This is a genomic window from Arcicella rosea (assembly GCF_014204325.1).
Taxonomy (GTDB): Bacteria; Bacteroidota; Bacteroidia; order Cytophagales; family Spirosomataceae; genus Arcicella; species Arcicella rosea_A.
In genome coordinates, this window is record NZ_JACHKT010000007.1 from 57,672 (window position 1) to 173,014 (window position 115,343).

81 protein-coding genes and 1 pseudogene (1 of these 82 only partly in view) are annotated in these 115,343 nt (G+C 35.3%); 37 read left to right on the plus strand and 45 right to left on the minus strand.

What is annotated here, in order from left to right:
• The first annotated feature begins 451 nt into the window (after nt 1-451).
• Nucleotides 452-3,157: an alpha-L-rhamnosidase gene (locus HNP25_RS06585; protein ID WP_229202807.1), complete on the plus strand. Its 2,706-nt coding sequence runs from the start codon at nt 452-454 to the stop codon at nt 3,155-3,157.
• A 12-nt stretch (nt 3,158-3,169) separates the two neighbouring features.
• Nucleotides 3,170-4,123, plus strand: a complete 954-nt coding sequence (locus tag HNP25_RS06590; protein WP_184132204.1) for an SGNH/GDSL hydrolase family protein — start codon at nt 3,170-3,172, stop codon at nt 4,121-4,123.
• Between the two features lie 156 nt (nt 4,124-4,279).
• Here the strand turns inward: HNP25_RS06590 and HNP25_RS06595 are convergent, their stop codons facing one another.
• The 3 genes from HNP25_RS06595 to HNP25_RS06605 form a co-directional block, all read right to left on the minus strand.
• A complete protein-coding gene (locus HNP25_RS06595) occupies nt 4,280-4,750 on the minus strand; it encodes a hypothetical protein (RefSeq protein WP_184132207.1) in 471 nt (156 codons plus the stop codon).
• Nucleotides 4,751-4,959: 209 nt separating this feature from the next.
• Nucleotides 4,960-5,994, minus strand: coding sequence for a cytochrome d ubiquinol oxidase subunit II (gene cydB / locus HNP25_RS06600; RefSeq protein WP_184132210.1), 1,035 nt, complete (start codon nt 5,992-5,994; stop codon nt 4,960-4,962).
• Nucleotides 5,995-6,032: 38 nt separating this feature from the next.
• Nucleotides 6,033-7,412 (minus strand): cytochrome ubiquinol oxidase subunit I, encoded by a 1,380-nt coding sequence (locus tag HNP25_RS06605; protein ID WP_184132213.1) that lies wholly within the window; start codon nt 7,410-7,412, stop codon nt 6,033-6,035.
• Between the two features lie 381 nt (nt 7,413-7,793).
• Here HNP25_RS06605 and HNP25_RS06610 point away from each other — a divergent pair, with 381 nt between their 5' ends.
• Both HNP25_RS06610 and HNP25_RS06615 read left to right on the plus strand, forming a co-directional pair.
• Nucleotides 7,794-8,423: a 3-keto-disaccharide hydrolase gene (locus HNP25_RS06610; protein WP_184132216.1), complete on the plus strand. Its 630-nt coding sequence runs from the start codon at nt 7,794-7,796 to the stop codon at nt 8,421-8,423.
• A gap of 133 nt (nt 8,424-8,556) precedes the next feature.
• Nucleotides 8,557-8,790: a hypothetical protein gene (locus HNP25_RS06615; protein ID WP_184132219.1), complete on the plus strand. Its 234-nt coding sequence runs from the start codon at nt 8,557-8,559 to the stop codon at nt 8,788-8,790.
• Nucleotides 8,791-8,836: 46 nt separating this feature from the next.
• On the opposite strand, the gene HNP25_RS06620 is transcribed toward HNP25_RS06615, so the two are convergent.
• On the minus strand, nt 8,837-10,357 hold the full coding sequence (locus tag HNP25_RS06620) for a gluconokinase (protein WP_184132221.1): 1,521 nt from the start codon (nt 10,355-10,357) through the stop codon (nt 8,837-8,839).
• Nucleotides 10,358-10,508: 151 nt separating this feature from the next.
• Nucleotides 10,509-11,390: a helix-turn-helix domain-containing protein gene (locus tag HNP25_RS06625; RefSeq protein WP_184132224.1), complete on the minus strand. Its 882-nt coding sequence runs from the start codon at nt 11,388-11,390 to the stop codon at nt 10,509-10,511.
• A gap of 685 nt (nt 11,391-12,075) precedes the next feature.
• Between HNP25_RS06625 and gnd the strand changes: the two genes are divergently transcribed.
• Entirely contained in the window at nt 12,076-12,972 is an 897-nt protein-coding gene (gene gnd / locus HNP25_RS06630; protein WP_184132226.1) for a phosphogluconate dehydrogenase (NAD(+)-dependent, decarboxylating), read from the plus strand.
• A 41-nt stretch (nt 12,973-13,013) separates the two neighbouring features.
• Nucleotides 13,014-14,432 carry a gluconokinase gene (locus tag HNP25_RS06635; RefSeq protein ID WP_184132229.1) on the plus strand — a complete coding sequence of 473 codons (1,419 nt, stop codon included), beginning with the start codon at nt 13,014-13,016 and terminating at the stop codon, nt 14,430-14,432.
• Between the two features lie 98 nt (nt 14,433-14,530).
• Here the strand turns inward: HNP25_RS06635 and HNP25_RS06640 are convergent, their stop codons facing one another.
• Nucleotides 14,531-16,192: an alpha-L-fucosidase gene (locus HNP25_RS06640; RefSeq protein ID WP_184132231.1), complete on the minus strand. Its 1,662-nt coding sequence runs from the start codon at nt 16,190-16,192 to the stop codon at nt 14,531-14,533.
• 310 nt (nt 16,193-16,502) lie between these two features.
• Between HNP25_RS06640 and HNP25_RS06645 the strand changes: the two genes are divergently transcribed.
• The 6 genes from HNP25_RS06645 to HNP25_RS06670 all read left to right on the plus strand — a co-directional run bounded on the left by HNP25_RS06645 (nt 16,503) and on the right by HNP25_RS06670 (nt 21,633).
• Entirely contained in the window at nt 16,503-17,048 is a 546-nt protein-coding gene (locus tag HNP25_RS06645; protein WP_184132234.1) for an RBBP9/YdeN family alpha/beta hydrolase, read from the plus strand.
• 18 nt (nt 17,049-17,066) lie between these two features.
• Nucleotides 17,067-17,630 carry a redoxin domain-containing protein gene (locus tag HNP25_RS06650; RefSeq protein ID WP_184132237.1) on the plus strand — a complete coding sequence of 188 codons (564 nt, stop codon included), beginning with the start codon at nt 17,067-17,069 and terminating at the stop codon, nt 17,628-17,630.
• 127 nt (nt 17,631-17,757) lie between these two features.
• On the plus strand, nt 17,758-18,405 hold the full coding sequence (locus tag HNP25_RS06655; RefSeq protein ID WP_184132240.1) for a redoxin domain-containing protein: 648 nt from the start codon (nt 17,758-17,760) through the stop codon (nt 18,403-18,405).
• Between the two features lie 15 nt (nt 18,406-18,420).
• Nucleotides 18,421-19,638: a sterol desaturase family protein gene (locus tag HNP25_RS06660; RefSeq protein WP_184132243.1), complete on the plus strand. Its 1,218-nt coding sequence runs from the start codon at nt 18,421-18,423 to the stop codon at nt 19,636-19,638.
• Between the two features lie 35 nt (nt 19,639-19,673).
• Nucleotides 19,674-20,312, plus strand: coding sequence for a sulfite exporter TauE/SafE family protein (locus HNP25_RS06665; RefSeq protein WP_184132246.1), 639 nt, complete (start codon nt 19,674-19,676; stop codon nt 20,310-20,312).
• Nucleotides 20,313-20,442: 130 nt separating this feature from the next.
• A complete protein-coding gene (locus HNP25_RS06670) occupies nt 20,443-21,633 on the plus strand; it encodes a cysteine desulfurase family protein (protein ID WP_184132249.1) in 1,191 nt (396 codons plus the stop codon).
• 703 nt (nt 21,634-22,336) lie between these two features.
• On the opposite strand, the gene HNP25_RS06675 is transcribed toward HNP25_RS06670, so the two are convergent.
• From HNP25_RS06675 to HNP25_RS06750, 16 genes and pseudogenes are all read right to left on the minus strand, one after another.
• Nucleotides 22,337-22,741, minus strand: a complete 405-nt coding sequence (locus HNP25_RS06675) for a group III truncated hemoglobin (RefSeq protein WP_184132252.1) — start codon at nt 22,739-22,741, stop codon at nt 22,337-22,339.
• 11 nt (nt 22,742-22,752) lie between these two features.
• A complete protein-coding gene (locus HNP25_RS06680) occupies nt 22,753-23,085 on the minus strand; it encodes a cupin domain-containing protein (protein WP_184132255.1) in 333 nt (110 codons plus the stop codon).
• A gap of 23 nt (nt 23,086-23,108) precedes the next feature.
• Nucleotides 23,109-23,312: pseudogene (locus HNP25_RS06685) on the minus strand (hexameric tyrosine-coordinated heme protein).
• 72 nt (nt 23,313-23,384) lie between these two features.
• Complete coding sequence (locus HNP25_RS06690; protein ID WP_184132258.1) at nt 23,385-24,032, minus strand: NAD(P)-dependent oxidoreductase; 648 nt, start codon at nt 24,030-24,032, stop codon at nt 23,385-23,387.
• Nucleotides 24,033-24,214: 182 nt separating this feature from the next.
• Nucleotides 24,215-24,376, minus strand: a complete 162-nt coding sequence (locus HNP25_RS06695) for a winged helix-turn-helix transcriptional regulator (RefSeq protein ID WP_184132261.1) — start codon at nt 24,374-24,376, stop codon at nt 24,215-24,217.
• Between the two features lie 197 nt (nt 24,377-24,573).
• Nucleotides 24,574-24,798: a DUF2798 domain-containing protein gene (locus tag HNP25_RS22050; protein WP_184132264.1), complete on the minus strand. Its 225-nt coding sequence runs from the start codon at nt 24,796-24,798 to the stop codon at nt 24,574-24,576.
• A gap of 226 nt (nt 24,799-25,024) precedes the next feature.
• Complete coding sequence (locus tag HNP25_RS06705; RefSeq protein ID WP_184132267.1) at nt 25,025-25,264, minus strand: hexameric tyrosine-coordinated heme protein; 240 nt, start codon at nt 25,262-25,264, stop codon at nt 25,025-25,027.
• Nucleotides 25,265-25,305: 41 nt separating this feature from the next.
• Nucleotides 25,306-25,842, minus strand: a complete 537-nt coding sequence (locus HNP25_RS06710; RefSeq protein WP_184132270.1) for a flavodoxin — start codon at nt 25,840-25,842, stop codon at nt 25,306-25,308.
• 33 nt (nt 25,843-25,875) lie between these two features.
• Nucleotides 25,876-26,136: a hypothetical protein gene (locus HNP25_RS06715; RefSeq protein ID WP_184132274.1), complete on the minus strand. Its 261-nt coding sequence runs from the start codon at nt 26,134-26,136 to the stop codon at nt 25,876-25,878.
• Between the two features lie 98 nt (nt 26,137-26,234).
• Nucleotides 26,235-26,633, minus strand: a complete 399-nt coding sequence (locus HNP25_RS06720) for a cytochrome C (RefSeq protein ID WP_184132276.1) — start codon at nt 26,631-26,633, stop codon at nt 26,235-26,237.
• Nucleotides 26,634-26,645: 12 nt separating this feature from the next.
• A complete protein-coding gene (locus HNP25_RS06725; protein WP_184132279.1) occupies nt 26,646-26,903 on the minus strand; it encodes a hypothetical protein in 258 nt (85 codons plus the stop codon).
• Nucleotides 26,900-27,895, minus strand: a complete 996-nt coding sequence (locus HNP25_RS06730) for a cbb3-type cytochrome c oxidase subunit II (protein WP_184132282.1) — start codon at nt 27,893-27,895, stop codon at nt 26,900-26,902. Before HNP25_RS06730 ends, HNP25_RS06725 begins: the two co-directional genes overlap by 4 nt.
• A gap of 11 nt (nt 27,896-27,906) precedes the next feature.
• Complete coding sequence (locus HNP25_RS06735) at nt 27,907-29,655, minus strand: cbb3-type cytochrome c oxidase subunit I (RefSeq protein ID WP_184132286.1); 1,749 nt, start codon at nt 29,653-29,655, stop codon at nt 27,907-27,909.
• 52 nt (nt 29,656-29,707) lie between these two features.
• Entirely contained in the window at nt 29,708-30,142 is a 435-nt protein-coding gene (locus HNP25_RS06740) for an RrF2 family transcriptional regulator (protein WP_184132290.1), read from the minus strand.
• Nucleotides 30,143-30,653: 511 nt separating this feature from the next.
• The gene (locus HNP25_RS06745; protein ID WP_184132293.1) at nt 30,654-31,391 is read right to left on the minus strand and encodes a WGR domain-containing protein; all 738 of its coding nucleotides are present in this window, start codon (nt 31,389-31,391) and stop codon (nt 30,654-30,656) included.
• A gap of 447 nt (nt 31,392-31,838) precedes the next feature.
• Entirely contained in the window at nt 31,839-34,403 is a 2,565-nt protein-coding gene (locus HNP25_RS06750; protein ID WP_184132296.1) for a TonB-dependent receptor, read from the minus strand.
• A 582-nt stretch (nt 34,404-34,985) separates the two neighbouring features.
• Here HNP25_RS06750 and HNP25_RS06755 point away from each other — a divergent pair.
• The 10 genes from HNP25_RS06755 to HNP25_RS06800 all read left to right on the plus strand — a co-directional run bounded on the left by HNP25_RS06755 (nt 34,986) and on the right by HNP25_RS06800 (nt 49,248).
• Nucleotides 34,986-36,629, plus strand: a complete 1,644-nt coding sequence (locus HNP25_RS06755; RefSeq protein WP_184132300.1) for a TldD/PmbA family protein — start codon at nt 34,986-34,988, stop codon at nt 36,627-36,629.
• Between the two features lie 111 nt (nt 36,630-36,740).
• Entirely contained in the window at nt 36,741-38,060 is a 1,320-nt protein-coding gene (locus tag HNP25_RS06760; RefSeq protein WP_184132303.1) for a TldD/PmbA family protein, read from the plus strand.
• Nucleotides 38,061-38,315: 255 nt separating this feature from the next.
• Nucleotides 38,316-39,956, plus strand: coding sequence for a TldD/PmbA family protein (locus tag HNP25_RS06765; RefSeq protein ID WP_184132307.1), 1,641 nt, complete (start codon nt 38,316-38,318; stop codon nt 39,954-39,956).
• Nucleotides 39,957-40,077: 121 nt separating this feature from the next.
• Nucleotides 40,078-41,415 carry a TldD/PmbA family protein gene (locus tag HNP25_RS06770; protein ID WP_184132309.1) on the plus strand — a complete coding sequence of 446 codons (1,338 nt, stop codon included), beginning with the start codon at nt 40,078-40,080 and terminating at the stop codon, nt 41,413-41,415.
• Nucleotides 41,416-41,550: 135 nt separating this feature from the next.
• The gene (locus HNP25_RS06775; protein ID WP_184132312.1) at nt 41,551-42,165 is read left to right on the plus strand and encodes a DUF4159 domain-containing protein; all 615 of its coding nucleotides are present in this window, start codon (nt 41,551-41,553) and stop codon (nt 42,163-42,165) included.
• Nucleotides 42,166-42,168: 3 nt separating this feature from the next.
• On the plus strand, nt 42,169-43,152 hold the full coding sequence (locus HNP25_RS06780; protein ID WP_184132314.1) for an AAA family ATPase: 984 nt from the start codon (nt 42,169-42,171) through the stop codon (nt 43,150-43,152).
• Between the two features lie 2 nt (nt 43,153-43,154).
• A complete protein-coding gene (locus tag HNP25_RS06785; RefSeq protein ID WP_184132317.1) occupies nt 43,155-44,021 on the plus strand; it encodes a DUF58 domain-containing protein in 867 nt (288 codons plus the stop codon).
• A gap of 111 nt (nt 44,022-44,132) precedes the next feature.
• Nucleotides 44,133-45,329: a BatA domain-containing protein gene (locus HNP25_RS06790; RefSeq protein WP_184132320.1), complete on the plus strand. Its 1,197-nt coding sequence runs from the start codon at nt 44,133-44,135 to the stop codon at nt 45,327-45,329.
• Entirely contained in the window at nt 45,326-47,545 is a 2,220-nt protein-coding gene (locus tag HNP25_RS06795) for a DUF4175 family protein (RefSeq protein ID WP_184132323.1), read from the plus strand. The genes HNP25_RS06790 and HNP25_RS06795 overlap by 4 nt, the downstream gene beginning before the upstream one ends.
• 56 nt (nt 47,546-47,601) lie before the next feature.
• The gene (locus tag HNP25_RS06800) at nt 47,602-49,248 is read left to right on the plus strand and encodes a hypothetical protein (RefSeq protein WP_184132326.1); all 1,647 of its coding nucleotides are present in this window, start codon (nt 47,602-47,604) and stop codon (nt 49,246-49,248) included.
• A gap of 17 nt (nt 49,249-49,265) precedes the next feature.
• On the opposite strand, the gene HNP25_RS06805 is transcribed toward HNP25_RS06800, so the two are convergent.
• Complete coding sequence (locus HNP25_RS06805) at nt 49,266-51,203, minus strand: heavy metal translocating P-type ATPase (protein ID WP_184132328.1); 1,938 nt, start codon at nt 51,201-51,203, stop codon at nt 49,266-49,268.
• Between the two features lie 175 nt (nt 51,204-51,378).
• Between HNP25_RS06805 and HNP25_RS06810 the strand changes: the two genes are divergently transcribed.
• Nucleotides 51,379-52,131 (plus strand): PepSY domain-containing protein, encoded by a 753-nt coding sequence (locus HNP25_RS06810; protein WP_184132331.1) that lies wholly within the window; start codon nt 51,379-51,381, stop codon nt 52,129-52,131.
• A 199-nt stretch (nt 52,132-52,330) separates the two neighbouring features.
• On the opposite strand, the gene HNP25_RS06815 is transcribed toward HNP25_RS06810, so the two are convergent.
• The 8 genes from HNP25_RS06815 to HNP25_RS06850 form a co-directional block, all read right to left on the minus strand.
• Nucleotides 52,331-54,226: a pectinesterase family protein gene (locus HNP25_RS06815; protein ID WP_184132334.1), complete on the minus strand. Its 1,896-nt coding sequence runs from the start codon at nt 54,224-54,226 to the stop codon at nt 52,331-52,333.
• A gap of 172 nt (nt 54,227-54,398) precedes the next feature.
• On the minus strand, nt 54,399-55,532 hold the full coding sequence (locus HNP25_RS06820; RefSeq protein WP_184132337.1) for an acyltransferase family protein: 1,134 nt from the start codon (nt 55,530-55,532) through the stop codon (nt 54,399-54,401).
• A gap of 205 nt (nt 55,533-55,737) precedes the next feature.
• Nucleotides 55,738-57,936, minus strand: coding sequence for an alpha-N-acetylglucosaminidase (locus HNP25_RS06825; protein ID WP_184132339.1), 2,199 nt, complete (start codon nt 57,934-57,936; stop codon nt 55,738-55,740).
• Nucleotides 57,937-58,123: 187 nt separating this feature from the next.
• Nucleotides 58,124-59,899: a RagB/SusD family nutrient uptake outer membrane protein gene (locus HNP25_RS06830; RefSeq protein ID WP_184132342.1), complete on the minus strand. Its 1,776-nt coding sequence runs from the start codon at nt 59,897-59,899 to the stop codon at nt 58,124-58,126.
• 258 nt (nt 59,900-60,157) lie between these two features.
• Nucleotides 60,158-60,370: a heavy-metal-associated domain-containing protein gene (locus HNP25_RS06835; protein ID WP_184132345.1), complete on the minus strand. Its 213-nt coding sequence runs from the start codon at nt 60,368-60,370 to the stop codon at nt 60,158-60,160.
• Between the two features lie 65 nt (nt 60,371-60,435).
• On the minus strand, nt 60,436-62,676 hold the full coding sequence (locus HNP25_RS06840) for a heavy metal translocating P-type ATPase (RefSeq protein ID WP_184132348.1): 2,241 nt from the start codon (nt 62,674-62,676) through the stop codon (nt 60,436-60,438).
• A gap of 137 nt (nt 62,677-62,813) precedes the next feature.
• A complete protein-coding gene (locus HNP25_RS06845) occupies nt 62,814-64,931 on the minus strand; it encodes a M48 family metallopeptidase (RefSeq protein ID WP_184132351.1) in 2,118 nt (705 codons plus the stop codon).
• 23 nt (nt 64,932-64,954) lie between these two features.
• On the minus strand, nt 64,955-65,458 hold the full coding sequence (locus HNP25_RS06850) for a heme-binding domain-containing protein (protein WP_184132354.1): 504 nt from the start codon (nt 65,456-65,458) through the stop codon (nt 64,955-64,957).
• 182 nt (nt 65,459-65,640) lie between these two features.
• On the opposite strand from HNP25_RS06850, the gene HNP25_RS06855 reads away from it, so the two are divergent.
• Nucleotides 65,641-66,465, plus strand: coding sequence for an SGNH/GDSL hydrolase family protein (locus HNP25_RS06855; protein WP_184132357.1), 825 nt, complete (start codon nt 65,641-65,643; stop codon nt 66,463-66,465).
• 187 nt (nt 66,466-66,652) lie between these two features.
• Here HNP25_RS06855 and galA read toward each other — a convergent pair whose 3' ends face one another.
• The 5 genes from galA to HNP25_RS06880 form a co-directional block, all read right to left on the minus strand.
• Nucleotides 66,653-70,063: a beta-galactosidase GalA gene (galA, locus tag HNP25_RS06860; protein WP_184132360.1), complete on the minus strand. Its 3,411-nt coding sequence runs from the start codon at nt 70,061-70,063 to the stop codon at nt 66,653-66,655.
• Nucleotides 70,064-70,193: 130 nt separating this feature from the next.
• Nucleotides 70,194-71,234 carry a glycoside hydrolase family 53 protein gene (locus HNP25_RS06865; protein ID WP_184132364.1) on the minus strand — a complete coding sequence of 347 codons (1,041 nt, stop codon included), beginning with the start codon at nt 71,232-71,234 and terminating at the stop codon, nt 70,194-70,196.
• A 2-nt stretch (nt 71,235-71,236) separates the two neighbouring features.
• On the minus strand, nt 71,237-72,292 hold the full coding sequence (locus HNP25_RS06870; RefSeq protein ID WP_184132367.1) for a SusE domain-containing protein: 1,056 nt from the start codon (nt 72,290-72,292) through the stop codon (nt 71,237-71,239).
• A 188-nt stretch (nt 72,293-72,480) separates the two neighbouring features.
• Nucleotides 72,481-74,088, minus strand: coding sequence for a RagB/SusD family nutrient uptake outer membrane protein (locus tag HNP25_RS06875; RefSeq protein WP_184132370.1), 1,608 nt, complete (start codon nt 74,086-74,088; stop codon nt 72,481-72,483).
• A gap of 19 nt (nt 74,089-74,107) precedes the next feature.
• Nucleotides 74,108-77,095, minus strand: coding sequence for a SusC/RagA family TonB-linked outer membrane protein (locus HNP25_RS06880; RefSeq protein ID WP_184132373.1), 2,988 nt, complete (start codon nt 77,093-77,095; stop codon nt 74,108-74,110).
• Between the two features lie 285 nt (nt 77,096-77,380).
• Between HNP25_RS06880 and HNP25_RS06885 the strand changes: the two genes are divergently transcribed.
• The gene (locus HNP25_RS06885; RefSeq protein ID WP_184132376.1) at nt 77,381-81,532 is read left to right on the plus strand and encodes a hybrid sensor histidine kinase/response regulator transcription factor; all 4,152 of its coding nucleotides are present in this window, start codon (nt 77,381-77,383) and stop codon (nt 81,530-81,532) included.
• Nucleotides 81,533-81,601: 69 nt separating this feature from the next.
• On the opposite strand, the gene HNP25_RS06890 is transcribed toward HNP25_RS06885, so the two are convergent.
• From HNP25_RS06890 to HNP25_RS06905, 4 genes are all read right to left on the minus strand, one after another.
• Nucleotides 81,602-81,808: a helix-turn-helix transcriptional regulator gene (locus HNP25_RS06890; RefSeq protein WP_184132379.1), complete on the minus strand. Its 207-nt coding sequence runs from the start codon at nt 81,806-81,808 to the stop codon at nt 81,602-81,604.
• Between the two features lie 68 nt (nt 81,809-81,876).
• A complete protein-coding gene (locus HNP25_RS06895) occupies nt 81,877-83,649 on the minus strand; it encodes a hypothetical protein (RefSeq protein WP_184132383.1) in 1,773 nt (590 codons plus the stop codon).
• A 167-nt stretch (nt 83,650-83,816) separates the two neighbouring features.
• A complete protein-coding gene (locus HNP25_RS06900) occupies nt 83,817-88,172 on the minus strand; it encodes a T9SS type A sorting domain-containing protein (protein WP_184132385.1) in 4,356 nt (1,451 codons plus the stop codon).
• Between the two features lie 90 nt (nt 88,173-88,262).
• On the minus strand, nt 88,263-92,576 hold the full coding sequence (locus tag HNP25_RS06905) for a T9SS type A sorting domain-containing protein (RefSeq protein WP_184132388.1): 4,314 nt from the start codon (nt 92,574-92,576) through the stop codon (nt 88,263-88,265).
• A gap of 239 nt (nt 92,577-92,815) precedes the next feature.
• Here HNP25_RS06905 and HNP25_RS06910 point away from each other — a divergent pair, with 239 nt between their 5' ends.
• A complete protein-coding gene (locus HNP25_RS06910; RefSeq protein ID WP_184132391.1) occupies nt 92,816-94,327 on the plus strand; it encodes an esterase/lipase family protein in 1,512 nt (503 codons plus the stop codon).
• 45 nt (nt 94,328-94,372) lie between these two features.
• Here the strand turns inward: HNP25_RS06910 and HNP25_RS06915 are convergent, their stop codons facing one another.
• The gene (locus HNP25_RS06915; RefSeq protein ID WP_184132394.1) at nt 94,373-98,521 is read right to left on the minus strand and encodes a hybrid sensor histidine kinase/response regulator; all 4,149 of its coding nucleotides are present in this window, start codon (nt 98,519-98,521) and stop codon (nt 94,373-94,375) included.
• A gap of 432 nt (nt 98,522-98,953) precedes the next feature.
• Here HNP25_RS06915 and HNP25_RS06920 point away from each other — a divergent pair, with 432 nt between their 5' ends.
• The 6 genes from HNP25_RS06920 to HNP25_RS06945 all read left to right on the plus strand — a co-directional run bounded on the left by HNP25_RS06920 (nt 98,954) and on the right by HNP25_RS06945 (nt 108,205).
• Nucleotides 98,954-101,323 (plus strand): glycoside hydrolase family 127 protein, encoded by a 2,370-nt coding sequence (locus tag HNP25_RS06920; protein ID WP_184132397.1) that lies wholly within the window; start codon nt 98,954-98,956, stop codon nt 101,321-101,323.
• 159 nt (nt 101,324-101,482) lie between these two features.
• On the plus strand, nt 101,483-101,998 hold the full coding sequence (locus HNP25_RS06925; protein WP_184132400.1) for a DUF6141 family protein: 516 nt from the start codon (nt 101,483-101,485) through the stop codon (nt 101,996-101,998).
• A 169-nt stretch (nt 101,999-102,167) separates the two neighbouring features.
• Nucleotides 102,168-103,085, plus strand: coding sequence for a dihydrodipicolinate synthase family protein (locus tag HNP25_RS06930; protein WP_310587161.1), 918 nt, complete (start codon nt 102,168-102,170; stop codon nt 103,083-103,085).
• Nucleotides 103,086-103,294: 209 nt separating this feature from the next.
• Nucleotides 103,295-104,296: a 4-hydroxyproline epimerase gene (locus HNP25_RS06935; protein ID WP_184132406.1), complete on the plus strand. Its 1,002-nt coding sequence runs from the start codon at nt 103,295-103,297 to the stop codon at nt 104,294-104,296.
• A gap of 30 nt (nt 104,297-104,326) precedes the next feature.
• Nucleotides 104,327-105,760 carry an APC family permease gene (locus HNP25_RS06940; protein ID WP_229202808.1) on the plus strand — a complete coding sequence of 478 codons (1,434 nt, stop codon included), beginning with the start codon at nt 104,327-104,329 and terminating at the stop codon, nt 105,758-105,760.
• 33 nt (nt 105,761-105,793) lie between these two features.
• The gene (locus tag HNP25_RS06945) at nt 105,794-108,205 is read left to right on the plus strand and encodes a glycoside hydrolase family 127 protein (RefSeq protein WP_184132410.1); all 2,412 of its coding nucleotides are present in this window, start codon (nt 105,794-105,796) and stop codon (nt 108,203-108,205) included.
• Between the two features lies 1 nt (nt 108,206).
• Here the strand turns inward: HNP25_RS06945 and HNP25_RS06950 are convergent, their stop codons facing one another.
• Nucleotides 108,207-108,344: a hypothetical protein gene (locus HNP25_RS06950; protein ID WP_184132413.1), complete on the minus strand. Its 138-nt coding sequence runs from the start codon at nt 108,342-108,344 to the stop codon at nt 108,207-108,209.
• Between the two features lie 179 nt (nt 108,345-108,523).
• On the opposite strand from HNP25_RS06950, the gene HNP25_RS06955 reads away from it, so the two are divergent.
• From HNP25_RS06955 to HNP25_RS06965, 3 genes are read left to right on the plus strand one after another with little or no spacing between them, the layout of a single operon-like run.
• Nucleotides 108,524-109,462 carry a ring-cleaving dioxygenase gene (locus HNP25_RS06955; RefSeq protein ID WP_184132416.1) on the plus strand — a complete coding sequence of 313 codons (939 nt, stop codon included), beginning with the start codon at nt 108,524-108,526 and terminating at the stop codon, nt 109,460-109,462.
• 13 nt (nt 109,463-109,475) lie between these two features.
• On the plus strand, nt 109,476-110,102 hold the full coding sequence (locus HNP25_RS06960) for an alpha/beta hydrolase (RefSeq protein WP_184132419.1): 627 nt from the start codon (nt 109,476-109,478) through the stop codon (nt 110,100-110,102).
• Nucleotides 110,103-110,139: 37 nt separating this feature from the next.
• On the plus strand, nt 110,140-110,670 hold the full coding sequence (locus HNP25_RS06965; protein ID WP_184132422.1) for a YceI family protein: 531 nt from the start codon (nt 110,140-110,142) through the stop codon (nt 110,668-110,670).
• A 30-nt stretch (nt 110,671-110,700) separates the two neighbouring features.
• On the opposite strand, the gene HNP25_RS06970 is transcribed toward HNP25_RS06965, so the two are convergent.
• From HNP25_RS06970 to HNP25_RS06980, 3 genes are read right to left on the minus strand one after another with little or no spacing between them, the layout of a single operon-like run.
• Nucleotides 110,701-111,846 carry a glycerate kinase gene (locus HNP25_RS06970; RefSeq protein ID WP_184132424.1) on the minus strand — a complete coding sequence of 382 codons (1,146 nt, stop codon included), beginning with the start codon at nt 111,844-111,846 and terminating at the stop codon, nt 110,701-110,703.
• Nucleotides 111,843-112,802: a D-2-hydroxyacid dehydrogenase gene (locus HNP25_RS06975; protein ID WP_184132427.1), complete on the minus strand. Its 960-nt coding sequence runs from the start codon at nt 112,800-112,802 to the stop codon at nt 111,843-111,845. The genes HNP25_RS06970 and HNP25_RS06975 overlap by 4 nt, the downstream gene beginning before the upstream one ends.
• A 43-nt stretch (nt 112,803-112,845) precedes the next feature.
• Nucleotides 112,846-113,826, minus strand: a complete 981-nt coding sequence (locus HNP25_RS06980) for a lipid A deacylase LpxR family protein (protein ID WP_184132430.1) — start codon at nt 113,824-113,826, stop codon at nt 112,846-112,848.
• Nucleotides 113,827-114,345: 519 nt separating this feature from the next.
• On the opposite strand from HNP25_RS06980, the gene HNP25_RS06985 reads away from it, so the two are divergent.
• The gene (locus tag HNP25_RS06985) at nt 114,346-114,780 is read left to right on the plus strand and encodes a hypothetical protein (RefSeq protein WP_184132432.1); all 435 of its coding nucleotides are present in this window, start codon (nt 114,346-114,348) and stop codon (nt 114,778-114,780) included.
• Nucleotides 114,781-115,002: 222 nt separating this feature from the next.
• Nucleotides 115,003-115,343, plus strand: the 5' portion of a protein-coding gene (locus tag HNP25_RS06990) for a recombinase family protein (protein ID WP_184132433.1). The gene runs 229 nt beyond the window's last position; the window shows 341 of its 570 coding nt (coding positions 1-341); it begins with the start codon at nt 115,003-115,005; its stop codon lies off the right edge, out of view.

Consider the following 115,343-nt stretch of genomic DNA (forward strand, 5'->3'; position numbering starts at 1 on the left):
CATCGAGTGATGATTCCTTCCTGCAAGTTGTAGGAGCAAAACATCGAATGATAATTCCTTCCTGCAAGTTGCAGGAGCAAAACATCGAGTGATAATTCCTTCCTGCAAGTTGCAGGAGCAAAACATCGAGTGATGATTCCTTCCTGCAAGTTGCAGGAGCAAAACATTGGGTGATGATTCCTTCCTGCAAGTTGTAGGAGCAAAACATCGGGTGATGATTCCTTCCTGCAAGTTGCAGGAGCAAAACATCGAATGATAATTCCTTCCTGCAAGTTGCAGGAGCAAAACATCGAATGATAATTCCTTCCTGCAAATTGCAGGAGCAAAACATCGAATGATAATTCCTTCCTGCAAGTTGCAGGAAGAAATTTAACCCACAAAAGAGAATAGCTTCTAATATTTTCCGCCGTAATTTCCCTGCTCATTTATTTAGATTTAATCATCAACTGCCATGAACCTTCCATTTTCCTTAATGCGTCTTTGTATTTTATCTGCTTTTGTATTACTTGGTCAAGGTATTTTGGGCAATACGCCTTGCAAGGTTGGGGCTTTGAAATGTGAGTATTTGGTCAATCCTTTGGGAATTGATGCACCTTCGCCACGCTTTACTTGGCAGTTGGCGGATGCTCGACAAGGGGCAAAACAAAAGGCGTATCAGATTTTAGTCAGTACCGATTCCTTGGCTTTGAGCAAAGGAGTAGCGAATGAATGGAATACGGGTCAAAAAAATACAGCCCAAACCTTAGTGAGCTATCAAGGCAAGGCTTTACAGGCTTTTACTAAATACTTTTGGCGTGTAAAGATTTGGGATAAAGATGGACAAACGACAACTTCTGACATTGCTACTTTTGAAACGGGCATGATGAACATGAGCAATTGGCAAGGTGCTTGGATTAGCGATTCGAGGGAGGTAAATACCAAGCCTGCTCCTTATTTTAGAAAGAGTTTTCAGAGCAACAAGAAAATCGTTTCGGCACGTGCTTATATTGCCGTGGCTGGTTTGTATGAATTGTATATCAATGGTGAAAAAATCAGTAGTCACCGCCTCGACCCGATGTACACTCGTTTTGATAGACGTACTTTGTATGTGACGCACGATGTGACGAAGCAATTGCAAAAAGGCAAAAATGCCATTGGCGTACTCTTGGGCAATGGTTGGTACAATCATCAATCGACAGCCGTTTGGTATTTTCATGAAGCCCCTTGGCGTGGTCGTCCCACTTTTTGCATGGATATTCGGGTAAAATATGCCGATGGAACAAGTGAAGTAATTGCCACCGGCAAGGATTGGAAAACGGCTTTGAGTCCGATTATTTTCAACAGTATTTATACCGCAGAACATTACGATGCCCGACTGGAGCAAGCTGATTGGAACAAAGCTAATTTTGATGATAAGCAATGGAAAGAAGTAATTTTCAGAACTGCCCCTTCTAATAATATCGTCGCTCAGGCTTTGCATCCGATTAGAAATGTAGAAGAAATTCCGAGTAAAAGTTTGAATAAAATCAACGATACGACTTTTGTTTTTGACTTGGGCAGAAACATTTCGGGCGTAAGTAAAATTAAAGTTTCGGGCAAAGCAGGAACGATTTTACGTTTGAAACATTCAGAAAGATTATACCCGAACGGAAGAGCGGATTTGTCGAATATTGATGTACATTATCGCCCGACGGATGATAAAGACCCTTTCCAAACGGACATCATTATACTTTCGGGAAAAGGCGAAGAAAGTTTTATGCCACATTTCAATTATAAGGGTTTTCAATATGTAGAAGTGACGAGTTCGCAGCCGATTCAATTGACGAAAGAAAGTCTTTCGGGCTATTTTATACACAGCGATGTGCCTGTGGTTGGAAATGTGGCTACTTCAAATCCGACGATTAATAAAATTTGGGCGGCTACGAATGTTTCTTACTTGTCGAATCTATTTGGTTATCCGACCGATTGTCCGCAAAGGGAGAAAAACGGTTGGACGGGCGATGCTCATATCGCCAGCGAAACGGGTTTATACAATTTTGACGGCATTACGATTTACGAAAAATGGCTCGCCGACCACCGTGACGAACAACAAGCCAATGGCGTTTTGCCTTCTATTATTCCTACCGATGGTTGGGGTTATGAATGGGGAAATGGCCCAGACTGGACAAGTACCATCGCCATTATTCCTTGGAATATCTATTTGTTTTATGGCGATACCAAGATTTTGGCAGACAATTACGAAAACCTCAAACGCTATGTCAATCATATTGAATCCATTAGTCCAAACGGATTAACGACTTGGGGCTTGGGCGATTGGGTGCCTGTCAAATCAAAATCACCTGTTGAATTAACTTCTTCGGCTTACTATTTTGTAGATGCCAGCATCTTGGCAAAAACCGCCAAATTATTTGGTAAAACCGCCGATTATGAAAAGTATTCAGCTTTGGCAGAAAAGATAAAAACAGCTTTCAACAACAAGTACCTCAACAAAACAACAGGCATTTACGGAAGTGGCTTCCAGACAGAACTAAGCGTTCCGCTGTATTGGGGATTAGTACCAGAAGAATTAAAAGCCAAAGTAGCCGAAAATTTAGCCAAGCGAGTAGAAGCCGACAACAATCATTTAGATGTAGGTTTATTGGGTACAAAAGCCATTTTGAATGCTTTAAGTGAAAATGGTTATGCCGATGTAGCGTATAAAATCGCTTCGCAAGAAACCTTTCCTTCTTGGGGCTGGTGGATTGCCAACGGTGCAACTTCACTCTTTGAAAACTGGCCGATTGATGCCCAAAGTGATATTTCAATGAATCATATCATGTTTGGTGAAATTGGAGCTTGGTTGTACAAAGGTATCGGGGGAATCAAACCTGATGCTTCGCAGGCAGGTTTTAAAAATATCATTTTAGAACCTAATTTTGTAGAAAATTTAAACGCTTTTGAAGCTTCGCATGATAGTCCACAAGGTAAAATTATTTCTTCATGGGAAAGGGTAGGAGAGAAGATTGTCTATACAATCACCATTCCTGCCAATGCAACGGCTACGGTTTTGCTAAATGTAAAAACTAATCAGCATATTCAAAAGCAGTATTCGGTAGCAGAAAAAAGTATTTCCATTACGCATAAGCAATTAAAAATTAACCCATTATCAGCAGGAACTTACCAGTTCGAGATTCAGTAAATTAACCAAAACATGAAAAAAAGTATTCTTTCTCTATTCCTTATTTTTGTAGCATCAATTGCTTTTGCACAAGTAGCACCACAGCCATTGTTTAAACCAGAAGTTAAAAAAGTATTGTTTCTGGGCAATAGCATTACTTATGCAGGCAATTATGTCAATGACATTGAGGCTTATTGTATCGCACATTTTCCCAATCAAAAGATTGAATTTATCAATGTTGGTTTGCCCAGTGAAACCGTTTCGGGACTGTCGGAAGAGGGTCATGCCGACGGAAGATTTCCCCGACCAGATTTACACGAACGCCTGTCAAGAGTATTAGCAAAAACAAAACCTGATTTAGTTTTTGCCTCTTACGGCATGAACGACGGCATTTATTTACCTTTAGATTTAGTCCGTTTTCAGAAATTTAAAGATGGCATTCAATGGTTGCACGACAAAGTAGTGGCTTCTGGAGCAAAAATTATCCACCTTACGCCACCCATTTATGATGAAGTAAAAGGCAAGAAAATTGGCTATTCCGATGTCTTAGATGTGTATTCAAATTGGTTGATAGAACAAGCCAAAAAAGAAAAATGGGAAGTAATAGATGTGCATTATCCGATGCAAAGAGTATTGGAAGCACACCGCAGATTAGACCAAAAATTGGGATTTGAAACCTCTTTTGCTTTAGCAAATGATGGCGTTCATCCAGCCGAAGCAGGGCATTGGATTATGGCAAAAAGCATTTTGATGCACTTAGGAGCAAAAGAAATCATCAAAGCAGGAACGATTCAAGCAACACTCAGCAATATTGAAAATCCCAATGCTTTTATGAAATTGATTACTGAAAGACAAAATATTTTAAAAGACGCTTGGCTAACGAATATCGGACATTCACGTCCAGAAATGAATAAAGGTTTGCCTTTGGAAGAAGCACAAAGCAAAGCAGCAGAATTGGAAGTACAAATTAGGGAAATGCTGAAGTGAGAGAAGTTTGGAGTTTTGAATGCGGAGTGAGGAGTTGTCCTCGTCTAAAATATCGTGTAGCGGCAACCCTTGTGGTTGCCGTTTTCCTTATACCTTGTCTTCTCCAATAAAATTGAAATTAGCTTGATAACTTTAAACTACTTATCTACATTTTAATTATGGTATGGTTTCTAAGCCTGAAAACTTAAAAACCCCATTCTCCTTTATAAAGTAAATACCAAGTTGTGCTCCTTCATGTCCAAGAGCATATTCATTGGCTTTCCATGTTGTTAAAAAAGCAATTACGTCAGCACGCCTACTATTTTGTTTATAGAGTATTATTTCTTTAGACTTTGAAGCTCTTTTCCAACTTTCGGAGTTCTTGATAGCTTTTAGATGTTTATTGAAAAAATCATTTCTCTTTAGGTCATAAATCCCAAGTTTTGAGTTTTTGGAATCTTCGCATATAATGCAATAGATTACTTTTGTGGATATTTTTTGGAATTCTACAAAGTCAGGATTTTTAAAGTTTTTAAAAACATTGTTTAATGCTTTCATTATCAAAAGACTATCTTTCTTACTAATGGACTGTCCATTACAAATAGTAACCCCAAATAGTAAAATTAAAGCAGGCAAAAATCTTTTCATATTATGAGTGTATTTATTGACAATATCAAAAATGACATTTTAATCATAGAAGTATTCGTAAATGGATAATCAAACCTAAAATTTTATTTCAAATTTCGTAGTATTTCATTACTCATGACATGATTTATCGAATTATTTTGACTATAAACAATCTATTTCATGCCATGAGTGAGAGTACACTCAATCACTAATTCACAACTCACTAAATCCTAATAAGAACTCTCATCCAATTTTACTTTCCCTTTAAATGTCCAGAATACAAAGAAAGTATAAGTGGCTACTATCGGTACGCCAATTGCGGCGAAGAGTAAAATAATTGACAACGATTTTTCAGAAGAAGCTCCATTATAAATGGTAATTGAGTAAGCAGGATTGATGGTTGAATGGATGATTTTTGGAAATAAGTTCATCGCTACCGTCACCAAAAGGGATGCCATCGTAAAAGCAGACGACATAAAAGCCAACATATATTTGCCTTTTTCTAATAATATTCTGGTGTTAATGATAATCAAAACCGTAATCAAAGGCACAGCAAAAAGAGTAGGATGGGCTTTGAATGTAGCTGACATATTAGGAAAATAAACCAATGTTACCATCGTTTGTAAAATATAACAAACCACAAAAAAGCGACTGGTATCACTTACCATAATTGATAATTTGGTATAAAGTCTTTTTTCGGTTTTCATTACTAAATATATTGAACCGTGCATCGTACATGAAGCCAAAGTCGTTAAACCCGTCAGCAAGGCGTAGGGATTCAATAATTGTACAAAATCACCTTGATATTCAAAATTCTCATCAATCGGAATGCCTTGAATAAGGTTTCCTAATACAACGCCCAATAGAAATGCAATCATCATGCTTGAAATCGAATAAACAATATCCCATAGTTGTCGCCACCAAAGCATGGTTTCTTTACTTCTGAATTCTATGGCAATGGCACGTAAAATCAATACCATCAAAAACAACATAAAGGGAATATAAAAAGCAGATAATAACGTGGCATATACTTCTGGAAAACCTGCAAATAACGCTCCGCCACCAATTACCAACCATACTTCGTTGCCATCCCAAACAGGGCCAATGGCGTTAAGGGCTATTCTTCTGCTTTCTTCTTTTTTGAAAAGTAAATGAATCGCTCCTGCTCCTAAATCAAAACCATCTAAAATGGCATAACCTGTAAAAACCGCTCCGATAACGGCAAACCACCATGTGGGCAAATCTATTCCTAAAAAAGTAGCCATAAGCTTCTGAGTTTATGAGTTTAAGGTTTAAGAGAGGTTTAGTCTAAAATTGGATTATTCCGTTTGGACGAATCTATAATTTCATCTTTTTCATGATGATCGCTTGGGCCGTGTTTTATCTTTTTGTTGAGTAAGTAAATAAACAAAATGAAGAGTAACACATAAATAACCGTAAACATGATGAGTGAAAACCAAACTTGATTTGCCTTTACAGATTTAGAAAGTGCATCTGAAGTTCTCAGTAAGCCATAAACTACCCACGGCTGTCGTCCGACTTCGGCAGAGTACCAGCCTAATTGATTCGCCAATTGCGGTAACAAAACCGAAGATGAGAAAATTCTAAACAGCCATTTTTGATTGAACAAAGTACCTTTATACCATAAAAAAGAAGCCAATAAAGTAAGTCCAATTAACGCCATCCCGATTGCCACCATTAAATGATAAGTCTGAAAAACAAAATTTACGGCTGTTGGTCGGTCTTTTTTTGGGAAGGCCCTGAGTCCTTTTACAGGAGTAGTAAAATCTTGGTGAAGTAAAAAAGTTAAGCCTTTCGGAATTTTCAGCCCTGTTACTTCTTCTTTTTTAGTATCAACAAAACCCAATAAATACATATCTGCCACGGCTGAACTATCATAATGTCCTTCAAAAGCCGCTAATTTGGCTGGTTGATTTTTGGCTACGCCATCGGCTGAATGATGACCAGTGAATAATTGTGCTAATGCTGAAATTGTTGCTACCGTCAAAGCGATTTTAAAAGCTTTGCGAGAAAGTGCTACATGACGTTCTTTGTACAAATAATAAGCATGAACGCTCAGCACCAAAAACGAACCTGCCAAAAATGAACCAATCCAAACGTGTGATAATCTATCAACAGAAGATGGATTGAAAACCATTGCCCAGAAATCTGTAATTTCAGCCCTTGCTTTTAAACCTTCGCCAACGATGTGATAACCCGCTGGCGTTTGTTGCCAAGAGTTAGCGACGACAATCCAAACAGCTGAAAACATTGAACCCAAAGTAACCATGATGGTGGCAAAAAAGTGTACTCTTGGGCTTACTCTATTCCAACCGAAAATTAAAATTCCTAAAAAGCCAGATTCTAAAGCGAAAGCAAAAATACCTTCTGCGGCTAAAGCCGAACCAAAAATGTCACCTACATAACGAGAGTAAGAAGCCCAGTTGGTACCAAATTCAAATTCCATTACGATACCAGTGGCGACACCAATACCAAAAATCAAGGCAAAAATCTTAATCCAAAAACGGGTTAATTGTTCATAAACTTTGTCGCCTGTTTTTAAATAAAGACCTTCCATACAGACCATCACTAAGGCAAGACCAATACTTAATGGCGGATAGATATAATGAAAAGCAATGGTAAAAGCGAACTGAATCCGAGAGAGTATTTCTACATTATCCATGAGCTGAGGGTATAAGATTATTCCTCAAATGTAAGCTACGGAGCGTCATTTCTACCTTAAAATACCTAAAAAATTAAGTATTTTTTTGCCTTATTTCTGCAAGATTTTATCATCAACTAGGTAAGTTTAACAGACTCAAGAAAATATATAATTATTAGTACTTATTGGGTGATTTACCCCGTGTTCTGTGGCACAGGCAATTGTGTTCTGTGTGCCACAGAACACGGAGTGGGGTGATTTATTCTTCTATGTCCAACAAGAAAAAATTACCCTATAAATACTCACCCGTTCATTTTAAACATTTATAGCCAAAATGTATTCGTACTTTAGCGATTCAATAAAACAATTCATTCCTGCCGAAGGAAACCAAATAATATAAACATGAAAAAAATATCATTATTGCTGTTATTGTTCATATCAATTCAAACTGCTTTTTCACAGAAAAAAGAAAAAGGTTGGGTTTCACTTTTTGATGGAAAATCATTTGCTGGCTGGAAAGTAAATGAGGAAAACCCAAGTACATTTTCTATCGAAGATGGAACGATAAAAGTAGCGGGCGAACGCACTCATTTATTTTATGAAGGAACTGTTGGGAAACACGACTTTAAGAATTTTGAATTGAAATTAAAGGCAAAAACTTTACCCGGCTCAAATTCAGGTATTTTTATTCATACCGCTTATCAAGCTTCTGGCTGGCCCCAAAAAGGTTATGAAGTACAAGTAAACCAAACGCATAGCGACTGGCGTAAAACTGGGAGTTTGTATGGCGTCAACGATGTGAAAGAAAATCTGGCGAAAGACAACGAATGGTACGAGTATCATATCATTGTGAAAGACAAAAGAATCATCATCAAAATAAACGATAAAGTAGCGGTTGATTATACCGAACCAGATACTCTTCCTGCCGACCGTGGTTTGAAAAAACTAAGCTCAGGCACAATTGCATTGCAAGGACATGACCCTAAAAGTGTCGCTTATTTTAAGGATATTACAATTAAGATTTTGGAGTAAGCAGTAATTGGTACTTCATTATTTTTCAAAAAAGGTGTAAGGTAGAAATATCTTACACCTTTTTTGGCTTTGAAACTTGCCTTTAGAGTCTTAAGTTTGTCGTACAGTTTCTAAAACATAATTAAAATTAACTATGATGAAGTATTTAACACAAAGCGGAGAAGTGCTTGAAGGAGAAACTTTTCCAGATATTATTGTTGCTTTTCGTAATGGATTGCAATTTCCAGCTAATCAAACAACTTTAGAATTTATGGTGAGTTTCGCTAATAGACATCTAAAATCAAGTGGCTCAAAAATTAGCACGCTTTCTTACGGGGCTTTTTTAGCAGATTTAGTTTCTAATAAGTACTTGACGAAGGCTGAATAAAATTTAAGTGCTCGTTCTAACCATTGTTGAAACGAGCACTTTGTCATTAAATACCTTGCTGTAATGCTACAATCTGTTCAAATTCATCTTTTAGTTTGTGGCTTAATCTTTCAAAAATCTCAAAGTACTTCATATAAATTTCGTGATTTTTAGGATTGGGTTGATAAGTCTCCACAGATTTTACGGTAGAAGCCGCCGCTTCCAAATTACTATAAACGCCTAATTGAGTAAGTCCCAATAAAGCTGTTCCTAAAGCTACGCTATCATGATGGTCGTTGACGTGAATGGTTTTTCCATACATATCAGTCAAAATTTGTGTCCACAAAGGCAAAGACGCATAAGCTCCGTTGATATAAATGCTATCGAAATTTCTATGTGTTTCAAGGATTTTTCCGATACTGTACATTTCAAAAAGAATTCCTTCAAGGGTAGCACGCACAAAATGTTTCCGTTCATGGCTGATGTTTAAGCCAAAGTACATTCCACGGGCGTTTGCATTCCAAAGTGGAGCTCTTTCGCCAAGCAAATAAGGTAAAAATAATAAACCTTCAGCCCCAGCTTTTACTTGAGCCGCTTCTTTGAATAAATCATTAACGACATCTTCAAAATCTAAATCTTCTGAAAAATCACCGAATTGGCGTGCAAACCATTCAAAAACTACTCCGCCATTATTGGTTGGTCCACCCGAAACATAATAGCCTTCTGCTAAGAGGTAATTAAAAAAGCGATTCTTTTTATCTTTCAATACTTCTTTTCCAGCCACACGCACAGCACCACTTGAGCCAATGGTAATGGTGGCCTTTCCAGAACCTACAATTCCAGCACCTAAAGTTGCCAAACAACCATCACTTGCACCGATAATTAAAGTGGTTTTGGCGGGCAAACCTAAAGTAAAACAATACTCTTTTTTCAAGAATAAATTGGTATTGAAAACCGAAAGTGGTTCTGAAAGTCGGTCGGCAGTAATGCCTGCAAAATCTAAAGAATCTTGATTCCACTTGAGTTGATGAATATCAAAAAGCCCCGTCGATGAAGCAATGCTATGATCTACAACGTATTCGCCAGTGAGTTGCTTGATGACGTATTCTTTCAGCGAAATAAATTTATATGTTTGTGCAAAACGTACTTGGTCATGGTTTTTCAGCCAAGTTATTTTTACAATCGGTGACATCGGATGTATTGGCGTTCCTGTTGTATTGAAAATATTTTCGCCTTTAGGATGTTTTTTTAAGGCTTCTGCTTCTTTTATGCCACGATTATCTGCCCAAATAATAGCATTTCCAAGTGGAGTTCCCATTTTATCAACCGCCAAAACACTGTGCATCGACGAGCTAAAACAGATTGCCGTTACTTTATATTTTTTAGGATGAATGTACTCATTCAATAAATTTTTTAGAATATAAAGCGTAGTGATAAAAATCTGTTCAGGGTCTTGTTCGCTATAGTCTGGCTGTGGATGAAAGGTTGGGTAAGAACCTTTTTTCCAGCTAAGCATTCGCCCATTCATATCAAAAGCATGAATTTTAACAGCAGAAGTATTGATGTCGATGGTAATGATGCAATCCATAGTTATTGTTTAAGCCATGAGCCGTGAGCTATTAGCTTTGAGCTTTTTTAAGTTTATAAAATTGGTTTCAGCTATCAGCCTTGAGCAATGAGCTTTGAGCTTTATGTCTGCAATAAAAAGAAGCTCAAGGCTGATAGCTCATAGCTGACAGCTAATCTGTATTCTTTCTAAACTCCCGAGGCGTGTAGCCTGTTAGTTTTTTGAAGGTTGATGAAAAATGCTGAGAGGAATAAAACCCTGTTTCCAAAGCAATATCCGTCAAACTTAAATCTTTTCTACTTAATAATTTAATGGCTTCTGAAATCCTAATATTGATAAGATAATTTAAAGGTGAAAAGCCCGAAACTGCTTTTACTTTTTCACTAAAAGCAGTTGTTCCCAAACCTACTAAACCAGCCATTTCTTCAACCGACCAAGGATATGATAAATTTTCACGAAGAGTTTGCTCCAATTTCAAAAATGTTTGTGGGAAATCTCGCCTGAGGTTATCCTGTTTACTCAAATGGCGTACCGCTGTAATCAATAATTCATCAATTAAATGGTTTACACGAGTTCTGTAGCCCAATTCTTTAGCGAATAATTCTACTTCAATATTTTGAAAAATCTGTTGGCAAGCTTTTAAACGAGTAAGAACAGGTTTTTTATTCAACGAAAGTATTTTACCGATTACTCTTTGGTCAGTTTCAGATATACTACTCCATTCACCCAAAACCAATTCTCCATTGGCTTCAAAGTGAAGGGGTTTTATGGTAATCCACATCAACGCTCCGATGTCGTAAGCACCTTTACTACTCCCGATTGTCTGCCATGAACAAGTAAGCGAAACATCGTTTGGATAAAGTAAAAAAGGTTGGCCATCAATATTCCAATCAAATTTCCCATCTACAATTAAGCAAATTTTGATGCCTTCACTTGCTTTTATTTCGTGGGAATTAAGCTGAATATTCTGGATTTTATAATTGGCAAACTCAATAATGTACGGGAAATATGATAATTCCTTCGCCTTTCCTTGGTACAGAATAAATTGACTCATCAGGTTTATGGAATAATGAATAGCATTATGCACTAGATTTTTTGTAAAAGTAGGTCAATTATTTATTACAATATTACAAAAATCACCGCTGTAAAAAAATGAAAGTTTTTCTTGAAATAACTATGCAAATTTGTGTCATCTAATACAGAATACAATCAAAAACACAACTATATTATACTTAAACTCTTATCCCCAAATTATTTAACTATGAAATAACTTAGATTAATCTGTTTAACCGATTCCCAAAGTATTAAAGTCAGAAGCATTTTGTATTTGGCTTTGATACTTTGCTCATTTACCTCAAGTGCTCAGGATTTGGAAGTTAAAAATAGTTACCAACCCAAGTAATCGTGTTGGCGAATGGGAACAAGTAAAATTCGTATTCGTGGATAATCGTCTTTCAACGGACAAAACAATTCCTAATTCGCAACTGGGGGTATTTGGCGTTTTGGTGAAAAATTTTAGCCTGACATAAAAAATATTTTGTTTGATGGCATTGAAGTATTATACGTTATAAACTTACTGATTATTGTATTTCCAAGACTCCATGTTTTGCATGGAGTCTTTATTTTATCTTTGAAATATTCAGGAGAAAATAGGGCGTGAAATCATCTTAATTTTTCTATTTTAGCTTTTTTAAATACCATTTTAATAATATTTATCCAACACAGTAAATTTTAACATTATGCAAATCGGAATTATAGGCTTAGGCAAAATGGGTTTTAACCTTGCACTTAACTTACAAAGAAATGGCTATGAAGTAATTGCCAATGATGTCAATGCTGAATTCGTTCAAAAAATTACCGAAGAAGGAATTGAACCAGCTAATTCTATTGAGGAATTAACCCAAAAATTAACAGGAAGAAAAGTAATTTGGTTGATGGTTCCAGCGGGTGAAATTGTTGACCAAGTAATAGAACAACTCTTACCTTTCTTGAATTCTGCTGACATTGTTATCGACGGTGGAAATTCAAATTTCAAAGCATCAAAAAAACGCTATGCTTATCTAAAAGGTAAAGGGATAGATTTCTTAGATTGTGGTACTTCTGGTGGTACTTCTGGTGCTTTAAATGGTGCTTGTACAATGATTGGCGGGGAAGATGAAGTATTTGCTTATGTAGAAAAAGTATTCAAAGATATTTCGGTAGAAAATGGATATTTACACACTGGTGCGGCTGGAAGTGGACATTTTACGAAAATGGTTCATAACGGAATTGAATACGGAATGATGCAAGCCATCGCCGAAGGCTTTGAAGTATTTGAACATTCTGAATTTGATATTGATTTTCATAAAACTGCAAAAATGCTTAATCATGGCTCAGTTGTAAGAGGCTGGTTGATGGAATTGACGCAAAATGCTTTCTCTAAAGACCCTAAATTAGACGCTATCAAAGGCATTATGCACTCTTCTGGTGAAGGAAAATGGACTCTGGAAACGGCTTTAGATTTAGGAGTACCTACTCCAGTAATTGCCCTCTCAGTAATGATGCGTTATCGTTCGCAAATGGAAGATACTTTTTCTGGAAAAGTAGTGGCTGCTCTTAGAAATGAGTTCGGTGGACACGCTGTAGAGAAGAAATAATTTTCATCCTTTTGCTTTGATAATTCACCGATTAAACATCCATGAACCATTTTTATATAGGAATTGATATTGGAACAACTGCAACCAAAGCAATTGTTTTTACAAACGAAGGAAAAATGATACAACAGTATTCTAAAGAATATGAAATGTATCATCCCGAACCTGATTGGAGTATCCAGAAACCTGCTGAAATTTTGGAGGCTGTTCTAATGTGTATTGAAAAAATTACGGAAAATACGAGTCCATTTTTTATCAGTTTTAGTTCAGCCATGCAAAGCCTTATTGCAGTTGATGAGCAGGGAAATCCACTTACAGAACTTATTCTCTGGGCAGATAATCGTGCAAGTGCAGAAGCAACTAAACTAAAAGAAAGTAGCACAGGCAAACAGTTTTATCAAAAAACAGGCATCCCGATTCATACTTTTTGTCCGATGACCAAAATACTTTGGTTGCGTGAAAATCAACCTGATGTTTTTGTAAAAACTTATAAATTCATCAGTATCAAAGAATATATTTGGCATCATTTAACGGGCGAGTATGTAGTGGATTCTTCAATGGCTTCGGGTACGGGTTTGATGGATATTGAAACGCTTACTTGGAACAATGATATTTTAGCACATTTGGGGATTGACGAAAGTAAGCTTTCCGAAATTGTAAGTCCAAAACATCAAGCTAAAACAATGGAAGGAAATCATACTTTAGTAATTGGTGGTGGCGATGGTGCTTTAGCAAATTTGGGAACAGGGGCAATGCAAAAAGGCAGAATGTCTTTAACCATTGGCACAAGTGGTGCCGTAAGATTACCGATTGACAAGCCATTTATTGATGATAAAATGCGGACGCAATGTTATCATCTAATTGATAATCAGTATTTAGTGCTTGGTGCAGTGAATAATGGTGCAGTGATTCTGCAATGGTTGAAAGAAGCCATTTTAGAGACAGAAGAATCTTTTGAATCTTTATTTGAACAAGCTGGAAGTATAGAGTCGGGTTCAAATGGTTTAATTTTTGTACCTTATTTATTAGGCGAAAGAGCACCCATTTGGGATGCTTCTGCACAAGGAACTTTATTGGGCATTACGATTAATCATACAAAAGCACATTTTATTCGAGCTACGCTTGAAGGCATTTTGTTTGGCTTATTAAGTATTACAGAAATCCTTTTTCCAGATAAAAGCCAAAGAAAGGAAATTACAATTATGGCAAGTGGGGGTTTTGCAAAAAGTGATGTTTGGTTGCAAATTGCGGCAGATATTTTTCAGATGAAAGTCGTCGTGGCTCAAACCATCGAAGGCTCATGTTGGGGAGCAGTAATGATTGGTTTGGAAGCTTTTGGTATCAATACGAATTGTCGTGATATTGAAGAAAAGATTTTTATGCCAAATCCTAAACATGAATTGGTGTATCAAGAAAACTATCGCAAATTTTCAAAAGTTTATGAAGCATTGAAAGATTTGTAAATGAATTTGATAAAGACAGGATAATTTGCACAGAAATTGTGCAAAAATTCGGATAATTTGCATAAATTTCGTGCAAATTATCCGAATGTATGTTTTGTCTAAGCAGGCAAAACTTTCAAAGCAAAAGCAAATTCTGCTTTAGTACTTTCTGGTAAATCAACCAATAAACCTTCTGAAGTTCTGGTAAAATTCAGCGAATTTCCTTTTCCTACTAAAATTACTTTCGCTATTTCTTTCGGGTAAAGAGCATTACCAGCCGATAAACTTTTAATCAGTAATTTATTTTCTGTTGGCTTTCCCAACGGAATGGCATAAAGTACATCTCCTTTGGTGGTGAAACGAATATCATTTACTGTAAAAGGTAAGCCTTTTCCTTCATTAAATCCTTGAGCCGAAAGTGGAGCGGCTTTTTCCATTGCGGGACCCTCGCCAAATACTTTCCAAGGTCTTGTCGCAAAAATGCATTCACTGTTAATTGCCATCCAGTCTGCAATGCCTTCTACCACTTTTTGTTCTTCCGAATCAATAGAACCATCACCTCTGAGTGGTACACTCAGCATCAAATTACCGTTTTTACTCACTACATCAATTAGCGTATGAACAACTGTTTTAGCTGATTTATAACGTTTTTGTTCGTAGATGCGACGGTCGTAATGCCAACTACCAATACAAGTATCAGTTTGCCAAGGAAGTGGTTCTATATTGTTACTTTGCCCTCTTTCAATATCCCAAACCATCGTTTTTCGTTGCTCTTCATCTAAGATTTTTCCATTGATGACGGCTTCCAATTTTCCATGTTTCTTAATACTTCTATTATAATAATGTGCGGCAAAACGCAAACCTACATTACTTGCAGGCCATAAAGGCAAAGCAGTATCATCGAAATAAACCAAATCGGGGTCGTATTTATTCACTAAATCGACGGTGCGGTTGTAGAAAGTATTGCAGTATTTTTCACTTGGTGGCGTAACGCCATTTCCCCAATTCCATTGTTTGTGAATTCCATTGATGTTTTCACTTCCTTCACTCAAAGCATGATTTTGGGCATATAAATCTTGCGGGTCATAGCCTTCCCAGAATGTTCCTTTACCATCTTTTTTAGTTATTTTCCCATCGTAAGGAATTCCTGCCAAAGCACCAGTTTTATCTGAATGTTGACTTCCCTCTAACCAAGACCAAGCATGAGCCGCATGAACGCTAACCCCAAAACGTAGTCCTTGTTTTTTGGTGGCTTTAGCCCAAGCACCAATTAAATCTTTTTTAGGCCCAAGATTTACTGAATTCCAAGGCTGATATTTACTATCATAATTATCAAAATTATCGTGATGATTCGCCAAAGCCATGAAGTACTTTGCACCAGCACGTTTGTACAATGCTAACAATTGATCAGGATTGAATTTATCAGCTTTCCATTCGTTAATGACGTCTTTAAAACCAAATTTTGAGGGATGTCCGTACTTTTCTACATGAAATTTATAGGTTCTACTTCCTTCAAAATACATTTCTCTGGCATACCAGTCACCAAATTCAGGTTGACATTGTGGTCCCCAGTGTGCCCAAATGCCAAATTTGGCATCTCTAAACCAATCAGGCGTTTGAAATTGTTTCAAAGACTCCCAATCGGGATTGAAAGGACCCTTCGCCATTGGTTCAAGTCCGTCACTCGCTAAACCATTAAAATTATTTTGTGCAATTGCTTGAGTAAGATGCAAGGCAGGAACAGTTGCCAGCATTGTTTTGATTAAATCTCTTCTTTTCATAAAATAAATTTTGAGGGTTTTTATAAATTATCCAAAATTGAATTGTGTAAGTAAAACACGATTTTCATATTTTATACTCTTTTACTTGTTGGAAAAAGAACAAATACTCCTTTAAAATTCACAAAAAGTATTAACGATAGCACTGTTTTCATGTTTGTTTAGTAGGCTCAAGAATTGTTTTTGGGATAAATTCTAAAATAATATTTGCAAATACAAGCTGTATTAATAATCTTTGTCTATCGGTTATGTAGTTTATTTATTTAATCTCAGATTCTTTTTGACGTATATTTATTAGCGTTTTTTATACATTATGATAACATATTTTTTAACAGTACCGGGTTTGGGAAGTTCAGGTTCCAACCATTGGCAAACAATTTGGGAAGAAGAGCATCCTGAAATATTCAGTAGAGTAGAACAAGAAGATTGGGATGTACCTGTAGCTGAAAAATGGGTTGAAACATTGAATGAATCAATAAAAAAACTAAACTCGCCAACATTATTAATTGCTCATAGTTTGGGCTGTTTAACAGTAGTACATTGGGCACAAAAATATACTTCTTCAAACATAGCGGGGATTTTATTAGTAGCACCAGCCGATGCGGAACGAGAATCTTTTCCAAAAGAAATTTCAGGTTTTTCGCCCATTCCAACACAAAGACTTCCTTTTGAGAGTGTAATAGTTGCTAGTACAAACGATGAATACGCTACCATAGAAAGAGCGAAAGAATGGGCTGAAAAGTGGGGAAGTCAATTTGTAAATATTGGTGCTTTAGGACATATTAATGCTAATTCAAATATTGCCGATTGGAAAGTGGGTAAAGGAATTATCAATTCAATCTTTAGTACTTCATTATAAATTTATATATTCATCAACATGCAAAATAGTATAGAAAGCAAACGTCCGAAGGCACTTCAGGCAAGCAACCTTGCACCCAATTTCAGTCTTTTAAAGGAAAATGGGCGTTGGACTACCCTTCCCAAAAATATCAATCATCAGGCTAATTTTACGCTAAGTGAAATGATGCTTTTTCGTCCTTTGGTATTAAGTTTTTACTCACCTGCTTGGAATGATTATGGAGAAATACATCTTGAATTACTTCAAAAAGCACATAAGCGGCTCAAGAATATTGGTGCTGAAATTTTAGTATTGACTGATGTTTTTACGGATGATTTAGACACACTGATAGACAAGTATAAACTCTCGTTTAATATTTGTCATGATCAAAACAATAAAATTGCAGAGCAATTAGGAGTATTTTCTAAGGATTATCCTATTTGGAAACGAATCACAGGGATTTCAAAAGAAGTACCGCTACCAGCAACGTTTATTATCGTCGGGAATTTATTGACTATCTACAGTTTTGTCGATGAAGATTTTGAAAGTATTTTCTCTATAAAAGAGATGGAAGCTTTTATCAAGTTGTATCGAAATAAATAGTTTTTTAGAAGCTAGAAAATATTTTGTCAAATAATCTACTAAGTCTATAGGATATAAAATATTTTATTGTAATTTTGTTCCATCAATTTAAAGCAAGGCACATTTATCAGTAAAAAAAGAAGTAACCATGCAAACAAACGGTCAATTAAACGCAATTATCTGGGATACTACATTTCCTATCAATATATTCAAAGGCAACACTGCTAAATTATCTCCATTAAAAATAGGTTCACGTTTACCATCTTTGTCTATTCCAACGGTAAATGGGGTTTGGCAAAATCTTTCTGAACAAGCCAATACTCAGAGACTAAGTTTTCAGCAAATTCAGCAAAATAAACCTTTGACAGTAAGTTTTTTATCTGGCGGATGGAATGAATATGGCTTGAAACACCTCAATACTTTGAAGGAATCTTATCAAGAAATTTTGGCATTGGGTGGTGATTTGTTAGTTGTTGTTCAGGCATCATTAGAAGAGACCAAAGAGCTAGTAACTTATTTCAATGTTCCATTTAATGTAGTGACCGACCCGAATAATCAAATTGCAAAACAATTTGGTGTTTATTCCCAAGAATATGCCGTTTGGGATAGAATCGCTGGGATTTCAGAAGACGTTCCTGTGCCTGCTACTTATGTAATTAGTCAGCAAGGAAGAATTGTATATGATGCCATTGATGAAAATTTTAGCAAGCCTTTTTCTCCTTCTGAAATGTTAGGAGCTGTATTTAGTGCAGTACACAACATTCCATATACTATTAAATATCGTGCAGCGGCATAACAAAACAAAAAAACAATGAATTTCAATTATCTAGCTTTCGCAGTTCCTTTCTTCTTGTTTTTGATTGGCTTGGAATTCTGGGTATCCAAAAAGAAAGGTAAACATTTTTATAATTTTAATGATACGATTTCTAACATGAGTGTTGGTATTGCTGAAAGACTTTTAGATGGACTTACACTCGGACTTTTTTATTTTGTTTACGATTATTTATACAGACATTTTGCACTTTTTCATATTCAGCCAAGTGTACTTTCTTGGATTGGATTGTTGTTAATTACAGATTTTCTTTGGTATTGGTATCACCGTTTAGGGCATGAAGTAAACTTACTTTGGAGTGTTCACGTAGTGCATCACCAAAGCGAAGAATTTAATTTTACTGTTTCGGCTCGTATTACTTTATTTCAGGCTGTAGCTCGTACTTTTTTCTGGTCTTTATTACCAATTGTGGGTTTTTCGGCAGAGTTGATTACTACCATATTACTTGTTCATGGTTTGTATCCATTTTTCATTCATACTCGTACAGTTGGTAAATTAGGTATTCTGGAATATATTTTGGTAACGCCTTCGCATCACAGAGTGCATCATGCCAACAACGAACAGTATTTAGATAAGAATTATAGCGATGTTTTTATTATTTGGGATAAACTCTTTGGCACTTTTGCAGAAGAAATTGAAGAACCAACTTACGGTTTAACCAAGCCATTGAACAGTAATAGTTTCTTATGGCAACATTTTCATTTTATGCTAGAAATGGGCTATGCTTTTAAATATGCTGAAGGTTGGAGAGAGAAACTAAAAATGATTTTTGGTAAACCTGAACTCATCAATCCTACTTACAGAAGAGTATTAGAACAAAAATTTGTGATTCATAAAACGGATAAAATACACAGTACACGTTTTAGAAATTATGTGGTTTTACAAATGGCATTGATATTAATCACATTGTTTGCTTTTTTACTCCTTGAAGGACAGTTAGATTTAGCCACACAAATAACCACAACTTTTATCATATTAATTACGCTTGTGAATTGTGGTGCTATTTTAGAACAACGTCGCTGGATTTTTTACCTTGAATATATTCGATGTTTTCTGATTTTATGGATTAGCTATATCTACTTTGAAAATACCATAAACCCTTACATATTAAGTAGTATCATTTTATTTGTCACACTGTATTTCAAAACATTAAATCGAGAGTATTTACGATTAATTTATGGGTTGAATAATAATTAAAGCAGCGATTTTACTTTATTTTTAATTACATCAAAATGGAAAACAATCAGTTCTTAAATAAGATATATGTTCGTTTGAAACTCAATAATCAGTTTGAACAAGTGTTAATGTGGTTCATTGGTATCGCTATTTATTTAATTGCCTTTAGCATTTTTATTGGTAAAGCACCTTTGCTGGATGCTGTTTATCAAACCAAAATATGGTTGGGCGAAGATTTTTTCCTTTACGTTGGTGTAGGTTTACTTGCTCAATTGGTTGACGGATCTTTAGGAATGGCTTACGGTATCACTTCTACTTCTTTTTTATTAGGAATCGGAGTACCGCCTGCACTAAGTAGTACAAGTGTACACGTGTCTGAAATGTTTACAACAGGAGCATCAGCTATTTCGCATTATCAGTTTAAAAATATTAACAAAAAACTATTCAGCGCTTTGCTTTGGGGTGCAGAAAATGGTTCTTTTGAATACGATGGTAAAATTACGCCCGTATCGCCCTTAAAAAAGCTTGATAAAAATTGGGGATTTGAAGTTACCTATTTTAAAGACAAAGCAGAATTTAGAACGAAAGTAAGAATTGTAGAACATGCTTTAGATATTTTCGGAGGAATTAAAGGACAACTTTGCAATGACAAAAAAGGTATTTGCATTCCATTTGAGCAGAAATTTCAATTTTAAATACTTAGTAAACAACCCTGAACTTAACAACATTACTTACATTTCATCAATAAATAATTACAGTGAAAATAGCCTTGAAAGCCTATTTACTTGAAAATTAATCAAACAACAATCTAAAAAATTAAACACCATGGAAATTTATTGTGATAACGCTGCCACAACTTCATTAGATTTAGAAGTATTGGATACGATGATTCCGTATTTAGCTAATCACTATGGAAATCCTTCTTCCAGTCATGGAATAGGGAGGAAAGCCAGAGAAGCAGTAGAAGAGTCCCGTCTGAAGATTGCTAGTCTTTTGAATGTTTCTGAGAATGATATTTTCTTTACTTCTGGTGCTACTGAAGCAAACAATCTGGCACTTTCTGGTGCAATTAAAACCTATGATATTAAAAATGTCATAACCAGTAAATTAGAACACAAAGCCGTATTACAAACACTTGGGCAGTATAGTCAGCAGAATGATTTAGAATCGGATTTTGTAAAACTTGATAGCAAAGGAAATATTGATTTCGAGCAATTAGAGTGGTTATTGAAAAATAATCAGCAGACTTTAGTGAGTTTGATGCACGGGAATAATGAAATTGGAAACTTAACAGACATCAAAAAAGTAGGTGAAATATGTAAGAAATACGACGCAATTTTTCACAGTGATACTACTCAAACCATCGGAAAATATCGATTTGATGTTAAAAAACTTTATATAGATTATATTGTTGGCTCTTCGCACAAATTTCATGGACCCAAAGGTGTTGGTTTCATTTATATCAATAAATATCGAAAAATTCAACCTCATATTTTTGGTGGTGCTCAAGAGAGAGGAACAAGAGGTGGAACAGAAAATGTAGCAGGCATCGTTGGCATGGCGAAAGCCTTAGAAATTGCTTACAGGAACTTGGAAGAATACCAGAATTATGTAGCTTTTTTGAAATCAAAGATGATTATGGCCTTACAAGATTTGTTTGGAGATGAGATTACATTCAATGGTGAAAGTGATTCTATTGGTAATAGCTTACCGAATATTTTAAACGTTGCTTTCCCGAATTTAAAGAAGGGTGGAGTCTTGGTAAATCGTTTAGATGCACTTGGTATTGCAGTTTCTGGAGGAAGTGCTTGTTCTAATTTAACTAATAATGGTTCACATGTTTTAAAAACTTTAAACCGTAATCTTGATAAAGACAGTGTGCGTTTTTCATTTTGTAAATATAATACTCCTGCTGAAATAGACTTGATTATCAAAGCTATTGTGGATATTTATGATCAAGATATTTTTGTTAGGAAGTTGAATCAGAAGAAATTATCAGCATTAATTTATGCTTAATTTTTATTGAAGAGTATGTTTTTTTGGAGAAAAATAGTATCTTTGTCTATCGATTATATAGAATATATTATTAAAATTTAAGCGACAGCTTTGTCAAAGCTTTTGGAAAGTCGGTGGTTGGCTCTCTTTGGTTTTGACGGGCTGTCGCTTAAACTTTTTAAGAATATACTTTTGGGGGTTTATAACCGAAATAAAGTAGATTCAAATTCATAAGGCTTTCTAATTTCTTTACTTTCACTATATTTTTATGAATCAGTTCATTGATATTTTCTCCAAATGGATAAATCTCCAAAATGACCTGCCGCAAAATTTTGCCAGCCAATACCAACATTCCACGATTCCCTAAAGTATCATAATGCCAAGCTTTAAGATAAAACCCAACAAAGACGAAAATTAAATACTCCGTAGGAGTAAAATATCGGTAGTAAAATTTGCTTAAAATACACGTAGTTCCGTAGGAACTACGTTTGGGAAATGGGTCTTATGTTTTTCTACCGATATATTGTTCTTATCGGGACTTTGATTTCGGGATAGAAATATTCATTTACAAGATAGGAGTGATACACTCTTTTATATTTTAGGTCGTAGGAACGCTTCGCTTAATTAGTGACTAGAATGAGTGACTTACAGGGTGGCGAAGGTGGGCATTAGTAGTACAAACCCTAAATTTACCACAAATGCCCCAATTTTGTTGCCAAGCCTTTTAGCTTTCAGTTTTATTTTTTGGTCGCCCGTTCCAAATGGCTACATATTGTCCTGTGGACATTTTTCTGGCGGCATTTTTGGCTTTTTCGGCAATTTCACCTTCATATTGTTCGTCTATGGTTTCAAACCAAAGGTGCAACCATTGCCCAAAATGAATTTGTTCTATACCGTAATCCAAATTTTTATCTACATTGATGTGTTTTTGGGTAGGATTACCTTTAAATTTGGCTATTCCAAACAAATTTGTTTCCCAAAAATCGGCTAATTTTATAAGATGTTCTGCCCACTTTTCTTCCGAAATATGCCCGTTAAAAATAGGACCTAATAAGGCATCTTTTCTAATTTTTGAATAAAAAGCATTGACCAAAATAGTAATATCGTTTCTATCCTTAATTGTTTCCATTCGATTTTTTTTTAGTTTATTACGTCATTTAGGCGTTCTACTTTGTCGTGTTTGGATAAAGAAAGGCGAACTATTGAATTTTCGTTTGCCGTTAAATCGTGCGGAATATTGCCTTCTAAAGCAATAATATTGCCTTTTTTCATCGAAAAAATTTTCCCTTCTACGCCCAATTCTATGCTTCCGTCAAGTAGATGTATCAAAATTGGGAAAGGCGTTTTGTGCTCTTTCATATTTTGCCCTCTCATCAAGGCAATGCGTATTTCTTTTGAAAAAGAAGTTTCAACAATAACTTTTGTTTTTACTTTATTTTCATCAAATTCTATATTTTCATTAAATGATCCCATTTTTGTATAATTTTAAATTATTTCTAATAATTATTTGCGGCTGCAATGGGGGCAAATTCAGTAGCAACAGTTTGCCCTATTGCGATAAGTAATTCTACATCTTCTGCATAAACGGAACGCATTTTTTCTCTCATTTCGTCAGCATCGGGTTATGTGATTTTAATGATAAGGCGAGCCATTGTTACGGCTAATTGACGACCTTCTTCTGGGGTTATGGTAAGCAACAAATTGTTAGGTATTAATTGAATTTGTTGCTTACTATAATTTCTTTGTTTTATAGATTATTTTTTTTATTTGAATTAATAAGCTGCTGTAAATCTTGTTTTGTGGTGTTTGGGATTTTCAATTTCATCGGCAATTACAACCGCCAAATCTTCTACCGACAGAATACTTCTGTTGTTAGCATCAAAAACAGGGTTGTCTTTTCCTACACGATATTTTCCCGTTCTTCCAGTAGTAATGCCTTGGTGCATTTCTAAAGCAGGGCTAAAAAACGCCCAATCTAAATCGGTTTCTTCTTTTAAAAAATTGAGATAATCTCGTGCTGCTGATGCACCATTATAAAATTCTTTTGGAAAATCAGGAGTATCTACTGCCTGAATATTATCTGCAATAAACAAACTTCCTGCACCGCCAATAACAATGTAGCGTTTTACGCCTGCAAGTTTTACGGCTTCTTGTATTGCTTTTGAACCTGCAAGAAAATCATTGTAAAGGTTTGGATTTCCCCAACCTGCATTGAAGGCACTCACAACGGTTTCGTTTCCTTTTAAAATTTCAGAAAGTTCGTTTACATTCAATACATTAGCCATAACATTTGTCAAGTTTGGCTCGTTTTCGCTTGCTTTATTTCTTGCAATTGCTGTAATGCTGTGATTTCGGTTTACCAATTCATTTGTAATGCTTTTTCCAACAAAACCTGTTGAACCAATAATTGCTATTTTCATTTTGTTTGATGTTAAATTATCCATATTACTTTGCTTTAATTCTTAATTATTTGTCAAGATTAAAACCTCAAATTTTAAAAAACAGTGCCAAAAGTTACCAATTATAAAATAATGATGGTGCTGTTTTCTTGTTTGCTTTTTTTCATCAATCTGGGAATTACTTCACGAGTTGTACCCAAATCTTAGGCTATTATTCTGTGCGAAATGCTAATTTGATTGGTTTTTAAAAGTTGACTTTTTACATTATATAATCTTGGCGGAATTTCGGAAAAAATGGTTTGTTCAATAATGCCATCGGTTTCCAATTCTCGTAGCTGATTGGTAAGTGTTTGCTTGGAGTGCATCAAAAAGTATGGGGCAAATAATTTTTGAGGTATTCAACCCAAGAACTAATGAGGTTCAATTAGTAATCTTAAAATGATTCTCCTAAAATATAAATGTACTTGCCACACGCTTTTTGATGCACTCCCCTCTGAAGCCCTAAAACGAAAAAGCAGGTGAAAATCTGTTCTTCCAAATATCTTCATGGTTTGAATTTTAGCTACGACGGATGCTTAGTTATTTGGCGTTGCTTTCTTTTTTTCTTGTTTTTTAGGGCAAGTTTTGGCAATAAAAATAAGTTCATAAAAAGTGAAATACTTGCCGCAATAAGCCAGGAACGTAACCAAACATTTAAAGCAAAGTTGCTTAACCCTATATTGATGCCTGTCAAAGTAAAGGTAATGACGCAGGTAACCAATAAATTTTGACCTATTTTTTTAACCATTAGCTTATAATTTCTTTCCAATTATCAACAAACAAATCTTTGAGCGTATATTCATTTAAAGAATCAATAAAAACCGAATAGGCTTTATTTCATTTTTTTTCAATTTACATTGATAGACCATCACAAGAAACCAACGAAGCCGACCGCTCAAGTTAAGTTCAACATCACCTACAATAACATGGCTTTCGTTGTGGATGAAAGCTACGTTATTGTAGGCAGGCTTCTTTTACTTCCAATAGTTGTTTGCCGCAGCAATAGTTGCAAATTCTGTTGCTACAGTTTGCCCTATTGCAATGAGAAAACCTGCATCTTCGGCATATTTAGGACGCAGTTTTTCTCTTATTTCAGCATCAGGTTGTGTAACTTTGATTATAAGTCTTGCTAATTTTACTGCTAATTGGCGACCTTCTTCTGGTGTTGCTGTTATCAAAGAATTGTTTGGTATTAATGAAATTTGGTCTGACATAAAATTTATTTTTAAAATTTGATATTCAAATAAAAGATTTCTCAAAGTAAGGCTTGAGCTTGAAGCTCTGAACTAATTTGTTTCGTCCATCCAATTACTCTTACTTCGGTTTGTTCAGCTTGATTAGATTCATCCAATCCTAAACCCATAAAGTAACCGTCGCCATTATCTGCTAAAGAAAAATCATGATAATACCCTTCTGTTGGCCATTTTCCAATGAGATTGGCATGATTGGAAACTACCACACCTGCGAGTTGCCCCATGCCATCTAAAAACGTTCTATTAAAGCACTCTTGGTCTCCTACCCCAAATAACGCAATGGTTTTCCCTTTAAAATCAATTCTCGAAAAATCATCGAAAAAATCTGCCCAATGAACGGCTAAGTATCCTTTTCGCCAAGTAGGAGTTCCTAATATGAAAAAATCATATTCAGCAAAGTGAGCAATCGAAATATCTCTTGCTGAAAATACATCTACTTGATAATCTGTCATATTATCTTTTATCAAATAGGCAATTCTTTCGGTATTACCAGTTTCAGAATCGTAAATCAGAGCGATTCTATTGGAATTATTTCTCATATCATACACCTTTTAATTGATAGAAAGTTTTGTTCATACCTCCCAAAACGGATCTTCATATTCAATAAATGGTTGATTTCTAAAGTTCGATTCAATCTGTTCGATTTGTTTCTGGCCTATTACTTCTTGAATCAAATTGAAGACAACCCGTTCTTCAAACCGAATATGATTTTCCATTTGTTGGACGATAGATAGTAAAATCAGAGAATCTTTTTGTTCGTTTTCCAATAAGCTTTTATCACCTTCAGCAATAATATCTGTTTTGTGGAGAGCATTCATTCGAGAAACGTTCATAAACTTATTGCCACTATATTAACGTTTTGGAAATAATACCTCCAAACAGATTAAAAATCTCCCCATCCGCCAATGGGGAGTGGTTGGAAAGGGCTAATTCAGATTGAAAAATTAGTAATCATGTAGAACGCCGCCCAACCAAAGAAACTAATCAGCAAAACCCAAACCCAAATGGGAATACTCCGAGGGGTTTCGCTTCCTTCGATGATAAACTCTTTCTGATTTCCTTTATCGTAAGCATTTATCATAATAGGAACGACACCATCAAGTACTTCATGTTCTTCGATGCCTTCCGTAATAATCTCTGGACCATTTCTTACCCGAAAAGGTATTTTTTTTATACCTTCTCTACCAGTAGGAGATTTACTAACGATAGTGAGTATATGTTCGCCATCAGTTAGTTTTTTAGTGTTTAACTCAAACTGTACTGGCGTTTGAAGAACAGCTATCGGTTGTGGCTCTTCGTCTATAAAAATCGAAACATTGCTATTGCTCATAGTCTGAATAAATTATTCTAAAAACAAATTTTTGATAGGCATACTTTCTACTGATTCAGGTTTCAGAAGATATTTTACCGAATAAATCAACGTGAATAAAGTAATTAAAGCGATTGAGCTTACGATAATCCAATCCCAATTGCTTTCTGGCCCAGCACCGTGAGTGATGCCACGTAAAAATTTTGGTTGTCGGCTTTCACAAACTGGACAAGCCAATAAGGATGGATAAGCGAACAAGTTAAAAATGATGAATAAAAGTGCCTTTTTCATTGTTTTGTTGTTTGAATTAAATCCATAATTTTCCGAATTTCTTCTTTGCTAACCTTCTTGGCACTATTTCCCCAACTGCTCCGTTCATGATTAATTAAAGCCGTTACCTCTTCGGCTGAAAGCTTATTATTTGAACCAACGGCAGGCATCACAGCAAACTCAGCTCTTGCGTCATAACCTTTCATAATGATATTTACGTAGAGTTCAAGATCGTCTCCTAGTACAATTGGGCTTCCTTTCAAAGCTGGAAATGCTCCCTTCAAACCTTCGCCATTCGCTTGGTGACAACTCTGACAGTTTGCAACGTATATCTGCTGACCATCAGGTAAACTACTTTCGGCAGTATTTTCACTTTTTTGTTTTCGTTCATACAAAAATTTCATCGGCATACTTCCGTCTGGTAGTTCCGCTTGTTTCAAGCTTTGCAGATAGGCCACTAATTGCAAGGCTTCTTTTTTAGCCACGATTTTCTGAGTTGAATTTCTATATTTATCAGGAACGTTGATTTCAATATCTCCTGCTGATAAAGTACTTTTCTCCTCAAAAAGCCACGGATAAGCTGGCATTATGGACTGTTCAACGACTGCTCTTGGTTGGAAGAGATGTAACAAATTCCATTCTAGACTGGGTTGTCTATTACCAACATCGGTCAGGTCTGGGCCTGTTCTTTCTGTTCCCATCAGCGTAGCCGTATTCCTCCATACATCTACTCGTTTATTGAGGGCATAATCCGCAGCAGTACTTGGTCTTTTCCCCCAAACTTTATCCATTTCTACATTTCTAACTTGCTGAGTGTGACACGCTACACATCCATTAGCGATAAATAATTTCTTACCTTCCATCTCATCAAGGCTAAGGCTGGTCATGGTAGGCAACGGAGCATTGTTTTCTTGATTATTCAATGCTGGTAAAATAGCAACCACAAAAGTCAAGCATAAAAACAGACTTAACGCCGCTACAAAGAGTTTTATGTGATTATTGAAAAAGTCCATTTATCTAATTTTTAATGAATTGCTTCGGTTTGATTTTCGTTGAATACTTTCAGGATTTCTACCGGATTAGTTGGCGTTTCAAATTGAATCTCCGTTTTTGCCATTCGATAAACATTATAGGCAAAAAGAAGATGGGAAATCCACATTAACGAACCACCAATGGCACGCCATATCCAATACGGAGCCATAAAGGCGACTCCTTCAATAAATGGCTTCGACTCCATCCACATTAAGCCTTTGAGCGTTGAACCAAGCATTAAAGGAAATGTGTAAAATAGTAACCCTAGAAATGCTAACCAAAAATGAGCTCCTACAATAGACTGCGGTGGTTCGTTACCAGTCAGTCTCGGCAAAATGGTATAAATAAATGCCCATAGCATAAACGTTATGATACCATACATGGTTAAGTGCGAATGTGCCACCGTAAAATCAGTAAAATGCCAAAGTAAATTTGTGTATCTAAATGCCTCAGCTGTACCTTGCAACGAACCTGTGAAATAGAAAATAATACCTATTAAGTAAAATGGAAGTGTGTAACTATGGGTTAATTTTTTCCAAGAGCCTTTGAAGGTTAGTAAAAAATTAGTTGTTCCAGATACTACAGGAATCACCATTCCGACGCTACCTACAATAGCTACTGTTTGCAACCACCAAGGAATTGAACTGAATATAAAGTGGTGTGTGCCAATGAGCGTATAAAATAAAATCTGACTCCAAAAAGCTAAAATGCCTAAACTGTATGAATAAATGGGTTTATTGAGTTGTTGGGGAAGAAAATAATACATCAATCCCAAATTGAAAAGCATAAACCACATCCCCACCCCTTGGTGCATATAATAACCCTGAATGATAGTTTCGCCAAGTCCATTTTGCCAATTCGGAATATAAGCCACAACAGTAATCACCAATAGAAACATCATGGCTGAAATAATATACCAGTTTGAAACATAAATTTCATGCGTTTTTCGGTTGGCAACGGTACGATAAAAATTATACAATGACAAGATGATACCCGTTCCAAAAATAACCATCACAGGCCAAATATATTCTCGATATTCGCCACCACTATTATTGATTCCTGCCATTAGTAAAATACTTCCCAACACAATTGCTCCATTCACCAATAACAGCGTTGCATAGCCAAGCCGCAAGCTATTTATCTGATTATTACTTACTTTGGGTACTACATAATAAGCTAACCCCAACATTGCTAATGAACACCAACCCCAAAAAACAGCATTGGTATGTACTGGACGGAGTCTTCCAAAGCTCAACCAGCTAATATGGTCAATATCAGGTGCGGTAAATTTAATTCCTAAATATTCACCAACGCTTGTTCCAAACACCAACCAAAACGTAGCCGTACTGATATACCAAATGATTAATTTTACGGTTTCTGGGTTATACTCATGTGGTGCTTGACTCTTTTTCTTAATATCTAAAAAACGAATAACGCTATTCTGATTTACATTATCTACGATTCCTTTTTGATCACGGGCTTCTCGACTACTACCCAATTCATCATCTGAAAGTTCAAAGGACAGTTCTTGAACTCTATGCTCTAAGGCTTTTACTTCTTCAGCATTCATCATTTTTATTTTATCACTGAATCTTTTCTTTTCATAGTTGAAATAAAGTTTTTTTAGCATCAGTTTAGCCCGATTGATGAAGATAAAACAAGCCACAATGATGGGTATCAGTAATAACACTAAGGTTATTATAATGCCCGATTGACTAAATAATTCTTTGGTATTTTCCATTGTTTTGTATTTAAGATAAAAGGATATTTATATCTTTATTTAATATAAAAAATTATCGTTTCAGAAATGCTAACCCAGATTTTAAGCCGATTGCTAAATCAACTATCAAAGTGGTTTCGAGCATATTTCTTAAATCATCTCTAATTTGTTTAAACTGATGGTGAACAGGGCAAGGAGCGTTTTCATTGCAACAGTCCAAACCCAAACCACAACCTTTGTAAAGATTTGTTCCGTCAATTACTTCGACAATGTGACTCAGCAAAGTAGAGTTTAACTGTAATTCACTAAAGAAAAAACCGCCGTGTGGACCTCTTTCGGAGCTAATTATTCCATGTTTAGTAAGAATTTGCAAGGTTTTAGCTGTAAATGCTTCTGGCGAACTGATGGCTTTAGCGATAGCTACCTGTCCAACTTTATTACTCTTGAGCGATTGCTCGGCGATAAAAATTGATGCCTTTATTCCATATTCACAAGCCTTTGAAAACATATCTTTCTTTTGATTATGTGACAAATATACAAACAAAATAATTAAAGACAAAAACATCTTTAATTATTTTGGCATTTTATCAAAGAATAATAGTCAAGATGACTTCAATGAGTACCAATGTACTGAAAAACAGAAATTTAATGATAATCCTACTGGCAAGATATGAATAGAGACTTTTTTATATTTTAGGTCGTAGGAACGCTTCGCTTAATTAGTGACTAGAATAGGCAAAACTTTAACAAAGACGAAAATTAAATACTCCGTAGGAGTAAAATATCGGTAGTAAAATTCGCTCAAAATACTCCTAGTTCCGTAGGAACGATATATTTCGTTCCTACGGAACTAGGATTGAGAAAAGTGTCTTGTTTTTTTCTACCGATATATTGTCCCTATCGGGACTTTGATTTCGGGATAGATATATTTTTTGCAAGATAGGAGCGAGACGTTCTTTTACATTTTAGGACGTAGAAATGCTTCGCTTAACCAATGAATAGAGTGGATACTTTTATTGTTATGTCCAACCATTTTCATTTGAACAAGTTTCAATGCTATGAACTGAATATCTGTCAAACTCTTCTCCGAATTTTTCTTCGTATTGTTGATATGCTGAAAATCCAAATATTTCTGCTTCTAAGTCCATGGTTGCTTTTGAAGGGTCGCTGTCAACCATTTCGTAATATTGCTTACCCATTCCAAGTATAAAACATCTACAATATAAAAAACCGTCATCTGAACCGTCTGTGTATTCATGAATATCCTCTCGGTCGATGTTGTAAAGTCTTTCCTCTAAAATGTGTATGAATGCCGTCAAGTCATCTTTGCTAAGTTTTAGAAGTCTTTTATTGAAATTTTCAAGGATTGTTTCTGAAAGTTCTTCACTTAGTTCTGCAAGTAATTCTTCTTCATTACTTAATAGAGCTTTTGCTCTTTTTTTATTTAATCTTGGCGAGTCTGACCATGATGATTCAATGATTTCCCAAAAAACGGTTTCGTTCATAGGTATATAATTTTGTGCTGGCTTATTTGGAATTTGTGTTGTGTCAATAACTTGATGATATCCCTTGCTAATTTTTTCTCGTATCAGCTTTTCAATTTCTTTTGTACATTCTTTATTGTCAGAAAACTCTTTGGTATTTATACGTCCTTCTGTCCCAATTTTACCCCAAGTCACAGTGTAAGTATTATCAAGTTGAGTAATCGTCCAAAATTTGTTAGAATCGCCTGTCTGATTTATAAATGTTTGTGTCATTTTTGTTAGATTTTGCTTCTTGGATTATCTTGTTGGAGTGATGTCGTAAAATGATTGCTAACTCTCTAATCTATGAAAGTTTTATCGTACTTTTTCTATTGTTGAAATAGCTAACCCTTCCAATTCCCTAAAGTATCACATTAAGCTTTAAAATAAAAACTCAATAACAACTTTCTGCCATAGAATTTATCAAACGGTATTTTCCATATTATAAGGTCAATATGCCCACTCATGGCATGACTGACAGAGGCTTACTGCTTATCAAAATTTAATGAAAGTCATGCCATGAGTATTTATCTGGAGTAGCAAAAAGATGAGCTGAAATTCCTTCCTGCAAACGGCAGGAACAAAATGTAGAAAGGCTGTCTCAAATATAAAATTTGTTGAGACAGCCTTGTATTTTTTTAGCTTTTAATCTTACCTGCTTTTGATGTGAGAGTATGGAAATTAGAATGAATATCTCAATGTTACGCCATAAGTACGTGGGTCACCGATGATACCAGCGTATTGACCAGCACTACCCGGAGCAGCTAATAATTGTTCGTAATAATTTGTGTTAGCAAGGTTTCTTCCCCAAACATAGATGGATACACCATTTGATGCTCTGAAGCCTAAGCGACCGTTCAATAATGAGTAGCCATCAATATTTAAGTATTGAGAAGGCGATGGGCTAGAAGAGAACTTCGAGCGGAAGTAAATATCTGCTGCTACAAAATAGTTACCTTTCAAACCGAAGAATCCTCCTTTTTGAGTAGCTTCAGCTCCAAATGAACCAGACCATTTTGAAATACCTGGTAAATCACCGCCAGATACATCTTTGAATGCTGTTGTACCACCAACTTCTTCTAAAGGTACTGGAGCGTTTGTGAATGAGACATATTTACCATCAGTATAAGCAACCGAACCATTAAAAGTAAAGTTGGTTAATCTTATATTACCTTCAACTTCAACACCTCTTACACGAACTTTTTCAGCATTGGCCAAGTAACCTCTGTTTACACCAGGTTCTGGTGTTTGTACCTGTGTTTGGTAATCCTTAATATCGTCATTGAATAATACAACATTCAAGAAAGAGTTTGAAGTTGGTCTTGTTTTTATACCTAATTCATAGTGAGTTACAGCCTCTGGTTTAACTTTTGCAAGGTCAATCAATACTTGTCCATTGGCAGTAGGAAGTCCCCCAATATTGATTCCAACAGGTTTGTAGCTAATGGCATAAGTACCATAAGCATTTATATTTTTTGAAGCTTTGTATTGTAAAGTCAACTGACCCGACAAATTACTTTCGCTTACTTCTGTGTCAAATGCTTGGTTTGTATATACCAGATTTTTTAGTGCTACAAGTGCTGGATCAGTTGTTTGCAAACCGCCATAAGTTACTCTGCTGTAATTAGCAGTTTTCTTATCGTAGTTATAACGAAGACCTGGCAAAACGTGTAATTTTTCATTAATTGCCCAGTCAACTTGAGCAAATGCTGCTAAACTTGTACTTTGGATTCTGTTAGTTGTACGGATACCGAAGTTGTCAAACAAACCTGGAGTTTTCCATAAAGCACTTGTAGAGCTTTGAGCAAAACGCCATTGTGCCGAACCAGCTTCTTCTGTTTGAACTGGATCTGATTTTAAATCTTGCCATAAACCAAACAAACCAATCACACCACTCAAATTAGAAGATACCTTACCAGAATAGCGAAACTCTTGAGACCATTGATCATGTGCTGAGTTACCAGAAGAAATAGTAAAGATAGGTAAGCCTGTATAATCACGGTCATTTAATGGAGTCCATTTCCAATAACGCCAAGCTGATGTTGAAGTTAAAGTACCGTTACCAATTTTGATGTCTGCATTAGCAGAAACACCACCTAATGAGTTATCAGCTTTTGAAGGAGTATCCAAATCTAAAACTCTATCGAATGCACTATTATAAGGAATTTTGTAACCCAAATCAGCAATAATTGCGTTAAATTGACGATATGCAGCACGTTTTGTAGTTACAACACCAGCTACTGGCCAGCCATATCCATTTGGTTTTTGGTCAGTATAATCACCAATGATTGTCACTTTAACATTGTCCGAAGGCGTATAAAGTAATTGACCTCTCAAGCCCAAGTTGTTGATATCATTGATACGTTGTTGAGTTTTTACATTATAAAACAATCCATCTCTTTGAGTGCCTGAGAATGAAATTCTTGCTGCCAAATGTTTGTTGATTGGGCCTGAAAGAGATGCTTTTGCTTGAATATAACCATAGTTACCATAACTTAATTCAAAGCTTGCAGTAGGCGTGAAGCTTGCTTCACGAGTAGTAATGTTGAATGCACCAGCAGTAGTGTTTTTACCAAATAACGTTCCTTGTGGTCCACGTAATACTTCTACACGCTCAATGTCAACGAAATCAAGTGCTGTAGCAGCAGGACGAGCATAGTAAACCCCATCAACATAAAAACCAACGCCTGGGTCGATACCATCATTTGTTAAACCAAATGTAGAACCTAAACCTCTGATATTCAACGTAGTGTTACGAGCATTTGAAGCGTAAAGTTGTACGGTTGGTACTAATTCTTTCAAACGGTTCACGTTAAATGCCCCTGCATCTTCTGCCGTTGTACCACGAATTACTGTGATTGGAATCGGAATATCTTGTACTGCTTCTTGACGACGACGAGAAGAAACCACTACATCAGCTAACTGACTTACATCTTCATCTAATTTGATAGTTGCTTTATCTGAGCTAATGACCACTTCTTTTTTTACATATCCAACAAATGAGACGATTACACTAAATGGAAGTTTTTGTCCAGTAATTAAAGAGAAATCACCATTTGCATCTGTGGTTGAACCATTGGTAGTTCCTTTGATTTGAACAGCAGCACCTATCAGAGGTTCATTAGTTTTTGAGTCTATTACCTTACCAGAAATTCTCGCATTGATAGTTGGCTTATCTTGTGCCGATGTCAATAAAGGAAGTATTATCGAAAGTACTAGTAAGGATGATTTGAAAAATTGTTTCATTGATTGTTATAATTAAATTGTTCTAAATAGAATATAATCTATATATTAAATAGACTATTTTTTCAAAAAAAAGCCTAAGATATTGCTTCAAAGGCAAGTTATTTTATTGTAAGTAACAAGAATTTCGTTTAGCTTCATATTTGCCAATATTCGGATTTGTAAGGTCCTACATTATTAGCAAAAATGACTAATAACTAAATTTGAAATAAGTAATATGATTATTAGTCTATAATTTCGATAGGCAAAGTTGTTTTATTGATTTTGAATATCCAAATGTTTTTTGAAAATATTTAACTTTGATTAGCAAAATGTATAGAAAAAACACCTTTTAGCAGCAATTAATAGAATGGGGGGATTTAATCATTCGCAAAATTATATTTCAAAAAATGAAGGATCTGCACAATTTTGAATGGTAGATTCTTCAGACGTCGATAAATTGATGCGTTTTGTCGAATAAAGAGATGGCTTTTGCGTTTTTATTTACTATTTTTAGGCTATACTGTTTTTTCAAACCGATTTAACAGACTTTATTGGTAAGATTTTTACTGAATTTAATTTTAACTTCAATCAACAAACCCCAATATGAATAGAAGGGATTTTATCCAATTATCTGGTATGGGCTTAGGAGCCATGATGGGTTCGTCCATTCCTGTTTTGGGAAATATTGTTACGGCAGACCACTTGCTAGAACCTGCCGCTGATGTCGCTTTCAAAAAACGAATGGCAGACATCGCCCTCAATGCTACCAAATCTCGTGGTGCTACATATACGGATGTTCGTATCGGTAGATATTTGCAACAATATTTGTTTACTCGTGAAAACAAAGTGCAGAATATTGTGAATGCGGAATCGTACGGAGTAGGCATTAGAGTAATAGCTAATGGTACTTGGGGTTTCTCTGCAACAAGCGATGTTACGCCAGAAGGTATTGCTAAATGTGCTGAAACGGCAGTAGCCATTGCCAAAGCTAATTCAAAAATTCAAAAAGAACCAGTCATTCTTGCTCCACAAAAAGGTGTTGGTGAAGTTTCTTGGAAAACGCCCATCCAAAAAAATGCTTTTGAAGTACCAGTTCAAGAAAAAATTGATTTGTTGATGAAAGTAAACAGCGAAGCCATGAAAAATGGTGCTGGTTTTGTTACTTCAAATTTGTTTTTGGTGAATGAACAAAAGTACTTTGCTTCTTCGGACGGTTCTTATATCGACCAAGAGGTTCATCGTATTTGGCCAACGTTTACAGTAACTGCGGTTGATAAAGCGGCGGGAAAATTCAAAACTCGTGATGCAATCAGCTCGCCAATGGGAATGGGTTATGAGTATCTCGACGGTTTGGCAAGTGAAAAAATTGCTGCTCCAAATGGTTTAGTTGGCTACCGCAATTCTTATGATATGGTAGAAGATGCTATCATGGCAGCCAAACAAGCCAAAGAAAAAATGACTGCGAAGTCTGTAATGGCTGGGAAATATGATTTAATTCTGGATCCAAATCACTTAGGTTTAACGATTCATGAATCGGTTGGTCACCCGACTGAACTTGACCGTGTATTGGGTTACGAAGCCAATTATGCTGGAACAAGTTTTGCTACTTTGGATAAATGGAAAACGAAGGCTTTCAACTATGGAAGTAAGCAAGTAAATATTGTTGCTGATAAAACTCAACCGCATACTTTAGGAACAGTTGGTTACGACGACGAAGGTGTACCTTGTAAAGAATGGGATTTAATCAAAGATGGGATTTTGGTGAATTACCAAGCTACTCGTGACCAAGTGAATATTTTAGGTGAAAATGCTTCGCATGGCTGTTGTTATGCCGACAACTGGAATTCGGTTCAGTTCCAAAGAATGCCAAATGTTTCTTTGCGTCCGGGTAAAGAGAAATTGAGTGTTTTTGACATGATTAAGGGTGTTGAAAAAGGAATTTACATCATCGGTCGTGGTTCGTATTCAATTGACCAACAGCGTTATAACTTTCAATTCGGCGGTCAGTTGTTCTATGAAATCAAGAATGGAGAAATTGTGGGAATGTTAGACGATGTCGCTTATCAGTCGAATACACAAGAATTCTGGAATTCATGTGCTCAAATTTGTGATAAAGACGACTACCGTACTTTTGGTTCTTTCTTCGATGGAAAAGGTCAGCCTTCACAAGTAAGTGCTGTTTCTCATGGAAGTTCGACAACACGTTTCAACGGTGTAAATGTGATTAACACAGGACGTAAAATATAGCTGTATGCTATCAGCTTTCTGTCGTCAGCTTTCGGTTTAAGATATTTTCTAATCCGAAGTCCGATAGTCGAAATCCGATAGCTTGAAGAACCCTTAATCTCGCAAAAAAACATGTCAATTATATTAACAAAAGAAGAAGCTAAAAAAATCATAGACAAGGTTTTAGCCTTTTCAAAAGCCGACGAAATGAGTGTGTCGCTGGGAGGTAGTCGCACAGGAAATATTCGTTATGCTAGAAACTCTGTTTCGACAAGTGGAGAATCACTTGACCTTTCTTTGGCAGTAACAGCAGTATTTGGCAAACGTTCAGGTACAGCAACTATCAACGAATTTGACGATAAATCTTTAGAAAAAACCGTTAGAAGAGCTGAAGAAATTGCCAAATTAGCCCCAGAAAATCCTGAATATGTACCGATGCTTGGGCCACAGACATATTTAGAAACAAGTACTTTTTCAGAAAGTACGGCTAAAATCGACCCAGATTATCGTGCAAAAGCTGCTTTTGAAAGTATAGACCCTTGTTCTAAAAAAGGCTTAACCGCTGCAGGTTACTTAGAAGATTCATCGGGCTTCAATGCTATGGGAAACAGCAAAGGGCTTTTTGCTTACAATAAATCAACTTCAATTGATTTTTCAATTACAGTTCGTACAGCAGACGGTTTAGGTTCTGGTTATGCCATTCGTGATTTTAACGATGCTTCGAAACTAAGTACAAAATCGGCAACAGAAATTGCCATGCAAAAAGCGTTGGCTTCAAGTTCAGCAAAAGCTTTAGAACCTGGAAAATATACCGTAATTCTTGAGCCTGCCGCTTCTATCGATTTATTGCAAAATATGATGCGAAGCATGGATGCCAGAAATGCTGACGAAGGAAGAAGTTTCTTGAGTAAGAAAGGTGGCGGTATTCGTTTAGGAGAAAAATTATTTGATGAAAGAGTTAATATATTCTCCGACCCAAGTAATCCTGAAATTCCTAAAGCTGGTTTTTCTGGTGATGGTCGTCCACAAGAAAAAATTTATTGGATAGAAAACGGAGTAGTAAAAAACCTTACTTATTCAAGATTTTGGGCAGAGAAAAAAGGTGTAAAAGCTACACCACCACCATCAGGATTTATCATGGCGGGCGGTACAGAATCTTTAGCAGACTTGATTAAAGGAACTGAAAAAGGTATTTTGGTTACTCGTTTTTGGTATATCCGTGCGGTTGACCCACAAACATTACTTTACACAGGACTTACTCGTGACGGTACTTTTTATATTGAAAAAGGACAAATTAAATATCCAATCAAGAATTTCCGTTTCAATGAAAGCCCAGTAATTATGCTTAATAATTTAGAAGCAATGGGTGTGCCAATGCGTATTGGAGGTAGTTTGATTCCTCCGTTGAAAATAAGAGACTTTACCTTCAGTAGTTTATCTAATGCAGTTTAGTTGATGAAGGTGAATGGCTGTAAACCCAGACCATTCACCTTCTTTATTTAACCATTCATCAAAATCATCATTTCAAAGTATTTAATACTTCATCAGAAACAATATATTTAGGTATTTGGAAAAACTTAACAAAGAGGTTTTTGGAGTATCTTATTAACTTTTAGCATCACTTTGAAAGATTTAATAAGTATAATTCCTTAACAATTTTCGTGAGTATTTTTCTTTTATCTATTTCAACAAAAAAACTAAAAAACTTTGAAAAGAAGAGATTTTATTCAAATGTCAGGCTTGGGAATGGGAGCGATGATGCTACCAAACATCCCAATCGTCGGAAGGTCTGTTTCAGCAGAAGCTCTTATGGATGGTTACGTAGATGTAGCTGTTAAAAAAAGATTAGCTGATGCTGCTCTCAATGCTGCCAAAGCCAAAGGCGCAACTTACACCGATGTAAGAATTGGGCGTTACCTCAATCAATATGTTGTTACTCGTGAAGACAAAGTTCAAAACATTGTCAACACCGAATCTTATGGAGTAGGCGTAAGAGTAATTGCCAATGGTTGTTGGGGTTTTGCGGCGGTGGTAGATGCCAAATCAGAAGCCGATACCGCACGTGCCGCCGAAGAAGCCGTGGCGATTGCCAAAGCAAATGCCAAATTGATGACGCAACCTGTTCAATTAGCTCCACAAAAAGGTTTTGGAGAAGTTAGCTGGAAAGCACCCATTCAGAAAAATGCTTTTGAAGTCCCGATTAAAGAAAAAGTTGATTTACTATTGGGTGTAAATGATGCTGCCATGAAAAATGGTGCTAATTATGTAAACTCAGTGATGTTTTTAGTGAACGAGCAAAAGTATTTTGCTTCTTCGGATGGTTCGTATATCGACCAAGATATTCATAGAATTTGGCCGATTTTTAATGTCACCACTATCGACCCTAAATCTGGGAAATTTGAAACTCGCCGTACATTAAGTGCACCAATGGGAATGGGTTACGAATACCTTCAAACTAATCCAAGCGATAAAATTACAGGAATAACTACTCGCTACAACAAAGGTTACGATATGTTGGAAGACGTTATCGCTGCCTCAAAACAAGCCAAAGAAAAACTTACCGCAAAATCTGTAGAAGCTGGGAAGTACGATTTAGTATTAGACCCTTCACACCTTTGGTTAACGATTCACGAATCGGTAGGTCACCCATTGGAACTTGACCGTGTTTTGGGTTACGAAGCCAATTTTGCAGGTACTTCATTTGCTACTTTAGATAAATGGCAAAGTAAAAACTTCAACTACGGAAGCAAACAAGTAAATCTATTTGCTGATAAAACACAAGTAGGTTCGCTAGGTGCTGTAGGTTGGGACGACGAAGGAGTAAAAACCAAACAATGGGATTTAGTAAAAGATGGTACTTTGGTGAATTACCAAGCCATTCGTGACCAAGCCCATATTATCGGCGAAAAGGAATCTCATGGTTGTTGTTATGCAGATAGCTGGTCGTCAGTACAGTTTCAACGGATGGCAAATGTTTCGCTTGCCGCAGGCAAAACACCTTTATCGGTTGAAGAAATGATTAAAGATGTTAAAAAAGGAATTTATATTATTGGTGATGGTTCGTTCTCGATTGACCAACAACGTTATAACTTCCAATTTGGCGGACAATTGTATTATGAGATTAAAGATGGAAAAATTGTAGGAATGCTAAAAGATGTGGCTTACCAATCGAATACTCAGGAATTCTGGAATTCATGTGTACAAGTTTGTGATGAGCGTGATTACCGTTTGGGTGGTTCTTTCTTTGATGGAAAAGGTCAGCCTTCGCAATCAAGTGCTGTTTCACATGGTAGTTCAACAGCTCGTTTTAATGGCGTAAATGTAATTAATACAGCAAGGAAAATATAGCTTTAGGCTATCAGCTTTCGGTCTTCAGCTTTCGGATTTAATAATCCTTTTAAAAATCCGACATCTGAAATCCGATACCCGAAAGCTAACTAGCTTCCAAACTCTTTAATCTCGAAACAAAATGTCAGTAATATTAACCGAAAGTGAAGCTAAAACCTTGCTTGAAAAGGTTTTAAAGTATTCAAAAGCAGATGAATGTGAAGTGAATCTGTCTGGCGAAATACGTGGAAATATCCGCTATGCTCGTAATGAAGTATCCACAAGTGGTGCTTTAACTAATCAAAATTTATCGGTGCAGTCTGCCTTTGGTAAAAAAGTAGGCGTTGCAACCATTGATGAATTTGATGATGCTTCTTTGGAAAAAGTAGTGCGTCGTTCAGAAGAATTGGCACAACTAGCTCCTGAAAACCCAGAATATGTAGGTTTGTTAGGGCCACAAACTTATATAAAATCTAATGGATATTTTGATTCAACTGCCAGCGTTTCGCCAGATACTCGTGCAGAAGCTGTCAGTAAAAGTTTGAAATTATCCAGAGAACAAAAATTAGTTGCTGCTGGCTTTTTAGAAGACCAAAAAGGTTACTCTGCCATGATGAATTCTAAAGGGCTTTTTGCTTTTTACAAAAGTACGAATGTGAATTTTTCTTTGACAGTTCGTACAGAAGATGGTACAGGTTCTGGCTACGTAGCAAAAGGCTATAGCGATGTTAATAAATTAGATACTGCAGCAGCGACAAAAATTGCGATGCAAAAATCATTGGGTTCAAAAGGAGCAAGAGCTTTAGAACCCGGTAAATATACCGTGATTCTAGAACCAACTGCGGCAGTAGTTTTATTAGAAAACATCTATTACGATATGGATGCCCGCAGTGCAGATGAAGGTCGTTCGTTTTTCAGTAAACCCGGAGGAAAAACAAAGCTTGGCGAAAAGATTGTCGATGAAAGAGTAACGTTTTTCTCAGATCCAATGCATCCAGAATTACCAGCAGCTTCTTGGTCTGGTGATGGTTTACCACAAGAAAAAATGATGTGGATTGAAAAAGGCGTGGTTAAAAATCTTTCTTATTCAAGATATTGGGCAAAAGAAAAAGGTGTAAAACCAATTCCTTCTCCTAATAACATGATTATGACGGGTGGAACGGCCACTTTGGAAGAAATGATTAAAAGTACACAAAGAGGTATTTTAGTCACTAAACTTTGGTATATCCGTTCTGTAGATCCACAAACATTATTACAAACTGGTCTTACACGTGACGGTACTTTTTACATTGAAGATGGAAAAATCAAGTATCCAATCAAAAATTTCAGATTCAACGAAAGTCCGATTATCATGCTCAATAACCTTGAAATGTTAGGTAAAACTGAACGTGTAGTAAGTACAGAATCGAATCAGAATTACATGGTACCGCCAATGAAAATCAGAGAGTTTACTTTCTCGTCACTTTCGGATGCGGTATAATATTTAGCTTTCGGATTTCGGTCGTCGGCTATCTGTCATCGGGTTTTAGCATGTAGATTAATTTAAAATAAATCTAGCATTTAATATCCGATGACCGACTTCCAACGGCTGACATCCGAAAGCCAACTCAAAATTATGAAACCATTTATTTTTACAAGAATTCAATACAGTTCTGGAGATTGGGATACTGACCAACGAATGCCTTCAAATATCCTTAATTCATTGGTAGAATACACAACGATACCCATTGATGAAAAAGAAAAAGTGGTTTTATTGAGCAGTAACGAGCTTTTTAAAAGTCCTTTTTGCTATTTGAGTGGACATAAATTGGTAGAATTTTCCAGTAAAGAAAGAGACAATTTTCGCAAATATGTAGAAAACGGTGGTTTTGTGTTTGTAGATGATTGTAATCATGATATTGATGGACTTTTTGCCAAATCTTTTGAACAAGAAATGGGAAGAACTTTCGGCGAAAAAGCTTTACAAAAAATCCCGAATACTCATCCAATTTACAATTGCTTTTTCCATTTTGAAGGCCCACCAACAACCAGTTTTGAATTAAACGGTTGGGGAGATGACCTTGTTCATGATTATTTAAAAGCTATCACCATCAATGATAGAATTGGCGTTTTGTACAGTAATAAAGATTACGGCTGTGAATGGGATTATGACTTCCGAAATAAGCGATGGCTCGCAGAAGACAATACAAAATTTGGAGTAAATATCATTCAATACGCACTAACAGTATAGACATTGGAAAATAAAGACCTTACTTTTTATAAAACATTAGTGGCGAAACTGCCATTGCTCAAAAAAGAAATTGCCAAAGTTATTGTAGGACAAGAAGAAGCAATTGATGAAATCCTGATTTCCCTTTTGGCAGGTGGACATTGTTTGTTGGAAGGCGTTCCAGGTTTGGCAAAAACGTTGATGGTAAAAACTATCTCTGAGGCGTTAGAAATGAAATTCAAAAGAGTACAATTCACGCCTGATTTAATGCCGGGTGATATTGTAGGAACTGAAATTTTGGAAGAAGACCACGAAACTGGTAAGAAATTCTTCAAATTTAATAAAGGGCCAATCTTTGCAAATATTGTTTTGGCAGATGAAATCAACCGTACTCCTCCTAAAACGCAAGCAGCTTTACTTGAAGCGATGCAAGAATATAAAGTAACTTATGCAGGTACAAATTATGATTTGCCTAAGCCTTTTTTGATTATTGCCACGCAAAATCCCATCGAACAAGCGGGTACTTATCCACTTCCAGAAGCTCAATTAGACCGCTTTTTATTGTACATCAAACTGGGCTATCCTTCTGAAACAGAGGAATTACAAGTATTAAAAAGTACGACTGGTGTAGGTAAGCAAACTTTACAAACGGTGATGACTGACGAAGACATTATTACTTTGCAACAACTAACCCGTCAGGTACATATTAGTGAAGAATTGATTGTAAAAATCAATCAAATCGTACGCTCTACTCGTCCAGCAAGTACTTCTTCAACTTTTGTAAAACAATGGTGCGATTGGGGAGCAGGCCCACGAGCAGGACAAGCTTTAGTACTTTGTGCCAAAGCAAGAGCCGTTTTAAACGAACGTTTTTCTATATTACCAGAAGACATTGAAACACTTGCCTTTCCGATTTTAAGACATCGTATTGCCCTTAATTTCAGAGCTGATGCCGAAGGAATTACGACGGATGATGTGATTGCTGAATTATTGAAAAATTTGAAATAATTATGGCATTATTATCAAACGAATTAGTAAAACTCAACAACCTACAGCTAGCTGGAAAACTAGTTAGTGAAGAGCTAATGTTGGGAATTCACCACAGTAAACGCTTTGGCTACGGAATAGAATTTGAACAATACAAACATTATCAAGCTGGCGATGACCCTAAAAGAATCGACTGGAAACTCTATGCAAGAACGCAAAAGCATTTAGTTCGTGAATCTTCCACAGAAAGTAATTATCATCTTAGGCTAATAATTGATTTGTCTGGCTCGATGAATTATGTCGAAAATGGTGTCAGTCGTTTACAATATGCTAAAATTTTATTGGCTTCTTTGGCTTATTTAGGCTATCGCCAAGGCGATATGATGAGTTTGTATGCCTTGCAAAATGGAGAAGTACAAACCTTAGTAAGTTCGGGAAAACAGTCTTTTCAAAGAATTTTATATGAACTTGAAAAAGCGGAAGCTAAAGGCGATTGGCAAAATCAGAATCCTAAATTTCCTGTTTTTCAACAAAAACAAAAAGAGGTTGTCATTTTCGTTTCCGACTTCCTACAAATCAGTGAAGAGTGGTTGAATTTGATAAAAAATCTAGCCAATCCGCATCGTGAAGTAATGGTTTTTCAGGTATTGGGTAAACAAGAATTAGCGTTTGATTTAAAAGGATTTTACCGTTTTAAAGATTTAGAAACTGGGAAAGAAGTAGAATTACAAGCAGAAAGTATCAAAGCAGAAGTCATTAAAAATGCACAGAATTACCAGAAGAATTTAGCATCTGCTTTACAAATACCATTTGTGTATTTACTCCAGACAAATCTGGGGGAACCCATCGCCAATGTCATCAGCGAATCTTTGAAAAAAAGGAAAGGGTGATTTTGCTATATGCTTTATGCTAAAATACCTTGCTCTGAATTTGAATAATTAAAATTGTATTTGCCTAAAGCCTACGCTTATAGCCTAAAGCTTAAAACAAAAATAAATAAAATGGAATTATTAAATCCTTTGATGCTTTGGGGAACATTGGCGATTGCTGTGCCGATAATCATCCATTTTTGGCATCAAAAAAAAGGAAAAGTAATATATTGGGCAGCCACAAACTGGCTAATCGAAAAAAATCTTCAACAATCCGGAGGCATTCGATTAGACAATATTTTGTTGCTTTTGCTCAGGTGTTTATTGTTACTGTTACTTTGTTTTTTACTGAGTAAACCTTTTCTAAATACTTTCGGGAATCATCAAGCAGATAATAAAGTACATTTGGTACAAGCAAAAAGTTTTGTCACTGAAAATTATAAATTTGAACTGCAAGAAGCCTTAAAGAAAGGAGAAAAATGTTATTGGTTTTCAGAGAAATTATTGCCAATTACTGATTTACAGCAAACACCTCAAAATGAAAATTTAGATGGTGAATTACTTCAAAAAAGTTTAAATAAATTAGGTGAAGTAATTGATAAAGAGCATATTAACTTATACTTCATCAATTCAGAATCTTTGCAAACGCTGCCTCATATTTTTGTGCCGAATACTTTTGTACTGCATACTTCAATTGATACAAGCCAGCAAACCAGACCGTATTTAGGATTTACTAATAATAAAAGAATACTTATCGGTTCAAATAAACTCCTGATTTTAGCACCAGAAAGCATTGAAAAAGGGCAGTCCAAACATTCAGGATTAATAAAAGTGTTAATTGAAAACCAAGATTCTGGCGAAAAACAAAGTATCAAAGCTGCACTCGAAGCGTTGGCTCAAACCTATCAGTTAGAGTTTGATTTGACTGAAAAAAGTAAACCTAATACTGCTTACGACGTCGTTTTTAGTACTCGTTTTCCAGAAAAGCCACTGTCTGATAATACACTTTACATTTTTTCAAATACGGCAAAATGGAAATTTTTAACAGAGAAATCTAATCAAATACTTTTTCCAAATTTGTTAAATGCTCAAGGTTCTGAAATAGTATTTGAAGGACTTTTTCCTGAATTGCTAGGTGAAAAAATCATTCAACATTTTGGTTTACAAAATGAATACAAATCTTTAAGTCATCAACAACTCCATTCATTATTTAAAACTCAAAAGTACTTCAAATCAATATCAAACGACTGGTTTTCAAAGTCTTTATTATTACTTTTTGTATTACTCTTAGCTTTAGAAAGATGGATTGCCATTTATAAAAACTCATGAATCAACTCAAACAAATCATCACGAAAGTCAAAATTCAGCTATATTTCATGGCTGTTTTGAGGTGTTTATTGGTGGCTGGTTCGGCATATTTTGCGGTATTGTTTTTACTTCAATCAAGTTCTTTTGCCATAATTGCTTTTGTGATATCAGCGTTGACGATGGCTTATTTTACAAAACTTTTTCAAGACAAAAGCAAAGAAACCAAACAGTTAATTCACCAAAAAATTGAAAATACTGAGTACAGCCTTGAATTATTAACCGTTGAGAATCCTAATTTGGCAGAACAATTACAGCTAGAGCGAATTTTTTCCATTGAGCATTTTCAAATGCCTTGGGTTTTTAATAAAAAGCCCTTTTTGTACGTTGGCATTTTCCTTACTTCTTGGCTTTTGTATGCTTTCTTTCCAAAATTTTCAAGTAAAAAAGCATCTTCTTTTTTACTTGAAAATAAATCACAAAGTACTGACAATAAGAAAATTAACGCTCCAATTTTTACAAAATCGACGTTGACAATTCAGCCACCAACTTATACAGGATTGAAAGTTGTTGAAAGTCAAAATATGAATGCTTCAGCCATTGCTGGTTCACACTTGAAATGGCAATTGTCTTTTTCAAATAACGAAAATGTAACCGTAAAATTGACCAATAATCAAGGCGGAGAAGTCACTTTCAAGAAGAATAAAGCGATTTTTGAATATGCTGATGAACTTTTAAGTTCGGGTTTATATGCTTTTAAAGCTTATTGGAAAGATTCATTGATTTATCAATCAGACTATTACCGTTTAGAAGCCATTCCAGATTTAGCACCCAAAATCGAACCAAGTTCAAAGGAATTATACAAATTACATTTTTTGAAAGATGCCAAAAATGTACAGATTTCAGCAAATATTTCGGACGATTTTTTGGTAAGTCAGGCTTTCATCGTTGCTACTTTGGCAAGAGGTTCTGGTGAAAATGTGAAGTTTAGAGAAGTAAAAATTCCAATTACCAATAGCAATTTTAAGCAAAGTAATGTGGTTAAAAACATTGATTTGAAGGCACTAAATTTTGCTCCAGGTGACGAACTATATTACTATTGGGCAGCATTTGATAATAAACGTCCGAACCCAAATTATACTAAATCAGATACTTATTTTATCGTTTACAAAGACACGACTCAAGTTGAAGAAAGTGATTTAGCGACCATGGCAATGAACATCATGCCAGAGTATTTTAGAAGTCAACGACAAATTATTATTGATACTGAAAAGTTGATTGCTAAAAGAAAAAAGCTACCGACCAAAGAATTTAACAGTACTTCAAATGAAATTGGCTTCGACCAAAAAGCTCTTAGATTACGCTACGGACAATATTTAGGGGAAGAATTTGAAAATTCTATCGGTTCGGCAAATGCCTTGCCCAACGAAAATGAAGCTGGAGGCGATTTACTAAAAGGTTTTCGTCATGCACACGACGAAGGCGAACATGATCATGAAGCGGGCGAAAAACATGATGAACACGAGCATGGAGGAAACAAATCCGAAGCGGATAATAAAGACCCATTGGCAAGTTTGTTGGCTGATTATGTTCACTCGCACGATGATGGCGAAGCTAATACTTTTTATGAGCAATCGACCAGAAGTTTGTTAAAAATGGCTTTGGAACAAATGTGGCAATCGGAACTGCATTTGCGTATGTATGAACCAGAAAAGGCGATTCCTTTTGAGAAAAAGGCTTTGGAGTATTTAAAATCCGCACAACACAAAGCTCGTACTTTTGTGAAAAAGACCAGTTTTGACCCACCGCCAATCAAAGAAAAAGAGAAACGCTTGTCGGGAGAACTGACAAAGTTTAACGAGAAATTTACTTTCGAGAAAAACTATTCTCAGCAACAAATCCAAAGTTTGATTTCCGAAGTAATTGGGATTGTAAGTAGCCAAAAAGAAAACCGAAAATTGACTGCGACAAATAAACAAAAAGTACTTTTATTGGGAACTTTGATGAGTTCAAAAATCATGAATAGTAGCCTCAACAGTTGGTCTATTTTGACAGCTTTACAAAAAATGATTAATGATAAAAATCTGTCAGCATCCGAAAGTATCAGTTTACAAAACAAACTTTATCAATTACTCGGCAAGGCTTTACCTAATAAAAATAATCCGAAAGGCTTAGATTATACTGGCGAAAAGAAATTGGAAAAAGCTTTTTGGAAGAATATGGGTTCAGCTTCTTTATAAAAAAAAATTTACCTGCTGATTTTATGCTGGTAAAACAGACAAAATAACATTCATCAATGATATTAAATCTTATTAACATTAATACTTTCAGTACTTTCGACTGGCTTGTTATTTTAGCTTTGTTGATATTATTGTTTGTCCAAATTTTTGCTTTACGACGAAATACATCAATTACGAAGTTACGGTTTTGGCTGAAAATTGTATTGAATATTTCTCTTTGGGCTGTTGTCGTTTTGCTCTTCATCAATCCAAGTATTGAAAAAGAATTAGACAGCAACAAAGTATTATTAGTTAGCGAAAATGTTCCTCAGTCGACAGTTCAAAAAGTTAAAGATAGCCTCAAAATCACAGAAGTATTTTCTCAGAAATCTTTTAAAAGACAAGTCATTGATAATCCAAAATTGATTAATCAGCTTGGTAAAATTTATTTATTGGGAGAAGATGCTTCACCAGAATTACTCAGTAAAATACAACAACATTCTATTCATTGGATTCCGTTTTTTCAAGAGGACGAATTACAAGCAATTCATTGGAATGGTTTTGCAAAGCAGGGAGAAATTCAACGAATTGATGGGAAAATATACTCGTCAGTTTCACAAATACTTCGATTAAAGCTCGCCAATCAGGTTTTGGATAGTATCAAACTTGCAAAAGGTTTTAATGCTTTCACATTGAATTTTACCAATTTTTCTATCGGAAAAACTACGATAAATTTAGCGCTAGGGGAGAAGCCTTTGAAAGAAATAAATTATTTCAGTCTGAAAAATCAACCTCATAATTTCTTGTTTATCCTCAGTAATCCAGATTTTGAAAGCAAAACTTTGGCAGATTGGCTAGGTAAAAATGGCAATAAAGTAGAGACAATTACAACCGTTGCGAAGAATACGCAAAGTACATTTTCCATTAATACTGCTAAGAAATTTATTCCAGATATAATCATTACTGACCCATCGAATGCAGGAAATACATTGATAAAAAAGGCTTTTTCAGATGGTAAAAGTGTATTGTTTATCAATGTGGAAAGTCCAGAAATTGATGTTCGTGCCATCAATCAAAATTTGGGAACAAAGTGGAAAGTAAAGCGAATTTCAAACCAAGAAAATCAAGTAATTTCTCAGGATTTAACGGCACATTCTTATCAATTTGAAACTAGTACTTTCCAGAAAAATATTTTTGACTATCCAATTGCGATTCAAAGACGATTTGGGAAAGTAGGAGTGAGCCTGTTGAATGAGAGTTTTCCTTTGATGTTGAGTGGTGATAGCATTACTTATTCAAGAATTTGGCAAAGTACATTTCAAACGTTATTTCCATCTTCTGGAAATAATATTCATGTTGATGCACCGATTTTTACGGATATTAGCATGTCTGTCAAAACCAAGCAAAGTACCAATGAATTGATTTTTGTAGAAAAAGATACTGTTGCTTCAACACAGTCAGGCATAAATCCATTGTCTGCTGAAGTGAAGTATACCTTTAGAAGAGCTGGCTGGAATACTTTTCAGGATAGTTTGTCGGTTTATGTGGAAGAAGGAAATAATACTTTAGCAAAAGTAAAAATCATAAAGCCTTATTTGAATGAAAAAGGAATTAGTAATTCCGAAAATGAAACTGACGTTTTCTCGACAACCATGCCTGAGTGGTTTTGGTACTTGCTAATTATAATACTTTTATCAGCTTTGTGGCTTGAACCTAAATTTTAGGTTCAAGCATACTTCATCTAAAACTTCATTCTCTGAATCCTAACTGCATTCATAATCGCTAAAAGTGCTACGCCAACATCGGCAAAAACTGCTTCCCACATATTTGCCAGTCCGCCCGCACCGAGTATCAACACCAATACTTTTACACCAAAAGCCAATGCAATATTTTGCCAGACAATACTTTTAGTAGCCTTTGCAATACGAATTGCCGTAACAATTTTAGAAGGTTGATCATTTTGAATAACCACATCTGCCGTTTCGATACTGGCGTCTGAACCCATGCCTCCCATCGCAATTCCTACATCCGAAAGAGCAATTACTGGGGCATCATTAATGCCATCACCGACAAAAGCAACCGTAAAGTGTTGGTCTTTTAACTTTTGTAAATGTTCCACTTTGTTTTCAGGTAACAATTCAGCAAAAGCTTCATTGATATTTAAAGTTTTGGCAACTTTAGCTACAACCGCTTTTTTATCTCCTGATAGCATTACTGTTTTGATATTGAGTTTTTGTAAATCAGTAATTGCTTGTTGGGCATCGGCTTTTATTTCGTCTGCCAATATAATAAAACCTGCATATTTACGATTAACCGCTATCACTACGTGACTTTCTTCAATCGTCGCAAGCGTATCTGGGAAAGTAATTTCATACTTTTTCAAGAGTTGTAAATTCCCCACCATTACTTCATCTTCGGCTATTTTGCCAACTAAACCATGTCCAGAAATCTCTTTGAATTCACTGATAAGGTTTTCTATTAAATGGGGATTTACATATTCAACAATCGCTTTGGCAACAGGATGACTTGATTTACTTTCTAATAAAGCCACTTTTTCTAAAATATTTCCAGCATCATTGGCTACAATTATTACTTGCTGAACTTTGAAATTTCCTTTGGTTAGCGTACCCGTTTTGTCCATTACTACAGCATTTACTTGGGTTAGCACATCCAGAAAATTTGCTCCTTTGAACAAAATTCCATGTTGTGAGGCCGCACCGATTCCGCCAAAATACCCCAATGGAATAGAAACAACCAATGCACAAGGACAAGAAATTACCAAGAACACCAAGGCACGATAAAGCCAATCTTGAAAAAGGTAATTTTCTACAAAAAAATAAGGAAGGAAAGTAATCAAAACCGCCAAAGCAAAGACAATTGGCGTATAAATTTTGGCAAATTTTGAAATAAATAATTGTGTTTGCGATTTTCGAGCAGTGGCATTTTGCACCATTTCTAAAATTTTCGAGAGCTTCGTGTCTTTAAAAGCAGTGTTTACTTGTATTTCTACCAAGGTTTCTAAATTTATCATTCCTGCCAAAATCATTTCACCTTTTTGCTTAGTTTCTGGCATACTTTCGCCCGTGAGAGCAGCCGTGTTGTAAGTGGAAAAATCGGTCATTTGGATTCCGTCTAAAGCTACTTTTTCACCTGCTTTTACTTGAATAATTTCTCCAATCTCCACTTTTGCAGGATTGACAACCATAATTTTTTCGTCTCTTTTTACCGATACTTTATCAGGGCGAACATCTAACAAAGCCTTGATTGAACCTTTAGCCCGTTTTACGGCTGCCCCTTGAAACAGTTCACCGATGGTATAAAACAGCATTACAGCAACGCCTTCTGGATATTCGCCAATGCCAAATGCCCCGATTGTTGCCAAGCCCATCAAGAAAAACTCATTAAAAATATCGCCGTTTTGAATACTCTTAAAAGCATTTTTTAAAACAGGGAAACCAACAGGTAAATAAGTAATGAAGTAGCCAATAAAACGTATTTCGGAAGTGAAGAATGATAACTTTAAGTTATCCAAAATGATACCCAACAGAAGCAAAATCCCAGAAATCATGACAGGGAAATATTCTTGCCAATTGTTATTATCACTATGCTGGTGTTCATGATGATGTTCTTGAGACTCATCTTCTTGACAGCAATGTATTGTTGAATGTTGGTCGCACATAATTCTGATGAAAAGTAAGGATTAGGGCTGTAAATTAGAGAAAAAGGAAGTGCAACAGGGAATCAAAAAGGAAATATAAATTGAGAATCTGTAAATTTTGTAAATAATCACCCTTTAAAATATTAAACAAACGTATTTCTGAGTATTTTCAACATATCATTTAACAGCATTTATTTTGAAAAAATCTTTCCACTTTCGCATTCGTAAAATACACCGTTACTTGGGTTTAGTGCTTGGAATTCAATTTTTGTTTTGGACAATTGGAGGTTTGTACTTCAGTTGGTCGGATATGGACGAAGTACATGGCGACCATCAAAAAGCTCATATTCATCCACTTACTGCCAATATTTCTTTGGCAAATCCGCAGACCGTTATTCAACAAATAAAACAAAAGGATTCGGTCAATTTTATTTTTGATATAAAACTCATTCAAATTTTAGGGAAAGCTACTTATCAGATTACTTACTCGCAAGAACATGATAGAGGCAAAAAAATCCAATTGGCGGATGCCGCTACTGGTAAAATCAGACCCGCTTTATCGAAAGAAGAAGCGATTGAAGTAGCAAAAAGAGGTTTCTCGGAAGAATCAATCATTAAAAATGTAGAATACTTAACTTCTATAAACGGACATCATGAGTACCGTGAACAGGCTTTGCCAGCTTATGCTGTTACTTTTGAGCATCCGAGTAAAACAACCGTTTATGTTGCCACAGAATTAGGAACGATTCAGAAATTTAGAAATGAAAAATGGAGAATTTTTGACTTTCTGTGGATGCTACACACGATGGATTTTGAGCGTAGAGATAATATTTCTAATTACTTATTAAGAGCCTTTTCTATTTTTGGATTACTCACTATCCTTTCAGGATTTATACTTTTTTGGGTAAGTGCAAAAGCGGTTAGCAAGCGAGGAAAGATAACTGGATAATTTTTATTTCACAGAGTTTAGCAGAGCTTCACAGAGTGTTTTATTATTATTCTCCGTGAATCTCTTAGTTTTACTCTGTGTTTCTCTGTGTCTTTTATAAAGATTGTCTTTTCAGTATTCAAATAAATGACGGTAATGTGTAATTAAATTTCAAGTCGCTATAATTCACATTTTAAACTCAAAGCTCATTCGCCTCCCCTTACTTCACCACCAAAGTCTTCTTTAAAAATTCAGAAACATATTTAACCGTTGGTTCAAACCATGGATTGAATAAACAGAAAGAATGTGGTGCGTCGGCAAAAGTATGTACTTCTGAATAAATGTTATGTTGGTCCAAAATTTTTCTAAAATCGTCTCTTCCAGCGTGCATTCTGTCCACAGAACTATTTAAAAATAAAATGGGTGGCGTTTTTGCTCCAACATGATACAATGGCGAAGCTTCGTCCCAAAGTTGTGGATTATCTTTTTTAGGAATCCCAAACCAATAAGTAGCCGCCGAAGTACCTTTACTATCATTTCCTTCACCAGATTCTGGATGCACAAAAGAAAGCGTTCCATCAATATCCACAACGGCTTGCACTTTTGAAGAGTATTTCAAATTGCCATTTGAACCCTCAAAGCTTGGATTTTCAGCCGTTACTCCCATAAAAGCTGATAATTCTCCGCCCGCAGAAAAGCCTAAAGTAGCTATTTTGTCTGGGTCAATGTTATAAGTTTTTGCATTGGCTCGCATCCAACGCAATGCCGATTTCAAATCATAAACGGCTGCGGGATACAAGGCTTCCGTAGATAAACTGTACTCTGGCGTAAAACAAACAAAACCCAATTCAGCCATTCTTCTGGCTAATTGATAATGTTGTGTTCTGTTTCCAGTTCGCCAGCCACCGCCATGAATAATCATGACCGCAGGTAAAGGTTTTTGAGAAGTTTTTGTCGGACTAAAAACATCTAATAACAATGCTCTATTCCCAATTTTTCCATAAGTAATGGCATACTTTTCTGAAACAGTCGCTAAGGTTTTTTCAGGAACAATCGTCGTTACTGGGTGCGACTTTTTACTGTTTAAATAAGCTGTATAATTATTATAAGAAGTATCTACTTTTCCAGTAATACCCAAATGTGATACTTGATTCCAGAAAGCATTAAAAGCAGAATTAGGCTTTCCAGAAAAAACATTTTCTAAAGTATATTCATTTACTTCGCTCTCTGAAAGCTGATGCGACCATTTTACTCTGGATGAGGTTCTTGCTCCGTCTCCTGTATTTTTATATTCTGCATAAAAAGTAGTTTTTTCATTTTCAGCTTTGCCCCAAGTATCCCAACCTTCTGGTAAAATATGCTTTCCTAATTCGCAATTGATGAACACTGTTTTGGCATAACTTCTCCAAGGGCGACCTAAATAAACTTTGTTAACATCAGCCGAAGCCGTTAACTTACAGTTTTTGAACACATAACCATGATTCACCCATTTTGGTGTTGAAGCCGCTGTTACATAACCATTGGCTTTGCTGTGGATGATACAATTTTCAAAAAGCATTGTTGCTGGACCAAAAATAAAATCGACCGTTCCTTCAATATAACAATCTACAAAATGCTGACGAGCATTATCTCCCGCAGCAAAAATTGTATCTTGATTTCCCAAGAAACGACATTTACGAATCACACAGCGGTCGCCTTCAATGTGAAGTGCAACGGCTTGCCCAACTCTTCCAGCCGTATTTTCGATGATTAAGTTTTCTAAAGTAATATCATTCCCCAAAACTCTTAACGTATAAGAATCAAAGGTTTCCATTTTTCCTTTGCCAGAATAATCATCATAAGAAATAACAGTACTGTCTTCGCCAATGATGGCGATATTACTCAGGGTACTCGGAATCGTCACTTTTTCTTTATAAATCCCTTTTTTGATACGAATCGTAATTTGATTGGGTAGATAAACCCTAACGGCATCAATGGCATCTTGGATATAACGAAAATCGCCAGAACCATCTTTTGCCACTACTAAATCATGTTGAATTTTAAGTGCTTGACTATTACTTAGGAAAGAAGTCAGGAGAAATGCAATGATGAAAAAATACTTTTGCTTTGTTTTCATAGAATTTCAAAATGTTATCATTGAGAGTAAACATATTCTAAAGACTAATAGCCTATCAAATCTAATGCTTAGATGATGGATATTTTCAAAGCAAGATTTTTAATTTGGGGAAGGATATATAAATTTCAACAAAATAGGGTAGAACTATGGCTATTTTTCATTGAGTATGTCCTTAAATTTTTAAGAAAATCTTTTTCTTATATAAAATATACAAAAGTATCATTTGGGTTGTTGTGATAGAAATGGTCACAAAAACAGGTTGCCAAAGTACAGGAGTATGCGAAATAAGTCCGCCAAAAAGAAAATTAGCGGTGTATCCAAAATTGACAATTCCTTCCGATGCCATGTAAATCAAAATTGAGTTTGAACCAATCCAGATGAATGGAGAAGCCCATTTTTGCCATTTCCAAACGTCAATAATTACATAAAATACCACAAAAAATAGGATAGAAAAACCGCCTACGAAACACACAAATGAACTAGACCAAAGGCGTTTATTAATAGGAAATGAAAAATCCCAAAGTAAACCAATGCCAATCAATACCAAAGCGGCTACTATCATCATTAATACTTTTCGATAAACTGAAAACCCCCAATCTTTTTTCAAAAAAGTAGCGGTAAATACACCTAACATTGCTGTACCAATGGCTGGGATGGTTGATAAAATTCCTTCAGGGTCATGAACGATGCTGTGTAATCTTCCCGGTAATAAGATGCGGTCGATATAAGATTCAAGCGAACCTTCTTTGGTCAATACTCCCGCCCCAAAACCTGGAACTGGAACATATTTCATGATGAGCCAATAGCCAACCAGAATAAAAGCTAAGCAGAAAATTTGTTTCTGAGTATTGAAATTCAAATAAATTATTCCTGCAAAAAACCAAGCCAAACCGATTCTGCCCAAAACACTGGCAATGCGTGTTTGTTCATATCCATTCCATTTGAAAAGTCCATTTACTACTACTCCAAGGAAAATTAAAATTACCGTACGTTTAACCATCGCCAAGTACAATGGCTTTTTAATGGCATTTGGCAGTTCGTTGGGACTATTGACAGATGCTTCTACTACTTTCTTTTGCATTGAAAAAGGCATCGACATTCCCGCAATAAAAAGAAAAAGTGGAAAAATCATGTCGTAAAACGTAATTCCATTCCAAGCTGTATGATGTAATTGTTCAGACATCCATTCAAGTAAAGGAATATGCGTTGCTTCTGCCAAAGCATGGATAATGTGTTCGCCACTCATTATCCAAAACATATCGAAGCCTCGTAGGGCATCTAAAGAAACGAGTCTTGTGTCTTTCATAGAGTGTTTATTTGTTAAGTGATTGAGTAAATTGTGAGTTAGTGAGTTGTGAATGAGTGATTATTTTTTGCTAAGCAACAATGAAGAATTCAGAATTAATGATTTGTTTTTCAATAACTTATGCTTTATTTTAATCGAAATAAGATAAATGTAACTGAAAATAAAAATTTTAATTCACTAACTCACTCATTCACAATTTACTAATTTACAACTCATTTCTATACTTCTTATACATCTTCAAAGCAACTTGATGACTGTTGCCTTTGGTTGCTGTTGGGAAGTTCTTTTGTGTTGTTACCCAATTCCATTCCCAAGTACGGATATTGGCATCAAAAGTTTTTAAATCTGGCTCATGGTTTTCTACCAAAGATTTGTCGAGTTCTACAAAAAACTGTTGCCATCTTGGCTTATAAAAGTCATTCAACAAACCACTCCATTGACGGTTAGAATATTCGTGCAAAGGATTGTTGGCATCGCCCCAAAGTGTAATGAGGTCACGAGCGTTTTGTTCATAAAGTGCTTTTTCAGCAGGAGTACTTCCCCAACTTCTTGCCGAGCTAATCCACGGGCCAAGCATAAAATCTTTGCGAGTTGCTAATAATTCGTCCATATCGGCAATCAAATCAAGAAAAGCCTGAGCGTCTTTTTTGAACTGTGCTGCGTCTTTTGCTTTGAATGAATTCTTCCATTTTTTCTGTAAAAAAAGGGCATGATTTGCCAATACTTGTCGAGTAATATCAACCAAATCGTACTGAAATCCATCAGAATCAATGCCTTTTTTGGAAGCTTCTACAAACAAATCCCAAGCTGGGATTAAGTCTTTGGGTTTATAATTGAGCTTTGTTTTTGTCCAAATCGTTGTAGAATCAAATGTCGGACGACCCGTCACAATTGATTCAGCTCCATCACGAATATCTTTGCCATTATAAACTGTTTGACGAAGTACTTGCCAAGCTTCCACTAACGATTTATCATCTGTTTTGTAGCGATTCTTTGCATACTTCACCAACCATTCGTTTAAGTCAATGGGTGTAGTTTGCCAAGTATGTTGCATCATCAATTCATAAATCACAGGATTTTGTTCAATAGCTTCCATCGTTAAACCTATTCCTTGTAAATTTTTAGAATTGGGGTCGTTTAAAGCTAAAGCTGGACCGCTGGCTACACCGTCCATTCTACCAAAAAGATTGACATTTCCACCAAAATTATTCAACATATTCCAAATCCACGGTTTGCCATAAAAAGCATCTGTGCGTTTCCAAACAGGCTCGATTTCGGTTGCCAAATCCAACAACAACATTTTATCATTGGGTACTGCACTTAATAAAGCCTCAATTTGTGGTGCTTTCCAGAATTTTCTATCACTGTAAAACAACCAACCTTGCATCACCCAAACGGCTTCTGGGTCGGCTTGACGCATTCCTTCGTAAATTCTGGCACTGAGTTTTGAAAGAAAAGCAGGTTCATCGGTTGGTGGTTCGTTTTCGTTGAACGTATCCGCTGAATACAAATGGTCTGAACCGAAAAGTTTCGTTTGTTTATTAATAAATCTTTTGCCCAATTCTGCAAAAAGTGGGTCTTCTGAGTCTAAAATATAAGTATCACCAAAACCGTTTGTCCAGTTGGTGGCTTTTAATTTTGCATTCGGATATTTCTTTTTGAATGCCGCAGGCACATGTCCTGTAAAGGCAGGCAAAACAGGTTTCATGCCCAAAGCACGTTCTCTTTGCACAATTTTTACTTGTAAATCTTTATGAGATTTCATCCAACTGATAGGAAGTGGACCGCCCCAACCATCAAGATTTCCCATCCAAAACCAAGAAAAATATGCTGGCCCGCTGAAAAAGTCTTTTAAATCATTATCCGAAAAGCCCATTTCATTATATACTTCTCGCCAAGTATATTCTTCGCCCGTAATCGCCAAAGGCATGTTGATGCCGTGCATCGCCATCCAGTCGATTTCTTTTTGCCATCTTTCCCAATTCCACCACGACATACTGTAATTGAAAGTACAGTAATTGAGATAGTAGCGGTACTGATAAGGCGTTTTCTTTGTAATTTTTGAAGGAATTAGAGGTAATTTGGCGGGCAAATCAAGGTTTGTGCCATTCCAAGTAATTTGGCAATGGCAATATTCTGTTAAATAATAATATAAAGCAGAAGCGACGGCAACGCCATTGTTTCCTCTTAAAATGATTTTTTGGTTCTTGCTTTCTATTTCAAAAAGGTCTTTTGGTGCAGTACTTTCTAAGGCTTCGACCACAAAAAATTGTGCTTTCTGAGGAATCACCCTGCCAATGAGTGCTTGGGCTTCTTGCTTATTAAGTTGTGCATTTGTCAGATGACAACTCAAAAGCACAAAGATGACGACGAGAAAGCGAATGGGCTGAGATAGTTTAGTCATGTGGAATATAGTTTGGATTATAAAGCTAAACCTTTAGCGGAAGGTTTAGCTTATAACAAAAAAAATGGGTACGATTACACTAATAAATTCTTGATAAAAAATATAATAATACAGTACGGACATTGATATACGTAAATTTTAACCACAGATAAAAATTTTACTTTAATCTGTGGTTAAAATCTGTTTTCTAATAACCTGGATTTTGTTTCAAATTTGGATTCAATTGTAAAGCAACTCTTGGTATTGGGAAAATTCTACGGTAAGCTTCGGCATTTGTTTTGTAGCCCCATTTATCCTCGAACTTCCCGAAACGAATCATATCATTTCTGTGCCATCCTTCATAAGCAAACTCTCTTACTCTTTCAGCATAAAGCGTTTCCAAATTCACAGTGGCTAAGGCAGCAGAAGTAGTTCTTTCTGAGCGAACTTGGTTCACTAAAGAAAGAGCTGTGTGTCCTAAAGTAGCAGTTCCGCCTCGTAAAATAGCCTCAGCTTTCATTAAAAGAATGTCTGCATAACGGAAAACAGGAATATCATTATTTTGATTTCTACTTAAAGAAGTACCATCAGCATAAAATTTATTATTACGATAACCCATGTTCCAAGCGATTTCATCGTTTCCAGCATCAAAAGCTGCAACGTCCTGACGAAGAACTACTTCTGGTGTTAAATTTACATGATACGTCACTTGAGCTGCACCATCACTTCCTTTATAAAATTGGTCAAGCCCTAATTTTGTTGTTTGTACTGTAATAGGAGTACCATCGTCCATGTATTGTAATCCTTTAAGCCATTGCCCATTTCTTACATCATTGGCATCGTTGAAGTAAGCATAGTATTCAGGTAAAGTACTTTCTGGACCACTTGGCGTAAACGGCAATTTAAACTTAGCACGCATACTTCTTGGTATAGCATAACGAGAGTGTAAGTTTGTTGACCTGAAAGGAAAGCTATTGGTTGAAGTAGCATCATAAGGAATCGCAAAAATAAATTCCTTTTTAGAAGGGCCATTATCTGGATAAAACATTTTCAAGTAAGTACTTCTAGCTTCAATAGCAAATAAACCTGAATTGATTATTTTGTCGGTTGCTGCAATACAGTCTTCATATCTTTTTGTACCAGTGTAATGCTCAGCGTTCAAATACATTTTGGCTAATAAAGCATAAGCAGTCCATTTATTGGGTCTTCCATAAGTAACGACACTTGAAGTTTCACTTAAATAAGGAATGGCAGCATTAATTTCTTTTTCGATAAATTTGAAAACTTCGGCTCTTGCAACATTCGTTTTGGGAGTAAAATCACCGTAAACGGTATCAATCGGTACATTTCCATAGTTATCCATCATCCAAAAATACGCAAAAGCTCTTATCATTTTAATTTCAGCAAGGTTGGTGTTTTTTACAGCACCAGCAGGCATGGCATTTGATAAAATGTTTAATGTTTGGTTAGCCACGCCAATTGTGGTAGATAGCCAAGTCCAGTAACCATTTAAGAAGTTATTATCTTTCGTCCAAGAATGGAAGTGCATTGTTTGGCATTGTCCACCATCAAACCAGTTTCCACCTCTTGCTGGCATGATAGATTCATCGGTACTGTATGATTGCTGTTGAAAATGTTCAACCGCATAATTACCTCTTAAAGCAACATAAACAGGCCCTGATGCTGAAATATATTGTTCTGTATTGGTTGGAAATTTAAAGGCATTAATCGCCTGATTTTTTGCCATTCTAAACAAATAAGCATCAAATTGAACAATGTTTACCAGTTCACTTTTATCTTTCCAAAGCTTCAAAAAAATCTCTTGGATAATATCTTCAGTAATCTCATTTGAGGCTGTCAGTCGGTATAAATAGCCATATAATTTATTTTTATACGAATGAAATAAAGTAGCAAAAGCCTGTTCGTTTCCAGACGAAGCAAGTGCTAATAGTTCTTTTTCATCATATAAAAGCTTTGCAATCATTTAGTACCCAAAGTATATTTTCTGTAAATAAAGAAACTCAATCTTTAAATATACTGGTTTTTTCGCTAAAATCTGTGGATTTTTAAACTAGATTTCAAAAAAAAGTAATATTTAAAATATTTACAAGACAAAAATAGATTTTCTGAAAAGGCGATTCTATGTTTCCAAATACTCTATAAAATGGTGTTTATAAAGAAGCTTTACACTCAATAGTTGAATATTAAGGATAAAGCTTTATTCAGATGAGATGAAAACAAACTATTGTTTTTCTATGCTAAAACCTGCCTTCTGTACTGCTTCGATTACTTCTTCAGCAGTAAGTTCTTCTTCGCCCGAAACGCTGAGAATTTTATCGGTATTATTGATGTCCACTTGCCAGTTTTCGATGTTTTCAACTTGGTTCAAGAATGGTTTTACTTTTGCAATGCAATTGTTGCAATTGATATTGGTTTTGAATGATAATTTTTCCATTGTTAGTTGTGATTGAGTGAGTTGTGAATTAGTGATTTTTTTGTAATTCACAAATTCAAGATTGATTAATTTCTATATTTTAAACGAATACTATTACTTACTACTGAAACTGAGCTGAGTGCCATCGCTGCTCCTGCAATCATTGGATTCAACAAAAAGCCATTGAAAGGATATAACACGCCTGCCGCCAAAGGAATTCCGATGAGATTATAAATAAAAGCCCAAAATAAATTCTGACGTATGGTAGAAACCGTCTTTCTGGAAAGCTTCAACGCTTGAGGAATTTTCAATAAATCAGAAGAAATTAAAGTCATTTTGGCTACGTCCATCGCAATATCAGAACCTTTTCCCATCGCAATACTGATGTCAGCTTGTGCTAAAGCTTGCGAATCGTTGATGCCATCGCCAACCATCGCTACTATTTTTCCTTCTTTTTGTAATTGCTTGATAAATTCAGCTTTATCATTCGGCATCAAACTCGCTTTCACATTTTTGATACCGACTTCTTCTGCTACTTTTTGAGCCGTCAAAATATTATCGCCTGTTAGCATAAATACTTCTATTCCTGCTTCTTGCAATTCTTGAATGGCAATTTTAGAAGTACTTTTAATCTTATCTGAAATGGCAATTATCGCCAAAGTTTCTTTTTCATCGGCAAAAACTACAACTGTTTTTCCTTGTTTTTCTAATGAAATAATCGCTTGATTGTCAAGATTAGGAGTGATACTTTCAATCCATTTTGGACTACCGACAAAATAGTTCTGACCCTCAAAAATTGCTCGAATACCTTTTCCAACTACATTTTCAAAAGTATTGATGGTCAAAGGTTTTACTCCTTCTACTTTCAATTGTTGTGTTACAGCTTCCGCTAATGGATGACTTGAAAGACTTTCTAAAGACAATAAAATACTTTTGAGCATTTCGTTTTCGGATTTATTCACCCAAATTAAATCACTCACAGAAGGTTTTCCTTCGGTAATCGTACCTGTTTTGTCTAAAATAATGGCGTTTACGTTATGGGCAATTTCCAAGCTTTCGGCATCTTTTATCAAGATTCCATTTTCAGCTCCTTTGCCGACTCCAACCATGATTGCCGTAGGTGTAGCCAAACCCAAAGCACAGGGACAGGCGATGACCAAAACCGAAACAGAAGTTAATAAAGCATGAGTCAAGGCATTTTCTCCACCAAAAATCATCCAAATAATAAAAGTAAGTATAGCAATAATGATGACGATTGGTACAAAAATACTGGCAATTTTATCGACTAATTTTTGGACGGGTGCTTTACTTCCTTGTGCTTCTTGCACCAACTGAATAATTTGAGCTAAAAAAGTTTCATCGCCTACTTTTTCAGCAATAAACTTAAAACTTCCTTGCTGATTGACTGTGCCAGAAAACACTTTTGAACCTTTAGTTTTCTCCACAGGAAGCGGTTCGCCACTCATCATACTTTCATCCACAAAGGAATTTCCTGATAATACTTTTCCATCCACAGGTATTTTATCACCGGGACGAATCAAAATTCTGTCACTTACTTGCACTTCGGCAATAGGAATTTCCTTTTCTTCGCCATTTTCAATCACCCAAACAGTTTTGGGTTGTAAGCCCATCAGTTTTTTGATGGCGGTTGAAGTATTCGATTTTGCGTTTTCTTCTAACAATTTTCCCAGCATAATAAAAACAATTACCACAGCGGCAGCTTCATAATACACATGAGCGTGTAAACCTCGGTGATGCCAAAATTCGGGGAAAAGTGTATTGTATAAGCTAAATAAAAAGGCGATTCCTGTGCTTAAAGCTACCAAAGTATCCATATTGGCAGTACCTGCACGAGTTTGTTTGAGGGCATTGATAAAGAATTGTCGCCCGAACCAAAGTAAAACTGGCGTGGTGAGAGCCAATTCAATCCAATTGGCGTAAGGCATTTCCATAAAAAACATTCCGATAATTACCACAGGAATTGTTAGTATAGTCGCCCAAATAAGGTTTTGTTTAAGTTTTTGATATTGATTTTCTTTTAAAATCGCCTGCTGTTCTTTGGCTTTTTCGGGTGTTCCTAAAATGAGACCATAGCCGATTTGCTGTAATTTTTCTTGTAAAAATTCTGGAGAAGTAAGCTTGGTATCAAATTGTATTTTAGCAGATTCATTCGCAAAATTGACAGCACATTCCAATACACCATTTTGTTTATCAAGAATTGTTTGAACGCTACTCGCACAAGCGGCACAAGTCATTCCTGTAACGGGAACGATGAGTGTTTTGATTTGAGCTTGATTTTCTACTTTACTTTCCATCTTTTGTGTCATATTTTGATAACACAAAATTAGCTTGAAGGATTGGCTAATGGCTTACATAATTATTGGGAATGTTTACATAATTTTGGAAAGCGAAGCTTAAATTTTTGTGAATGATGCTTCGCTTTCCTACGAGTTGGAAACTCGTGCTACTCTTTTGTGATTTTTACTTTGAAGTCTAAAAGCTCTTTTTTGCTTTCAAAGAATTTTCGTCCGATGATGTATTGGTACTGATGAATACTCGCCATCATAATATTTAGTGATTCATTGTCGTAATCAGGTCTTGAAAAATAGACCAATACTTCTGCTAAATATTTATTCAAATTTTCTCTGATTTCCTCAGTAATGACCGACTGATACCTTTCATCGCTCAAGAGTTTATTGATTTGCTCTTTGAAAGGTTTTTCTAACTCATAAATCGCATTGATATTTTGTTCGACGACCTCAAAAGGGGTATTGTAATTAATAAACGCCGTGGCATTCATCATTTTTACATACATTTCAAATTGTTCATCGTAACTTTTATCAATTTCATCGTAAGCTTTGTATTCATTGAGGTACTCCGTTTCCAAGCCTTTGCTTTGTGCTAATTGTAAGAAATACTGAAAAATTGCTTTATCATTTGCCTCAATTTCTTTTTTCAAACCTGCTAATTCTGTTTCTAAAACAGGAATTAATTCATCGCATTCTTTGGGTGAATACTTTATGCCATCATAGTCAAAAGATTTTATCGTTAAATCTCCACTCTTTATTTGTGTAATGGTCTGAATATCTCTTTCTATGGCAATTGAAGAATAAACCGTATCGACAGCATTTTCGCCGAATAAGTCATTAAATGTTAAATCGGTTGTACTTTCTAATGAATCTTTGTCAAAATAGAACGGATTTTTATTGTCGTAGTAACAGTTGAAAATGGTATCGAAAGTATTGGCTCTGTAATTTTTGGTATAAGTTTCGATAAATTCTTCTGCCTTTTCGTCTTTTACTTCTTCGTTATAAGTAACCTGTGCAAATAGATTATCTGTTACTTTTTGTTGGACAACATCAATGTTTTTGAACAAGACAATGGCTTTGTCCGTTTTGTTTTCTTTTACACTGATATTCAATTTTTGAAGTGCCACAACTCTATCTTCAGTATTCGGGTGCGAAGCCCACTGATTGGTAATCACCAATTTAGTTTTGTTGTAGCGATTAAAATTCGAGAGATTTACTTGTGGAAGATTATTAACATTCGGTAGTTTATTTTCACCTGCCAGAAAATTCATTACAAATTGGTATTGCGGAAAAATATTAGAAGGCTTCACCGCTTCACTAATTTTATCACTATAATAATTAATGACCGTTTTGTAAGATTCATCGGCTAAATCTAAACGTAAAAGTGAAGTAATCAGTGGCTCAGAACCCGCAACGTTGGCAGCTACTTCGTCAGCATGAAATTCCATTTCTCTGGACAAACTCATGTAGCTGATGTTCACGATGTCGTAAATCTTCCTTAAAACCCATTGGATTCCTTGGATAATTTTTAATGAAAGTCCCACAAAAAAAGCAATATAGCTATGCCAACTTGCGATACTACTTGCTTTAGATTCAAAAGAATCATTCTCGTAAAGTAAGTTGTAAATAACCTGATTTACGTTATACACATAGCTCCCAACTTTCATCGACCTTTGCGAAAAGTGTCCAAATTCATGAGCCAAAATGGCTTCAAATTCACTCACAGAAACAGCATTTACCAAAGCAACACCGATTTGCAGGTTTTTCTTGATGGGTAAAAACATACTCAGAAAGCTTGAATCATAAAATACAGAAGCATTTACATCGGCAGATAAATAAATTTTTTTTGGAAAATCGGTCTTTACTTCTCCAACAATTTTCTGGATAAAAGCAAAAAGCTCAGGCTCTTGCGTAGCCGTGATTTCGACAAGATGCGAACGGTCAACTACGTTCTTTTTAAAGATAAACTTTCCTAAAAAGAAAAGTACTAAAATGCCCATCGCAAGCAAACCTACTCCAACTAAAATGGTAAGTAGAGTCGGTTTTAACATGATAATCGCAAAGCCACCATAAGCACAAATAATGGTGAAAATGACAGCTAAAACAATAAGAGCGAGATAAGTAACAATAAATAGACAAATAGATAAAATTGCCTTGATAGTCATTTTCTTGAATGACTCAGAGACGGTGATGGTTTGCATAGAGTATTGGAGGAAATGTATGGTAGATTTATCAAATTCAAGGTAAGCGTTGTGATATACAGTGTTTTTCACGAGTTGGAAACTCGTGCTACAGTTCATTCAGCCTTTTTTCTTCTTTTCAAAACCAAGCTATCCGCTGGATAATTAGCTTTCAAAGTATCCATTTGAGCTTTTGCCCAGTCGATTAATACTTTCTTTTGTGTTTCACTCAAATTGGCTTCTTTGTGTAAACCCAAATAAGTATAGGAAGCCAAAGGCATTTCTCCATCTTCCACCATTTCGATGGTTTCTTCTAATTTATGGTTTTGTACGGCAATGGGTAATTTAGTAAAAGTAGAAAGGTTTAATTCGTCTTTTCCTTCTTCCACATGATGTGCTAACCACGAAGCCACTGGTTGCACATTTGCATACCACGGATATTCAGTTTTGTTGCTGTGGCAGTCGTTACACGCTACTTTTAGAATGCCGTTTACTTCATCCGTTACCGCATATTTGGTTGAAATACTGTATGTTTGGTCGTCTGAAAGATTCCTTTCTGGGCGAATAAATTGAATTAAAGCTAAGAAAGCTACTAATCCAAGTAATACTTTATTTTTCATTTTCATTCAAGTTAAATAATGATTCTAGGAATAAATAAAAGAATAGGGCAATAGTAATTAAAAATTGCTTAATTGACAACGATAAATATCATGAGCTATTTAATATATAATGAGTAAAAATAATTATCAGTATAATTTTACTTATTAAAGCTTTAAATGTTAATCTATAAACAATTTATACAATGAAACAGAAAGTATTACTCTTAATCCTGATTGGCATTTTAACATCTTTTTCTCCGAAGAAAATAACTTGGGTTGCCATTGGGGATTCCATTACTTATTTGAACGACCATCCTAAAGAAACAGGTAATAGAATTACAAAAGGCTACATGACAGGTGTGGTTGAAAAATTACCTCAATTTGAATACATCAATCAAGGACATAATGGTTGGACATCTGTTCGCATTGCGGAGCAAATAGAAAATCTTGGTCTTATCAAAGCAGACGTGTATTCTATTTTCTTGGGAACGAATGATTGGTGGGGAGGAAAACCTCTCGGCACTTTTGCTGATTATCAAAATAATACAGGAAGCACGACGGTTCATGGTGCTTTTCGTATCATTATTAATAAAATTAGAACATTGAATCCAGAAGCAAAGATTGTTTTAATCACCCCCATGCAAAGAGCTGATTTTGTTTACATAGCCAATCCGAAAAATAATGCTTATGGTTCTTACAGAGAGAAAAAGGGACAACTTTTATCACAATTTGCAGAAGCCATTAAAGCCATAGGCAAATACGAAAATATCAAAGTGGTTGACTTGTACAATCAGAAAAAACTGAAAGTTGAAAAGCTTGTCTATTTCAAACGTCTTAAAGATACCCTCACAGGCGAATACAAAAATTATACTTATCCATCATTTATTGATGTTCATTACAATCCAGCAACAGACGAATATCCATATCCACTAGAATCTATCAATATGACTTATGATGGTTTACATCCTTCCGATAAAGGCTATGAAGTAATTACTAAACAATTAGTAAAAGTGATGAAAAAGTTTTGATTTTTGATTGATTTTCTTTCCATTTCTTTTTGAGAAAAAGATTTATAATTATGATTATGTTAAATAATATAATTAAAAAGTTATCAAAAATAAATACAAAAAAGCTCTTTGAATATTTTAGGATTGATTCCCAAAACATTCAAGGAGCTTTTAATTTCAAATTATAATTGGTGGTTAGGCTTTAAGTTTATTTAACTAAAAACTGCTTAGAAAGTTCATCGTAAATGCCTAGAAATTTGTTCGATTTACCATCTTTTTCAAAGAAAGCTTCCCAAGTACTGAGCGGTTCCCAAATACAAGTGCCTTTTCCTTTGCCATTGGGTAAATTGAAAGCAACCGCATTCACATCGTCTTTTAACTGAGAGTATTCTACTACGATGACGTCTTTGTTATAACGCTGAATAAGATTGCTGAGATTATCTCTTAAATCGTCCGTTGTTCCGTGCCATTTTGGATAATAAGATTCGCCAATTACGTCAAAATGTACGCCTCTTGCCAACATCGCATCAATAAAATTCACGGATTCATGGTTTTGTCCGCCCAAAGCTACGTGTAACATCATGGTTATTGTTGGGTCAACAGATTTTACAGCCGCAGTTCCTGCATTTAGTAATTGTGCTAATTCATCCAAATTTTTCACACTGCCATCTGGCCAAACGATACCATGATTGATTTCGTTGCCAATCTGCACCATATCTGGCATAGTTCCTTGATTTTTCAAAGCTTGCATTACTTGTTGGGTATATTCAAACAAAGATTTTTTCAAATCTGTGAACGCTAAACCAGACCAAGCTTTGGGTTTGTATTGCTTGCCTGGATCTGCCCAAGTATCGCTGTAATGGAAATCAAGCAAGAGTTTTAAACCTGCTTCTTTTACTCTTTTTGCCATTTTTTTGGTTTGCTCCAAATCACAAAAGCCTTTTTGTGGTGAGTATCCATCTACATCGGCAGGATTGTGGAAAATACGTAAACGAACGTAATTGAAACCATGATCTTTCAAAATCTGGATGGCATCTTTTTCAATTCCTTTGTCAGAAAACTTGATGTTTTTTGCTTCTAATTCAGGTAAAAATGAAATGTCTGCCCCTATCATTTTATCGACTGGACGAGCTTTTGCGGCTTCTCCTTTCAATTCATAGCTTTTATCAATCGTAATTTTAGTCGTATTTTCTGGAGCAATCGTCATAATATCTGTTGAACCTGTATAAAGTCCTGCGGCTGTTGCTTCAAATTTTATCAAATCTGGCTTTGTGCCTGCCTGCACAATTACCTGACATTTTCCATTGAATAAAGCTCTTTGCCAAGCACCATCCACACATTTATCGGGTTCGTGGCTACTTGGGTCACCATTGCCAACACCGATAATTTTTGCATCTCCTTTGATTGAAAATTTAATCATATTATCCGCATTGGGTACTTCCCTCCCATCTTTATCTATCACGCTGATATTGATTATACTTACATCATTTCCATCAGCCAAAGTAGTGGTTTTATATGGCGTAACGACTACTTCCACTGGGTTTGAAGTTGTCTCAACTTTTGCCCTTAGTTTTCTACCTTTTTTATAAGCAATGGCTTCTAATTTTCCTGCTTGATAATTTACAGCCCATTGCAAATGTCCGTTTCTTGGCATTTCTTTTTTACCTAAACTTTTGCCATTCAAGAATAACTCTACGTCATCGGCATTGCTGTTTACCCAAACATCAATCGGCTGACCTTCTTTTCCTTGCCAGTTCCAATGCGGACTGATGTGAAGTATATCTTTGTCGGTCCACCAGCTTTGATAATAATAATAGATGTTTTTAGGAAAACCGCAAACGTCCATTACGCCAAAATGAGAATTGACATTTGGCCAACGATAAGGCGTTGGTTCACCACGGTAATCGAAGCCTGTCCAAATAAAACCGCCTAACCAAAAATCATTCGTAGCCGCCAATTTCCACCATTCTTCTGCCGTACTTGCCCACCACGGAGCAGTAATATCTTGGTCTGGCACATAAGCTCTGATAGTATCTTTTTCATAAATTCCTCTGGTCGTTAAAGTACTTCCCATTTCTGTTCCGATAATGGGTTGATTCGGGTGCTCTTTATGATAATCGGCTACGCCAAATTGACGATAATTAAATCCTCTTACAGGAATTACTTCGTTTACGCCATGAAAAACATTGGCTAAATCGGCAGCATAAGTACAAGTACGAGTTGGGTCTAATTGCTTTTGTTTTTCGATGAGCGTCAGAGCGATTCTTTTGCCAAAAGTATTGGTTTGAATGCCTCCTTCTTCATTTCCGATACTCCACATAAAAATTGAGGCATGGTTTCGGTCACGTTTGATAAGGCGTTCAAATTGAGTGATGTATTCTGTACCGCTGTTGAGTAAACGCTGTTCGTCCATTACCAACATTCCCAAACTATCGCAAGCCGCTAATAATTCTGGCGTTGGGGCATTGTGACTGGTTCGGTAAGCATTTGAACCCATATTTTTCAATAAACTGATGCGATAATATTGCAAATAATCAGGTAAAGCACTTCCCAAGCCTGCGTGGTCTTGGTGATTGTTTGTTCCCAGAATTTTCACATATTTCCCATTCAAGAAAACGCCATTACTTTTTACTTCGATGGTTCTGATGCCAAATTTAAAGCTTTGTTTATCAATAATTTGACCATTCGATTTCAGTTCAACCAATACTTTATACAAGTATGGGTCTTCCAAATTCCAAAGTCTTGGATTGTTGACGATAAAACTCTGTTTGGTCGTTTTTTCTTCTAAAGCATTTTGATTTAAAGCCTGTTCAGCAGATTTTCCTACGATTTTTCCAGTCCTATCAAGCAAATACGAAGTAAGAGTATAATTGGCTGAGGCAAAATTTTCATTACTGACAGAAGTTTCAATATTGATTGTCGCTTTATTGTCTTGAATTTTCGCATGAGCAAAAATTCCGTCGGTATTGATGTGCAAATTTGAATATTTATTCAACCAAACGTGACGATAAATGCCTGCACCTTCATAAAACCAACCTTCATACTGCGAAGCATCCGCCCGAACGACAATGACATTTTCACGTTTGAAATTAATAAAATCAGTAATATCGTAAGCGACACCCAAATAACCACTTTTGTTATTTCCTAAGTAAAAACCATTTATCCAAATGTTAGCATCTCTGAAAATTCCATCAAATTGAATTTGGAAACGACTGCCAGAATCAGCTGGAGCTACTTTGAAGTTTTTTCTGTACCAACCCACCGAAGTTTCTGGAAATAAACCGCCCACAGGTTTAAAACCGTGTGCCTCAACATTCAAATCTTCTGATTTTACAAAAGGTAAATCAGCTACCCAATCGTGTGGAAGGTTTACTTTTTCCCATTTTTCATCTTTAAACTTTGGCTCAATCGCAGAATTTTCAGCAATTCCAGACTTTACAAAAGCCTTTGTAATGCTATAATTAAAGTCTTTTTCAGGATTAGAAGTATGTCCAAAATGAAATTTCCAATCTTTATCAAAATTAATTCTTTGCCTATTTGTGATTTGTGAAAACGATAAAACAGAGGACAAGCATAACAGAAAAATTCCTGTTAAAAAGGTACATTTATGATTTTGCATAATTATTTAAAAGTAAGAAATTGTTAAAAAAATTTCCTCTGAGGAATCAGAGGAAATTTAAGTAAACAAGTATTCCGCATACTCATTTACGATTAACAAAAATGATTTTCAACCCAAAAAACATTTTCAATTAAGGCAAGAAAGCATCCATAGCTACCGTCGGTTTTCCCGAATTATCGAACGCTCCTAAAGTATAGCCAACCCAATTATAAGCTTGTGGCTCCCAGTACAATACGCCCAAGCCTTTTTCATTGCTGAGTGATTTGGTTTTGGCAATAATATCGCTGACAAACAATTTACATTCTGCGGCACTGTCCCACGGCATTCCAACTTCTACAATCATTACTTCTTTGTTGTAGCGTGTTATCATGTCGTTCATGTTCGTTAAACATTGCTGATTTACTTTCGCCCAACCGCCTGTCGCATAATCTGGTGCGAAAGTTGGGTACAGTGACATTCCGATTACATCATACTTTGCTCCATTAGTTTTTAGTCCGTCGAACATCCATCTAAACAATTGATTATCATAGCCATTAGAAATATGAACGATTACTTTTGCTGTGGGGAAAACAGCTTTAACAGCATCATAACCAGCATTAATCATTTGGGCAAAATTACTCATATTTGTTGACGCTCTTCCTGTTGGCCAAAGCATTCCATCATTGGTTTCGTTGCCTACTTGTACCCATTCTGGCGTAATGCCATTTTTCTTGAGTTCTGTCAAAACCTCCGTTGTATGTGTTCCAATGGCTGATTTCAAGCCTGCTAAATCCAAATTATTCCAAGCCGCAGGTTTGGTTTGTTTGCCAGGGTCGGCCCAATTATCGCTATAATGAAAATCAATCATGATTCTGAAACCTAAGCTTTTAGCACGTAAAGCTTTCACCACTACATCGGCAGTGTTATTATAAGCAGGCGAAGGATTTACCCAAACTCTCAAACGAATAGAGTTCATGCCCAAAGCCTTCATTAGGGCAAAACACTCTGTTTCTTTACCCGATTTATCGTAGAATTTTCTTCCTGAAGCTTCCATTTCAGTTATCCAACTGATGTCTGCACCTTTCGCAAAGTTTGAAACGGGCGGTTCTACAACAGGTTTTACTACTTCTGGAGTATTGCTACAAGACAATAACAAAAGTGAAAAGGCAATAAAATTGATGATTTTGTTCATATTTATTCGATGGTATAAGTATAATTTCCTGCTTTTAAATCTAAAGTAATGGTACGTGTTCCTGCTAAATTAGCTGGAATAATAATGTTATCGCCATCATATTCCAAACTTAAATCTGATCCAGTATCACCCATATTAATTGCCCAAGCACCGTTGGCTCTGAACTTCAAAGCACCTGCTTTCAAAGTAGTGGTTATTTTCCAAACATTTTTGGTGGCATCGTAAGTCATTTTTACATCATCCGACCAGCCGTTTGCGGTGGCATCACCAATAATTCCCCAAGTAGTTTTGGTGGCACTCCAAGTATTGTTGTTGGTATTTCCTTTCAATAAATAGAAACCGTCTTCGGGTACAAATAAATTCCCGCCTGAGCTACTAAAAGTACCAGTTACATCGCTACCTGTGCTGGTGCTACTTGCCCAGCCATAACTTGTTCCGTTCCAATCTGGCTGACTGGTGTATTTGAACTGACGAGTTCCGCCTACAATATTGACATAACCTTCGTAAATTCCATTTGAATTTCTTGAAGAAATTTTAGGAGCAGTTGCAGGATTCCAACCTTGAAAATCGCCTGCTACCCAAAGTGATGGATAATTAATCACAACTAAATAAGGAGTAACCGATAGCATAACAGTATTTGAATAAATATCAGCCACAGCATCTGAAATATAAGATTTTACTCTTACTTCTAACTGACCTAAATTATTAGGTTTTAGTCCTTGAATGATTGCTAATTGATTGAAATCAGCCGTAGTGTACTTTAATTGTAAAGTATTCCCTAAAGTAATTTCTTTAGGAGTAGCAAAGCTGGTTCCCGCTTTAGCAATTTGTAAAGTATAACGTACAGCAGCTTGAAATCCATAATTTGAACGATTCCAAGAAAATGCAACTGTTGAATCATTCGCACTCAATGCTGTAAGTACATAGCTCGTTTTAGAAGCACTTAGCACTGGAGATTCGCCTTGATTGCTCATTACAGTTTTGATTTCGTTGTTTTCACAAGAAAAAATACCCATGCTCAAGAGGCACAATGAAAGTATTTTAAATATATTTTTCATGATAGTATATGATTGCTTTAATCGTTGTTCTATACATTTTTAAATCGATAGCCATTCTCAAAGTTCATGTAACTGTTGTGATTCCTAAATTTCCCCTCTCAAAATAGAAAGGGGAATAGTGGTTAGGAGACTCATTACAGTCTGGACATTAATATATATTTAACTTTGAGAGTCAACTAGATGTGTAATTAATACCCCTGATTCTGTACCAAATTTGGATTTGATGATAAATCATTTGAAGGTATCGGGAAAAGATTATACTTGTCTTCCACGGCTCTACCATTGGCAACTCCGCCTTTCCAAACCCACAAGTACGCACTGGTCGTGAATTTTTTAAAGCGAATCAAATCCGTTCTGCGATGAGCTTCGTAGTATAATTCTCTTCCTCTTTCTGCCAAAATAAAATCAAGTGTCAGTTGCGAAGCGGTAATATTGCCAGTCGTTTTTCCGCCGTAAGCTCTGGTTCTCAATTGGTTGATATAAGTAAGAGCAGTAGCCAAATCGCCACCTGTTCCACCTCTTAGCACAGCTTCGGCATAAATCAAATTGATTTCTCCCAATCTGAACAAAGGAAAATCTATGTCCGTCCAGTTGCCAGATGGGTCAGCATTAGGTGCTTTTGCACCTGTGCGGGTTTTATTTCTATATTTTGTTGAAGAATAACCGTCTGTTCCTGTGTATAAATCTGCCATCAAACGATTTTGCCCTACGGTATAAAACATCGCTCTTTGGTCGGTATTGCCAGATTCATCACTGAATAAATCCACAAAATTGTTGGTATGACGCAAACCGCCCCAGTTACCACTCGTTCCAGAAATATCTCCCGGCACTGCGGCAGGCCCGTGAGTTAAATAAGTAGTGCCGCCCCAGTTTTGCGTATGTGTAGCATCGTAAGCAATCATAAAAATATTTTCAGTGGTATTCAAATGATTGTCTGCCAAAGTCAATTCACGATAGTTGGGATGCAGTGAAAAAGATGCTGATTTTATTTTATTGGCATAAGTAATGGCTTCTGTATATTTTGCCGTTCCCGTGTAAACCTCGGCATTCAAATACAAACGAGCCAACAATGCCCAAGCGGCTGGTTTTTCGGCACGTGGGTACTCATTTTGCCCTTTTGCCAATAAATCATTTTCAATCGCTTTTAATTCTGTTTCGATATAAGTAAACAATTCTTTACGCTGAATTTGTTTTGGCAAAGTTGCTCCGATAGCATCGTTTTCAGTAACAAATGGCGGATTTCCGAATAAATCCATCAAAACCCAATATTGATAGGCACGAATAAATCTTGCTTCTGCACGGTACTTTCTGATGTTTTCGGCATCTGCTCCCGAAATCCCTCTTTTGCTTAGATTTTCGTCAGACGACTGGCGAATGAAGTCATTACAAAGCGTAATTTGGAAAAAGGCACGATAATAAATTCCGTTGATAATCGGATTCACCGCCGACCAGCTCATTTCTTTTAAACCTTTTACGCCTGCATCATTTTGCCAAGTCCAAGCGGCTTCGTCAGTAGTTAATTCTTGTAAATTCCAGTATAATCTCAAGAAATCTGAGTTCCCTTCATCTGAAATAATTTGTGAAGGAATATCTGGACTTCCCGTTCCGCCCGTATTTCCCGTCAGGGCGAAAGCGGAATATACTTTTGCCAAAGCTTGTTTGTAGCCCAGTGGCGTTTTATACACTGTTTCGGCAGTAATATCATTGGTTGGTAACAAATCCAATTTATCAGTACAAGCGTTTGTCATCAAGACGATTACACTTGCTACGGCTATTTTTATATAGTTTAATTTCATTTTTCTTGTTGAATTTTTATTAAAAATCAAGATTCAATCCTAAAGCAATGGTACGTGGACGTGGATACACATTATTGTCAATTCCCGAAGCTACTTCTGGGTCTAAACCTTTGTATTTTGTAATCACAAAAACATTCTGAACGCTTGCATTGATGCGTAAATTGGCATTGCTGTTTTTCAAGAATTTGCCCAAATCATAACTTAGGTTGGCATTATCCATTCTTAGGAACGAAGCATTTTGAATATAATAATCGCTCAATAATTGTTGACTATTGCCTTTGAATTGCGTTTCTAAATAATTACTTGAAGCATTGTAAAGGACGTTATTTCCCAAAATTTGATTTAATACTCCACTTTGACTAAAGTTATTGTTATACACATAGTTGTCGAACGAAGCACGCATTACAAAACCTAAATTCCATTTCTTATAATTCACCGAGTTGCTCAAGCCCAAGAATACTTTGGGTACAGAACTTTTGCCTTTGTAAAGGTCATCTTGATTGATGATGCCATCGCCATTTTGGTCAACAAAAACACCTTCAACGGGTTTTCCTGCTTCATTATATACTTGTTGGTACAAATTGAAAGTATTTCTACTGAACCCTACGGCATTGATAAAGGCAAACTGTCCGCCTACACCGCCAGCAATTCCACCAGAAGGGAAGCCTGGATAATTTTTATCTTGAGGAATTACCGTTAAGTTGGTAATCGTATTTTTATTATAAGTAGCGTTGAAATCTAAGTTCCAAGTCAAATTATTCGTTCTGATAATTTGCGTTCCGATGTTAAATTCAACCCCTTTGTTTTCCATTGAGCCAACATTTGCCACAATAAAAGCCGAGAAATTCGCACCAGCAGGCTGTGGAATGTTGTTCAATAAATCCTTAGTATTTTTTACATAAAAATCAATGCTACCTTTTACTCGGTTATCAAATAAACCATAGTCTAAAGCAATATTTTTTGAAGCTGTTTCTTCCCATTTACGATTGCTGTAAAAACCGCCCGGACGATAACCTTGATAATAAGTATCTCCAAATGGATAAGTCGCATTTGCCGCACTCAAAGCAAAATAAGAGTAATAATCATAGTTTCCGATACCATCTTGCTGACCCGTAACGCCATAACTTGTACGAAGTTTAAGGGCTGAAATCACTTTACTACTTGCCAAGAAAGCTTCGTCTTTGATGTTCCAAGCCAAAGCGATTGAAGGGAAAAGTCCCCATCTGTTGGCAGGTGCAAAGCGTGAAGAACCATCACGACGAAGCGTTGCCGTTAAAAAGTAGCGGTCATTCAAAGAATAATTCGCACGACCGAAGAAGGAAATTAAAGTATTTTCAGGCTTATCGAATGGAAAAGCGGGGTCAGTATTAGGGTACTTCACACCCGCTGCATTGTAACTTGCGTAATTATAATTAGTGGTTTGGTAATTATTAAACGAGTAGCCAGCCATTACATCAAATTTACTTTTGATGGCTTTCAATTCTTTGGCATAGTTCAAGTAAAATTCTAAAAGTGTATTTTGTTTTGTTTGTTTATAAGTATTGTTTGTACCTCCAACGCCACCTGCTACATAACCAATGGCTGCACTGTCTGAGACATATACCGTTCCTGCTCCTTTTGCAACATCATAACCAATGTTCAAATTGGCTCTTAGTTCTGGCAAGAAATGGAATTTATAATCAAACTGAATATTGCCGATACTTCTTTGTGGCGTACTTTCATCAAAACGTTGTTCTAATTGTCCCAATGGATTTCTTCCTGCCAAATTCATTAAACCTGTGGCACTGGTTTTATCCAACCATTCATAGTAACCGCCAAATCTCTGTGGATTTTCTGTAGCGTAAACGGGTTGAGTTGGGTCGAAACTAATGGCAGAACCGATTGCACCCAAAGCTGCAAATCTTGCCTTTTGCATACTTCCTTTCAAGCTAATATCTACTTTTAAGTGATTATCAAAAAAAGTAGGATTCAAAGCAATGGACAAAGAGGTTCTTTGTAATTTATCCGTTTTCAAAACTCCCGTTTGGTCCTGAAATCCTAATGAAATTCTGTATGGCAATTTTGCTACTTCTCCGCCCAAACTTAGGTTATTGTCGGTCATAAATGCGGTTTGGTAAATTACATCTTGCCAATTGGTATTAGCTTTGCCAAGCATCATTTTTTGGACCGCCGTTCCTTTTTCGTTCACAATGGCACGAAATTCATCGGCACTCAAAACACTTACTTGTTTGGTAATACTTGAGGTAGAATTTGTCGAAGAAAAATTCACTCGCATTGCTCCACTTTTTCCTTTTTTTGTCGTGATGATAATTACACCGTTTGAAGCTCTTGTTCCATAAATCGCTGCTGCCGAAGCATCTTTCAACACCGTGAAAGTTTCAATATCGTTTGGATTGATAAAACTTAATGGATTCGATGCTCCAGAGATGCCACCTTCACCTTCTAAAGGCACGCCATCAATCACAAACAAAGGATTATTACTGGCACTCAACGACGAACCGCCACGAATACGAATGGTACTTCCTGCTCCGGGCTGACCGCTGTTTGAAATAATAGAAACACCCGGCACTTTACCAGCTATCAATTGTTCAGGCGTAGTGATTGCCCCCGTCTGAAAATCTTTTGCATTAATGGTCGTAACTGCTCCCGTCAAGTCTTTTTTACGAGACGTTCCATAACCAACCACTACTACTTCGTCTAAAGCTGTATTATTTACTGCCAATACAATATTCATTGTGGTAGCAGTACTTACTGGCACTTCTAATTTAGTATAACCAATAGAACTAATCACTAAAATATCGCCTGTTGTAGCCTTTATTTTAAATTCTCCTTTAGCATCGCTAATGGCTGCCGTCTTCTTATTTTTCACCGTGATACTTACTCCAGGAATACTCGATTCTGCCGAATCTACTACCTTTCCTGTTATCACCCTGTCTTGTGCATTGGCATTTAGATTGCTTAAAATACTAATGACTATCAAGACATAGTACAATAATTTTTTTCTCATCTCCATTCTTATTATAAATAAAATACTATTAATTATTTTAAAAGTCAAAATTAGAGAGGATTTTTTGCTCAGATTTATCTCAGCAATCATAATTTTGGTGCTATTGTTCTAATTTTGGGAAATGAACGATTCAACACAAAAAATGATTTATTTTAGATGAAGTATCAGTACTGAATAGTGAATGGCATTTGTGAATTTGAAATCCCAAGACAATCCCGCACTTATACTCAATCATTTTTCTTTAAAATTCAAAACTCAACATTCACATTTCAGCATTCTTATTTAATGTTCCCAATCAAGCCAATTACTTTTCTTCTTCGTTTTACTTTCCTATACTTTTGTTTAGGTGGCATTACTTTTGCACAAATTCCGAACTTAAAATTCAAACATATTACCAACGAACAGGGGCTTTCAAACAGCACTATCGAAAGTATTTATCAGGATAGTCGTGGCTTTATTTGGTTTGGTACAAGGGACGGTTTGAACCGCTACGACGGCAACGAAATGGTCGTTTTTAAGAATGACCCTAAGGACGAAAACAGTATCAGCGATAATTATATCACTTACATTCAAGAAGACAAAAACAGCAATTTGTGGATTGGAACAATCAACGGACTCAACCGTTTTGATGAGCGAAAAAACACTTTTACTCGCTTCAATCATACTGCCAAAAAAGCCAAAAGTATTAGCGATAATTATATTACCTGTATCAAAAATGACAGTAAAAATCGTCTGTGGATTTGTACACGCAATGGCATAAATCTTTTGCAGGAAGACCAAAGTTTTGTTACTTTTCAACACCAAAAATCATCAAGTAATACACTTTCCAATAATCGTGTGAATTATTTTTTTGAAGACAGTAATCATAATTTTTGGGTTGGAACAGAAAGTGGAATTCAGCTTTTTGAAATAGCAAGTGGTACTTTCAGAGAAATTGAAGCCTTCAAAAATCTTCCTTTTTCGTTAAAATCTTATGCTGTCAATTGTATCAATGAAGACCGACAAGGCAATCTTTTAATCGGTACAAATGGTAATGGTTTGATTATTTACAATCATCAACTCAATACCATTAAACAGTACAGTCACCAAGAAACCGTGGCGAAATCGCTTGGAAATAATTTAGTAAAAATGATTTTGGTAGATGCCAAAAAGAATATTTGGGTTGGCTGTATTAATGGTGGGCTCAATCTTTTCGACCCAGTTTCGGGTATTTTCTTTAATTATCAATACAGACCCGACGAGCCAAAAAGTCTTTCACAAAGAACTGTTTCGGCTTTGTTTGAAGACAATCAGGGTAATCTTTGGGTTGGTACGCACCGTGGCGGAATCAATTTGTATATGCCACAAACTGAAAAGTTTACGCTTTACCGACAAGAACCCAACCTAAACAGTTTGAGCTACAACGATGTAAAAGCCTTTTGTGAAGACAGTTTCGGCAATATTTGGATTGGCACTGATGGCGGCGGACTGAATTTATTCAACCGAAAAAACAATTCCTTCAAACATTTCAAGTACAGTCCTTTCAATAAAAATTCCATTGGCTCAAACGAAGTATTAGACATTCACGAAGACAAAAAAGGCAATTTATGGATAGCCACTTGGGGCGGTGGCTTGAGTTTGCACAACCGTTCAAGCAATACTTTTACTCGTTTTTTGAATAATCCTGCCGACAAAAATAGCGTCAGTTCCAATTACATTCAGCAAATTTTTGAAGACAGTCACCAAAACCTTTGGATAGCAACCTACTTTGGCGGTTTGAACCTGCTGAATACCGAAACAAAACGATTTACTCGTTTGGTGTATGGGAAAAATAATCGCTCGCAACTGTTCGGAAATAATATTATTGCCATCAACGAAGATAAAAAAGGCAATATTTGGATAGGCACAGACGACGGCGGATTGAATCGCTACAATATTGCAACGCAAACTTTTACGCATTACTTCAATAACGAGAGTAAAAAACCAGATTTGAGAATCATTTTTATCGACAAAAAAGGCAGGGTTTGGGTTGGGCAAAAAGGATTATACTTATTCGATGAAGGCGAAAATACTTTTAAAATTTTCAGTGAAAAGGCAAATCTTGATACCGAATTTATCAAAGGAATGGTTGAAGATGCCGAAGGAAATTTTTGGATTGCTACTTCAAACGGCATTACTAAAATCAATCCTGAAACAAAACTTGCCAAAAAATATAATACCGTTGACGGTCTGCAAGGACTTGAATTTGAAGCAAATGCCTTTTTAATGACCAAAGATGGAGAAATATTTTTTGGGGGTGTAAATGGTTTTAATACTTTCTATCCGCAAAAAATAACGACAAATACTTTTACTCCACCCGTTTATATTACTGATTTTCAGATTTTTAATAAAAAAGTAGCCATTAGCGACGATACTCCATTGAATGAAGACATCAGCTTTGCCAAAGCTATCGACCTTTCTTACAAAGAATCTACTTTTTCGTTTGGCTTTGCCGCATTGAATTATACCGCATCTGAAAACAATCAATATGCTTATAAATTAGAAAATTGGGATAAAGATTGGATTTACGTGAGCAAAGAAAAAAAGGCATCTTACACGAATGTGAGTCCGGGAGATTATACTTTTCAAATCAAGGCAAGTAATAATGATGGCATTTGGAATGAAAAAATTTATCAGCTTGCATTACACATTTCGCCACCGTTTTGGGCAACTTGGTGGTTTCGGGCTTTAACGGTTATTACTATTATAAGTGGTATTGTGGCTTTTTACAATTTCAAAAGAAGATTAGAAATTCAGCAATTAGAAGAGCAGAAAAAAGAAGAAATTCACCAAGAACAGTTGCAGTTTTTCACCAATATTTCGCATGAATTTCGCACGCCTTTGTCGCTGATTTTAGGGCCTTTAGAAAAACTAAAAAAGGAATTTCCCAATTCGCCTGCACATCCATATTATGATTTGATGTACCGAAATGCCAACCGTTTGATTGGACTTATCAATGAATTAATGGATTTCAGAAAAGTAGAATCAGGCGTATTGAAACTGAATGTAATGCAAGGAAATATCAATACTTTCTTGAAAGAAATTTCGGATGAATTCGCAGATTTGGCACAAGAAAAAAAAATTACTTTTGAAGTACTCCAAGACAATCAATTGACTGAAACTTGGTTCGATCGACAGATTTTAGAAAAAATCATCATCAATTTATTAAGTAATGCTTTCAAGTACATTGATAATGGGAAACACGTTATTTTACAAGTACTGGATTCACTCGAAAACTATCAAGCACAATTTAGCAATGAATTAAAGATTTTGAATGAATACCAAGGTACTCATTATTTATACATCAGAGTTGCCGACGATGGTATCGGGATTTCTAAAGAATCTATCAGCAATTTATTTGAGCGATATTACAAAACCACCGAAACACATTTGGGTTCGGGCATTGGTTTGGCATTTGTAAAAAGCCTGACAAATCTGCACAAAGGCAGTATTTGGGTGTATAGCGAAAAAGATAAAGGCACGGAAATTATCATTGGTATTCCTTGTAAAAGGGAAGATTATGCCGAAAAAGAATTATGGATTAAAAACAAAGAAGTGTTGGTGAAACTTGAAAGTATTTCCACAAAATATGATGTGGCTTTAAATCTTGGCGAAGAAGTTTCTGTAAAAGTTAGAGAAAAAGTATCGGAAGAATTAGCCAAACCAACGATTTTACTGGTAGATGATAATGATGAATTAAGAACCTTTTTAAAAGAGACTTTGCGTAAAAATTATAAAATCATAGAAGCCCTCAACGGACAATTGGGCTATGAAATGGCAAAGGAAACTTTTCCAGACTTGATTATCAGCGATGTAATGATGCCCGTAATGAATGGTAATATTTTTTGTAAAAAAGTAAAGGAAGACGATGAAATTAGTCATATTCCTTTTTTGATGCTAACGGCAAAAGATGGGACTGAATCAAAAATTGAGGGTGTAGAATCTGGAGCGGATTTTTACTTCTCAAAACCTATCAGCATTGAATTATTGGAATTGACGATTAAAAATATCTTTATTCAAAAACAAAAACTCAAAGAAAAGTATGGAAACGACCAGTTGACAGAAGTAGTGGAATTAGCTCATTCACAGAAAGATAAAGCTTTTTTGATGGAATTGATTGGGATGATTGAAGCTCATTTAAGCAACCCCGAAATGAATATTGATTATATCTGCTCGCAAATGGGCATGAGCCGCACGAAACTATATACCAAAGTAAAAGAATTGACAGGACAAGCCATCGGTGATTTTATCCGAACCATTCGTTTGAAAAAAGCCGTTCAATTAATGACCCAAGAAAATATGGCTATTGCCGAAGTAATGTACAACGTAGGCATCCAAACGCAATCGTACTTTACGAAGGCTTTCAAAAATGAATTTGGCAAAACGCCGATGCAGTTTTTGAAGGATTTGAAGAAATAGTTTTTGCGAGAACGATTGGATTTGCTCAACCAATAATAAAGAGAAATCTAATCGTTCTCATGTATATACCTACTCATCGGCTACCTCCTTTCTAATTACACCTACTTCACTACCAAAAAGGTCTAAAATTTGGTTTACTTTATCAAGCCTTAAACTTGCTTTTCCTTGTTCTACATCACGAACAAAGCGAAGCCCAACGCTAGCTTTTTCAGCAAGGTCGATTTGCATTAAGCCAAATTTCTTACGCTTTTCTTTAATATATGAAGCTATCTTCATAAAATTATACCCTAAAAGGTATAATTGCCGTTGATTTCTTACAATTATACCTTTTAGGGTATAAAAAATTAACTAATCGTCATTCTATGCTCAAAAGGTGTAGTGCCTGTCAGGTACACAAATATTCCATCCATTTTTAAACTACCAAAATGCGAACTGTACATTTCACCTTCTAAGCCTTTAATTTTTGAATGTTTCTTGATTCCACTTCCAAAATCAATGCTGTCTTTTCCAAAACGATAGCTTGCTGTTTCTCCTTCAAAAAAGTAATTATTGGGTGAATTTTCAATTTCTTTTACGCCTGTTAATTGTCCTCCTTCTTTGAAACATAATTCAATTGTGACAGATACACCTTCGCTTCCTTTTGAAGTAAATGTCAACTCATGTAGTCCATTTTTCTCTTCAATACTAATTGAAGTATCAATGGTTTTAATGTTACTTTTCGGACGATTTGCAAAATCCATTTTATTCCAAAATCTACCATCAGTACTTGGTGCATGTTTATAATCACCATTTGCTTTTTTAAATTGCTTTGGTAAAGGTTGATAATAAGGTGCTTCTATGCTTTGATGCAGTATATACTTGCCATCTTTGTAGGTAATTCCTTTACTTCTGAAATAGCCTGTACTGAAAAAATCTGTAGAAAAACGCATATATTTTAAGATGGCTTCACCTTTCCTAAAAGTAAAAAAAGTAGGATTTGTTGACCTTCCAGAAGCAATTACTACAGGGAAATCTGCTCCTCCAAAAATTGTACTTGTTGTGTCGTTACGGCGAATTCTTACCAAATTTGTCGTTTTAAAGAATTTCTCAAAATGTACTGATGGATTTTGTACAGCAGGAAGTGGCTTTAAATACAGGGGTTCTTCCAAACAATATGGCAACAAATCGACCAAGATTTTTTCATCAAACCCTTTAACATTTTCGATAAACTTAGTTATGGCTGCAAATTCAGCATTATTATCATGAATGGCCAAGTAACGATAATCATGATAGAAAGGCAAAGCATTAACCGTCATGAATTGGTCTTGTCGTCTTGAATCGTTCGTCACCAAATCACCATTCGCTTCCATGTAAAAATAGGTTAAATGAAGATTTTTACGAACAGACGTTAATAATGCTGGTCGTTTCAATAAACGAGCAATCGTAATCAAGCACCTATCAGTTACTTCTGAATAAATCATACTTCGTTCCAAGAAGTGTCCGTCGCCATCAATATAAATATTTTCAGAAAGCCACTCATCAATACGAGCAACGTAGGCTTTATTTGGGAATAGAGCATTAATCTGAGCCAACGCAGCCGACACTACCCAACGATGGTTTGGCGTATGAATTCCACCTACTCTCAAAGACTCTCCAGCTTTTAAAATAAACTCTTTCAGCAAAGAAAGTAATTCTGATAAAGCGGGCGAGGCATTCTGTTTTAAAAGAGTCGTTGCAATACAAAGAGGGTCTAAAATAAACGCTGTATCAGGCGGAGACGCTAAATTCCCCAAATTAAGCGTACCATCTTCTTGTTGTGCTTTCTTGAGGAAACGAATAATTTTGGTCATTGCTACAACCAACTCCCTTTTTTGATAATAGTCTGATTTTACTTCACAATAAGCTGCTGCCAAATTGGATAAATCAAAGCCTAAACGTCTTTTAATTTCTGTAATATCTGTTGAAAATACCGTTAACAATCTAGCTACTTCTTTATTATTAGCTCGAACGATTTGTTGATAAAAATTTTCTTCCGAAGTATTGATATATTGAGCATGACCAATCATTGGTGATAAAAGTGCCAACGTTCCCAAGCCAAAGCATTGTTGCAAAAAGGATTTTCTTGTAATATTTTCCATTATTATGAAGTAAAATGAATGATTTGTTAGTCTTTTTTACAAAAGAGAAGACAGCTTGATATTTACTGATTGCAATTGATTTGAATCAGGATAGAAGCGTTTTCAACAAAAGAGGTCGGCATTTCTACCGACCTCAATATTAATAAAGTGAAATTTTCAGGAGTAAATTACTGCTTCAACACCTTAAAGGTAGCTTTTCTGCCATCTTTTTGAATGTTTAAGAAGTATGTTCCCGATGGTATTCTTGATAAATCTACTTGTTTCTGTACTCCTCTTAATGTTTGTTCTTGAACGACTTTCCCAACAAAATCAATTAATTGAACATCCAATTCTTTATCATTACTTTCAATATTTAATACATCAGAAGCAGGATTCGGGAAAATATTGATACCCATTTTACCCAATTCATCTGTACCAGTAATCAGTTCTATTCTTACGGTTGAAGGACTTAAAACTGTTCCTGTTCCACAGACACTATTAACCACAGAAAATAGGCGATAAACAGTATTAGCCGTTGGATTAATAGTTAAAACATAATCATTTGTATTAATAGTGATTGCTTTAGCACTTACTTCATCACTACCGATGGCAAAAGTAAACGGTGGTGTTCCCGTAAGTTTAATACCAATTGAGACTGGTTTATTTTCATTAAAATAATACGAGCTACTATCAAAACGTGCGGTAATACCTTCTAAGACTGAAAATGGATATTTATTCGTTGTACTTGTTGCATTAGAATCACTTGCAATTACTCTGATACTATAGCCCATACTCGGAACTAAATCTGAAGGCAATTTTGCAGCTAGAATATTTTTTTCTTTTTCTACTGTTTCAAGGCTCTTAAAGTTCTTTCCTGTGTTATCCGATAATTGAACTGTAAATTTGTTATTAGCTGAAAACGTTCCAACAGTATAAAAAGGAACATTAATTGTTGAACCCGCACAAATTACACTTGAAATAAAATATTCTTGGAAGTTTACTTGTTTGTTTGAAGGTGGATTTACTGTAATCGTAGCAGAGCCATCCACTTTTCCTAAACCACAAGCATTTCTAACAGTCTTAACTGTGAAGGTTTCTGTTTTGAGTGGTGCTAAATATATCGTTGGTACTGTACTATAAGAGTTAAATTCTAATATGCCAGTTTTTCCATTGCTTAGTTCATAATTAATATATTCATAATAATATGAATTTGTGTTTGGTTTATAGCTATCGTTATTTCTCAAAATAAGATAGGTATCAGTTCCAGGATTAATTGTTGAAGAACCCATTAAAGTCATATCAAGTTTATTTGCTAAAGCAATGGTTGTAATAGTTTTAGTTTGGTATGGATTAGAACTTTCCATTTGAATTTTATAAGAACCTCTTTTCAAATCACTGCCAAATGTTACATTGTAAGCACCATTCTTTGTACTGCTCAATAATTCTGTTTTGGTATTATTCTCATTAACAGCATAGACTTTGAAAACATTATCAGCTTCGAATGTTCCTTTTGAATCTAAATTAACCTTTAATGTTGCACCAGCACAAGTACTAAGTCCACTATACATTCCTTCAAAATTCATTGAAACAACAGGTTTTATATTCACTTTCACACTTCCTGATACTTTCCCTACTCCACATTCATTGATTGCAGAAGTTAATGTGTAAGTGGTTGTTTCTGTAGGATTTTTGTATTCCTCAATATAATTATAACTATTGTAGCCAATTGTTTTGAAGTTTTTATCATCTTTAATTATATATTTTAATATATTCCCATAAGAATTATCTCTGCTTGTGTTTGAGTAAATATAAACGCCATTTCCAACTTCTATTTCTGTCACAGTAGCTCCTCCGTTAAATTGCAAAGCTAAATTGTTTGGTGCAGTTTTAAAGTTTACTGTATTTACATCCGACTTAACGCTATTATCGTTACTAACGATTCTAATATTATAACTGCCTGCTTGCTGAAATTTACTCGGAAAACTTACAAGCACAGGGCTTTCCGTAATCCCTGTTTGTATAGTAGTATAAGTAGTATCTGAAGCATTTGATATTTGTACCGAAAAAGTTGTACCAGAAGGTACTTGTCCTTTTACATTAAATGGTATTAAAATCTTATCTGTTAAACATTGAATACTATTATTGTTATAATTACTATTAATGTTCAACATATTTTGAATAGAATACGGCGCTACTTTAAACGTGATATCATTATTTTTTACCGTTCCAACACCACAAATATTACTGATAGATTTTATTCCAAAAGTGGTAGTCTTGTAAATATTAAAGTTATAATATTGTGTAGAAGTACCATCATAAGTATAGGTTTCTATAGTCTCCGTTCGCCCATCTTTATAAGTAACCTGCTGGTTTCCACCACCTTTTAGACTTAATGACAAACCTACATAGTCTCCAGGATTATAAACACTTGTGTAATAAGTATTATATTCAGCAGTGGGTAAGGCTCTGACATAAAGTTTAATTAAATTACTGTATAATAATGGATTACTCGAAGAAACTCTTATGTCATATTCTCCGGTTGGTAAATTAGAAGGAATTGTAATTTCCTTCTCTCCAGCAGTAATTTTCCCTAAAGTTCTATCATTATATGAACCATAACTATTAATTAATTCAACAGTAAATTGATTATCATTACCGTATTTTCCTTCTGTTAAAACCGATAAATCTACTTTTGCTCCGGTACAAGCCTCAATACTTGTAGTTTTTTTTGATGAAATCTGAATGCCATATTCAGCATTTTCTACAGCTACATATTTATACTGAGAAGAAATTGAGTTATTCGTTCCACAAGCATTAGTAATAGATTTAATGGCAACAGTACTTGATTTAGGAATGTACATTGAAATACCTACTTCAGACTTCCAATTTTTATAAAAATCCGTGTACTTGTATTTTGTATCATCCAACATCGTTATTTCATAAGGTCCATTACCATTTAGGATTACATCAATATTAGTTGATTGAGGTTTTTTAAGATTAATAGTCACACTAGAATAACTATTATTGATATTTGCAGATGGGAATGCAGAAATCCTAATATAGTTTGGACTAAACGTAGTTGCAGGTATGTCATCTGTAAAAACGGAGGCATAAAAAGAAGTGTTATAAAAGGTTGCACTTAGATTGCTTGGAATTACAAAAGAAGCCACATTGTCGCTAATTACTTTTCCAATAACCTCTAAATATGTGTCATTATAACCAAAATAATTATTATTAGTCAATTTAATTTTAACAGCACTTCCAACTGGCAATGAGGCATTTGTTGAAAACTTTACTTCAGCAGTAGCTCCTTCACAATATTTAGCTTCTTTTAAAGAATCTGTTTTTATGGCTTTATTGACCGTTATTGAAACTTTGTTTACACCCGAACCACTACCACATTCAGAGGTAAAAGATTTAATAAAATATTGTGTTGTCGTTTTGGGCGAAATCGCAAAATTGAATGAAGAAGTATAATCACCAACACTGCCATATCTGTAAACTTGTCCATCGCTTAGCTCAACAAAGTAGTTTCCGTACCCGTTAAGAGAGACTTTTAAATTCATCACTTCTCCGTATTTCATAGAAGTACTTTCAGTGGTTAAATCAACTTTTGATTCATTATGAACATAAAGTTGACTGAAAAAAAAGTCCGATTCAATATTATTATCACTAGCAGTCACCTTTACTCTGTAAGTAGTATTTGGAATATTGTCACTAAGTGTAGCGGTCATCAAATCATCGTTTTCTGTAACATCCAAATCATAAAATTTTGAACTATTATTATAATCTTCTAGACGAATTTTGAATTTATTAGCAGTACTCCATTTTCCTGTTTTCTGTACCTTTAGTGTTACTTTACTATTCTTACAAATATGGTTTTGAGTAAGTCCAAGAATCTTCAGGCTATTGTCAACAATTTTAATATCTACACTGCCCGTACTTTTACCAATGCCACAAAGGTTACTTGTACTTAAAATTTTGTAAGTACCCGATTTACTGGTAGCCACCATAATATTTTGAAGCGTACCATAACTATTATCTATTTGGAAATATGTACTATCGCTCATTAATAATTTAACAGGCGTCGTACCAGTGTTTTTTACACTCATTGATACAGCTTCATTCGGGAAAAGCGTCTTCCGCTGAATATCAACAATTTCTACATTTGCAGGCAAATAAATATACGTAGAGAAGTCACTACTCGTAATGGCAGGCGATGAACTTACAATTCTTAAACTAGCATAATTGCTGTAGTTATTTGAAATGTTAAACACTTCATCAGGTAACGAAGCAATTAAATAACCCGAAGAATCTTTTGCAGCCACATCTACCCAAGTGCCTGAATAACCCGACTTTACTTGTACTTTAAATACATTATCTTGGTTAAATGTTCCTATGGTGGTGTAGGCTAGGTACACTTTATTGCCCAAACAAATATTTGAGCCAGATGCGGGAGAAATTCGTGAAATCCCAATAGATTGTCCTTTTACAGCAAAAGTGAAGAACATCAGGAGTAGCAGTAGTGGTAATTTTCTAAACATAGACGTTTAATTTTTGTGTGATTTTATAATGTAAATAGAAATATGAATTGTATGGTCAGTATTTAAACTGACCACGTCAAGATGTTTGTATTATTGTTTTAATACTTTAAAAGTAGCTTTTCTGCCTTCTTTTTGAATGTGTAAAAAGTATGTTCCAGATGGTATTCTTGATAAATCTACTTGTTTTTGTATTCCTCTTACTATTTGTTCTTGAACGACTTTCCCAACAAAATCAATTAATTGAACATCCAATTCTTGATCATTACTTTCAATATTTAATACATCAGAAGCTGGATTCGGGAAAATATTGATACCCATTTTACCTAATTCATCTGTACCAGTAATCAGTTCAATTCTTACTGTTGAAGGACTTAAAACTGTTCCAGAAGGACAAACTTGGTTGTTTAGACTATAAATTCTATACGCCTTAGCCACAGTAGGGTCTATCGTAACAGGGAAATCATGGCTTGTTGCGTTGTATTCTTTCAGATTGATTTCGTCGGTTCCCATGTAAAAAGTAATAGGAAGTGCCCCTTGTAGCTTTACATTAATTGCGACAGGTTTTATTTCATTAATGTAATAAGTACTTGTATCAAAACGAGCAGTAATTCCTTCATAAAAATGAATTGGGCTGGTATTTGTAGTACTTGTAGCATCATTATCGCTTGCTAATACTCTTATTAAATAACCATCTCCAAGCGGAACGCCGGTAGGTATTTTGGCTTTTAGTGGGCTTCGTGTTCCTTCTGTAACAAGATTTTTAAAGTTTTGCCCAGTTTTATCTGATAATTGAACGGTGAAAGTATTATTAGCAGAGAATGTTCCTCTGGTTGCAAAATAGATTAAAGGTTCAGTACCAGTACAAATACTTTGTAAATAGTTTTGATAAATTACTTGTTTATCAGATGATGGATTCACCCTTATTGTAGCCGCACCAGTAGTTTTCCCTTCTCCACAAATATTTGAAATTGATTTAATGGTAAACGTTTCAGCAGCATTGACATACATTGATATTCTGGTGAATCCTTCACTGTTAAATCCACTAATTGTACCTTTTGTACCATTACTCAATTCATAGTTCAATAATTCATTATCACTCGTAGGAGAACTCGTAGCATTATTATTTTTAAGAACAAGCTGTACAAAAGTTCCTGTATTAACTATTGCTCCACCAGACAAAGTTACATCAGCCTTATCTGTGATGACGATATTAGCTATTTCCTTTACCATAGCAGGATTAGTACTTTCAAATAGGAGTTTATAATTTCCTCTTTTAAGATTATTCCCAAATGGTATTTTAAAATTACCATTACTTGTTGACTTCAGTAATTCAATTTTCTCGTTATTCCCATCAAGAACATATACCCTGAAAACATTATCTGGTTCAAATGTACCTTTAGAAGTAAAGGCTGCATTAAGTGTTGTTCCTAAACAATAACGATTATCAGTATTTCCTGCAATCACCATGTTTAAAACAGGTTTTACCGTAACTTTCACAGTACCAGAAACCTGACCAGCACCACATTTATTATTAATATAAATCAATTTATACTCTTTACTTTCCATAGGATTTAATTGATAGCTATAGTCATTAGTCCGTTCGCTCAGAGCCATTTTATTGTACTTATTATCTTGGATAATAAAAGAAAAAACGCCATTAGCTGGGTTTTCATCCTTTACTTTGAGTATAATTGATTCTCCAGCATTGATAGTCATAGTATTTGAACCTCCTTCGTTTAGTTGAAGTGTCGCTTTGGGAGTATCCGCAACTGAAATGACAAATTCATTCGATTGAACTTTACCATCATTGCTAACAATACGAACTTTGTACTCACCAGCTGATAAATTACTCGGTAATAATGCTGTAGCTGGACTAGCCTTTACATTCGAATTCATGGTTTTAAAAGAGAGTTCGTTCTCTTTAGCAATTTGTATAGAAAGATTCTGGTTAATATCACTTTTTGAAAAGATTTCAAAAGGAATTGAAATCATTGTATTTGTGCAATAACTATTTAGCGTTACTTGTGGGGGAGGAATATTTAGTCGAAAAGGCTCTACTTTGATAGTTAAGTCTTTTGATAGCACTGTACCTGCTCCACATTGGTTAGTAATAGAGGATATTCCAAAAGATGTAGATTTATTGAAAACTTTTTTATAAGACATCCTAGTATATCGCTCTTCTGAATGAAAGATTGTTTTACTTCCATCTGTAAAAACTACTTCGTTGGGTCCATAAGCATCCTCAAGTGTTGCTCCAAATCCAACTACTTCTCCTTCTAATACTTTTTCATAAGGAGATTGTAAACTAATCTTAGCTTTCGCTTTAACAAAAAATCGGATAGAATTACTAATTTCACTTGAGTTACTGGATTTCACTCTAATCGTATAAAAACCACTCGTTAGTGTTGTAGGAATCTCTACTTTAGACTTTCCACGTTTCACCGAACCTAAAGTACTTATTTCTTCAAGATTTTGATTGTATAAACTTACTGTAAATAATTGGTCACTATTGAAATCATTTGAAGTTAGCAAATTAATTTCATGTGTTTCTCCTACACAAATTGCTTCATTTTCAGCAAAAGTTGAAAGTAACTTTAATGCCTTATTAGGATTTGTAACTTTTATATTAAAACTCCCCGAATGGCTGTAATTTGTACCACAAACATTAGTAAGTGATTTAACTGTAATTGTTTTTGATTTATCAGCATACACAGGAACAGAAACTTGTAAACTCCTTCCTTGCGTGCCCCAGAAGTCATTGGCTACCAATTTTGTACTATCTGATAGTTGTAATTCAAAAGGAGTTCCTCCATAAACATTTATCGGAAGATTTACAGTTTGAGGACTGCTAAGAGTAATGTCATTGCTTGCAGGATATATTCCTGTCTGTGGTGGGGCAATAACAGAGATGAAATTCGGGCTTTGAGAAGTACTAGGTAACTTATCTGTATATACAGTAGCAAATACTTTGTTCTTGAAAAGAGTCCCAAAAATGTATGGATCAATGATGAAAGAAGCTGTTTTGTCTTTAATAACCGTTCCAATTACCTCAACAAATTTACCAGTGTAGATATCAACACCGTCCCCAAATTCATAAACATTATATAATTTAACCTTTACGGTACTTCCAATAGGGAGTTCTGCATTGGTCAAAAACTTTACTTCACAGGCTGTTCCAGCACAAAATTGTCCAGCTTTTAAAGAATCTGTTTTAATACCATCTAATACAGTAATTTTTACTTTATTTTTCCCTGAACCATTTCCGCAAGTAGAGCTAAAAGATTGAACATAATACTCTGAAGTTTTTTGAGGATACAATTCAATATAGGATTGATTTTCTTCATTGGAGGCGAAATTTTCGATAACCGTTCCATTATTGAGCTGTACTTTAAATTTTCCATAACCTTTGAAGGTGAGTAAAAGGTTTGTCCTTTCTGCAAAGTTCACCGTTGATGAAACAGTTGTTATTTCTGCTGATGGTTCTTCATGAACATTAATTGCATACGTAAAACTATTTGATATTACACCAAGTTTTTTGGCTACGACTTGCAATCTATATACTCCTCCAAGAAGTTCTTGATTAACTTTGGTAGAAAAAACTCCATCATTTTCTGTTGCTTCAAAATCAAAAGCTCTATTACTATTGATTAATCTGATATAAAATTTCTCATCAGATGCCCATTTTCCTGTTTTTGTAGCATATACTTCCAAATTCCCATTTCTACAAACTTCGATTGTGGGCATTCCTGTAATCGTAATTTTATTTTCTAGCACTGTAAAATCAACGCTACCTGCTGTTTTACCAATACCACAAACATTACTCACACTCAGAAAACGATAATTCCCTGATTTAGAAGGTTTAATTCCCAAAGCATTATCTAAATTTCCAGTATAATAGTAGTAATAGCTTTTGGTGGTGCTATCGCTAGAGAAAATTGTAACTGGACTAGAACCTTTTGTTTTTAAATTGAGCGAAACCTCTTCAAATGGATAAATGGTATTTTTGGAAACACCAGTTATCTCTAAAGATGGTAATGAGTATAGCATAAAATTATAATTCCTACTGCTTGCTACAGGAGCTGTGGAAACAATCCTTAACGATACACTAGGATTTGGTTCTGTGTATTTTACACTTAATTCGGTTGGTAAAGTAGCTACTAAATACCCTGAAGAGTCCACTGCACTGACATCATCCCAAGTACCATCGCTTCTGCCTACTTGTATTTTAAAAGTATTCCCCTGATTAAAGGATACCGTTGAACGATAAGAAATGATGACTTTTTGCCCTAAACAGCCATAGTATGAGTACGCCTGTCCGTTGACCTCTTGTATTTCAATACTTTGCCCCTGTGAAACAAAAGTGAAGAAGATCAGGAGTAGTGATAATTGTAGTTTTCGTAACATAGAACGATATTATGATAGAGTTATAGTTATGTAATAAATGTTGACAAAAATATTTCAATTATTTCTAATATCCCAACTAATTAACAATACTTTATCAAATGGTACTTATCACTTTTAAATGGTTTACCGTTTAATAAAAATTGAAGCCTTTAAAACATGTTTTTAGGCTTTCTCTCTATCTTTGATTCTTCCGTTTAAGTCCAACATTTCTCTTAATAATTTCTAAATCATCATTTACTATGGGTAAATTAATTGTTGTTTTTGTGCATGGCTGGAGTGTCACAAATCTTGATACTTATGGCGAGTTACCGATTCGTTTACACAACGATGCGAAAGCTGAGGGCTTTGATATTCAAGTTGAAGAAATCTTTTTAGGACAGTACATCAGCTTTCATGATGAAGTACGGCTTAAAGATATTTCTAGGGCTTTTCAAACTGCGGTTTCTGAAAAATTGAATGCAGAAATCACTGCTGGCGAAAGATTTGTTTGTATTACGCATTCTACGGGTGGGCCTGTGATACGTGATTGGTGGGAAAGATTTTTTAGAAAGAAGGAAAAGTCTTGCCCGATGAGTCACTTAATTATGCTTGCCCCTGCCAACTTTGGTTCGGCACTTGCTCAGTTAGGCAAAGGAAGAGTTGGTCGATTGAAAGCTTGGTTTAGTGCTGTTGAACCCGGACAAGGTGTGTTAGATTGGCTTGAATTAGGAAGTTCAGAGGCTTGGAAACTAAATAAAAGCTGGATTGAGTCGGATGAAAATGAAATTAAGCCCGAAAACGTTTTCCCATTTGTACTTATCGGTCAATCAATTGACCGTAAACTTTATGATAATCTTAATGCTTATACTGGAGAATTAGGTTCTGATGGTGTTGTGCGTGTTGCAGCGGCTAATTTACAGAGTAGTTATGTGAAATTAAAACAGCCTTATCCAACGAATGAAAGACCTATTAACACTGGTGATTTTGAAATTGAAACATATAAACAATCCCCAAAAATACCTTTGAGAATCATTAAAGGGAAATCTCATTCTGGTCATGAAATGGGAATTATGAATAGCGTAAAGGAGAAAGATAACGACAAAGTAACAAGTCAGGAGACATTGAAGGCTATTTTAGATTGTATTAAGGTAAAAACAAAAGCAGATTATGATAAACTCTACAAACAATTTGAAAAGGAAACCAAAGAGGTTTTGAAAGAAGAACAATTGGAAACTGTTTCTAGTTTTTTTACATCAAAACGTTACTTTATTCATGACCAATACTGTATGGTAATTTTTCGGGTTATTGATACTGAAGGAAATCCTGTAAAAGATTTTGATTTACTAATTTCAGCAGGAGATGAGAATAACCCAAACCATTTACCTGAAGGCTTTTTCCAAGACCGTCAAAAAAATAAAAACAATCCTGAAAACATTACTTATTACCTCAATTATGATATTCTAAAAGGAATAGCGGCAATAAAAGATGGTAAAAAAGACGTTCGCCCTAAACAAAAAGGAATTGATAAATTAGGGTTAAAAATCGTTCCACGCCCATCAGATGGTTTTGTTTATTACGCTCCTTGTGAAATCAAAGCCGACCAAACCATGTTTGACTATGTACTAAAACCCAACAGTACCACTTTGGTAGAAATTGAGTTACAAAGAATTGTAAGTAAAGAAGTTTTTCGAATGAATCCGATGAATGATTTGCCTAATGATGGCGACTTCAAGCATGTAAAACCCGGAGATGAAATTTTAACTGAAATGTAATTAATTTTCAAGTCTGAAAGTTTTAAAGCTTTCAGACTTGACATTTTATCCTTTATTAAACTCCGTATTTTCCTTTATTTTTTTTCCCCATTTTTCTAATACACTTACCAAAAAATCAAGATTGATAGGCTTGCTGATATAATCGTCCATTCCAGCCGCTTTGCATTCTTCTCTATTTTCTGCTAGGGTATTGGCAGTCATAGCAATAATCACAGGCTGTTGCATTGGTTTGGAACGAAGTTTAATTGTTGCTTCTATTCCATCCATTTCAGGCATTTGCATATCCATCAATATTAAATCATAATGTTTTTTCTCAAATGCCTCAAGCACTTCTAGTCCATTTTCTGCCAAATCTGCCTCAAAACCAAGCTTGCTTAATACTTTCAAGGCTAGTTTTTGGTTCATTACATAATCTTCGGCAATTAAAATTTTCATTGGATAATGCGTCGCAAAATCGCTTTGTAATTTCTGTGTCTGGGTAGTCGGCACTAGTTTATCCACTGTTTTGGTTTGCTCACTCCTGAACAAATTATCATGAATACTTTTACAAAGAATATGCTGTTTAACGGGTTTCATCAAGACAGATCTAAATAAATCTGGATACTCTTTGTAAAAAGTATCTGAAATAGAACTTAATAAAATAATTGGTATCGTTGGTCTCTGATTTTTAACGGCTAGGGCTAATGAAATACCATCAATATCAGGCATTTGCATATCAGTAATGACTAAATCAAAATGTTGACTTGTATTGATTAAAGTAATGGCTTCTTTTGGACAAGAAAATAATGTCACCTGCATATTCCAATGCTCTAACTGTCCTTTCAAAATAGATAAATTTGTATTGTTATCATCTACCACCAATACTTTTTTATCTCTCAATACTTCAAGATTGAAAGGCAAAGTAGTAAGTTGGGCTGAACTAACTTTTGTTTTAATTTCAAATTTAAAGGTTGTGCCTTTACCCACAGTACTTTCTACTCGAATGGTTCCTTCCATTAATTTAATTATTTTTTCGCTAATAATTAATCCCAAACCTGTACCACCATATCTTCTGGTAGTTGAAGAATCTACTTGTGAAAAAGGTTTGAAAAGTTTATCTAATTTATCTGATGGAATCCCAATGCCTGAATCTTTTACTTCAAAACCTAATACTATTTCATCATTTTCCTTACTTTCCTCTAAAAATACTCTTACAAATACTTCACCTTTGTTCGTAAATTTTATCGCATTTCCAATTAGATTGAGTAAAACCTGACGTAAACGGTGGTGGTCTCCAACAATCTGAGCAGGTACATTCCATTCAATTAAATAAAGTAAATCCAAATTAAGGTTAGCTACTTTGGCAGCAAATACGTCTAATACTTCTTCTATACAATTTCTAAGATTAAAATCATGTAAATCAAGTTCCATCTTACCCGATTCAATTTTAGAAAAATCTAAAATATCATTAATAACCGAAAGTAAACCTTCGCCACAAGCATGAATAGTATCCGAATAACTTTTTTGTTCTTCGTTCAAAGGTGTTTCCTCTAACAACGATGCCATACCAATAATACCGTTTAGTGGCGTTCTGATTTCGTGGCTCATCGTTGCCAGAAAAACACTTTTAGCTTTGTTGGCACTTTCTGCTTCTTCTCTGGCTTTGTGTTCTTCTTCGGTAGATTGTAACAATTGCGCTGTTCGTAAGGCTACTTCCCTTTCAAGTTTTGAGTTTTGAGCTTTTATTAAATTAATTCTGTACTTATAAAAGTAGGTTGCCAAGCCAACAATCATCATAAATACAAATGCTTTAAACCACCAAGTAGCCCAATAGGGCGGTAGAATTTCGATACTTATCGAATTACCCTCTTCATTCCAAAGTCCATCATTATTAGAGGCTTTCACCCTGAAAACATATTTCCCTGGGTCAAGATTGGTGTAAGAGGCTCTATGACGATTCCCAATATAATTCCAGTCGGTATCAAAACCTTCTAGTTTATACGCATAACCATTTTTTTGAGGTAGAATATAATTCAGTGCCGTAAATTCAAACGAAAAGAAAGATTGCTTATAATCTAAGACAATTTCTTTTGTATAATTGATATGGGTAGAAAGTGGCGAATCCTTTTCTCTGGGGATAACTGATTTATTGAATATTTGAAAATCAGTCACAAAAACTGGTGGAAGAAAAGTATTATAACGAATGCTATCAGGATAAAAAGCGTTTACGCCATTTGGGCCTCCAAAATACATTTCTCCATTTTTGGTTTGACATGCAGACCTCGGTTTAAACTCATTTCCTTGTAAACCATCTGAAGAATTGAAAGTTCGGAACGAATTTTTCTTTGTATTATATTTTGTAATTCCTTTGTTTGTACTTATCCAAAAATTCCCGTTTTTGTCCTTCAAAACAGCATTGATAAAAGCATTAGGTAAGCCATCTTTTTCTAAAAAAGTTTGAAAGGTTTTTGTCTTCAAATTCATCAAACACAAGCCATCTGTTGTTCCAATCCATAAAAAACCTTCTTTGGCTTTTACAATTGTCTGAATATTATTGTTACACAAACTATTAGAACTATTGGCATTAGCTCTAAAATGAGTAAAGGTTTTTGTTTTTTTATTAAAAAGTTCCAAACCATCCTCAGTACCTACCCAAAGTTCGTCGTTTCCGTTTTCATAAAGAGCTTTCACATAATTATTACAGATACTTTTAGGATTCTGAGCATCGTGCAAATAGTTAGTAAATTGCTTATTTTTAATATCATAATAACCTAAACCGCCTGTCCAAGTACCTAGCCAAAGGTTATTATCATGACTCCTCGAAATAGCAAAAATACTATTCGACGAAACTGAATTTTTATTTTTCAGATTAGGTAAATGATGTATAAATTCTTTAGTTTTAGTATTAAACAAATCAAAACCACCAATAAAAAAGCCCAAAGCCAACCAATCCTTGTCTATTTCTACCACCGACAAAACATAGTTTGAATTAATACTATTTTTATTACTTGGATTCTTTTTATAGGCGGTAAAAGTATTGGAGTTTTTATCAAGTACGTTCAAGCCACCTCCATCTGTACCAAACCAAATTTTGTTTTCGCCATGTTCTATAACGCTCAATATGCTACTATTATTCAAGCCATTTTTTTCGACAGTCTGTTTTAATAAATTAAATTTATTACCATACTTTGGCAAAAAATTAATGCCCCCAGAATAAGTACCAATCCAAATGTTTCCAGTTTTATCTTGATACATACAATAGACAGAATTATTGCTTAAACTATTTGGGTCGTTGATGTCAAAAGCAAGCGTTTTAAATTTCTCAGTTTTTGGATTAAAAATACTGATTCCTCCGTTTTCTGTACCAACCCATAAATTCCCATTTTTATCTTCCATAAAAGAGAGAATATCGTCGTATGCTAAACTTGCTGGATTATTTGCATCATGTTTGTAGGTTTTAAAAGTATTGTTTTGAGGATTGTATTTGGAAATGCCTCCTGTTAAAGTACCTACCCAAAGGTTGTGTTTACTATCAACAAAGATTGTGTTTATCCAATCTGAACCAACGGTTTTTGGATTATTATTTTCATGAAAATAACGTGTAAATAACTTACTTTCATGATTATACTTATTCAGTCCTTCTTTTGTACCTATCCAAATATTTCCAGTTTGGTCTTCACCAACGGTATATATAAAATCGCTACTGAGACTATTTTTATTGTTTTTTTGATGCTTAATGACAGTAAATGTCCCTTTCTGTGTATCAATCAAGTATAAACCCGTTGTAGTTCCAAGCCATATTCTTTTCTTACTATCCTCAAAAATATCTCGAACAGTTACATGATTGCCTTCTTTAAAAAAATGTTCAAAAATACCTTTTTCACGATTAAATTTATCTAAACCTACTGTGGTAGCAACCCACAGATTTTTCGCATGGTCTTCCAAAATATCATAGATATAATTATTACTAAGGCTTTTGTTATCTCCTCTGGTATGTTTATAAATTGTGAACTTAGCCCCGTCATACTTATTAAGTCCCTCGTCGGTAGCAAACCACATAAATCCTTTTTCCTCCATCAAAATCGCACTCACATGACTTTGTGAGAGGCCATCTTCTGTAGAAATACGCTTAAATACTGGTTTTGGGGCTTGCGAAAAAAGGATTGAATGCTGAAGTACAGTAAAAATTAATGAAAATATATGCTTGTATCTCATAATTAGCAAAATGAACTTTAAGTTTTAAAATTAGAATAGCGGTTAGTCAACTACCCCAATATTGTATTATCTAATGGAAAAATAGCAAAAATTTTATTGAATATATTATTTTACCTAAACTTAATATTATTCATTTTTATGACAGAACCAAAAAAATGCTTTCTAATGTTGAAAAATCCTGATTTTCGATTGCTATTATTTTTTAACTAGGAGTAAAAAAATAAGAACTTTGTATTGAAGCTGACTACTTGCTGAGTGTTTTACTAATTAAACATCATATATAAAGAATACAAAATTATTAACCTAGTTTGAAGTATATCTATTAGAATTATGGCTAATATTTAGCTACTTCTTACTAATTCCCGCCAAGACTTGCTCAAGAATTATTTTCACCTTTGTATCGACGATAATCATTTTTAAAATCCTGATTTTATGAAAAGGTCTTACGCTTTTACTTTGCTAATTCTTTTATTTTGCCATGCTAGTCTTTTTGCACAATCGTACATTCCAGAAAAGGCAGATAAACGTTTTCAGGTAAAACCAGTGGTTGATTTGAAAGCCTTTGCATTTAATTTAAAAGATGTAAAGCTTTTAGAAGGAAGTCCTTTTAAAAATGCAATGGATAAAGATGCCGCTTATTTATTATCGGTAGAACCTAATCGTTTACTGCATCGCTTTTACACAAATGCCAATTTGCCTACCAAAGGAGCTGTTTATGGAGGTTGGGAAAGTGAAGGACTTTCAGGACATACTTTAGGGCATTACCTTTCAGCTTGTGCGATGATGTATGTTTCTACGGGAAATATTGAATTCAAAAATCGTACAGATTATATCGTTGCAGAACTTGGGAAATGCCAAAAAGCAAGGAAAACTGGTTATGTTGGAGCAATTCCTAAAGAAGATACTTTATTTGCAAAAGTGGCTCGTGGAGAAATAAAATCTGGAGGTTTCGATTTGAATGGAGGCTGGAGTCCTTGGTACACTGTACATAAAGTAATGGCTGGTTTGGTTGATGCTTACTTATACTGCGACAATCAAGAAGCCTTGAAAATTGTAGTTGGCATGGCAGATTGGACAGCCAATACCGTAAATCCTCTTTCGCCAGAATTATTACAAAAAATGCTGAAATGCGAATACGGAGGGATGAATGATGTGTTGGCAAATATTTATGCGATTACTGGAAATAAGAAATATTTAGATTTGTCATATAAATTCTACGACGATTTTGTGATGGTTCCTTTATCGAAAAAAATCGACCCGATGGCTGGAAAACATTCCAATACCAACGTTCCAAAAGCCATTGGAAGTGCTAGTCAATTTGAATTAACAGGCAATGAATCTGATAAAACCATCGCTTCTTTCTTTTGGGATATTATGGTGCATAATCACAGCTATGTAATTGGTGGAAACAGTAATTATGAATACTGCACCGAGCCACACAAACTGAACGACCATCTCAGCGATAATACTTGTGAAACTTGCAATACTTATAACATGCTAAAACTGACAAGGCATTTGTTTACTTGGCAACCCAACAGTCAGCTTGGCGATTATTACGAAAGAGCTTTATACAACCACATTTTAGCATCACAAAATCCAGAAAACGGTATGATGTGTTACTTCGTACCTTTAAGGATGGGAACTAAAAAAGAATTTAGCGAGCCATTCAATACTTTTACTTGTTGCGTAGGAAGTGGCATGGAAAACCACGCAAAATACACCGAAAGCATTTATTATGAAGGTGCAGATGGAAGTTTGTTCGTAAACTTATTCATTCCTTCTGTACTAAATTGGCAAGAAAACGGCATCACTATCACACAAAAAACCCTATATCCAAACAGTGAAAGTACTTCTTTGACAGTCCAAACCAAAAAAGCTAAAGCTTTCGTCTTGCGTTTACGCTCGCCTTGGTGGGCTAGCAAAGGAGTACAAGTAACTGTAAATGGAAAACTTCAAAAAATTGAAAAAGACGAAACGGGCTACTTGGTAATCAACAGAACTTGGAAAAATAATGATAAAGTAGAAATTACTTTCCCGATGTCGCTTTATACTGAAAGTATGCCTGATAATGCCAATCGTATTGCTTTTTTGTATGGGCCACTGGTTTTGGCAGGACAGTTAGGTAAGGATTTGCCAGACCCAATTTATGGAACACCAGTATTGCTGACCGACGATAAAAATATCAATAATTGGTTAAAACCTGTTCCTAATCAGCCTTTGACTTTTAAAATGGAACAAACAGGAAAACCTTTTGATGCTACTTTGATTCCGTTCTACCAAACTTATCAGCAACATTACAGTGTTTATTGGGATTTTTTCACCAGTACAGATTGGCAAAACCGACAAGCTGAATATGAAGCAGAGAAAAAACGTCAGCAAAAAATTGAAGAAATGACCATTGATAATTTCAGAATCGGAGAAATGCAACCTGAACGTGACCATCAACTAAAAGCCAGCGAACAATCTTACACAGACATCGCCTTGGGCAGAACTGGTAGAGAAGTAAGAGCTGGTGGGTTTTTCTCATTTCAAATGAAAGTAAATCCAAGTATAGAAAATAATTTGCTATTAACATATTTGGGCGACGATAAAGGAAGACTTTTTGACATTGTAATCGACGGAACAAAAATTGCAACGCAAGAATTAAAAGGAGGAACAACAGGAAAATTCTTTGATGTCGTTTATCCAATTCCAGCAGAAATTCTTCAAGGAAAAAGTACCATCGAAGTAAAAATATTAGCCAATGCAGGCAAAACCGCTGGAAGAGTATTTGGTTGTAGAATCATTAAAGTTGAAAAATAAAAAGATTGTTAAATCTTATTGAAACCGTAGCGGCAATCCCTTGCGGTTGCCGTTCCATATTCTTGGATTTGGCAACCGCAAGGGATTGCCGCTACAAGTTTACAGATAGAATTTTAAACGAAAATTTATACCTTTGTAAACAATCATAAAACTACAATCATGAACACCGAAACATTATTTTCTGAAAAACAACGCTTCAATCAAATTTGGGTTTGGCTACTTTTATTAATAATCAATTGGCTTTTCTTTGGGGAATTGATTAAAAATGAGTTTTTCCCTGACCCACCATTCATTCCTAAAATTTATCAATTCAATATCGATTTTTACATTGGAGCTATCTTTATTGTACTGACAAATGTTTTCTTTATTATCATCAAGCTAGAAACCAAAATAAAAGCTGATGGTATTTATGTTCGATTTTTCCCAATAAACCTATCATTCAAATTTTATGCTTGGGAAGATTTGACGATTTGTTTGGTTAGAGCATATAATCCTCTTTTCGATTATGCTGGTTGGGGTTTTCGTGGTACTCAAAAGAACAGAGCTTTAACCGTTTCAGGAAATAGAGGCATTCAATTAGTCATGAAAGACGGAACAAAATTATTAGTTGGCACAAAAAAGCCAGATGAAGTAACCGAGGTTTTAAAACAGCTTGGGCAATTGAAAAAAGTATGAATGAAATTTCTCAAAATTATTTCTTCATAATCTATCTTCTAGCTTTTAACCTCAATTCCTAACATTCTCTTTTTAATAGGTTAATATCAATCTATAATTGATTAAAAATGGTAATTTCTGCACACTCTTTTTAAGCTAATTTTGATTAAAAATAAAGATAAATATGGCTATTAATTGGAAAGGAGTATTCCCAGCGGTTACTACAAAATTTAATGAAAAAGATGAGCTTGATTTCGAGCTTTTTGATAAGAACTTACAATTTCAGTTAGAATCTGGTGTTCACGGAATTATTTTAGGTGGAACTTTAGGGGAATCCAGCGTATTGAGTCTGGAAGAAAAAGGTGCTTTGGTAAAATTCACCGTTGAAAAAGTAGCTGGTAAAGTTCCCGTAATTTTGAATATTGCAGAAGGAGCTACCAAAGATGCTATTGAGTTGGCTCGTTTAGCAGAAGAATGGGGTGCAGAAGGTTTAATGATGTTACCGCCGATGCGTTATAAAACAGATCATCGTGAAACGGTTGAATACTTCAAAGCAGTGGCGAATTCTACGAAATTGCCAATTATGATTTATAACAATCCTGTAGATTATAAAATTGAAGTAACTTTAGCGATGTTCTCTGAATTAGTTGTTTGCGAGAATATTCAAGCAGTAAAAGAATCTACTCGTGATTTGACCAACGTTACTCGTATGAGAAACCTATTTGGCGACCGTTACAGTATTCTTTGCGGAGTTGATACCATTGCGATGGAACAATTAGTAATGGGTGCCGACGGTTGGGTTGCTGGTTTAGTATGTGCTTTCCCTGAAGAAACTGTTGCGATTTATACTTTAGTAAAAGCTGGAAGATTAGCAGAAGCAAGAAGCATTTATCGTTGGTTTATTCCTTTGTTGGAATTAGATATTCATCCAAAATTGGTTCAATACATCAAATTGGCAGAAGCACAAGTTGGTATCGGAAGCGAAGCTGTTAGACCGCCACGACTTACTTTAATTGGTGAAGAAAGAGAAGCGATTTTGAATATTATCAATACTGGAATTGCAACAAGACCAACTTTACCTGATTATAAATCAATTGTTATTGACTAGATTATATTGCGTTGAGTATTTTTTAAATTAGAATTCTTAAACCAAATCATATATATAATTTATTGTAACATCGCTAGAACCCTTCAAGGGTTCTAGTATGTTTTTTCGATTATTCTCTGTAAGTTATTTAAAGACAAACTTCATCAACAAACTTTAATACTTACGGCACGAATCCTTTAGTATTTCGATTACTTAACCATACAATTATCTTGAAAAAAACATTCTTTTGCATTGATGCGCATACTTGTGGAAACCCTGTCAGATTAGTAGCAGGCGGTGGACCAACGCTCATTGGTGAAAACATGAGTGAAAAAAGACAGCATTTTTTGAAAGAATATGATTGGATCAGACAAGGACTAATGTTTGAACCACGTGGACATGATATGATGAGTGGGAGCATTTTGTTCCCACCTCATTCTCCTGAAAATGATGTTGCAGTACTCTTTATCGAAACAAGTGGCTGTTTACCAATGTGCGGACATGGCACTATTGGAACTATCACCATTGCTGTTGAAGAGGGATTAATTATCCCAAAAACGTCGGGCATTATCAGAATGGAAGCACCAGCAGGCTTGGTGATGATTGAATATAAACAAGAAGGTAAAAAAGTAAAAAGTGTAAAACTGACCAACGTTGCCTCTTTCTTAGCGGCCGAAAATATTACTGTTGAATGTCCAGATTTGGGTACTTTAACGGTAGATGTTTCTTACGGTGGAAATTTTTATGCGATTGTTGATGTACAAGAGAACTTCAAAGGTTTACAACATTACACTGCCGACCAATTAATTAGTTGGAGTAGAGTAATGCGTAAACGCATCAACGAACAATATACTTTTGTTCATCCAGATAACGAAACCATTAACGGTTGTTCCCATATTTTGTGGACTGGTGATGTACTTGACCCAAGTTCGACCGCCAGAAATGCAGTATTTTATGGTGATAAAGCCATAGATCGTTCACCTTGTGGCACTGGAACTTCTGCTAGAATGGCACAATGGTATGCCAAAGGCAAGCTAAAAATGGGCTATAATTTTGTACATGAAAGTATTATCGGTTCAAAATTCATTGGTCGTATTGAAGAAGAAACTACTGTTGGTGGCAAACCTGCCATCAGACCAAGTATAGAAGGTTGGGCTAGAATTTACGGCTATAATACCATTAATATAGACGACGAAGACGACCCTTATGCTTTTGGTTTTCAAGTTTTGTAAACAATCAATTCATCAACAAACCATAACAATATGAATCCTGAAAACCCTGTAGAAATGGCTTCTGAACAAAATTCAAGTACGTTTAAACGTTCATTAGGTTTATTGGATGCCACCATGATTGTTGCGGGTTCGATGATTGGTTCAGGGATTTTTATTGTAAGTGCCGATATTACTCGTAATGTTGGTTCTGCGGGTTGGTTACTCGTTATTTGGTTGATTACAGGCTTATTAACCCTAACTGCGGCAGTAAGTTATGGAGAATTAAGTGCCATGTTTCCCAAAGCTGGCGGACAATATATTTATTTAAAAGAAGCCTTCAATCCACTTGTAGGCTTTTTGTATGGTTGGAGTTTCTTTGCGGTAATCCAAACGGGTTCAATTGCAGCTGTTGGTGTGGCTTTCAGTAAATTTTCAGCCTACATTTTTCCTTTTTTGAGTGAAAAAAACATCTTATTGGACGTCGGATTATTTAAAGTTTCTGCTGCCCAGCTTACTTCCATTTTAATGGTTTCTTTCCTGACGTATATCAATACTCGTGGGGTGAAAGAAGGTAAAACCATTCAAACAGTATTGACGCTTATTAAAATTATCGCATTATTCGGGCTGATAATTTTTGGATTTACACTAGCAGCCAAAAAAGAAATTTGGGAAGCAAACTGGCAAACAGGTTTTTCCCTCTTCCAATTTGATGGTATTTCATCACTCCCGTACTCCAATATGGCATTTATGGGAGCAATCGCCGCTAGTATGGTTGGAAGCTTATTCAGTAGTGATTCTTGGAATAATGTTACTTTTATCGCTGGAGAAATCAAAAGACCAGAACGTAACATTGGTTTAAGCTTATTTCTAGGAACACTTATCGTTACGGCAACTTATTTTCTTTGTAACGTAATGTATCTAAGCGTTTTATCTTTGCATGAAATCGCAACTGCCGAAAACGACCGTGTTGGAATGGTTGCTTCACAGCATATTTTTGGAGAAATCGGCACGATGGTCATTGCCGTATTTCTGATGATTTCTACTTTTGGTTGTGATAATGGCTTGATTTTATCGGGTGCTAGAGTGTATTATAGCATGGCAAAAGATGGATTATTTTTCAAACAAGTAGCACAACTCAATAAAAATGGCGTACCTGAAAAAGCCCTTTGGATTCAATGTTTTTGGGCTTCAGTACTTTGTCTGAGTGGTCGCTATGGCGAATTATTAGATTATGTAATTTTTGCCGTACTTATTTTTTATATCCTAACCATTATCGGTATTTTCAGATTACGCATTACTCGTCCAGATTTACCCCGTCCCTACAAGGCATTTGGTTATCCTATTTTACCACTTATTTACATCGTTTCAGCTTCAATTATTTCAATTTCATTATTGATTTACAAACCTTCATATACTTTACCGGGTTTGATAATTGTATTATTAGGTATTCCTGCTTATTACCTTTTTCTCGGAAAGAAAAAGTAATAAATTCTTTTTTGCCATAAAACACTCAAAAATATGTCGATACTATCTTTCAAGAAAAACATAGCAATGGTCGCTATTTCCTTATGTTGGGCAAATAGTGTAAATGCACAAAAAAATGATTATCCGATTCAGCCTGTTACTTTCACGCAAGTACATTTTAAAGACAACTTTTGGTTGCCAAAAATGAAAATCAATGCAGAAGTAACTATTCCTTACACGTTAAATCAATGTAAAATCACAGGAAGGATAGACAATTTTGCAAAAGCAGCTGGCAAAATGCCTGTTGAAAAAAGTACGACTTATACTTTTGACGATACCGATTTATACAAAGTAATTGAAGGTGCATCATACAGTTTACAAACTAAAAAAGACGCTTCGCTTGAAAAATATTTAGATACGCTCATCAGTAATATCGGAGCGGCTCAAGAACCTGACGGCTATTTATATACTTTCAGAACCATGAAAATTGCCAAACCGCATGAATGGATTGGTTCAAAACGTTGGGAAAAAGAAGAAGATTTAAGTCATGAATTATATAATGCAGGTCATTTGTATGAAGCTGCTGTAGCACATTATCAGGCTACAGGAAAAAAGAACCTTTTGAACATTGCCACAAAAAATGCTGATTTATTGGTGAAAACTTTTGGTTGGGGAAAAGAAGAACGTTTTCCAGGTCACCAAATTGTAGAAACTGGGTTAACACGATTGTACAGAGTAACTGGTAAAAAAGAGTATTTGTCGCTCGCAAAATTCTTTCTTGATTTAAGAGGAAAAGAAGGACATTTAAACCAAGAGTATAGTCAATCGCACAAAAAAGTGGTTGATCAGCACACAGCGGTTGGTCATGCAGTACGTGCTACTTATATGTACACGGGCATGGCTGATGTGGCGGCCTTGACAGGCGATAAACAATATTTAAGTGCCATCGATGATATTTGGAATGATGTGGTTGACAAAAAGATTTACATCACAGGCGGCATCGGAGCAACTGGAAATGGCGAAGCTTTCGGTACAGATTATGATTTACCCAACATGAGTGCCTATGCAGAAACCTGTGCAGCCATTGCCAATGTCTATTGGAATAATAGAATGTTTTTGCTTCATGGAGATGCCAAATATATTGATGTTTTAGAACGTACACTTTATAATGGTTTACTTTCTGGCATTTCTCTGACAGGCGACAAGTTCTTTTATCCAAATCCGCTGGCTTCTATGGGGCAACATCAACGCAGAACTTGGTATGATTGTGCTTGTTGTATTTCTAACATGACTCGCTTTTTACCTTCCGTTCCGGGTTATGCTTATGCACAAAATCAAAATGATTTGTATATTAATTTATTTGTGGGTGGTGATGCCAATATTCAATTAACGAATACTAAAGTAGCCATTCATCAAGAAACCAATTATCCTTGGTCTGGCAAAGATGAGTTTACAATTAACCCTGCAAAAAAAGCAAATTTCAGTATTCACATTCGTATTCCAGGTTGGGCTATTAATCAACCAATTAAGGGCGATTTATATCAAGATAAAAGTAAAGTAAGTGAATTCACCCTTTTGCTAAATGGAAAGTCTGCCAATTATTCTATTGAAAAAGGCTATGCCGTGATAAATCGTACTTGGACAAAAGGCGATAAACTGACTTTAGATTTGCCAATGGACGTGAAAAAAATTGAAGCAAAAGACAGCGTAAAAGCGGATTTAAAAAGATTTGCTCTACAAAGAGGACCGCTTGTTTATTGTTTGGAAGGAATCGATAATGCAGATTCTTCCGTTTTGAATCTAGTTGTTGATAAAAATGCTACAATAACTCCAAACTTTCAAGCCAGTTTATTGAATGGGATTATGACTTTAGAGATGGAAGGTTCTTCTACAAAAAGACAAGTCAACAGTAATGAGTTGATTAAAACACAACAAAAAGTAACAGCCATTCCATATTATACTTGGGCGAATCGTGGTTCTTCTGAAATGGAAGTTTGGATTCCTTTTGAAGCTTCGGCATCAAAACCAAAGCCCGCTCCAACCATTGCTAGTAAAAGTAAAGTTTCAGCTTCCATCAAAAGTCCGATGATGTTAAAAGCATTAAACGACCAATATGATGCTGAAAACTCAATCGACAGAAGTGGTAATTTTTTCCATTGGTGGCCAAAGAAAAACTCAACGGAATTCATCCAGTATGATTTCGACCAAACTTATACCGTTTCGTCTTCAGATGTTTATTGGTTTGACGATAGTCCTTGGGGAGGTTGTTATTTACCAACTTCTTGGAGAATTTTATATCAAAAAGATGGAGAATGGATTCCAGTAAAAGTAATTTCTCAAGATGCTGTCGCTAAAGATAAATTCAATAGCATTCAATTTGAACCAGTAAGTACAAAAGCATTGAGATTAGAAGTACAATTATCAAAAGACAATGCAGCTGGAATTCACGAGTGGAAGGTGAAGTAATTTAATAAGCACGAATTCTACGGAAACCTACTTCCTTTTTATTTCCAGATGGGAATTGTGAGTAATTGTAGTTGTAGCGGTAAACCCTTGCGGTTACCGTTTCTTTTGTCGAAATGTCGGCAACCGCAAGGGTTGTCACTACATTTTGTATTATTTAACAAAAAGAGGTCAGAAATTAGTTTTCTGACCTCTTTTTGTTAATTCTCAAATTCAGAATATACATTATATTTATTTATCATTCTTGTGTTTTCTTGTCCTAGTTCAAGAGAAATCAATAGCTGAGCAGATAACTTTGTATCAACAAAAAAGAAAACAATTATGGAAAATAGAATAAATGGATTGCACCATATCACTGCTATTGCAGGAAATGCAAAGAGAAATTTTGATTTTTATACAAAAGTAATGGGCTTGAAAATGATTAAAAAAACTGTCAATTTCGACGACCCAAATACATATCACTTCTATTACGGTAACGGAACAGGCGAACCTGGAACAGTACTTACTTTCTTCCCTTGGGGCGATGGAATTCCACAAGGACGTCGTGGAGCTCGTCAAGCAACAGAAATTGGTTATGCTGTTCCAGAAGGAAGTCTTGAATTCTGGCAAAAAAGATTTGAGGAAAACAACGTTGCTTTTAACAAAATTGCTGAAAAATTCGGAGAACAATATCTTACTTTCTTGGATCCAGATGGTCTAAAATTTGAGTTGATTGTTCCTAAAAAAGCTGATACTCGTACTCCTTTTGAAACCAGTGAAGTAACAGCACAACATGCTACTTTAGGTTTCCACAGTGTAACGATTACAAGTAATAACATTGAAGCTACCGCTAAAGTTTTAACAGATATTTTCGGTTATCGCTTACTGGAACAACATGTAAATCGTTATCGTTTTGTAACAGATGCGGTTGAACAAGCTGCCATCGTTGATTTAGTAGAAGTGCCGGGTGAAGGAGTTGGTCATGTTTCAAAAGGTTCTGTTCACCACGTAGCTTTCAGAGTAAGTGACGATAATGTTTTGATGGAATTCCGTAAAAAAGTAATGAATGCTGGTTTACAAATCACTGAGAAAATCGACAGAAATTATTTCTATTCATTGTATTTCCGTGAACCGGGTGGAGTACTTTTTGAAATTGCGAGTGATAATCCTGGTTTCACAGTTGATGAATCTTTAGAAGAACTAGGATTAAATTTGAAATTACCTGCACAATATGAAAAATATCGTGATAGTATCGTAAAAACACTTCCTAAACTAGATTAAACCATTTAAAATCATGTACTTACACAGCAAACAAGTTTTAACCGCTGGGCTTTCTATCGAAAAAGCAAAAAAAGCAATCGTGATGATTCATGGTCGTGGTGGTTCAGCTCAAGATATTATTACTTTAAAAGAGCATTTGAATCTTAATGAAATGGCCATTTTTGCTCCTCAAGCTTCGCAAAGAAGTTGGTATCCATACAGTTTTATGGCTCCCGAAGCACAAAATCAACCAGCCTTAGATTCCGCTTTGGATGTAATTGATGATTTAGTGAAAGACATTGAAAAGGCGGGTATTCCCGCCGATTCAATCTATTTATTGGGATTTTCACAAGGTGCTTGCCTTACGCTTGAATACCTTGCCAGAAATGCTCAACAATATGGTGGAGCAGTCGCTTTTACGGGTGGATTAATCGGAGAAACCTTGATTACAGAAAGATATAAAGGCGATTTTGAAAGTACTCCTATCCTAATTTCTACTGGAAATCCTGACCCACACGTTCCTTTGGAAAGAGTTCAAGAAAGCATTAGCATTTTAAAAAATCTGAATTCGAATATTCACTCACAAGTATTTAATGGCAAACAGCATTCAATTTCTTTGGAGGAAATCAATTTAGCAAATCAATATATATTCAAAAAATAATTAATTATCACATTCACAACATTAAACAACAACAATCATGTCAACTACCATCTGGGCAATCGACCCTTCACATTCAGAAGTACAATTTAAAGTTAAACACTTAGTAATCACCACTGTAACAGGTAATTTCAAAGAATTCAGTGGAACAGTTGAAGCTGGAGATGATTTTGAAAATGCTAAAATAGCATTTGAAGCTAAAATTGATTCTATCAACACAAATAGCGAACAACGTGATGGACACTTAAAAAGTGCTGACTTTTTTGAAGCAGAAAAATACCCTATACTTTCATTTACTTCTACCAAATTTGTCAAAACTGATGATGAAGAATTTGAATTAGTGGGAGATTTAACGATTAAAGACGTTACTAAATCTGTGAAATTATCAGTAGAATACGGCGGAACAGCAACAGATCCTTGGGGAAATGTAAAAGCTGGGTTTGAATTAACAGCCAAAATTAACCGTAAAGATTTCGGATTAACTTGGAATGCACCAACGGAAGCTGGTGGAGTATTAGTAAGTGAAGAAGTAAAATTAATTGCAAATATTCAGTTAGTGAAACAAGCTTAATGTTAAAATTGGGATAATATCTTAACAATATTATCCCAATTTTTTTTGAGTAATCGCCAATAAATTAGCAATTTGTTCAGCCGTTCTGGTCAGATTTTCAGCAGTATTCTCAATAGCATTTTTTAAATCAGTCGGTTCATTTCCAATGGTAAAAACTGCATCAAAATGTGATTTTAAAGCCTCTACGTCTGCTAAAGGTACTCTCCCAGCCAAACCAATTACTGGAATATTCAAAGTTTTCGCTCTTTCAGCAACACCAAAAGGTCCTTTTCCCTGTAGCGTTTGTTTATCAAGACTTCCTTCACCAGTAATGACAATATCGTTTCTTTTTAAAGCATCATCAAATCCAGTTAATGACAAAAAAGCGTCAATACCATTCATTAATTTAGCATTCAATAAACCAGCTAAACCCGCAGAAACACCACCAGCTGCTCCACCAAATGCTAAATTGGCAATACTTTTTCCAAATTGTCGATAAATCACATCAGCAAAATTACTTAGTACAATTTCAAGAAATTCAACATCAGACGCTGTCGCTCCTTTTTGTGGACTAAAAACTTTGGCTGAACCACTTTCGCCTAATAAAGGATTTTTTACATCTGACAAAATAACGATTTCACAATCAAGTATTCGTTTGTCAAGATGAGTAGTATCAATACTGGTTAAATTGATTAAATCTTTAGGTAAAAAACCTATTTTTTCATCTTTTTCATTCAAAAAATCTACACCTAAAGCTGCTAAAATTCCGCATCCTCCATCGACAGTAGCCGAACCTCCAACGGCTAATATTATTTTATTAACTCCTTGATTTAAAGCAAATTTAATCAACAATCCTGTACCAAAAGTTGAAGCTTCTAAAGGATTTAATTCCTCATTCTTTAACAAACGAATTCCCGATGCACTCGCCATTTCAATCACAGCTGTTTGTCGATTATCAATCAAACCGTAACTTGCTTGAATAGTTCGCCCGAGTGGGTCAAGTACTTCTTCAGAAATGACAATTCCATGACGATGACTAATGATTAATTCTCCTGTTCCATCTCCGCCATCGCCAATTGGAAAACATTCGCAAACACAATTTAAATGGCTTTTTTCAAAACCTTTTTGAATAGCTTCCGAAGCTTCTTTGGCATTTAAACTATGTTTAAAGGCATTTGGAGCGATGAGTACTCTCATGGATTGACAATATTTTTGGGGTTTTCAGCTTGATAGTCAGCGATATTTTCAATCGCAATTGCTAATAATCTAGTTCTTGCTTCTTTGGTAGCCCAAGCGATGTGTGGAGTAATGATACAATTTTGTGCAGTAAATAATGGATTGTCTTTTTGTGGGGGTTCCACTGAAAGTACATCGATACCAGCGCCAGCAATTATGTTATTATTGAGTGCCTCTGCCAAATCTTCATCAATAATGATTGGACCACGAGAAGTATTAATTAAAAAGGCTGAACTTTTCATTTTTTGTAAATTCTCACGGTTCATCAAACCTTGTGTTTCAGCCGTTAGCGGACAATGAATACTCACAAAATCAGATTCTTGCAATAAAGTGTTGATGTCTGCCCATCTAAAATTCGAGCGATGCAACTGGTCGTTTGGTCGGCGACTATTGGCAATTACTTTCATGCCAAAGGCTGTGGCAACGTCAGCAACTTTTTGACCAATAGTTCCAAAACCGATGATACCGATTGTTTTTCCAGCCAATTCAATCAACGGAAAATCCCAAAAACAAAAATCTTTTGAATTCGCCCATTTCCCTGCTCTAACGGCATCACTATGTTTTTGAACGTGCAAAGTAAACTCTAAAATCAGTGCAAAAGTCAGTTGCACTACCGAATCTGTACCATATCCTGGCACATTAGTAACGATGATACCTTGTTTTTTAGCTTCTCCAATATCAACTACATTATATCCAGTAGCCAATACACCGATATATTTTAAAGATTTTAACTGAGAAATAATCTCAGCCTTCAAAGGCGTTTTGTTGGTGAGTAATATCTCTGCTCCTTCCGAACGCTCCAAAACTTCTTCTGGTGCACTTCTATCATATATCAGTACTTCACCTAAAGTGTATAAATCATCCCAAGTTAAATCTCCTGGGTTTAAAGTAAATCCGTCTAAAACAACTATTTTCATCTTGCTCTGTTAATAATTCATAATTATCACAAAGCTAATTAATTTACCAGTTGTAATACAACGAAAGATTGCCAACACTGTGGCGATAAAGCCCTTTTTTATAAGCACTCGCTACTTTTTGTGTATAAGAAATCCCGAAATTTCCTTTTGTGATTACTGCTCCATACGATACTTCTGCAAACCAATTGCGTATGTTATTTTCAAAAACAGCCGTTTTTGAATTTTTGAGTTCTCCGTTCATCAATCTATTTGTAACAATAAATGAGCCTTCGGGTCTGACGATACAGTAGACTTGGAATTTTTTGAAACGTTGTGATTTGCTTCCATACTGATTCAAATATCCTTGGAAATATGGACTAAACTTTCCAATTCTAAGCATTGGATAAAGTGTCAGTGAATTTAACATATTGCCAACAGTAGCCCTTCCTCCTATCATCACTTCCAAAATTTTATGGTAGTGAAATAATTCTTTTTCAGCTGTAAAATTGACATTAAACAATACTGCATTCGCTAATTGATTATCCCAACCTCTTGGCGTTCTATCATGAATGAGTTTATGAGCAAATGTTTGAGTTCGTTTAGCCATCGCCGCCGGCCCTCTTACTCCTGCTATTACTTCTGTCTGAAAATCATACTTCTTTTCAGGATTATAAGAGTACAAAGTATGGGAAACATATAATGAACCTGCAAAGGGATAATCATCTGGTTGAAATTCTGTTTTTGTAATATCTCTCGGTGTAACCATTAGTTGAGTCAAACCCCAACCAAAAACATTGATGGTGCTATCGCCTGCTTTTGGGAGTATTTTGTCGATAAAAAACTTCGACTCATGTTTTTTTGTATAAAATAAATCGAACCTTGTTCCATTGCTGTACGCTTCGTCTGTACCGATGCCACGGATATTAAAAAAATCGTTGTCTTCGTACAATCTAAACAAAAATCTTGGTTCTGCTTTTTGGGCAAACAAAACGTTTGGAAAAATAAATAAAATTATAGCACTTAAAAATTGGATAACTCTTTTCATCACGATTGTGGATTAAATGTTATTCTTTACTTTGCAAATTTGAGAAATGTCCAAAATCAAAGCATTGATATAGATTAAGAAATAACATTTCAAGTAAAAGATTATAAATACATTAATCCATTTTCAAAAAAGAAAATTCATTATTGAAAGCTTTTTTTTAAAATCTTAAATAAAAAGTGATTTTTAGGCTTTTGTTTAAATACTAATACGACCCTCTATGATTTTAAACAAAGCGTCTTATCTTTTGTCAAACTTGATTATATAATCGGTTTTGAAGATGGAAAATTTAAAACATCATCAAAACAGTACAAGAAAAGCTTGAAAGAATCTTCGCACTTTCATTTTGATAAGTTTTGCTATTTTTTAATAATTATATTAATTCTATATATGTATTTAATATAATATATTCTATATTTGGACTTTATATTATACTAAACACATATTTTTATACACATTAAAATTTTGTTTTTTATTTAATAACTAAATTTTTATTATATATTTTCTAAAACAACTAATTAAATGCAAAAGCACGTTGGAGATTATCTGAAACAGATTGTTGTAAATCAAGGCATTCAAATAAAAGACTTTGCAAATATTTATGGAACATCTGCACCACACATGTCAGACATTCTTTCAAAAAAAGACCTCTCTACTCGAATTCTTCGCAAGTTTGAAAGTCTCCTTCACATAGAATTCAGCCTAACTTCAAGCTTAAATAATAATGAATTATTGAATGAAAAATCCATTCAATACGCTAAAATCAAAAACTCTGCTGGTGGGCGTCCCCCAGAATTTAAGCATAGGAATACTCAAGAAGCAATTACTAGTATAACTGTCAATCAAGAAGTATTATTAAAAGAAATTGAAGGATTAAAAGCTCTGTTAGCAAGTAAAGACCAACTAATTAAATCAAAAGATGACTTAATTCAGGCACTTACTGCCAATAAAATTTAATAGAAATGAATAAGAAAAAGTTGATATAAATTATATTTTTAGTAAAAATGGGTAAATAACTATAAATTAATGGGTTCTGCAAAACCCTAAATTTTACGAGTTATTCATAAAAAATAAATTTTAGATTCTCAGCTAACTTAAAAAGCTATTTTCAGACAATTATCTCCTGAAAAACAAAGACTTAAATCAAAATTCATAGATTTTAAAAATTTGGATTGAGCTATGAAAAAATATATTAGTTATCTACGAGTTTCTACAAAAGGACAAGAGCGTTCGGGTTTAGGTTTGGAGGCTCAAAGAGCCATTATTGAACATTATGCAAAAATTGATGAAGCCGAAATTGAGCATGAATTTATTGAAGCCATCAGTGGAAAAGATATTGAAAATCGTCCTATATTAATGGAAGCTATAAAATTATGTAACGAGAAAAAGTACATATTTATCGTAGCAAAATTAGACCGTTTGAGTCGTGACATTGAGCATATTTTCAAATTAAAGAAATTGCTGGGAGACAATTTTAAAAGTTGTGATTTGCCTGATACTGATACAGTTACGCTTGGAAT

What these genes read in the sequence shown, in the direction of transcription:
- HNP25_RS06585 (WP_229202807.1), top strand. Translation starts at nt 452, where the DNA reads ATGAACCTTCCATTTTCCTTAATGCGTCTTTGTATTTTATCTGCTTTT.
- HNP25_RS06590 (WP_184132204.1), top strand. Translation starts at nt 3,170, where the DNA reads ATGAAAAAAAGTATTCTTTCTCTATTCCTTATTTTTGTAGCATCAATT.
- HNP25_RS06595 (WP_184132207.1), bottom strand. Translation starts at nt 4,750, where the DNA reads ATGAAAAGATTTTTGCCTGCTTTAATTTTACTATTTGGGGTTACTATT.
- cydB (WP_184132210.1), bottom strand. Translation starts at nt 5,994, where the DNA reads ATGGCTACTTTTTTAGGAATAGATTTGCCCACATGGTGGTTTGCCGTT.
- HNP25_RS06605 (WP_184132213.1), bottom strand. Translation starts at nt 7,412, where the DNA reads ATGGATAATGTAGAAATACTCTCTCGGATTCAGTTCGCTTTTACCATT.
- HNP25_RS06610 (WP_184132216.1), top strand. Translation starts at nt 7,794, where the DNA reads ATGAAAAAAATATCATTATTGCTGTTATTGTTCATATCAATTCAAACT.
- HNP25_RS06615 (WP_184132219.1), top strand. Translation starts at nt 8,557, where the DNA reads ATGATGAAGTATTTAACACAAAGCGGAGAAGTGCTTGAAGGAGAAACT.
- HNP25_RS06620 (WP_184132221.1), bottom strand. Translation starts at nt 10,357, where the DNA reads ATGGATTGCATCATTACCATCGACATCAATACTTCTGCTGTTAAAATT.
- HNP25_RS06625 (WP_184132224.1), bottom strand. Translation starts at nt 11,390, where the DNA reads ATGAGTCAATTTATTCTGTACCAAGGAAAGGCGAAGGAATTATCATAT.
- gnd (WP_184132226.1), top strand. Translation starts at nt 12,076, where the DNA reads ATGCAAATCGGAATTATAGGCTTAGGCAAAATGGGTTTTAACCTTGCA.
- HNP25_RS06635 (WP_184132229.1), top strand. Translation starts at nt 13,014, where the DNA reads ATGAACCATTTTTATATAGGAATTGATATTGGAACAACTGCAACCAAA.
- HNP25_RS06640 (WP_184132231.1), bottom strand. Translation starts at nt 16,192, where the DNA reads ATGAAAAGAAGAGATTTAATCAAAACAATGCTGGCAACTGTTCCTGCC.
- HNP25_RS06645 (WP_184132234.1), top strand. Translation starts at nt 16,503, where the DNA reads ATGATAACATATTTTTTAACAGTACCGGGTTTGGGAAGTTCAGGTTCC.
- HNP25_RS06650 (WP_184132237.1), top strand. Translation starts at nt 17,067, where the DNA reads ATGCAAAATAGTATAGAAAGCAAACGTCCGAAGGCACTTCAGGCAAGC.
- HNP25_RS06655 (WP_184132240.1), top strand. Translation starts at nt 17,758, where the DNA reads ATGCAAACAAACGGTCAATTAAACGCAATTATCTGGGATACTACATTT.
- HNP25_RS06660 (WP_184132243.1), top strand. Translation starts at nt 18,421, where the DNA reads ATGAATTTCAATTATCTAGCTTTCGCAGTTCCTTTCTTCTTGTTTTTG.
- HNP25_RS06665 (WP_184132246.1), top strand. Translation starts at nt 19,674, where the DNA reads ATGGAAAACAATCAGTTCTTAAATAAGATATATGTTCGTTTGAAACTC.
- HNP25_RS06670 (WP_184132249.1), top strand. Translation starts at nt 20,443, where the DNA reads ATGGAAATTTATTGTGATAACGCTGCCACAACTTCATTAGATTTAGAA.
- HNP25_RS06675 (WP_184132252.1), bottom strand. Translation starts at nt 22,741, where the DNA reads ATGGAAACAATTAAGGATAGAAACGATATTACTATTTTGGTCAATGCT.
- HNP25_RS06680 (WP_184132255.1), bottom strand. Translation starts at nt 23,085, where the DNA reads ATGGGATCATTTAATGAAAATATAGAATTTGATGAAAATAAAGTAAAA.
- HNP25_RS06690 (WP_184132258.1), bottom strand. Translation starts at nt 24,032, where the DNA reads ATGAAAATAGCAATTATTGGTTCAACAGGTTTTGTTGGAAAAAGCATT.
- HNP25_RS06695 (WP_184132261.1), bottom strand. Translation starts at nt 24,376, where the DNA reads ATGCACTCCAAGCAAACACTTACCAATCAGCTACGAGAATTGGAAACC.
- HNP25_RS22050 (WP_184132264.1), bottom strand. Translation starts at nt 24,798, where the DNA reads ATGGTTAAAAAAATAGGTCAAAATTTATTGGTTACCTGCGTCATTACC.
- HNP25_RS06705 (WP_184132267.1), bottom strand. Translation starts at nt 25,264, where the DNA reads ATGTCAGACCAAATTTCATTAATACCAAACAATTCTTTGATAACAGCA.
- HNP25_RS06710 (WP_184132270.1), bottom strand. Translation starts at nt 25,842, where the DNA reads ATGAGAAATAATTCCAATAGAATCGCTCTGATTTACGATTCTGAAACT.
- HNP25_RS06715 (WP_184132274.1), bottom strand. Translation starts at nt 26,136, where the DNA reads ATGAACGTTTCTCGAATGAATGCTCTCCACAAAACAGATATTATTGCT.
- HNP25_RS06720 (WP_184132276.1), bottom strand. Translation starts at nt 26,633, where the DNA reads ATGAGCAATAGCAATGTTTCGATTTTTATAGACGAAGAGCCACAACCG.
- HNP25_RS06725 (WP_184132279.1), bottom strand. Translation starts at nt 26,903, where the DNA reads ATGAAAAAGGCACTTTTATTCATCATTTTTAACTTGTTCGCTTATCCA.
- HNP25_RS06730 (WP_184132282.1), bottom strand. Translation starts at nt 27,895, where the DNA reads ATGGACTTTTTCAATAATCACATAAAACTCTTTGTAGCGGCGTTAAGT.
- HNP25_RS06735 (WP_184132286.1), bottom strand. Translation starts at nt 29,655, where the DNA reads ATGGAAAATACCAAAGAATTATTTAGTCAATCGGGCATTATAATAACC.
- HNP25_RS06740 (WP_184132290.1), bottom strand. Translation starts at nt 30,142, where the DNA reads ATGTTTTCAAAGGCTTGTGAATATGGAATAAAGGCATCAATTTTTATC.
- HNP25_RS06745 (WP_184132293.1), bottom strand. Translation starts at nt 31,391, where the DNA reads ATGACACAAACATTTATAAATCAGACAGGCGATTCTAACAAATTTTGG.
- HNP25_RS06750 (WP_184132296.1), bottom strand. Translation starts at nt 34,403, where the DNA reads ATGAAACAATTTTTCAAATCATCCTTACTAGTACTTTCGATAATACTT.
- HNP25_RS06755 (WP_184132300.1), top strand. Translation starts at nt 34,986, where the DNA reads ATGAATAGAAGGGATTTTATCCAATTATCTGGTATGGGCTTAGGAGCC.
- HNP25_RS06760 (WP_184132303.1), top strand. Translation starts at nt 36,741, where the DNA reads ATGTCAATTATATTAACAAAAGAAGAAGCTAAAAAAATCATAGACAAG.
- HNP25_RS06770 (WP_184132309.1), top strand. Translation starts at nt 40,078, where the DNA reads ATGTCAGTAATATTAACCGAAAGTGAAGCTAAAACCTTGCTTGAAAAG.
- HNP25_RS06775 (WP_184132312.1), top strand. Translation starts at nt 41,551, where the DNA reads ATGAAACCATTTATTTTTACAAGAATTCAATACAGTTCTGGAGATTGG.
- HNP25_RS06785 (WP_184132317.1), top strand. Translation starts at nt 43,155, where the DNA reads ATGGCATTATTATCAAACGAATTAGTAAAACTCAACAACCTACAGCTA.
- HNP25_RS06790 (WP_184132320.1), top strand. Translation starts at nt 44,133, where the DNA reads ATGGAATTATTAAATCCTTTGATGCTTTGGGGAACATTGGCGATTGCT.
- HNP25_RS06795 (WP_184132323.1), top strand. Translation starts at nt 45,326, where the DNA reads ATGAATCAACTCAAACAAATCATCACGAAAGTCAAAATTCAGCTATAT.
- HNP25_RS06800 (WP_184132326.1), top strand. Translation starts at nt 47,602, where the DNA reads ATGATATTAAATCTTATTAACATTAATACTTTCAGTACTTTCGACTGG.
- HNP25_RS06805 (WP_184132328.1), bottom strand. Translation starts at nt 51,203, where the DNA reads ATGTGCGACCAACATTCAACAATACATTGCTGTCAAGAAGATGAGTCT.
- HNP25_RS06815 (WP_184132334.1), bottom strand. Translation starts at nt 54,226, where the DNA reads ATGAAAACAAAGCAAAAGTATTTTTTCATCATTGCATTTCTCCTGACT.
- HNP25_RS06820 (WP_184132337.1), bottom strand. Translation starts at nt 55,532, where the DNA reads ATGAAAGACACAAGACTCGTTTCTTTAGATGCCCTACGAGGCTTCGAT.
- HNP25_RS06825 (WP_184132339.1), bottom strand. Translation starts at nt 57,936, where the DNA reads ATGACTAAACTATCTCAGCCCATTCGCTTTCTCGTCGTCATCTTTGTG.
- HNP25_RS06830 (WP_184132342.1), bottom strand. Translation starts at nt 59,899, where the DNA reads ATGATTGCAAAGCTTTTATATGATGAAAAAGAACTATTAGCACTTGCT.
- HNP25_RS06835 (WP_184132345.1), bottom strand. Translation starts at nt 60,370, where the DNA reads ATGGAAAAATTATCATTCAAAACCAATATCAATTGCAACAATTGCATT.
- HNP25_RS06840 (WP_184132348.1), bottom strand. Translation starts at nt 62,676, where the DNA reads ATGACACAAAAGATGGAAAGTAAAGTAGAAAATCAAGCTCAAATCAAA.
- HNP25_RS06850 (WP_184132354.1), bottom strand. Translation starts at nt 65,458, where the DNA reads ATGAAAAATAAAGTATTACTTGGATTAGTAGCTTTCTTAGCTTTAATT.
- HNP25_RS06855 (WP_184132357.1), top strand. Translation starts at nt 65,641, where the DNA reads ATGAAACAGAAAGTATTACTCTTAATCCTGATTGGCATTTTAACATCT.
- galA (WP_184132360.1), bottom strand. Translation starts at nt 70,063, where the DNA reads ATGCAAAATCATAAATGTACCTTTTTAACAGGAATTTTTCTGTTATGC.
- HNP25_RS06865 (WP_184132364.1), bottom strand. Translation starts at nt 71,234, where the DNA reads ATGAACAAAATCATCAATTTTATTGCCTTTTCACTTTTGTTATTGTCT.
- HNP25_RS06870 (WP_184132367.1), bottom strand. Translation starts at nt 72,292, where the DNA reads ATGAAAAATATATTTAAAATACTTTCATTGTGCCTCTTGAGCATGGGT.
- HNP25_RS06875 (WP_184132370.1), bottom strand. Translation starts at nt 74,088, where the DNA reads ATGAAATTAAACTATATAAAAATAGCCGTAGCAAGTGTAATCGTCTTG.
- HNP25_RS06880 (WP_184132373.1), bottom strand. Translation starts at nt 77,095, where the DNA reads ATGAGAAAAAAATTATTGTACTATGTCTTGATAGTCATTAGTATTTTA.
- HNP25_RS06885 (WP_184132376.1), top strand. Translation starts at nt 77,381, where the DNA reads ATGTTCCCAATCAAGCCAATTACTTTTCTTCTTCGTTTTACTTTCCTA.
- HNP25_RS06890 (WP_184132379.1), bottom strand. Translation starts at nt 81,808, where the DNA reads ATGAAGATAGCTTCATATATTAAAGAAAAGCGTAAGAAATTTGGCTTA.
- HNP25_RS06895 (WP_184132383.1), bottom strand. Translation starts at nt 83,649, where the DNA reads ATGGAAAATATTACAAGAAAATCCTTTTTGCAACAATGCTTTGGCTTG.
- HNP25_RS06900 (WP_184132385.1), bottom strand. Translation starts at nt 88,172, where the DNA reads ATGTTTAGAAAATTACCACTACTGCTACTCCTGATGTTCTTCACTTTT.
- HNP25_RS06905 (WP_184132388.1), bottom strand. Translation starts at nt 92,576, where the DNA reads ATGTTACGAAAACTACAATTATCACTACTCCTGATCTTCTTCACTTTT.
- HNP25_RS06910 (WP_184132391.1), top strand. Translation starts at nt 92,816, where the DNA reads ATGGGTAAATTAATTGTTGTTTTTGTGCATGGCTGGAGTGTCACAAAT.
- HNP25_RS06915 (WP_184132394.1), bottom strand. Translation starts at nt 98,521, where the DNA reads ATGAGATACAAGCATATATTTTCATTAATTTTTACTGTACTTCAGCAT.
- HNP25_RS06920 (WP_184132397.1), top strand. Translation starts at nt 98,954, where the DNA reads ATGAAAAGGTCTTACGCTTTTACTTTGCTAATTCTTTTATTTTGCCAT.
- HNP25_RS06925 (WP_184132400.1), top strand. Translation starts at nt 101,483, where the DNA reads ATGAACACCGAAACATTATTTTCTGAAAAACAACGCTTCAATCAAATT.
- HNP25_RS06940 (WP_229202808.1), top strand. Translation starts at nt 104,327, where the DNA reads ATGAATCCTGAAAACCCTGTAGAAATGGCTTCTGAACAAAATTCAAGT.
- HNP25_RS06945 (WP_184132410.1), top strand. Translation starts at nt 105,794, where the DNA reads ATGTCGATACTATCTTTCAAGAAAAACATAGCAATGGTCGCTATTTCC.
- HNP25_RS06955 (WP_184132416.1), top strand. Translation starts at nt 108,524, where the DNA reads ATGGAAAATAGAATAAATGGATTGCACCATATCACTGCTATTGCAGGA.
- HNP25_RS06960 (WP_184132419.1), top strand. Translation starts at nt 109,476, where the DNA reads ATGTACTTACACAGCAAACAAGTTTTAACCGCTGGGCTTTCTATCGAA.
- HNP25_RS06965 (WP_184132422.1), top strand. Translation starts at nt 110,140, where the DNA reads ATGTCAACTACCATCTGGGCAATCGACCCTTCACATTCAGAAGTACAA.
- HNP25_RS06970 (WP_184132424.1), bottom strand. Translation starts at nt 111,846, where the DNA reads ATGAGAGTACTCATCGCTCCAAATGCCTTTAAACATAGTTTAAATGCC.
- HNP25_RS06975 (WP_184132427.1), bottom strand. Translation starts at nt 112,802, where the DNA reads ATGAAAATAGTTGTTTTAGACGGATTTACTTTAAACCCAGGAGATTTA.
- HNP25_RS06980 (WP_184132430.1), bottom strand. Translation starts at nt 113,826, where the DNA reads ATGAAAAGAGTTATCCAATTTTTAAGTGCTATAATTTTATTTATTTTT.
- HNP25_RS06985 (WP_184132432.1), top strand. Translation starts at nt 114,346, where the DNA reads ATGCAAAAGCACGTTGGAGATTATCTGAAACAGATTGTTGTAAATCAA.